Origin of the sequence: Paenibacillus sp. FSL P4-0127, assembly GCF_038007325.1 — a bacterium.
In the GTDB taxonomy this organism is placed as follows: domain Bacteria; phylum Bacillota; class Bacilli; order Paenibacillales; family Paenibacillaceae; genus Fontibacillus; species Fontibacillus macerans.
The window spans coordinates 806,793-922,135 of record NZ_JBBOWY010000001.1; the positions used below are offsets into that span (position 1 = coordinate 806,793).

Here is a 115,343-nt window from a genome sequence, read left to right on the forward strand (position 1 = left end):
CGTCGTCGAGGACATGCGCGATACGGTCGAGACGCGCCGTAAGACGGACGAGGAGATTCGCGCGGAGATCGAGGGATTAGACGCGATGATTAACGGTAAGTAACCGGGAGAGTCCGAAACGCTTGCGCCTGTGGTTGCGTGTAACCATGCGGATTACAGGCGTATTTGTTTCGGATTTATTCGGACTAGGCGCGGATTTCCTGCTGCGGGCTCCTGGCGCGTGCCCGCTCGCAAAATCGGGGGTCAGGCGGTGAATTTGCGCCAGCCTTGCGTGTATATTTATGCATAAGCGGTATATGAACGGCACGCAAGCGTACCAATACGCAGTGTATAAATTTCCAACTAATATGCCGAAAAACCGCGCCGTTATGCGGTTTCTACTGGAAATGTATATACAATGCATAAAGCGTATTTATACACGAATCCACAAACGCAGTAGTGGCGCGGGTTGGAGGCGTAGTATATTTGTCCAAAATCCGTGTTTTGTGCAAATGTATGTGTATAAAAATGCATAACGTAAAAATTACGATTATTTAACGATTTATTGCGTTAAAGCGACGACCCCCAAGGCACCCTCCGCTGGGCCGCCCGACAGGCCCCTGCACAATACGCGTAGCAAAATAAACCCGTATGGCAAAAATTGTAAGTACGAACTTGACTCCTATCGCGCTTCTATTATAATAGTAGATAATCGAAACAACGTAGAAGTATCGGAGTCAGTCCGGCATGTGTCCGCAAACTGAACGTTGATATTACGGGACATTTCCGAAATCAATGCGCAGATATGCGACTCGAAATCAACTAGGCGTCGCAAGGCGTGCGTGGGTTCGAATCCCACCCTCTCCGCCATTATACACAAACCGCACCATTATGATTTGTACATACCTGAATGATTCCAAGCCTTCTACGTTATAATTGCGTAGAAGGCTTTTATTATGGATAAATGAAATGGAGAGAAAACGTTAACTTAGATGTACTGCAAGAAGCTAAATCAGAATTATCTAGGCTCAACCCAATAATAAGCGCTTGACAGTCAAGCCGGTAACCGATCGTGGCAAGAAATATCGGAAGGGCGTTGAAAGCTTGAGAATTGGGAAGGCCGGTGGGTTGGTCGGCTGATCAACATCCACTGCCCGGACGCTTTGCATGATTATCCCGTTTGATCCGGAAGCAGAGAGGATGGTAAATTCAGGAGAAGAAAATAGGTTTGGGAGAAGCAGACATGCTCGAGATCGTTAGACAGGTTTGTGAGAAGGAGGTTTAGGAAGAAGTGAAGCAGACCTGACGAGAGGAGCGGGGCAAGACACCAGGAAAAATGAAAGGACCGTGATTAGCCCCCACCCTCTACCCCCTGAACTAAAGGGATAATCGTGCAAAGCAGCATACAGGATACCAAGACACGAACACTATAGACAGCCACCTCAGAGCCAAAGTCATAATTTTATTTTGTCAAGCACTGATCTCGGTTTTGAGCCAGTATCTAAGTTACTTCAAGGAATTTAGCAAAAATTTACCACACTATGTAGTTCGCCAGCACCCACGGAGCCTTTGCCGCAATCCTTCCGATAACACTCACTGTGCCCGAAATGCCTAAAATTTACCGTAAATTCCACGGAAAACGCACTATAAAAAGCCGCGAACTCAACAGTCGACGGCCGGTATGTACATTTTGCATATTAATAGGTTTGTTTTTTACTGACAAGTGAAAAAGGCCTACTCCTTTTCTAATACGATCAGTTCTGATATGTCGTCGACTTCGAGCGCGTCAGCGATCTTCGCTAAGTGCTCCTTATTGATTACTGTTCGCGAATCTCTGACTATTTCACTTATCGTGCTTGGACGGAGCTCCGCTTTTTCCGCAAGTTGTAATTGTGTCATTCCTCTCCGCTTGAGAATTTCTCCGACCCTTGAAACAACTGTTCGAGCCATAAAATCGCCTCCATAACGTTATTTTAAAATATCGAAATAGGTATTGACAATGCCGGGATAACGATATATTGTTATATATATGAATAACAAAATAACGTTATTACATTATAGGGGATTTTGCTATGAGCTCTATTATCTTTGTACTAGTTGGGCCTATGAGGTTCCGCGTCGGTAAAGTTATTAACAGGCGGCTATACGTCCGTACGCGGGGCGGTAACTGGATTGATTTACGGTTATTATTTCAAATTTAAGGAGGGCGTAACTATGCAAAAAATTAAAATTGACGAGTGTGACGCTTTTTTTGATAAGGGATGATCTGGTGGTATTGAGTGATCTTGAGGCCGAGTGTGCGGTTATTTCGCGGTTGTCGGAGATTGGCCGGGCCTGGAAGGCTGTGCATGGAAAACCCCATTAGCTTAAAAGGCGCTACATAAAATCCACACCACTGACAACGAGCTAGACATATTGATCATCGCGGCACTGGAGGAATGATTCGAGTGAACCTCGTAAAAATAACGGAGATTTGCGAAGACCCCGACGGTCTAGTCGAACCGAGCGTGCTTGTCCACGACGGGATTAGATTAAACGGGAATGTCGCGGTCTATGCGGATCAATCCGGGGCAGGTACATACCTCGTCGTTGAGAGAGTCAAAGAGGTAGACGGAGGGCTACAAACGGTCGGCGAATCCCGCAGCGTATTGTTTGACGCTAATCTGCCGCAAAAACTAAAGATCCAGGAAATCGCCGCTATGACCGCACTCGAATTATTGGAGGTGCTTGCACATGCGCAAAACGGTTGTTGATCAAGCGGCAATTCCTGGCCGAAAGGGGTGCGTTACATATGTCGCTGAACCTTGAACGCGTTTTGGTTGTCGACGGCCATTTCTGCGACGATCCGCTTGACTATGATCTTCACCGGGCGTGGCTAATCCGCGACGACTTGGCGTTATACTTTAGCGGTGACTATCTCGTTTTACGCATGGTCAAGCGTTATACACCCGTGAACCATCCGCGCCTCTACATCTCGCAAGAACTCAAGGATTCCGTCCGTGTTGCGAAGGGGGTCGAGCAGACCGAGGAGATTGTCGCGGAGGTGGCCGCCTGCCTGTTACGGATGTCTGCGCTCGACTTTCTGATTGATTGCGCCATGAATGATCCGAACGTCAGCGAAGAGTTCCGGGTTGTACGTTGATTCTGCGCCCCTGGATGCACCTTTTTAAGGTTAGCCATTGTAATTCTTTTATTGAATTAAGCTGGTAAAAGCTGTATTGTATTATTAATAGTACGAATAAGTAATCCTTCACTGGACATAACTTTTACCAAGATTAAATTCTTGGAGGTACTTGTCATGAGTGATAAAGGAGATGAAAGAGATATGATTAATGTTCAGGATCGTTTAACGGAAGTAAATAAAAAAGTCGATTCGATTATTGATGATATCTGGGTAAAAGCAGAACTTAATTACAAAAAACTTGAGGCCGAAAATAAAAACAAAAATAGAAAGTGTAAAGAAGGGGGAGAACGGGATTAACTCGAATTAATCCGTTCTTAATGAACCATAACCGTGGTGATGTTTATTTAGTGCTATATCCTTTTGAAGATGAGGAAAAGGAAAAGTTAAGACCTGCAATTATCTTTGATACTAGAGAACAGTTTTCTATCGTAATAAAAGTAACTTCTCATGGGGAACGCGGCGAAGGGGATATTCCCATTATTCATTGGGAAGAAGCAGGGCTCGACGAGCCCTCTGTGGCAAGATGTTCTCAGTATATACCGCTGCATCATGAGAAGATTGGAAAATTCTTAGGTGTTCTACATAACGAGGATTTAATTAATGTGCTGGAAAAAGTTTATAATGATATTTCGAAACGGTAATCTAAAGTTATAAAAATAAAGTAAGAAGAGCCTGTTCCTTCCGGGAACAGGCTCTTCTTACTTTAGGATTAATACCTGCCGAGAAGCACCAGATTCGTTTTCAGCGAGTCTGCATGAACCAGCCAGCCGTTGGAATCCAGTAAAAGTCATCAGCAAGGAACTGTGTCATTCCGATATCAAACAGGGTTGGCTTTTTTGTAAAAATAAGGCCCAAATTAAAGAAGGACCCTTGCGGGCCCTTCCTGGTTGACGGCGAACTGATTTTTGGAAATCTTTTCACACAAGCTAGAGAACCATTCGATACTGCCTTAGCATACGCGGATTGGAGAAGAGGGGTCTTACCCAACCCGCGCTCTTACGCTTCTACAAGCAGTGACAAGATACTCCTGATGGTTTGTTTCCTGCGGATTGATCCAACGGAACCACACCTCTCTTGCTCGCCGTCTGAGTATATTATGTGCGGGTGGCCGGTTTTTATACGGAGAAAAAAGTTGGAAATTCGCGATTAATGAACGCGTGCTTTTTCTTCCTTTTTCCACTTCCGGTTTTTGTTCGTGGTTTCCGGGAATTTGTCGCCCTTTTCAAGCGTTATCCGCTTGGGGTTTTCAATTTGCGTATGGAAGCTGCGCGCTTCGCCGACCTCAACGTATACGCCGGGGTTCGGAGCCCGTTGCCCTTCTTCAAATTCGGTTTGTTCACCCATTGCCGCTTGCCGCCTCCTTTAAGTTCCTTTGAGGAATTTTATAAAACGTTCTTAGGTTATGTGGCGGAATTCTAATTTAAACCCAAAGTCTGATTTACAAATTATAGAAAAAGTAGTACTATAAGCAAGGAAACTAGAAAATTAAATTGAGTTTCCGTGTGGGTAGAAATTAGTTGGAGAATGGAGGGAGGCAGGCTGCGGGAACGGATAATCGAAACAGCTTCTCAGCTTATTGGCCGGCATGGTCTGCGGAGGTTTACGCTTGACGATTTGGCCGCACAGCTTGGCATCAGCAAGAAAACCATATACAAGTACTTTTCGGGCAAGGACGATATTATTTCCGTTTTTTTCGATGAGGTGTTGGGGAGCGATCGAACCAGTACGCTTCAGGAAATGGATAAAGCCAAGGAATGGCGGGATCGGTTCCGGGCTGCCGTATTTTCCTACCATAAATATAAGTTGCCTTTGCCCGTTATCGAAGAAGCCCGCCAGGTCTATCCCCGGGAATGGGAAAAGGTCGAGGCCTACCGCCGCTTTAAAGTGCGGCTGCTTACCGATTTATTGAACGGGGCAGTGCGGCAAGGATTGCTGAGACCGACGATTCGTCCGGAAATTCTCATTTTTATGATCGAGAAGACGAGTTCCATCATCTATGAGCACCAGTTTCTCCATGATCATGGTCTGACCTTGAAACAAGCTTGGGAAGAAGTGTATCAGGTTCTGATGAAAGGAATTTGCGAATAAAGGGATGGTACAAAGATGATTACGAAACAGCGCTTGACGGGGCAATTGTATGAAGATTTCAACGCTTTTCGTGAGTCACTTGCCGACATTGAAATAACACAACAAAATTTACTGATGTCCATCATCCGTAAAAATGAATCGACTGAAGTAGGGCGGAGATACGGGTTTGCCCAAATGCGCGAGGCCGATCAGTATCGCCGGGCCGTACCGGTCAGAAGTTATAACGAATACGCCCCCGATTTGGAAGAGGCGCAGCGGAAGCCGGGGGTGTTAACCCGCGATCCAATCTTTTATTGGGCCAAAACCAGCGGTTCGTCCGGCACGGCCAAGCTGATACCGCATACCCGTGAAAGCCTTGATCAGTGGTCTCGCGCCGCCAAGCGGAATTTAATCGGGTATATGGAGTCCGGCGGCGGCTTATTATTGCCGCCCGACGGAAAGGTTTTATCGACGGCGGGGCCGCGGAAGGTCGGGGAAATCAACGGGGTACCGGTCGGCTATATTTCCGGCATCATGAGTTCCTACAACTCAAGGCTGAGGGATATTAATCCGGTCCCCGATTCGGTGATGGAGCTTGAAGATTACGACCGCAGAATGTTTGAAACGGCCAAATACGCGCTAAAGCACAATATTGTCGGCATTGGCGGGATTACCAGCTTCTCGCTGAACTTATTGAATTATATTAAATACCGGAGCGGCAGCTTATTTTCCCGCTTGCCCGAATACCGTGAGACGGTGCGGGCGGCGATGGGAGACGACGGCAGTATCGATTTGCTGAAGCTATGGCCCAACTTCCGGGTGATGTTGTCTACCGGTGTGCTTTACGATACGTTTATTCCGCAAATCCGGCAAGTGCTGGGCGACGGTGTATGGGTCAGCGACTTTTATTCCGGCACCGAAGGGGCGTATGGTTGCGTTTATTCCGAGCAGGACCCGGGGCTTACGCTGAACGCGGATTTGTATTACTTTGAATTTCGCGATCCGGAAAGCGGCAGCGTGTGTCCTTTGGCGGACGTGAGGCAGGATGTACCGTACGAAATGATCATTACGGGCTCTAATGGGCTGTACCGCTATACGACTGGTGATGTGGTAAGATTCGTGTCGGCTGATCCGCCGCAGATCAAAGTTGTCGGACGGACGGTGTCCATGGTCAACTTAACGGGGGAGAAGCTGAACGAAGCGGAGATTGCCCAGGCCGTTAATCAGGCTGCCGCCGGGCTCAAGCTGAAGGCGGGGCCTCATCTGTTTTTCGGCTGGATGGACCGGGATTGTTTTGTCCACCATTGTCTGGGGATTGAAATGAAAGAGGTTCTATCGCCGGAGACCATGAACGAATTCATGGACGCCTTTGCGGCGGCATTGAAAGAGATCCGCATCGCCTACCGCAATTATTCGCGAACGATCATTAAGCCGCCCCATTATGTACAATTCCGGCCGGGGACGTTCGCCGAGTTGGAGCGGCAAAGAAGCGAACAAACGGGAATCACGGGCCATATTAAAGTAAAAGCGGTAGTTACGCCGCAATTTTTCCGCGAGCATATCGATAAATCCTGGATCATCCATCAAAATATGCCGCAAGATTGGGAGCAGACGATGCAATGAACGGCACCGGCAAATACAAGACAGAAGGTTTCACAAGAGCAGGGCTTGGCTTTTTGCTAATCCTTAGTACCGCGGTCAGCATCCGGCAGGTTGCGATGACGATGGTGATGCCGTTTATATCGGTGTATTCCAAATCGCTGAGCGGATATACGCCGACGCTCGCCGGGGTGGCGCTGGGCGTGTTTGGTCTGGCGCAGGCCGTGTTTCAGATTCCGTTCGGATTATGGAGCGATAAAATCGGAAATAAAAAAGTCATATTGATCGGATTTGCCCAGGTCATCGTCGGGCTTGTCCTCGCTTATTACGCCACCAGCATCTACTGGCTGATTGCAGCCCGCGCCCTTCAGGGGAGCGGCGCGGTCATAGCCGTGGTATTTTCCTGGATATCCGCAGGATTGGACGAATGGCTGCGTCTGAGAGCGATGAGCATCGCGAGCGCCAGCATCGGCTTTGCCGCTGCGGCTTCGTTTGCCTTCGGGCCGATGGTGCACCGGATATTGACCGTCAACGAAATGTTTCTGGCGTGCGCCTTCATTATTACTGTAAGCTGGCTGCTCATTTTGTTCTTTTTAAAGGAGCCTGAGAGGGAGCCAGGGGGGGCGGCGGCAGGCCGGCCCGCGGGGGAAGACGTTCCGTCCGGTTTAAAACCGCTGATGAAGAGTTTGCTGAAAAATAAGGCCTACTTAAAATTAAACGCGGCTGCTTTCATCAACAATTATGTTATGGTGGCCGTGTTTTACATCGTTCCGATGGATCTGCAGACCATCACGGGAACGGACGGAATGTGGAAGGTGTTTATGCCTGCGGTGGCCGTAGCGATTATTGCTTTGAAATTTTCCGGCCGAATCGCGGCCAAAGGGTACCGCTTTATTTTGCTGCAAGCCGCTTTTTTGCTCTGCGCCGTCGGTATCGCCTTGTTCTACAAGCTGAGCTACGGGTTTATTTTGGCGGGCAGCGTATTGTTTATGGTTTGTTACATTTGCGTGTCCACGATCGCCCAAAGCTGCGTCAACGATATGGCCGGCGCCGGCTATCGGGGGACGACCAACGGAATATTCAACAGCATCCAGTATCTGGGGTCATTTATCGGCTCGCTCGTTACGGGGGCCGCTTGGGAAATCGGGTCCCGTCTCGCGCTGGCCATTACGCTGGCGGTCGCCGTCTTGGGGATTGCCGTGATGCAGGGGACTTACGGCACGAAGTCCAGTAAATTCAAAGATTTGACGGCTGCGGGGAAAACGGAAAACCAGGGCGGCCGTTAAACCGCCGCGATCTATATCCCGGGGCCGTTTGGGCTCTCTTTAGGCTTGCACTTGCAGTGGCCCGGGCAATTTGGTATATTAATATGGTGCGAGTTTACGCTCGCTCCTTGCTCCTAAGCGCAGCAATTTAGGGGCCATAGTCCAAGAGGAGGTGAATCAGATGCGCAAATATGAAGTGATGTACATTATTCGTCCTGACGTTGAACAAGAAGCTGTTCAAGCTACAGTCGAAAAATTCCAAGGTATCATCCAAAACGGCGGTGAAATTACCAAACACGACGTGTTGGGCAAACGCCGGCTTGCGTATGAGATTAACAAGGTTCGCGACGGAATTTACGTGCTCGTAAATTTCACGGCTGCCCCTGAAGTGGTTGCCGAGCTTGAGCGGATTTTGAAGATTTCCGACGAGGTTATCCGTTATCTCATCACGAAAGACGTAGCCTAATTGTTCAAGTTTGAGTAAACACTTCCCGAAGGAGGGGATTTGATTGTTGAACCGTGTCATTCTAATCGGACGTCTTACCCGGGATCCCGAGCTTCGCTATACGCCTTCCGGCGTGGCGGTGACTCAGTTTACGATTGCGGTGGACAGACCGTTCACCTCGCAGGGTGGAGAACGGGAAGCGGATTTCATTCCGGTGGTCACCTGGAGGCAGCTCGCTGAGACTTGCGCGAACTATTTGCGGAAAGGACGGCTTACCGCGGTGGAAGGACGTATTCAAGTACGGAATTACGAAAATAACGAAGGCCGGCGTGTGTACGTCACCGAAGTTATTGCCGACAATGTCCGTTTCTTGGAATCGAACCGCGAAGGCGGCTCAGGTGGCGGAGGCGGCATGCGGGAGGAGTCTCCATTCGGAGGCGGTGGCAGCGGCAACGGTGGCAACAACCGTGGCAGCGGCGGATTCTCGCGCAGCAATCAAGATGATCCTTTCTCCGATGACGGGAAACCGATCGACATTTCGGATGACGATTTGCCATTTTAATTACGGAAGGGACTGAAAAGCATGAGCTTCAAACAAAGAGAAGGCGGAGACGACAAGAGACCGGCTCGCCGCGGCGGCCGCAACAAACGTCGTAAAGTGTGCTACTTCACTGTGAATAAAATTACTCACATTGATTATAAAGACACCGAGTTGCTGAAGAAATTCATCAGCGAACGCGGCAAAATTTTGCCTCGTCGTGTAACGGGCACCAGCGCGAAATACCAACGCCTTTTGACGGTTGCCATCAAGCGCTCTCGTCAAATCGCATTGCTTCCTTACACTACGGAGTAATCGGCAAGCTGAAAACGGCAGCCGGAACCTACATGGTTCCGGCTGCTTTTTTTGTGAATATACATTTTCCGGCGGAGTAGAGGGCGATGCGCAGGGACTTTGGCTCATGAAAGAAGGGGAAGAGTTCTCGTAGTAGAACCGAAGAAAGAATAGGTATTTGTACAAAATATGTTACTTATTTACTATTTACATAAATTCCCACCAGAGTTATCCTTTGTACAGTAAATGATTGGCTTTCAGAAAGGAGCAAAATGGTTTCGAACAGTTGAAGGAGGGATGAAAGAACAATAAAGCCTACAAATATATGTTTTCCTTGTCGGTTCAGACTCAGGTGTGAAGATTTAAAATTAGAGGAGGTAAAATTGTGAAAGCAATAAAAAAAATATTTGCTGGATTGATGATGTTTACTCTGATTTTTGGTGTATCTTTTGCTGGATCGGCATTTGCGAGCGGTGATGAGGTCAAGCTTATTGACTCGGATGTCAGCGTTATATATAAACCTGGATATGTCGGATTCAGCGGCAATATTGAAGTGGTTAATCTGGGACCCGTGAAGAATGTGACTGTCCATTACACGACAGATAACACAAATTGGTATGATACGAGTGCGTATTATGTAGGTCCGACAGATGTAAACCATGAGAAATGGCGTTTTAGCATTTCCACAAATGGTTCCACAACAGAACATTCTGAGTTGAAGAATCTGAGATTCATAAAATTCTCAATCAAATACGAAGTGAATAACCAGAGCTATTGGGATAACAACGGGTCAGCGAATTATTACAATGAAGTGAATAGTACAGTTCCACTTAGATCCGTGATTTTGGGATCACCAAATGTGCTTAACGCCAATAGTACTCTGAGCAATGGTGAATTTAGCGGAAATATTTATGTGAAAAACCTGGATCCTACGAAAATCGTGAAGATACGGTACACAACGGATGATTGGGCAACGACTCAAGAGGGCTACGCCACTTATAATGGCTCCTTGAATAATTTCAATAGTGTTGAAAATTGGAACTACAGTTTCAATGTTCCGGGTGCTACCAATGTTAAATATGCGATTTCGTATACAACCGGTGGGCAAACGTATTGGGATAATAACTATGGTCATAATTACGAGGTATTCTAATTCATTCTAATATACAACAAAAGCAGGATCACAGGCGGATTATTGTTCCGCTCCGTGATCCTTTCTTTTCTCTATGCCCCAGAAGGGCGGGGGAAATTGGCCAGGTTTTCTAACATACTAACCCTGAGATTGAACGATATCAATCGATGCGATACGACAAAATGTGATTATTTTATAGACAAGCCTAGTCGTATCTTGTCATATTTATGTAATATGTGTCAAAAACAAGCTATCATTAATGTTAGTTATATGTAATAAAACATAACTTATTAAACGTTGTAAGCGTTTTACACAAACTTTTAATTTATATTTTTTGAAAAATATGATAATTCAGGAACCAACAGTTTGCTAAAAAAGATATTGACGTAAGATATTTTCACATGTATTATGATCAATAATTCAACTGTGATTTTTTCCCATAAGAGGATCGGTTTCAATTACATAATTCAAAAAGGAGGAGTCATTGCATCATGGGCAGAAGGAGCAAAATGTGGTCGGTTTTACTTATTTTATCGCTGGTCGGAATCTTGTTTACGGGCTGCAGCACGGACAACACGGCTTCCAAAACACCTGCGCCAGAAAACAAGACGCCAACCGAAAATTCGTCCGAGCCGGGAACGGATAAGGCGGCCAATGAACCGGTGGACGGCGGAACGCTTACGCTCAGTTCGTTTTCCGATATCGTCAATGTAAATCCGATTTTAATAAATGACACGTCTTCGGGGGATGTGGAGCAGTTTATTTTTGCCAAGTTGTATGATTTGGACCGGGAAGGAAATGTCGCCGCCGAACCGTGGTCATTGGCCGCGGAACTTCCGCAAATTTCCGAGGACAGCAAAACGTACACCGTGAAGCTGAAGGATACGGCGAAGTGGAGCGACGGACAGCCGGTGACCGCAGACGATATCATTTATACGTTCGACACGATTCGCAACCCGGATACCGGGGCTCCCGGAATAGGTTTATATGACAAAATCGACAAAATGAAAAAGGTCGATGACCATACCGTTAATATTACGCTGAAGCAGGTTTATGCTCCGTTCCAGTATTCACTGGTCCAAGAATTGGCTCCGGCCCATATCTTGAAGGACGTTCCGGTGAAGGAACTGCAGAAGAACGCCTTCGGCACCGATCCGGCCAAGACGGTCACGAGCGGACCGTGGAAGTGGACGGCGTGGAAACAGGGCGAAAGCCATACGCTGGATGCGGACCCTAACTATTGGGGGGCGGTGAAACCGCATATCTCCCAAGTCATTTACAAAATTTACGCCGATCAAAACACCGAAGTACAGGCGCTTCTGAAAGGCGATACGGACCATATCAGCGCGATACCTGTGACTCAGGTGGAAGCTGTAAAAGCGAACAAGGATATCGCGATCATCCAAAAGCCGGGGGCTCAGTACGAATACGTCAACTTTAATTTTGACCCGAAAAACTTCAAGGACAATTACGGATTGTTTGCAGGGCAAAAGACGAGACAGGCGATCGCTTATGCCCTTAACCGTCAAGGCATGGTCGACAATGTGCTGAAAGGCGTCGGCGCGCTGATGAATGCGCCGTTCCTGCCGGATACGTGGGCGGACCCGAAAGACGCGGCCGTAAATTATCCCTATGATCCGGAAAAGGCGAAACAGCTGCTGGCCGAAGACGGCTGGGTGGCCGGCAAGGACGGCATTCTCGAGAAGGACGGACACCGCTTCTCCTTTGAACTGCAGTACAACGCCGGAAACAGCCGCCGCGAGCAGATCGCTGCGATCGTTCAGCAAAATCTGAAGGATGTCGGGATCGAGGTGACCCCGAAAGCGATCGATTTCGCGGCATGGATCGACCAGAACGTAACGCCGGGCAAATACCAAGCGATCCTGCTCGGCTGGTCGCTGAATACGCCGGATCCCGATTCGGAAAACGTATTCTCCTCTAAATATTTCCCGCCGGCGGGCCAAAACAGCGGCTGGTACAAAAACGAGAAGCTGGATCAGCTATGGGTGGACGGATACTCGACGGTCGATCAGGCGGAACGGCAGGCGATTTATAAAGAAGTGGCCAAGGAGATCTCCACCGATTTGCCTTACGTGTTCCTGTATCAATACGGGCAGGCGATCGGAACGGGACCTCGGGTGCATTGGGCGGAAGAAGACCGTCCGGAACCGTCGCTTGGATACGGTCAATACTTCCATGTCATCAAATGGTGGGTAACCGACTAGAAAAGGCGTACGGGAAATAGAATCGCCGGAGGGGAAAGGGAGCACTCTCTTTCTCCTTCTCTTTCATGGAAAGGGTCCGGTGGTTCTATCGCCTGCTGCCTCGGGAGGGTAAACAATGACAGAATATCTGATCCGTCGTTTGCTGCAATCGGTGCTGGTCATATTTTTGATTACGGTCGTCACCTTTCTGCTCATCCACGCTGCTCCGGGCGGTCCCACCCAGATGATGCTGGCTCCGGGCTTATCGCCGGAAACGTTCGAACAGCAGAAGCGTAATCTTGGACTCGATCAGCCGATCCCCGTCCAGTACGTCCGCTGGGTGGGGGACCTGCTGCGGGGCGACCTCGGTTATACGTTTAAAAATCATCTTCCGGTGGGGGATCTGCTGTGGCCGCGGATCGCCAACACGCTGATTTTGATGGGGGCGGCCTGGCTGGTGACGCTGGTTATTGCGCTTCCCTGGGGGATTTACAACAGTACGAAGGAGTACGGCTTGTCCGACCAGACCGCGTCTTTTATCTCTTATTTGGGGTTTGCCATGCCGACGTTCTGGTTCGGCATTTTGCTGCAGCAGTGGCTTTCCCTGGGACTCGACTGGTTTCCGCTTTCGGACATGCACAGCCGCGGCAAGGAAGGCAGCATCGCCGATTTGTTTATGCATCTGGTGCTGCCGGTCTCGGTGCTGTCTTTGGGGTTCTTGGCTTCTTATATGAAATACGCGCGCGCGAGCATGCTTGAGGTGCTGGAGCAGGATTACATCCGCACCGCACGGGCCAAAGGCGTCAAGGAACGCAAGGTGGTGTTCCGGCATGCGCTGCGCAACGCGCTCATTCCGATCATCACGATCATCGGCCTTGATTTGCCGCTGCTGGTCGGGGGAGCCGCTTTGACGGAAAACGTGTTTAACTGGCCGGGCATGGGCCGATTATATGTTGAGATGGCCACGGCGCGTGAATATTCCGTACTGATGGCAATTACCATCGTTACCGCTGTCGTGGTAGTTATCGGCAGCCTCCTGGCGGACATTTTGTACGCGATCGTGGATCCGCGGGTCAAATTGGGGCAGAAGGGGGGAACGGCGGCGTGAGCGAGCTGAAAGTTCCGTATCCGTCCGGCCCTTCTCCGGAGCCGCCCGTTCCGAAGCCGGCGGAATCTTCCGTAACCGGCGGCAAAGCCGAGCCGGCGCTTTCGTCCAAAAAGCCGCCCGGCCCATGGAGAATGCTCTGGAGCAAATTTTCGCATAATCCGTACGCCATGACGGGTCTGGGCGTGCTGTTGTTTTTCATTATCGCCGCTGTATTGGCACCGCTGATTTCAAGGCATGATCCGGCGAAAATCGATCTGTTGTACGCCAACCTTCCGGCCGGTTCGCCAGGGCATCTGCTCGGCACCGATGAGCTGGGGCGGGATATTTTTACCCGGCTGCTGTACAGCGCCCGCATTTCCTTGCTGATCGGCTTTTCCGTGGCTTTGGCGTCGGTTGTGATCGGATCGGTCGTCGGGGCGTTGTCCGGGTACTTCGGCGGCTGGGTCGACACGGTATGCATGCGCATCGTTGATGTGATGAATTCGGTGCCCACCTTGTTTCTCAATATCCTTGTGCTTGCCATCTTCGGGTCCGAAATCCGGTACATGATCATGATTTTGGCCTTGACGAGCTGGATGAGCATCGCCCGTCTGGTCCGGGGCAACTTTCTGCAGCTGCGGGAAATGCAGTATGTGGAAGCGGCAAGGGCGATCGGGGTATCGGATATGGGGATCATTTTCCGCCATCTGCTGCGCAATTCCAGCTTTCCGATTATCGTCAATGCGACGTTAATGGTAGGCACGGCCATTTTGAGCGAATCGGCTTTGTCCTACCTGGGGCTCGGCATCCAGGCGCCGGCGACGAGTTGGGGGCTTATGCTCAGCAATGCGCAGGAATTTATGCTGATCGATAAAATGCAAGCCGTTTATCCCGGGCTGTGCATCCTGATCGTTGTGCTGGCGGTGAACTTTATCGGCGACGGCATTCGCGACGCCCTGGATCCCAGACAGAACATCAGCAAATCGCGGAGGAGGCTGACAAAGTGGCGGAAAAATTACTCGAAATCCGCAAATTGACGGCAGGGTTTCTTGCGGAGCAGGGCGTCGTCAAGGCAACCGACCGCATCTCGCTTAGCCTGGACAAAGGGCAAACGCTGTGCCTGGTCGGCGAGTCGGGCAGCGGAAAAAGCGTCACCTCGCTGGCCATTATGCGGCTGCTTGATTATGCCGGGGGGATGATTTTGGAGGGAGATATCAGGTTCCGCGGGCAGAATCTGTCGCAGATGAGCCAGGAGGAAATGCGCCAAATCCGCGGAAATCGGATTGCCATGATATTCCAGGATCCGATGTCGGCGCTAAACCCGGTATTTACGGCCGGGGAGCAAATTGCCGAAAGCTTAAAGCTGCACCAGAACAAAAACGGGGAGGAAGCCTGGAGCATGGCGGTCGATTTGCTGCGTCTGGTCGGGATTCCGGCTCCGGAGATCCGCGCCAAGCAATATCCGCACGAGCTGTCGGGGGGCATGTGCCAGCGCGTCGTGATCGCCATTGCCCTAGCTTGCAATCCGGAGTTGCTGATCGCCGATGAACCGACGACGGCGCTGGACGTGACGGTGCAGGCGCAAATTCTCGATCTGCTGCGGAAGCTGCAGGCCGAGCTGGGGATGTCGATTTTACTGATTACGCACGACATGGGCGTGGCCGCGGAAATGGCCGACCGGGTCGCCGTCATGTACGCTGGAGCGATCGTGGAGGAAGGGCCGGTGGAGGAAATCTTCGCCCATCCGAGCCATCCATATACAGTGGGGCTGCTGCAATCGATTCCGGGCTTTGAAGGGGAGCGCGGAGGCGAGCTGTATACGATCCAGGGAACGATTCCGCCGATCGGACAGCTGCCCTCGGGGTGCCGGTTTCATCCCCGCTGTCCGTATGCTAAGGACATTTGCCGGCAGAAGGAGCCCGGCGAATTTCTGGTTGGGAACGATCATCGCGCGGCGTGCTGGTTGTATGAGGATAAGCCGGTGTTCGCGGCGGGGGAGCCCAGCGGAAGAAGCGGGGTGAAACCGGCATGATCATCAACACGGCGCCTTTGCAGTCAGCACCGAAGGCGGAGAGCCAAGATTCCGGGGAGATTTTGGTGGATATCCGCAACGTAAAGAAATATTTTCCGATTCAAAAAGGATTGTTAAGCCGGGTCGTTGGGCACGTGAAAGCCGTTGACGACGTTTCATTGGCCATTCGCCAAGGAGAGACCTTCGGGCTCGTCGGTGAATCGGGCTGCGGCAAATCGACGTTGGGACGCGTTATATTACGGCTTCAGGGCGCGACGGACGGGGAGGTCGTGTTCCGGGGGCGGGATATTCACAAGTTAAAGGGCCAGGAGCTGCGAAAATTGCGCGAGGAAATGCAGATCATTTTTCAAGATCCGTTTGGCTCGCTGAATCCGCGTTTTCTGGTTAGGGATATCATCGGCGAACCGCTGCGCGTTCACCGCAGCATGTCGGCCAAACAGATCGACGAGCGCGTTGTTGAGCTGATGGAGCTGGTCGGGCTGGATGCCAGCCGGCGCAACCGGTACCCGCACGAATTTTCCGGGGGACAGCGGCAGCGGATCGGTATTGCCCGGGCAATTGCCCTGAACCCGAAATTTATCGTCGCGGATGAGGCTGTTTCGGCGCTGGACGTCTCCGTGCAATCGCAGGTCATCAATTTGCTGATGAAGCTGCAGCGTGAATTGGGGTTGACGTTTTTGTTCATTGCCCACGGTTTGAATGTCGTCCGTCACATATCGGACCGGGTAGGGGTGATGTACCTCGGCAAACTGGTGGAGGTGGGGGAAACCGAAACGTTGTTTGCCGCGCCGCTTCATCCTTATACGGCCGCCTTGCTGTCGGCGATTCCCAAGCCTGCGCCGGGACGCCGCAAGGAGCGCGTCGTGCTGCAGGGGGATGTGCCGTCGCCGGCAAATCCGCCATCGGGCTGCCGGTTCCACACCCGCTGCCCGTTTGCCGGGGACAAATGCGCCAAGGTGGAGCCGAAGCTGACGGAAGCCGGGCCCGGCCGCCAAGTGGCTTGCCACTTTCCGCTCGGCGCGGATAGCGGTTTGGTATAAGGCTGGAAATCGGTAGCAATGGAATAATAGAAAGAACAGGGGGCTGCTCTCATATGAGGAACAGGCCTCTGTTTTTTTGGATTCGGAGCCTCGGTTTCCTGATACTTCAAGGAAAACTACCGCTAAACGCGGTCTGGCTTCTTTATGGAATTTTCGGCAGGGTTAGGGAGGTTGCGCAGCTAGAGAAGGGAGGAGAAGGGGAATCTGGGGCTAAGGGACACCAGAGCCGTTATTTTCGGAAAAACGGACGTATGCAAAATGTACGGACACAGATGACCTTATTTACCTCAAATCGGCTTGGGTGAACGGGTTTAGAGCGAAATAGGGTCATGTGGGCCCGTTAGGGCACTGGCGTTGCATTAACGCTTATACAAAATCTCAGGTACACCTTGCCCGCTATTCCATTTGAGATCACGTCAGAAATCTAACGGTTGTATTATTCGCTATTTTGCATAAAAAGACCCTTTCTAAATTTTAACGGTTGTGAGCGCGGTTATCTGCTCAAATCTGAGCCCAAATCGCCGGGTTTTAGCTAAATAAGCGCTACGGCAACCGTTAGAATATGAAAACGGCGATATTGGAGCAAATAGCGGCTGTGGCAACCGTTAGAATATGGTGACAGAATGTGGTGACGAGAAAATGTATCTTGTCGGATTAATCTCTTGCGCTGGGAGATGTTTTACCAGATACCTAAGCGGCCTGTCCGGCGGGAGGTATGTCGGTTATTGTTGTACCGTAATTCCTCAATGTGTTATAGTACGAAACGATAGAGATATTTTTGTCGGCAAGTTGGGAATGGTATTTTTACTATATAATGGAAATTTAAATCTATGAATTAAAAACGGAGGCATCATATGATAGAAAGGCAGAAACGCAGCTCGAAGCGTAAAAAGAAGAAGCTAGGTAAAAAGTCGTGGATTGCAATCATCGCCATCGTGCTGATCATCGGGGCGGGAGCCTACATGTTCCGCAAGCCGCTGGCCATCATGGCGTTTGACTTGTTCCTCTCCGGACAGGTGGAGAAGCAATTGCAGGAATCCTATGCTCCGCTGGGGGGCGAAACGGAGCCGCAGCAGGTTGCTCAGGAGCAGGGACAGGAGCCGTTCACCATACTGCTGCTTGGTGTCGATCAACGGGATAATGAACCGGCCCGATCCGATACGATGATTTATGCGGTGGTGCGCCCGGAAGAGGAAAAAGTGCTGCTCATTTCCATTCCCCGCGATACGTATACGGAAATTGTGGGTAAAGGCAGTATGGATAAGATTAACCACGCGTATGCTTTTGGCGGCGAGAAAATGGCGAAGGACACCGTGGAGAACTTACTCGGTTATCCGGCCGATTATTATGCGGCGATCAACTTTCATGGGCTGAGGGAAATTGTAGACGCCCTGGGCGGCATTGAGCTGCCGATCACCAAGGATATCGTCAATAAGGAGAAATACCACGAGAAATTTACGATTAAGGCCGGCAAACCGCTGTATAGCGGGGAAGAAGCGCTTAATTACGTCAGATACCGGGAGGACAGCGACTTTGAACGGACGAAACGCCATCAGATCTTTTTGAATGCGATGGTAAACCGGATGCTGAAGCTGGACCAGGTGACGAAAATTCCCGAATTGATGGACATGATGGGGGAAAACTTCAAAACCGATCTTGCGCCAAGCAAAATCATCGACCTGTCGAAGCAGGTGCTGCTCGGGAAGCAGCAGCCACAGATCAGCGGGTTCACCATTATGGGCGAAGGGATGCGCATCAAAGGGATTTATTATGATAAAGCCAACGAAGAGGATGTCGCCTTCGCCAAAGAGATGATCGGGAGCTGGATCGATCCGGAAACGGAGCCGGATAAATTGATTACACCGGAATCGCGCGACGCGGAAAAGGCCGAGACTGAAGCCGGGGCTTCAAACGGAAGCGATTCGGGAACGTCCGCGGCGCAATAGCGGGAGAGCGATAGGAGCATAGCCGTAGAATCCCGTCATATTTTAAAATATAGTGAAAAAATTCGGCAGTCCGGTTTCCGGCTGCCGATTTCTCGCGGGATGGGCGGAACAACTCCCGTTTTGAAACGTAACAAATAGGGGAGCCTGAAGAAAGGTGAGGAGGATTTCGATCCGATGAATATTGCATTTTTTTTATTGCCCAAAAACGATGTCGTCACCGTCACGCTGGATTCCACACTGCGGCAGACGCTGGAGCGGATGGAGTTTCACCGTTATACGGCGGTGCCGATTATCAGCCAGGACGGGGCCTATGTCGGAACGGTGACCGAAGGCGATTTGCTGTGGCATATGAAAAACTCCGGCGGCAAAATAAACTTTGAGACCGCTTCAAAATTTTTGCTGAAGGATGTTCCGCTCAAGATGGATATCAAGCCGGTGCGCATCGATGCGGATATGGAGGATTTGATCAATTTGGCAAAGGTGCAGAACTTCGTGCCGGTAGTGGACGACCGGGGGCGGTTTATCGGTATCGTCCGCCGCAGCCAAATTATCGAATATTGCGAAAAGTTCGTCACCAGAAACGTGCTGGAATCCAATAAATAGAAGGCGTTTGCGTCCCTTGGCGCATTTGCTATATGCTATAATGAAGAATAAGTTTTTTTCGGGGAGGGTGGAAGCTGTCCGCCATGCAAAGGGAAATGGATGTGGCCAAACGCGCCAAGGTGATTGAATGGCTTAAAACCGAAGTTGTCGATCACGTATCCCGTTTGTTTAAGGCACTTTGGGAAGGCAGCACGACACGGGTAACGGACAGTCTTGCCAGTCTGATCGTCAGCAGCTATATTTTGGGGCGCAGACTTGGTGTTTCCTATCGGGATATGGATGACAGTATTCTGGAAAAACTAAGGAAGCATCAGCAGGAGGGTCACCAGTTGGAGGATTGGTATCAGGATATATCTGCACTTGAAGAACATATGCGTAAGAGGTGAACCCATTTGAAGTTGCGCTGGACATCGGTGGCCTGGAGCGCCGTTTATTTGCTGCTTCTGCTGTCACTCGCTACTCCGCTGACCGTTGTTACGATTTTTTTTCTAATGGTACCGGGCGTCTTGCTCTACACGACGTTGTCCACCAGAGCGTTTATCGCGCATACGGCGGCCGTTTGGCTGATTGCGGCGCTTGTTTTCGGGCCGTTCCTATTGCTGGAGGCTGTGTTTTTCATCATCCCCGCGATCGTGATGGGTTATTTATATAAAAAAAGAAGCCCGGCCTTTCGGATCGTGATGTCCGGGACCGGGACGCTCCTGCTGGAATTTATTCTGGTGCTGCTGATCAGCACGGTGTTCTTCAACTTCAATCTGGCCACGGCCATTGAAGATATGATCAATGCGGCGGTTGCGCCTTTGCAGGACGTGGCCGACAGCTCCATGTCGGGCGGGTTGGTCTGGTCGCCAGAGTTGAGCCAGCAGTTTTCCAGCCTGACCGTACGGATGGTGCCGTTCACGATGATCGTCTGCTCGCTGCTGATGGCCGCCGTGGCCCATGCCGTCTCCCGGCCGACGCTGGCCAGTCTGGGGCATGCCGTTCCGAAGCTGGCGCCGATCCGGGACTGGAAGCTTCCGCGCTCGCTAATCTGGTACTATTTGATCGGGCTGCTGATCCAATTGTTTGCCGGCGGAGTCATACAAAATGGGTTCCTCGGCACGATCGTGCTCAATCTGATGCCGCTGCTGCAGTTTTTGTTTATGGTACAAACGGCAAGCTTCTTCTTCTTTGTGGCTTATCATCGCAGGTGGAACCCGGCCATACCGGTGCTGCTCGTGGTGGCGCTCTTGTTCATTCCGCCTTTGCGTATCGTGGGGATTCTGGACATCGCTTTTCCGCTGCGGGATATGATTACTAGACCAAGACGATAGGGTGAGAAGGCATGCCAAATCTTTTGCAAAAACGTTGGTACGGTTATCAAACCGTGTGGATGTTCATGCTTCAGCTGCTGCTCGTCATCTTCGTCTCCTATTACAACTGGATTCTGGGACTCGTCAGCCTTTGCCTGGTCGGGGTGCTGACCTATAACATGCTGCAGGCGGAACGCCGGTTCCGCAAGGAACTGGTCCGTTACGTCACGGATCTGAACTATCGCGTCAAACGGGTGGAAGGCCAAGTGGTCGGCAGTCTTCCGTTTGGGCTAATGCTCTACAGTGAGGACCGGACCGTGGAATGGCACAACCGGTTCGTCGGCGGGATGTACGGCAGGGATTCGGTCGTCGGTCAGCCGCTCGCCGAGCTGCTGCCGCAGCTGCAGCTGCCGCAGCCGGGGGGACGGGACAAGAAGGAAGGACACGGCGGAAAAACGAAAGCGGAAGCGATGGTGGATGATCGTTATTACGAGCTTACCGTTGATCAGGCGGAGCGGCTCATTTACATCCACGATATGACGGAACTGGCCGTGCTGCGCGAGCGCTACGAAGACGAACGCGCCGCGCTGGGCATCGTTCTGCTGGACAATCTCGACGAGGCGACGCAGGGGATGGACGACCAGCAGCGGACGGCGTTGATCGCCCGGGTCGCGACAGCGATCACGGAATGGGCCAAACAGTACCGCGTTTATCTGCGTCGGCTGTCTTCCGAACGGTATCTGATGATCCTGAATCAGAGATCGCTGAACGAACTGGAGCAAAGCCGGTTCGTCATCCTCGACGAGGTCCGCGAGATGACCGCGGACCTGAAGGTGCCGATTACGCTCAGCATCGGCCTCGCTTTCGGCACCGAGCGCTTCAGCGAGCTGGGCGAACTCGCCCAGTCCAGCCTCGATATGGCGCTCGGGCGGGGGGGCGACCAGGCCGCGGTGAAGGCCGGTCAGAGGTTGTCTTTCTATGGCGGCAAATCGGGCGCCATAGAGAAGCGGACGCGCGTTCGCGCCCGCGTCATCGCGCACGCTCTGCGCGACCTGATGCAGGAGAGCGACCGCGTCATCATCATGGGCCATCGCGTCCCGGACTTCGACGTGATCGGCGCCTCCATCGGCGTGCTGAAAGCCGCCGATATGTACAAGGTCGAAGCCCACATCGTCCTGGATGGCCCGAACCCGGGCATCGGCAGCCTGATGGAGCATATCGGCAAGGACGACGCCTTGATGCGGCGGTTCATTACGCCCGAGCAGGCGCTCGGTATGATGACGCAGCATACGCTGCTCGTGCTCGTGGACACGCATAAGGCGTCGATCACGATGGAGCCGCGGCTGGTGGAGGAGGCGAGCCGGGTAGTCGTCGTGGACCACCATCGGCGGGGCGAGGAATTCGTGAGCGACGCGGTGCTCGTCTATCTGGAACCGTACGCCTCCTCCGCCTGCGAGCTCGTAACCGAGCTGTTGCAGTACATTCACGAGAAGGTGGAGATCAGCCCGCTGGAGGCGACGACGCTGCTGGCGGGGATGACGGTCGATACGAAGCATTTTGCGCTGCATACCGGGTCGCGCACGTTCGAGGCGGCGGCGTTCCTGCGGCGGAACGGGGCCGACACGGTGCTGGTGCAGCGGCTGCTGAAGGAAGACCTGAAAGAGTATATCGCCAAGGCCGATATCATCAAGCATGCGCGGATGATTCACGGGCATATTGCCGTAGCCGCGGCGGAGCCGGGCCGCAAAGTCCCGCAGCTGCTGATCGCCCAGGTGGCCGATACGCTGCTGAACATGACGGGCGTGCAGGCTTCGTTTGTGATCTGCGAGCGGCCGGACGGCCTGATCGGCATCAGCGCCCGTTCGCTCGGCAGCATGAACGTGCAGGTTGTAATGGAACGGCTGGGCGGCGGGGGGCATTTGACCAATGCCGCCGTGCAGCTGGAAGGAACCCAGGCGGAAGCGGAGAAGAAGCTGCTCGCCGTGCTGGATGAAATGGAGAAGGAAGAGGGGTTGTTCGAATGAAAGTAATCTTTTTGCAGGATGTCAAAGGTCAAGGCAAAAAAGGGGAAATCAAAAACGTATCGGAAGGCTACGCGCAAAATTTCCTGATCCCGCGCGGATTGGTCCGTCCGGCGACGGAAGGCAACGTGAAAACGCTGGAGCAGCAAACGGCGGCGGAGCTAAAACGAAAGGCACAGGAGAAGGAAGACGCGATCCAGCTGGGCAAGAAGCTCGAAGAGATCACCGTTGAACTGAAAGCGAAAGCCGGTGAAGGCGGACGCCTGTTCGGCGCGATCACCAGCAAGCAGGTGGCGGACGCGCTGGAGAAATCCGGCGTGAAGCTGGATAAACGGAAAATCGAAATGCCCGAACCGATTCGCTCGCTTGGCGTGACCCAGGTTTCGGTGAAGCTGCATCCGGAAGTAAAATCGACGCTGAAGGTTCACGTGGCGGAGGAGTAAATGAGCGGCGATCTGTTTTTCGATCGGATCCCCCCGCAAAATCTGGAAGCGGAGCAGGCGGTGCTTGGGGCGATCCTGCTTCAGTCGGAGGCCCTCATCACCGCGATGGAGCGGGTGCGGACCGAAGATTTCTATGACAAGCCCCATCAGTTGATATTTGAAGCGATGGTTCAGCTTGGCGAGGAGAGCAAGCCGATCGACCTTGTCACGCTGACGGCCAAATTGAAGGACCGCGGCGAATTGGAAGATATCGGCGGGGTCAGCTATTTGGCCAAGCTCGCGCATGCCGTGCCGACGGCCGCGAACGTGGATTATTACGCGCGGATCATCGAGGAAAAGTCGATGCTGCGGCGGTTGATCCGCACGGCGACGCAGATCGTCAGCGACGGTTATGCCGGCGGCGAGGACGTCTCCGGCATGCTCAGCGACGCCGAGCGGAGCATCCTGGAGATTTCCAACCGCAGCTCGGGCAGCGGGTTCGTGGCGATCCGCGACGTGGTGATGGAGGTGTTCGACCGCGTCGAGCAGCTCCATCAGAACCGCGGAACGACGACCGGCATTCCTTCCGGCTTCGTCGATTTGGACCGAATGACGGCGGGGTTCCAGCGCAGCGATTTGATTATCGTGGCGGCCCGGCCGTCGGTAGGCAAAACGGCGTTTGCGCTGAATATCGCCCAGAACGTGGCGGTGCGCGCCAAAGAGACGGTCGCCATCTTCAGTCTGGAAATGTCCGCGGCGCAGCTGGTGCAGCGGATGATCTGCGCCGAGGCCAACCTCGACGCGGGGATCATGCGGACCGGCGATTTCAAAAACGACGACGATTGGGCGAAGCTGACGATGGGCATCGCCGCCTTGTCGGAAGCGGAGATTTACATCGACGATACGCCGGGCGTGACGGTCGCGGATATCCGGGCGAAATGCCGCCGCTTAAAGAAGGAAAAGGGCCTCGGCATGATTCTGATCGATTACCTGCAGCTGATCCACGGCCGGGGCAAACCGGGCGAAAACCGGCAGCAGGAAGTATCCGAGATTTCGCGGACGCTCAAGCAGATTGCGCGGGAGCTGGAAGTGCCGGTCATCGCCTTGTCCCAGCTTAGCCGGGGCGTCGAGCAGCGGCAGGACAAGCGGCCGATGATGTCCGACTTGCGGGAATCCGGTTCGATCGAGCAGGACGCTGACATCGTGGCGTTTCTGTACCGGGACGATTACTATAATCAAGAGACCGAAAAGAAGAACATCATCGAAATCATCATTGCCAAGCAGCGGAACGGGCCGGTCGGGACGGTCGAGCTGGTGTTCCTGAAGAACTTCAACAAATTCGCCAACTACGAACGGGCGCATACCGACGCGTTTGCCGGGTAAAAATTATAAAGACACTGCAAAACACGCAGGAAGGAACTAATTGTCCATATTATTTAGCTGCTGATTGAAGTATATGGTACGAGCAAGATACAAGAGCTGACGTTTATCGTCGGCTCTTTTTTTGTTTAAGTTAAAGCGGGCAACGGGAACGAACGGCCGAAAGTCTAGCGGTTGCAGCAGCGGCTATTTGCCGAAAAAAGACCTTTTTTAAATTCTAACGGTTGCGATCGCCGTTATTTGCCTGAATCCAAGCAAAAATTACCGGTTTTCAACGAAATAAGCACCATGGCAACCGTTACAATTTGAAATCAACGTTATTTGAACAAATAGCGCTTGTGGCAACCGTTAGCATTTAAAATTGGCGTTATTGAAGCAAATAGCGCCTGCGGCAACCGTAAGTTTGGGGTTGGCAGCAAACCGTCGAGCAATTTAGCAGGCATTTAACTTGAAGAAAATCAAAACCTGCCATTTCATAAAACGCTGGTGCATGCGACGGAACGGATGGCCACGGGCGATTTGTCCGAGGAAGTCCGGGTTAGAAACGTGGACGAAGTCGGCCGGCTGGCGGACGCCTTCCGCGCGATGAGTGACAGCATGAAGCGGCTGATCGGCCATATTTCGACCTCATCGAAAGAGGTATCGGGCACTAGTTCCCAACTGATGCACGTAACCAAGGAGTCCAGCGAAAGCGCCCAGCAGGTAGCGGTATCGATGAACAACATGAGCGAGGGGATCAACGAGGTGGTGGAATCGATCGCGCATAGCTCCGCGTCGGTCATGGAAATCGAGCGGCAGCTGTCCGGGGTCGTGGCGGATGTGAACGAGATGCAGTCCATCGCCGGGAAGGTCAGCCAGCAGTCGGCGGAAGGGCGGAACATGGTCGATCATACTTTGAGTCAAATGAATACGATTGAAAAGGTAATGCGCCATTCGGTGACGACGGCCGGGCAATTGGAAGAACGGTCTAAGGAAATCGGCGACGTCATCGGCATGATCACCGATATTGCCCAGCAGACCAACTTGCTGGCGCTGAACGCTTCCATCGAAGCGGCGAGGGTCGGCGAAGCGGGCCGGGGCTTTGCCGTGGTCGCAGGCGAGGTGCGCAAGCTTGCCGAGCAGTCGGCCGCCGCCGCGGCGTCGATTACGGAGCTGGTAGCGGGAACGCAGGAGAACAGCCGCTTGGTGATTGAGAGCATCGGTGAAGGCAACCGGGCGATTGAAGAGGGGCAAAAATGGATGGGGCAGACGTACCAGAACTTTCAGGATATTTTCCAGGGCATCGGCGATTTCTTCGCCCGCACCGATCAGCTGCTGAAATCCTTGGTTCTGGTAGAAAATTCCTATCAGAGCATCTCGGCCTCGGTGCAGCAAATCTCCGGCGTGACGCAGGAGCAGGCGGCTTCTTCCGAAGAAGTGGCGGCGGCGAGCGAGCAGCAAAGCGCGGCGATGGGGGAAATCGCTGCGGCGATCCGCCAGCTGTCGGCGTTGTCTGAAGACCTGCAAAAGGCGGTGGCGATCTTTAAACTGTAAGCAGGGTCAAGGTTCAGGAGGGGGATGTCCGCGTGAGTCTATTATTGACATCGGCGGCGGACATCCCTTTTTTGCCGAAAACTTTCGGTTTCGGAGTGCGGCAATCACATTATTTCCGAACAATCATAAAAAGCAGTATGAAAATCGTTCGTTTTTTAATTTGACTTTGAAAATTGAGACTGTTAAACTGGAATTGCTGCGTTAAAGCGGCAGATGAGCTGCGGTCCCGTAGGCGTGTGAGCGCGTTCAAACGGCGGAAGCGGCAGTCAAGTTGGTCAGGTTGTTACAGTCATCGGCCTACGATTTGGGGAAAGTGAATCGAGGCTGCATTTTGGAGTGCTTAAATACAGGTGCCGGACGCACCGGGCGGGGGAATGTACATGTCAACGGTAGTCGTTGTGGGAACGCAATGGGGAGACGAAGGTAAAGGTAAAATCACGGATTTTCTGGCGGAGAGCGCAGATGTGGTGGCCCGTTATCAAGGCGGCAACAACGCCGGTCACACCATACTTATCGACGGCAAGAAGTACAAACTCACCTTGATTCCGTCAGGCATCTTCAATCAAGATAAATTGTGCGTCATCGGGAACGGCGTGGTCATCAATCCGGCCGCTCTGATCGAAGAAATCCAGTACGTGGAAGAGAACGGATTCAGCGCGAAAAACTTGGTCATCAGCGACCGGGCCCACGTTATTTTGCCTTATCACTTGGTGCTGGACGCTTTGGAGGAAGATCGCAAGGGGGAGAACAAGATCGGAACGACCCGGAAGGGAATCGGACCGGCTTATATGGATAAAGCGGCGCGCAGCGGGATTCGGATTGCCGATCTGCTGGACCCGGAAGAGTTTGAAGCCAAGCTGCGCCATATCATGAAAGAGAAGAACCAGGTGATTCAGAACGTATACGGAGGGCAGCCGCTCGATGTGGAAGAGGTACTGAAGCAGTACCTGGAGTACGCGGAAATCATTCGTCCTTATGTTGCCGATACGTCGGTTATTTTGAATGATGCGATCGATGCGGGCCGGAAGGTGTTGTTTGAAGGCGCCCAGGGGGTTATGCTCGATATCGATCAGGGCACCTATCCGTTCGTAACGTCTTCGAATCCTTCGGCGGGCGGCGTCTGCAACGGCTCCGGCGTAGGACCGACGAAGATTCATCAGGTTATCGGCGTGGCCAAAGCGTATACAACCCGCGTTGGCGACGGCCCGTTTCCGACGGAGCTGAACGATGAAATCGGCGATTTCATCCGCGAAACCGGGCACGAATACGGCACCGTCACCGGCCGTCCGCGCCGCGTCGGCTGGTTCGACAGTGTGGTGGTTCGCCATACGCGCCGCGTGAGCGGACTCACCGGCTTATCGCTCAACTCGCTGGATGTGCTGACCGGTCTGAAAACGGTGAAGATCTGCACCGGCTACAAATACCGCGGCGAAGTGATCACCCACTATCCGGCCAGCCTCAAGATGCTCGCTGAATGCGAGGCGGTATATGAAGAGATGCCGGGCTGGTCGGAGGATATTTCGGGTGCCAAAACGCTGGAGGATTTGCCGGAAGCGACCCGCAATTACGTGCGTCGCGTCTCCGAGCTGACCGGCGTGCCGATCGCGATTTTCTCGGTGGGCCGCAACCGCAGCCAAACGAACCAGGTGCTGCCGATATACGAATAAGCTGCAAATGTTATCAAGGCCCTGGTAATACAGAATACGCTAAGGTTATGAGCGTTTGAAAAAAAGCGCGAGTGCAGGAGTTGTAAAGCCCTGTTGCTTGCGCTTTTTTTGTTTAGCTTACACTTCTAGCAAAGGATAGACGATAGGGGGCGGGGTGTCTCTCCAAACCACTTTGCATGATCATCCCTTTGCTTCAGGAGGCCAATTCACCTGTTCAAACGGGATAATCGTGCAAAGCCTCCAGATATAGCGAGTCTCGCCCCAGGCCCCGATCTGTTGCTGACTTGACTGTCAAGCACTTAGGTTGAACCTTCAATATACCATCTCAATTCTTTTCGAAAGAAAGGAACCCCTTCAGTATTTTCGTAATCATAAACCATTAAATAGAGTTTGCTAACTTGATTTGCTAACTGAAGTACGAGCTGATCATTTTCTATTTCTTCCATTTTTAAACCACTAACATCGAGATATGCAGGATAAACAGCCGTGGACAAAGCTGAACTTTTGATCAAATAAGTAAAAAACTCGTTTTCAATAACCTCTCTGCCATCACCTTCTATTTCAAAACATCCTAACTGGCGATAATCATTCTGAAATTTTCTGCCTAGAATAAAGTGGCCAATTTCATTGTTAACCAGTTTTTCTTTAATCATTCTTTCAAAAACCTTATAAGCTATATCTTTGGCGTTATTAACTTGGAGACCGCATGGTTGCCCGTATCGGGTCTTTGTTACAGTAACGGAATCAAAAATCATGCTAAACATTAAAGCTTCATCATCCACTTTATTAGTGATAAAGAAGGAGCAATCTTCTATATTGGAGCTTCCTAGCTCTCTTTGATAAAAATAATGCCTAGCCAAGATCCCTTGAATGTTGATCATGTTGATCAGGATTTCTTTTATTTGCTCTTCGTCAGTCGTTGAAATAACAGGCAGTTTACGAACAACGAGCTGACTTGGAGAAAAAAAGGAAGTGTGGTTATCCTTCATTTCGTTAAAGCTGATCTTTTTCATACCCTCACCATTTTCTTAAAAAGTGGAAATAGGTGAACTAACTACTTGGTAGTTAATTCACCTAAATCCTCTCTCTTTTACTTGTGCTTCCTTTACATTAACACGTTATAGGGAGCCATTCAAAAAGTGATGGGATTGAAACCGGAATGGGCTACGACTCAGTTAGGCAAATCAACTGCAAAAGTGCATCTGTTTTGGGGCTATCGGCTAAAAAAGAATCTTTTGAGTGAAAATGAACTGCATTTTTGCATTTGGTTGGGATTCGGCATGGCTTCATGTCCATGTACCGGATATTTGCAAGAAACTATTCTAAGCCGATGCAGATTGAATCTTTCTTCTGCTGTCCATACTAGAGCTAGATGAGCTGTAAGGAGCAAGGATAGAAGGAGGAAATCATTCATGAAATGGATCGGCTGGCTGCTGAAATTATGCGCGACGATCGTGGCGGTAAGCCTGATCAGTGTGGTGACAACGGGTTATGTGGTAAATATGTATATCGGATCACTGCTAAGCAGTTTCAATCTTCCTATGGTGGGCCAGGCGCCAAGTGTGGGCAGTATCGTGAAGGGGATGCTAGGTTTGGGCGGAGGCAACAGGGGCAGCGGAGACGGAGAGCAACGTAACAGCGGGACCGGGGCAAACGGGAACGGGAATGCGAGCGGGGAAGGATCTGACGGAGCCGGGAGTGCCGTAGGGGGAGGGCACAGCGGCAGCGGTGGCATTGCGGGCGGCGGAACCGACGGAACCAATGGAAGCGCCGGGCAAGGCGGGAGCGCCTCCACAGGCGGCAACAGCCCCTCGACAGCCGGCACGTCCACAGGCGGCTCTGGTGACGCGGCCACGGGCGCTAACGGCTCCTCCGGCCAGGCCGGCTCCGGTTCCCCAGGCACGGGGCAGGGAACCGGCGACAACGTCCCGGAAGACGCGCTGCCGGTCATGGGCGGGATGTCTTCCAGCCAGGCCGGACAGGGGGCATCGAACCAGGACCAACAGGTCGTGGTGACGCCGGATGATCTGATAGCGAAAAAGGACGAATTGCCGGACAAAGACAAGGAAGAGGTGTTCAAAATCCTCATGTCCAAGCTGCCGCAGGAGGATATGCAGTCGTTGACCGCAGCGCTGGAGGGCGGGTTGACGGAGGAGGAGTTGATCAATATCGAGCAAATTTTATCGAAACATCTGGATAAAACGGAATATGCCAAAGTGATGGAAATCCTCAAAAAATAGAAGTTTAACCTGCGCTGGGCCGGGCACGCCAGTGCTTTCCGCGCACGCGGGTTGTAACCAAACGAAGGGTAAAAACGTTATTGATATATGGGCCAGGCCCGCGCGCTGCGCGGGTTTTTTGCATATTGGCCCAAAGTTGAAATTCTTTGTCGGACTGTGTTAAAGTAATCATTGGCGGTAAAAAGGTTAAAATTTTGAAACCATTTTTGGTCGAAATGAGTCGATGGAAAAAAGGAGATCAGTATGAGAGGTTTCACGGGGAAACTTTGGCAGCTATGGCGCGGGGAGAAGTCCCAGACGCAGGAAAGTGAAGGCCGCCCGGAAAATGATCTGGAGATATCCGAACAGACTGGAGAGACGGAAGCCACCAAGGCCTTATCCAATATGCTTAAATCCCTCAAAACCGCTATAACGGCGGCAGCGGTCGTACTGGTTGCCGGATCGATTTACTTGGCGGTCCAGCAATATGTCAAAGCCAATACGGTGTCCTATTACAGGGTTTATATAGGCGGCAAGGAGATTGGCACCATCGCCAGCCAAGCGGAATATGAATCCGTTATCGAACGCAAAAAACAGGAATATGGACAAAAATATCCCCATGCGGAAATGGCCGTACATACCGAAGGCATTACTTTGAAGCCGGAACAAGCTTATAAAGCGAAGGTGACTTCCGAGGAAACGCTGGACGAGCTGTACAGTATGCTGACCGGATACGCCAAAAGCGTCGAACTGAAAGTGGACGGAAAAGTCATTGCCATCGTGAAGGATGAGGCGGCGGCGCAGGCGGTCCTGGAACGGGTTAAAGAAAAATATGTTCCGCAAACCGACCGGAAAACGCTGGCTTCCAAAGTGAAGTTGACCGGCGGGGCCAAATCCAAAACTTCGCAAGTAAAATCCAAGGGCGCCAGCGTCACGCTGGAGTCGGCCAAAATCACCGAGGAAGTGGCGCAGGGGGCCGTAGAAGCGGACCCGAACAAGGTGCTTACCGTTGACGAGGCGGTGCAAAAAATCGTGCGGGGCAACGAAGAAGCACTTGAGTATGAAGTGCGGGAAGGGGATACGATATCCTCTATCGCCGCCCGGTTTGACGTAAGCCAGGCCGAATTGTTCGCCAATAACCCCGACGTCGAGGAGCGGACGATGCAAATCGGCACGGTGCTGAACGTAAAAGCGCTGCAGCCGGCTCTGACCGTCAGAACGGTGGAGAAGGTGACGGAAGAAATCGTGACCGAACCGCAGTTGATCATCCGTAAAAGCGATAACCTGAAGGCCGGCGAATCCAAGGTCGTCGCGAAAGGGTCGAACGGCCTGAAAACGATGGAATACCGCATCACCAAGGAAAACGGTATGGTCATTGCCGAGCAATGGCTCGGTCAGGAAGTATCGAAAAAGGCGACGCCGCGAATCGTGCTGAAGGGGACGAAGGTGGTTGGCGAAGGAACCGGGCAGTTTGCCTGGCCGGTTTCGGGGGCAAACATTTCAAGCAGTTACGGGTCACGCTGGGGGCGTACGCATAAAGGGGTCGATCTCGTATCCTCGGACCGCGATATTCTTGCGGCGGACGAGGGTGTGGTCTCTTTCACCGGGACGAAAACCGGATACGGCAACGTCATTATTATCGATCATAAAAACGGCTACGAAACGTTATACGGACATCTGAGCAAGATCAGCGTCAAGGAAGGCGAGATCGTCGAGAAAGGTGCGAAGATCGGGGTTATGGGCAGCACGGGCCGTTCCACCGGCACTCATCTGCATTTTGAAATCCATAAAAACGGGGGCGTCCAAAACCCGATGAAATACCTATAACAGAGATCAATAAAAAATCGGTTTAACCGTTCATGCTATCGAACGATGTGCGAACTTACTCTCAAAAGTAACCGGACCGCGTTTAAGCATGTGCTATCTGCACCAACAATTTAGAAAGGCTGCTTTTCCAATTAATTTTCGGAAAGGCAGCCTTTCTCACGTGGCAGGCATTAAAGTTTCCCGGATGGCTGATGCCGCCGAGGATATGGTAAGATAGAGGGAGATGGAAGCCATGACCGAGAGTTTGGGGGTGAACCTGTGTCATGCAAGGCAAAATTTTGGTAGTGGACGATGAGAAACCGATTGCGGATATTTTAAAATTCAATTTAGAAAAAGAGGGCTACGAGGTCATTCTCGCTTTCGACGGCATCGAGGCGGTGGAGCTGGCGTTTTCCGAGCAGCCGGACCTCATTTTGCTCGATTTGATGCTGCCCGGCAAAGACGGCATGGATGTATGCCGCGAGGTGCGGGCGAAGCTGGAAACGCCGATCATCATGCTGACCGCCAAGGACGGGGAGATCGACAAAGTGCTGGGGCTCGAGCTTGGGGCGGACGACTATGTGACCAAGCCGTTCAGCACGCGGGAGCTGCTGGCCCGGGTCAAGGCGCAGATGCGCAGACGGCAGAAGCCGGCGGTGCAGGACGGGGCCGAAGATACGAAGCAGGGCATCAGCCTGTTCGAGCTGTACATCGACACGGACATGTATACGGTGCATAAGAACGGCGAGCCGCTGGATTTGACCCACCGGGAATTCGAACTGGTGCATTACCTGGTCAAAAACGCCGGCAGAGTCATGACCCGCGAGCATTTGCTGCAAGCGGTGTGGGGGTTCGAATATTTCGGCGACGTGCGCACGGTCGACGTGACGATCCGGCGGCTGCGCGAGAAGATCGAGAAAGACCCGAGCAAGCCGGAGTATATTTTAACGCGGCGCGGGCTCGGTTACATGATGCGGAGCTCCAAGGCGGGTGGATTCTAAGCGATGAATCTGCCCTCCTTTTTTCGCACGATCCAGGCCAAGCTCATCATTATTTACGTACTGCTGATCCTGATCGCGATGCAACTGATCGGGGTCTATTTCGTGAGCGCGATGAAAACCTCGCTGACCAGCAATTTCAGCAAAGATCTGAATGAGCGGGCGGAGCTGATCTCCGTGCTGGCGGCGCAAAACCTGGGCGTGTCCGGGGAGTCGGCGGAGGAATCGCTGGAAAATCTCCGCGTGCTCGTCAACAATCTGTTCAGCATTAACGGGGCGGAGATTCAAGTGCTTGACGCCAGCGGCAAGGTGCTCACGACGTCCAAACCATCGCACGCCGATTACGTCGGCACGAAAAACACGCAAACCGTGGTCAGCCGGGCGCTGCAAGGTATCCGGGACAACGAGGAATACATCATCGACGACGACAACGTCCGCAAGAAAGTGGTCGCCAAACCCGTCGTCAGCGGCGGGAAAATCGTCGGCGCGATCTATATCGCGGCTTCCATGACCGAGCTGTACAGCACGATGGAGCGGATTAATAACATCTTTATTTCCGGGATTTTGCTGGCGCTGGGCCTGACGGTGGTACTTTGCGTCATCCTGGCGCATACGATCACGTCGCCGATCAAGGAGCTGACGCGGCGGGCCACGGCGGTGGCGGAAGGGGAGTTCCACCAGAAAATGGCCGTGCTCGGCAACGATGAAATCGGCCAGCTCAGCAAGGCGTTTAACTATATGACGAGCCGGCTGCGCGACGCGCTGGCGCAAAACGAAGAGGAGAAGGAGAAGCTCGCTTCGATTCTGACCAACATGAGCGACGGGGTGATTGCGACCGACGAGACCGGCCGGGTCATTCTGATGAACCGGCGGGCCGGCGAGATGCTACAGGTCGAAGACGGCCTGGCCCTTGGGACGGACATCATGTCGCTGCTCCATTTGCCGCCGGAGGAGCAGGGCGTGCTGGAGCAGGGGGCGATGCATTCGACGATTCTGGAGAACGGCGGACCGGACGGCAACGTGTACCTGATCCGGGTGACGTTTACGCCGATTCACCGGCGGGAGTTCGGGATCATCGGCACGATCGCCGTGCTGCAGGACGTCACGGAGCAGGAGAAGCTGGAGGCTTCCCGGCGGGAATTCGTGGCCAACGTGTCGCACGAGCTGCGCACGCCGCTGACGACGATCAAAAGCTACACGGAGGCCTTGGAGGACGGGGCCCTGCAGGACCCGGAGCTGGGGCCGCGGTTTACCGCCGTCATCCAGAACCAGACGGAGCGGATGATCCGCCTCGTCACCGACCTGCTGCACTTGTCGCGGCTCGATTCCAAGGAAGCGCAGCTGCGCAAGCAGCCGACCAGCGTGATGGAGATGCTGGAGGAGGTGGCCGACCGGTTTTCTTTTCAAATGCAGGAGAAAGAGATCAAGCCGACGCTGTTTATCGCCAGCGATGTGGACACGGCTTGGCTGGACCGGGACCAAATCGACCAGGTGCTGGACAACCTTATTTCGAACGCGATGAAATATACGCCGGAAGGCGGAACGATCGCGCTGGAGGCCCGCAAGAGCGAAGACGGGCAGCTCGCTGTCTCGGTGCAGGATAACGGGATCGGCATCCCGAAAAAGGACCTGGACCGGATTTTCGAGCGGTTTTACCGCGTGGATAAGGCGCGTTCGCGGAATATGGGCGGTACGGGCCTCGGCCTGTCGATTGCCCGGGAAATTGTGAAGGCGCACGGGGGGACGATCTCCCTGCAGTCGGAATTCGGCAAAGGCACGAAAGTGACCTTTACGCTGCCGATGGAACCCCAAGGAGGCGAAGCGAGATGAAAGAGAAGGTCAAATCGCTGACCTTGGCCTTGCTGGTGGCGTGCAGCCTGATCCAAAGCTATTTTCTGATTTACCAGCTGCCGGGGAGCAATCCGGTCGTCAAGTCGGGAAGCGACTATATCCGCACGGAAAACATGGGAACCGCCCTGAAAAGCGAGGATATGCTGTATCCGGCGCAGATTGCGGTGCATTTGGGCAAAGAGCGGCATACCGTTTTTTATCCCGATTCGACGTTTTACAACTTGATTTATTCGCGGCTGAAGGTCCGGCAATTTGACGGTTTTCAGCGCCACGCGGTGCAAAACTTCGATTGGCCGGCGATCCGCGGCGAACATGTCGGCATCGAGCTGGAGTTTGGGGACGGCATCCCGGTCGAACTGCTGCAGAAGGTGATGCAGATCGCTCCCGATCCGCTGTTCGACGCGGAAACGGTCAGCCGGCTGCTCATTTACAACACGGGAACCGAGGACCAGGTGCGGGTGTTTTTCTTCAGCTCGCAGGGGGATGTCGTTTATGAGGCGACCAAAGCCGACCTGACGGTGCAGGACGTGCAGCAGCAGGCCGATTTCGGCAAAAATTGGGTGCCGTACTCGCTGACGGCGGACGGCTACTACCTTCCCGAGGAGCCGGTCGAACTGGTGGAAACGGGCCTGAACATCGGGGTGTATTCGACGGAACAGATGCAGCGCAGCCTCTTTTTCGACCCGAGCATTACCCGGTACATCCGCGAAAAGGACGGTTCTGAAATTTATACGGACAGCAAGCGCAGCCTGCAGGTCAAACAGGACCGGAACTGGATCAACTACACCGATCCGGCGGCCCCTTCGGGAGGCGAAAACAGCCCGAGCAAAAACGTGCTGTCGGCGGTGGACTTCGTCAACCAGCACGGCGGCTGGAACGGCAAATACCGGCTGGAGCAGGCCGACGGGCTGAATGAAGACGAGCCTCGGGTTGTTTTTCAGCAGTATTACGGAATCGGACAGTACGGCGCATTTCCGATCCTCGACCTGCCTTCGTTCCATTATGGAGCGATTTCCCTGGTCATGCGCCAGGGGACGATCACCGCCTACGAACGGTCGCTGATCTACAGCGCGGGCGGCAACTGGGAGAAGAAGGTCGTCGCGCTGCCCGGCGGCAAAACGCTGCGGGAGCAGATCGCCAAGCTGCAGACGGGGGCGGACATCGCCCGCCTGTACCCGGCCTATCTGCCGTCCTTGTCCGAGGACGGGCTGCTGCTTGCGCCGACCTGGGTGGCCGAGCTGAGCAACGGGGCGATCCGGATGCTGAGATAGAGGCGGGGACGCAAATATAGATTTACGACTTTAGCGAAGGGGGGATGAATCATGGATTGGGGCCGGGCGAAAAATGTGCTGATTTACGCGTTTTTGCTGCTGAACCTGGTGCTTGGCTATCAGCTGTGGAACGGTGTGCGGGAGCAAAGGGACTCCAATCTGGATATCACCTCCCTGGATAACAACACGCAAAGGATCATGGATGAGAAGCAGATCCGCGTGCTGGCCAAAATTCCGACGGAGACGCCGGAGCTGGCTAAAATCGCTTACCGCTTCGTGGATGACGAGCAGCAGGGAAAAACCGTGGATTTGCCGGCGCCGGTGGACAGCAAGCTGATTTTTTCGCCGCGCGAGCTGGCCTTGGCGTTAAAGAACACGCTGCCGGATATCGATCAATACCGGTACGACGAGGTGGCGAGCAGCGCGGACGTATTTGTTCTGCATCCGCTCGTCGACGGCAAGTGGCCGCTGTTTAAAATCGAGATGAAGCTGTTGGGCAGCAATCAGAAGATTGTATCGTACCAGCGCCAGGCGATCGAAATCAGCCACCCCGGGGAAGAGAAGCCGCAGCGGGTGCTGTCGGCGTCGAAGGCGCTGGGCAATCTGATCGAGAACTTCCTGCCGGAAGGATCGGTTGTGACGGAAATCGAATTGGGTTACTATGGCGAAGTGTTCGATTCCGACGCGCACCTGCCGGCCGCGCCGGCCTGGCGGTTTATGCTGGAGAGCGGCAAAGAGTACTACGTACAGGGCATCAGCGGGGACGTTATCAGTCCGAACACAGAGAAGACAAAGGAGTAATGGGAGATCATGGGGATACGTTTTTCGGTGCTGTCGAGCGGTTCGACAGGCAATGCAACGCTGGTCGCGAATGGGGAAGTCACGCTGATGATCGACGCGGGCTTCAGCGCGAAGCGGATCGACGAGCTGATGATGGAGCGGGGAGTGACCGGGCAAGAGCTGTCCGGCATTTTGGTTACGCATGAGCATTCCGACCATATCAAAGGCTTGGGCGCGGTAGCCCGGAAGTACAATCTCCCGGTATACGCCAACGAAAAAACGTGGGCCGCCATGGACAAAGCGATCGGGGCGATCCCGGACGAGCAGCGCTGTGTGCTGGGCACGGGGGAAACACGCGACTTCGGCTCGCTGCGGGTGGAGTCGTTTGCGATTTCGCATGACGCCGCCGAACCGGTGGGCTACAACTTTTACGACGGCAAAGAGAAGCTGAGCGTGTGCACCGATCTCGGGTATGCCAGCGACAAGGTGAAGGAAGCGATCTGCGACGCCGACGTGCTGGTGCTCGAAGCGAACCACGATATCGAGATGCTGCGCATGGGACGTTACCCGTGGAACATTAAGCGGCGCATCCTTGGCGATCTGGGGCATTTGTCCAACGAAGCGACCGGCGAGCTGATGAGCGAAATTCTGAACGGCCGTCTGAAGCGGGTGTACTTGGCGCATTTGAGCCGCGAGCACAACATGCTCGACCTGGCCAAAATGTCCGTGCGCAGCGCCATGGAGGACCGTGGCTGCTTCTACAAGGACAGCGAGTTCAAGCTGTGCGACACGTATTACGACCGCCCGACGCCCTGGGATGTGCTGAAGGAGCGGTGATTGTTGGCAGTGAAACCGGGCATGATGGTTATTATCTACATTACCTATACGTCATGGCGATCCATTTAATTTATATTGAGAGGGGATTGTGTCGTGGATAGGATGAATGTATTCAGTTCAGGCAAGGACAAGGCTCGTGAACGGGTATTGTTTAAGTTTCGTTTGTTTTATAACGCAGTTGAAACGCTGGAAGACGCCTGTGCGCAACCTTACAATGTGTATATTCGGGATTCGGTTATAAAAAGGTTCGAATATACATATGAAATGGCAAAGGGGCTTCTTCATTCAATTTTTCAAGAACGATTGGCCAATATTCCGCCTTACCCTAAAGATATTTTTCGTGAAGCTCTGTCTAGAGGCTGGATCGAAGATGCCGTTCTATGGGAAGATATAGTATATGATTGTAATACCACTACGCATCAATATTTTGCAGCAAAAGCCGATTCCGTGTATGAACGCATCACCAAAATATATCTGGAGGAATTTAAAAAATTGCGGCAAGTTCTGAAGGCGTATGTGGAAAATGCCCTTTGATATCCCTGATCGGATTCATCGCAGGTTGTTGGAAGTTTGTAAGTCTAGCGGATTATCGAACGTTTATATATTCGGTTCCAGGGCCAGAGGCAACAGTACAGCAAGTTCGGACATCGATTTGGCGGTAGAACAAGAGCTTCCTCCCCATGTTAAAAGCGCTCTTGATGATGCGGCAGGTTTTCTCAAAATAGATATCGTCGAATTGCCTTTCGTCGACAATGAGTATTTATTGGAGAGTATTAGCAAGGACAAGGTGTTATTTTATCCGGAAAAATAGAAGAACACGCCTCCCGTACGTCATTGTATATGACAGGGGGGCCTTTTTGGCTTCTGCGCTAACGGTTGGTAGTGATAACGCTTATTGAGCCTCTATGACGGTGTTTCTTTTTCTTACCTGTTGAAAAATTCCAAATTTAGTATTGACTTGTCCTGATCGGGGATGGTATTTTTAGGAAAGAAACCGGTTTCCTTGAGTTGTGTAAGCGTTTTATTGTTGCGTCTGCCATTCTGACTCCGGCGGTTGCGCACCCGCCTTAGGCAGGTTCAGGCAGGCTCGACTCCCAAAGATCGGCAGAACATTTGAGAGGAGAGGTAGGACAATGAAATCGCGGTACAAACGTTTGACCTCCCTGGCGCTTTCGCTAAGCATGGCGTTGGGGATTTCGCTGCCCGCATGGGCGTCGCCCGATACGAGCGTGGACAACAAGGTCAATTTCAGTACGGACGTCATTTATCAGATTGTGACCGACCGCTTCGCGGACGGGGACAGGACGAACAATCCGGCGGGGGATGCGTTCAGCGGCGACCGATCCAATTTGAAGCTCTATTTCGGGGGAGACTGGCAGGGGATTATCGACAAGATTAACGACGGTTATTTGACCGGCATGGGCGTCACCGCCCTCTGGATATCCCAGCCTGTGGAAAATATCACCTCCGTCATCAAGTATTCCGGCGTTAACAATACGTCTTATCACGGCTACTGGGCGAGGGATTTTAAGCAAACCAACGATGCTTTCGGGGATTTTGCCGATTTTCAAAATCTGATTGATACAGCTCACGCTCATAACATCAAGGTCGTGATCGACTTCGCCCCCAACCACACGTCTCCGGCCGACAGGGACAACCCCGGCTTCGCCGAGAACGGCGCGCTGTATGATAACGGTTCGCTGCTCGGCACCTACAGCAATGATACGGCCGGCCTTTTCCATCATAACGGGGGCACCGATTTTTCCACGATTGAAGACGGCATTTACAAGAACCTCTACGACCTGGCGGACATCAACCATAACAACGGCAAGATGGACGCTTATTTTAAGAGCGCTATCGACCTTTGGCTCGGCATGGGTGTGGACGGGATTCGTTTTGACGCGGTGAAGCATATGCCCTTCGGCTGGCAAAAAAGCCTCGTTTCCTCGATTTACGGCGGCGATCATCCGGTATTTACGTTCGGGGAATGGTATCTTGGCGTGGATCAAACCGACGGAGACAACATTAAATTCGCCAACGAAAGCGGGATGAACCTGCTGGACTTTGAATACGCCCAGGAAGTGCGGGAAGTGTTCCGGGACAAAACGGAAACGATGAAGGATCTCTATGAGGTGCTGGCCAGCACGGAGTCGCAATACGACTACATCAACAATATGGTGACCTTCATCGACAACCATGATATGGACCGGTTCCAGGTTGCCGGTTCCGGTACGCGGGCGACTGAGCAAGCGCTTACGCTGACGCTGACTTCCCGCGGCGTGCCAGCCATCTACTACGGTACGGAGCAGTACATGACCGGCGATGGCGACCCCAACAACCGGGCGATGATGACCTCGTTTAATACCGGGACGACGGCTTATAAAGTGATCCAGGCATTGGCGCCGCTGCGCAAATCGAATCCGGCCATCGCTTACGGGACGACTACAGAGCGCTGGGTCAACAACGATGTGTTGATTTTTGAACGCAAATTCGGCAGCAGCACCGCTTTGGTTGCGATCAATCGGAGCGCATCCGCCTCTTATCCGATTTCGGGTCTGTTGAGTTCGCTGCCGGCGGGCACTTATTCGGATGAACTGAACGGACTCTTAAACGGCAACTCCATTACCGTAGGCAGCGGCGGCGCCGTCACCAACTTTACGCTGGCGGCCGGCGGCACGGCGGTATGGCAGTACACAGCGCCGGAAACGTCGCCGGCGATCGGCAATGTGGGTCCCACCATGGGCCAGCCGGGGAATATAGTGACGATTGACGGCCGCGGCTTTGGCGGCACGGCGGGCACGGTTTATTTCGGGACGACGGTGGTGACCGGCTCCGGCATCGTAAGCTGGGAGGACACGCAGATTAAGGCGGTCATACCGAAGGCTGCGGCGGGCAAAACGGGCGTATCGGTCAAAACGTCGTCCGGCACCGCCAGCAATACATTCAAAAGCTTCAATGTACTGACGGGGGATCAGGTCACGGTGCGTTTCCTGGTCAATCAAGCCAGTACCAATTACGGAACAAATGTTTATCTTGTCGGCAACGTCGCCGAGCTCGGCTCCTGGGACCCGAACAAAGCGATCGGGCCGATGTACAATCAGGTGATCGCCAAGTACCCGTCCTGGTATTACGATGTCAGCGTGCCGGCGGGGACAAAGCTGGAATTTAAATTTATTAAAAAGGGCGGCGGTACGGTGACTTGGGAAGGCGGGGGCAACCATACGTACACGACGCCGGCCAGCGGTGTAGGGACGGTGACGGTGGACTGGCAAAATTAAGCGGCTAAGCGGCCGGCCCGAACGAGAGGCATCCGGCAAAAAACTGCGGCGGCCGGCAGTTCAAGTTGACGTGCAAACGTCCCGGGGAGGATTGTGAAATACAGGTGCGGGATTTCTGCTGCCGGAGGGCAAGCGGAGATCCCGTGTTTTCTTTGTATGCGCTTAAATTTCCAGCTTTTGTGAAGAACAAAAAAACGATATAATTGTTGATGGGGTTATAAATGATTGTCTACTTTGAAGAGGGTCCATTACGATGAAAGTGACGATTAACGACATTGCCAAGGCTGCGAATGTGGCCAAATCAACGGTGTCGAAAGTGCTGAACGACGCGCCGAGCATTTCGGAAGCGACCAAGGCCAAGGTTAGGGCCGTCATGCGCGAGATGAATTATGAACCAAGCAGCTTGGCCACGCGGTTAGCGAAACAAAAAGGCTATAATGTCGGACTGGTTATCGATCTGTCGCGCAAAAGCGATTTTTTGAACGCTTCCTTCTACGATATTATCGGCGGCGTGGAGAGCGTCATCGGGCCGCTTGACTACGAACTGACGATCGGCAATATCGAACATGTCGGAAGGGAGCGGTTTGTCAGCCGTTTTGTGCTGGGGCGCAAAGTGGACGGGTTGATTATGGATAATTCCATCCTGACTCTGGAACTGGCCCGGGAGCTGAACGAGTTGAACTTTCCTTATATTTCGATCGGCGAAATCCCCGGGGTGGCCCCGCTGTGCTGGGTCGATATCAATAACCGCCGCGGGGCCGCAATGCTGGCCAGCCATTTGTTTGCCCGGGGATACCGCAATCCCGCCTTTATTGGCGGGGAGCGGGGCGATCCGATGTTTGAAGCGAGGGTGGCGGGGTTCCGCGACGCGCTTGCCGCGGCGGAGAGCGCAAGAGACTGGGCGAACGAACCCGGATTCAAGCCGCAAGAACGGGCGGCCGCGGCCGGAGCCCTGCGGGAAGAAGAGATCAAAGCGGCGGCCCGGCAAAAGGAAAAGGCGGCGGAAGCAGGCCCTTTCATGGCGTCCGGCACTGTGCTGCCCGGCTATGCCAACGAAGCCAACGGGCGCAGGCTGGTGCGCGAACTGCTTGCCCTGCCAAGCGTTCCCGACGCGATCATCTGCATGAGCAATTTGGTCGCTTTCGGGGCCTTGGAGGAGCTGCGCGAGCAAGGGGTGTCCATCCCGGACGAGATGGGCGTCGCCACTTTTGACAACAGGCCGCTCGCCCCCTTCACCACTCCGCCGCTTACCTGCCTGGACATGGACACTTTTGCGCTGGGAGCCGCGGCCGGCGAAATGCTGATGGCGCAGATCAACGGGTTGGAGACGGCGCCGTCCGGCAGGCGCCGATGGGTGGAACCCGAGCTTGTAGTGCGGCGCTCCACGGAAAAGAAAGCGACTTGATCTGTACGCAGGTTGACAGCATGTAATTAGGCGGATTATAATTTTTAATTAATCTCAAAACGGACTATTCCGATATACTATTTGAAACCAGTTTGGCAAGAGTGAGGCAGATCGCAGGTAGTGGGGTGGACAAAAGAGTCGCTCTTTGGGCTGGTTCTTTTGTGTTTTAGCGCGGCAATGTGGTAGGTGCAAGGACGTTAGCGTCTCATGATTGAAGGGGTCACGCCCGGCTATACTATTCGGAAGGCGAGCCGCGGCGGCCGGGAGGGACAATCCCGGCCCATTATTCATTTTGGGCGGCTTTTGCTCTTCCGGCCGAAAGCTTCCGGCTGGCCCATTGTTATTAATTGCAAAAGGAGATGTGCATATGACTACGATATCGAACTTCTTCAACGAAGAAGCTGCATCGCTTCAGCCGAAGCTTGTCGAAATGCGTCGGGAGCTGCACCGGCATCCCGAGCTTTCTAATGAAGAATACGAGACGACGAAGCGGATTCGCTCCTGGCTTACGGAACTGGGCATTCATCAGCTCGATTTGAAGTTGCCGACCGGCGTGCTGGCCGAGGTGAAGGGGGCGCATCCGGGACCGACGATTATGCTGCGGGCCGATATCGACGCGCTGCCGGTCAAGGAGGAAACGGGACTGCCGTTCGCTTCGACCGTTACCGGGAAAATGCACGCCTGCGGCCACGATTTTCATACGGCTTCGATGATCGGAGCGGCGGCGCTGCTTAAGGAACGGGCCGGCGAGCTGCATGGCACGGTGCGCATTTTGTTCCAGCCGGCGGAAGAACTGGCGGTCGGCGCCCGCGCGGTAATCGAAGCGGGAGCTTTGGAGGGCGTGACGGCGATTTTCGGCATGCACAACAAGCCTGACCTGCCCGTCGGCACGGTTGGCATTCGGACCGGCCCGTTGATGGCGTCGGTGGATCGCTTCGAAATCGAAGTCAAAGGCAAGGGAGGCCATGCGGGGATGCCGGAAGCGGCGATCGATCCGGTGGTGGTCAGCAGCGCCATTGTGGGCGCGCTTCAAACCTTGGTGAGCCGCAATGCCTCTCCGAAGCATTCCGCCGTGGTCAGCGTATGCAAGCTGCAAGCCGGATCGACCTGGAACGTGATCCCGGACACGGGAGTACTTGAAGGTACGGTGAGAACGTTTGAGCCGGAAGCGCGTATAAGAATTCCCGACCAGATGAAACGGGTTGTCGAAGGCGTGGCCGCCGGATACGGGGCCGAGGCGGTATTGAACTGGATGGGAATGCTGCCTGCGGTAAATAATGAGGCTAACATGGCGGAAATCATGCATGCGGCGGCGGAAGCGCAGGGGCTCCAAGTGGTGGAAGCGGAGCCGACGATGGGCGGCGAGGATTTCGCCCTGTACCAGGAGCATGTGCCGGGTTGTTTTATATGGATGGGGACCGGCGGGACGGAACAATGGCACCATCCGAAGTTTACTTTGAAGGAAGAAGCGCTGGGGATTAGCGCGGCCTTGTTCGCGGAAACGGCCGTACAGGCGCTGAAGGCGCTTGGATGAGTACGGGGAGGACGCTTACCCGGCAGCTAGCGGAGCGGATCGCCGGCTCCGAACCGCTGAAGGATACGCGGGCCGTGGAGGCAGCCCGCGCCGGAGTGCTGGACTGGCTGGCGTCGACGCTGGCCGCTAGGGACGATGCGGGAGCGGCTGGCATCATCGCGGCGCTTGGGATTGGTGCGGGCGGGACAGGCAACGGCCGCTCGTCCGTGCCGGGAAGGCCGGAACGGCTTGCGGCGCTTGATGCCGCGCTGGTTAATGGCTATTTAAGCCATGCGCTCGATTACGACGATGTCCACGAAAGCGTCCGGGGCCACCCGAGCGCCGTGATTTTGTCCGCGCTGCTGGCGGAAGCGGAAGAGCGGGACGCGGCCGGCTCCGAATTCCTGGCGGCCTATATCGTTGGCGTTGAGGCGATGTGCAGGCTCGGGCTGGCGCTTGGTCCCAAGCCCTACGAGGCCGGCTGGCACAGCACCGCCATTCTCGGCGCGCTGGGGGCCGCCGCTGCGTGCGCCCGGCTTATAGGGCTTGACGCCGCCACGACGGCCCAAGCGCTTGGACTTGCGGCCACGCAAGCCGGCGGGCTAAGAGTGCATTTCGGCACGCAGGTTAAGCCGCTGCACGCGGGTCTGGCCGCCCGCTCGGGCTTGCTGGCGGCGCGGCTTGCGGAGGCGGGAATCGCCGGGGCGGAGGAGCCGCTGGAGGGGCCGCTCGGCTTCTTTGCGGCCCTCGGCGGGGGCGCGGCGAAGCCGGAGAAGATGACGGAAGGCTGGGGCGAGCCGTGGCAAATCGCCGAACCCGGTCTATGGTTCAAACGGTATCCGTGCTGCTCGGCGTCTCATCATGCCGCGGATGCCGCGCTGGCGATCCGTGCCGCCCGCAGGGCGGCGGACATCACGGCCATCGACCGGGTGACCGTCACTTTTCCGCCCGGGGGAGATGCGGCCCTCATCGTCCGCGAACCGAAAACGGGCGTGGAGGGGCGCTTCAGCGTCGAATACGTGATTGCGGCGGCGCTGGCGGACGGGGAGCTTGGCATCGGCACGTTTGCCGACGAGCCGATCCGCCCCGATTTGCTGGCGCTGGCCGCCAAGGTAGAGCGGCGTTACGACGCCGCTGTTGTTCCTGCGCCAAACGCGATGCCCAAGGGGCGGTTTACGATCGTCAGCGTCGCGTACGCCGATGGATCGACGCATACGGAGCGGGTGGATTGCCCGCGTGGTGCGCCCGGGCGGCCGCTGACTGCGGAGGAGCGAATGGACAAGTATGCGGACGCCGCGCGCGGCCTTTCCGCCGCTTGGCAGGAGCTGCCCGGCAAGGTCGGGCGGCTGGAGCAGCTAACCGATATGCACGTATTGATTCCCAATACCTAGTAGACGATTCTGGAAATAACGTTAGCATAATGGTAAATGAAGACTTGAGAAAACGGCAAAATGAGTCTATTGAAGATCTCGGGTGACAACATAAAGGAAAAAAAGGGCGCTATTTCAGCGCTATCCCCCATGTTGAGTGAAATAGAAGAATTTTATGGCGCTATTTTCACGATTTAGTGGCGAAAGGCCGCCTTTCGACCTGTTCATCGAAAAATAAGACCCTAAAGTTCCCCTATGGTGATGAATAGGCTCAAATTCGAAAAATAATACCCTAAAGTTCCTCTATTTTTATGGGGGACGATACTGAGCGATGGCGTAAAATAAGTTGTGTAAGGACGGGTTAGTCTATCAAACGACAAAAAAGTAGGGTATGCTTGGGATTGTCGAAGTCACCAAGGAGGAACCCTACTCAATGACAACTATACAACAAAACTCGTTCGCAGAACAACTCGAAAATACAATGCAAAGTTTTCTAAAAGAAAAAATTGAAACTCTTTTAAAGGAGGAAATTAAAAATTACTTACAAGTAGAGCACCCGGAAGTGGCAAACAGCCGCAACGGATATTACAGCAGGAGCTGGGAAACCCGGCACGGAGTGATTCCGGATCTGCAAGTGCCGCGGGATCGCCAAGGCGACTTTCAGACGGAATTGTTCGCGCCTTACCAGCGGCGGGAAGCTTGGCTAGAGGACACGGTCATTCACATGTACAAGGGTGGGATGAGCACAAGAGACATCGCCACCTTCATCGAAAAAATGTTTGGCGCCCAGTACTCGCCAACGACCGTGAGCAACATCACGAGCACGGTGCTGGAAGACGTTGCGGCCTGGCAGGCTCGACCGCTGGCCAAGCGTTATGCGGTCATCTATCTGGACGGGATGTACGTGAAGCTCAAGCGTCAGTCCGTCGCCAGCGAAGTCATCTATATTGCCATGGGTGTCGATGAGGCCGGACACCGTGAGATCCTTAGCTTCAGCATTGGCGGCAAAGAAAGCGCCAACGGGTGGCGGGATGTCCTGCGAGACCTCTACAAACGTGGCGCGCACGAGGTGCTGCTGGGCGTATTCGATGGCTTAGCGGGACTGGAGGAGGCCTTCCGGGAAACGTATCCGCAGGCCGGCGTCCAGCGTTGCATCACTCATAAAATGCGCAACACGCTACCGAAAATCCGCGATAAGGACAAAGCGGATTTCGTGACGGACATGAAGACGATTTACAACGCCATGGATCGCGATGTCGCCATGGCCAACTTCGACCTCGTGCAAGCCAAGTGGGGCAAGATCTATCCGAAGGAGCTCGCGTCGTGGGAGAACGAGTTACCGGTCCTCCTTCGCTTTTACGATTTCCCAACGATGATCCACTATGCCATTTACACCTCGAACCCCATCGAGCGAACAAACAAGGAAATCCGCAAGCGGCTGCGGCCCATGAACAGTTTGACGAACATGGATGCAGCGGAGAAAATTATTTATCTGGAGGCTCTCTCCTATAACGAACGCTGGAGCAGCCGGGTGTTGCGTGGATTCGCGGATGCAAAAACCCAGCAAGCGCTCAAAAAAATGTTTGACGAAAAATATCCCCAGGCCTGAACCGATGCAGTCGCGTTAGCCAGGCGTGGCACACGAAGCACAGATAACAAGGACACTTTGACAACTGGAAATGAAAGGGAAATTTTTCAGGGGGGATCCCCCCTGAAGCTTGAAAACCAATGATATCCATTGTCCCAATGGATACCCTACTTCAAACCCTAAAAGATATTTACACAAAACTCTTGACGCTACCTACTGAGCATAAGACTAATATAGAACAAAGTGGTTCATGGTCCCTGTCCGCAGATAAACCATATTATTTCCGGATCATTCTACTAGATGTAGTTCAAAAAGCCATTGAAAAAACGCACTTCGAAAGCATACGCTTCGGTGCTGAAAAGCCGACTTTTTGAATTCGCATTTTGAGCACACACTTTTGAACTCGCTTTTTGAACTTGCACACATAGGAGGTACACATCATGCCGTCACATGTTATCGATATGATTATGCTGCAAAACAATTTTGGAACCGCGGAAATGCGCCAGGTCTGGTCGGACGAGAACCGGCTGCAGAAGCACCTGGACGTGGAAGCGGCTCTGGCGCTTGCGGAAGCGGAACTTGCGCTCATCCCGGCCGAATCGGCGGCCGTCATTGCCGACAAGGCGAAGGTAGAGCTTATGAATATAGAGGAAATCGCGCAGGAAGTGCTGAAGGTTAAGCATTCTCTGATGCCGACGCTGAAGGCGCTGCAAAACCTGTGCGGCCCGGAGCACGGGGAATGGATTCACTATGGCGCGACCACGCAGGACATTGTCGACACCGGGATGATGCTGCAGCTTAAGGAAGCTCACCGGATTATCGTTCGCGATCTGCGCGCGGTCGCCCGCGAGCTGGCGCGGCTGGCGCGCAAGCATCGGGAAACTCCGATGGCAGGGCGTTCCCACGGCATGCAGGGCCTGCCGACCACGTTCGGCTTTAAAATCGCCGTGCTGCTGGACGAGACGGTCCGCCATCTGGACCGGCTTCGCGAAGCGGAAGCCCGGGTATTCACCGGCGTGATGGGCGGCGGTGTTGGCACTTACGCCTCCTTCGGTCCGCACGGGCCGGAGGTGGAGCGGCTGACAATGGAGCGGCTTGGCCTGCAAGCGCCGAATATTAGCTGGCACTCGTCCCGGGACCGTTCGGCGGAATACGCCGGCCTGCTCGGCATGATCAGCGGAACGCTCGGCAAAATGGGCAACGAATTTTACAATTTGATGCGCACCGAGATAGACGAGGTGGAAGAACCGTTTACATCCGGCAAAATCGGCTCCTCGACGATGCCGCATAAACGGAACCCGGCGGCGCTGGAAGGGATCGCCAGCCTCACCAAGCCGATCCGTTACAATGCCGCGCTCGTGCAGGAGTCGATGATCGTCGAGCACGAGCGGGACGCAATGTCCTGGCGCGGGGAATGGATCGCGCTGCCGGAAAGCTGCATTTATTTAGCGGCCCAGCTGGCGTCCACGAAAGCGGTTCTGGCCGGACTGGTCGTCAAGCCCGACCATATGCTGCGCAATTTGAACAAACTCGGTGGACTGTTGCTTTCCGAGCGCGTTATGTTTGCGCTGGCGAAGCCGATGGGCAAGCAGACCGCGCATGAGGTCGTTTATGAGCTGTGTATGAAGAGCGTCGAGGAGGAGATTCCTTTCCGCGATATTTTGATGGCTGACACTCGCATCCGGCAAGCGGTCGCCGTGGAAGAGCTGGAGCGGTTGATGGACCCATCGACGTATTTGGGTTCGGCTCCGCAAACGGTAGACCGGGTGCTGGCCGCCGCCGAGGCGAGCGGGTGGCTGCGGGAAGAACAAGCGTAAATACGGGGACAGCGGCACAGAACATCTACATTAACGTTCCCCGATAGAACCCGTTAGCCTGGCACCTGTGGCCGGGCGGCGTTCATCGGCATTGAACGGCAGGAGGACGGAAAACGACATGACTAATTTTCGTATGGCAACCTTGAACGACGCGCCTGATTTGCTCGATTTATCACTGCGCGCTTATGAACCGATCCGCCAGCTCGGCATTAACTTTGCCGCCGCCACGGCCGACCTCGCCCTGGTGGAAAAAAATATCCGGGAAAACCTCTGTTTCGTGATGGAGGAGGACGGAAAAATCGTGTCCACGATTTCGGCCAGAATGCCGTGGGGACCGTCGCCGGGACCGTTCGGGGTGCCGCACCTGTGGTGGTTTGCCAGCGAACCGGATGCAGGACGGAAAGGGATTGGCCGGGAAATGATCTCCTGGTGCGAGGAAACGATCGTTCGCGATACCTTGAAATCTCCGGCCGTTTCGCTGGGAACAGCAGACAAGCATCCTTGGCTTATCGACATGTACAAGCGGCGCGGGTACGAAATTGAAGGCTCCGCGGATCTGGGAAAAGGCCATATTACGATTTACATGAAAAAAATCCTCATTTCGGGTATGCTAAAGCAAGACGGCGAAAAACGACATTAAGTTGACTAGTCTGATAGGAATATATATAATGAAACTCATTAAATTGTCGAATTTGTCGATATAAGTGAATAACATCATGAATGAGGGGGAAAACACAAAAATGAAGAAAAGATATCTATTTACCTTAATCTCTATACTTTTAATCGGCTTGCTCGCTACCGCTTGCTCCGGTTCAAATTCCGGGGCGACAGACGGGAAGAAAGTGCTTCGCGTCGGGGCGACAGGACAATCTTTTCCCAACAGCTATAAAGAAGGGGACAAGCTAGTCGGTTTCGACGTGGAAGTCATTGAGAAAGCAGCCGCCGACCTCGGTTACACCGTCGAGTGGACCAATTCGGATTTCAGCGGTTTGTTAGGACAATTGGAGACCGGCAAAATCGATACGATCGCTAATGCGGTTGCGGTGACGGACGAGCGGAAGGCCAAATACGATTTCACGGCTCCGTATTCCTACGCCGGGGTGACGATTGTTACGCATAAAGACAACACGAATATCAACACGTTGGACGACCTGAAAGGCAAAACCGTAGCCGGCGTATTCGGTTCGCAAAACGTGAAAAACCTGGAGAAATTCGATACGAAAGGCGAGATCAAAGTCCGGACGTACGAAACTCGCGACGGCGCGCAAAACGATGTGCTGAACAAGCGTGTGGACGGCTATGTGAATTCTAAGTCGTCCCTGCTGGCCGAAATCAAAAAGCAGGACTTGCCGTTGAAGTTTGTCGGTGAACCGTTCCATTACGAGGATGTTGCGTTCCCGTTTGTCAAGAATGAAAAAAATGCCGCTTTGATCGAGCAAATCAACACCGAGATTCAAAAATTGAGAGACGACGGTACGCTAAAACAGATTTCTGATAAATACTTCGGAGAAGATATTACGGTAAAACCGGAGTAATGGCTCTGGTGACTGGAGAGCAGGCGATTCGATATGAATTTTGATCCTTCTTATATTCTAGTGGCGATGGCGGGTGCGATGAAGTACATCCCGATTGCCTTGCTTATGGCCGTTGTAGCGATGGTTATCGCCGTGGTGGTCGGGCTAGTGCTGGCTTTCCTGCGGAACAGCTCCAACCGGGGGCTAAGGGGGCTGGCCAGCGTATATATTTCGTTTTTTCGCTCCATCCCGATGCTGGTACAGTTGTTCCTGATCTACTACGGATTGCCGCAGTTGTTTCCCTTTTTTACGAAAATGGATGCGGTCACCGCAGCGATTATCGGGCTCGGGATCAAGCAGGCCGCTTTCCTTGCGGAAATCTTTCGCGCCGCGCTTCTGTCGGTGGACAAAGGGCAGATGGAGGCTTGTTTAACCGGAGGAATGACGAAGGCGCAGGCGTACTGGCGCATCATCTTGCCCCAGGCGGCGCGCAATGCCCTTCCGGGTACAGGCAACGTTTTTATCTCGCTGCTCAAAGAAACCTCGCTTGCCTTCACTTTGGGGGTTGTGGAAATCTTTGCGGAAGCGAAAATGCAAGCGGCGGAATCGTTCCGGTTCTTTGAGGCTTACTTGGCCGTGGCCTTGATTTACTGGGCGATGATTATCGTGTACACTTATTTGCAGCAGCTGCTGGAAAAATACTTGGAGCGTCCATACCGGACGTAAAGGTTGAATGGGATATGATTAGAGTCACGAATTTAACCAAAAGCTTTAAAGGCCTGGAGGTCCTTAAAGGCATCGATCTTGAACTCAAAGACGGGGAAGTACTCTCGATTATCGGCCCTTCCGGGTCGGGGAAATCGACGCTGATCCGCTGTTTGAACTTTCTGGAGAAGCCGGACACCGGGATCATTGAAATCGGAAACGCCAAGCTGGACGCGGAAAACTGCACGCGTAAGGAAATTCAGCAGTTGCGTTCGCAAACCGCCATGGTCTTCCAAAACTATAATTTGTACAAAAATAAAACGGCATTGCAAAATGTGACGGAATCTTTGATCGTTGTGAAAAAAATGCCGAAAAAGGATGCGGACGAGCTTGGCATGCAGCTGCTGAAGCAAGTCGGGCTGGACCACAAGAAGGACAACTATCCCGCGACGCTGTCGGGCGGCCAGCAGCAGCGCGTCAGCATCGCTCGTGCGCTGGCCATGCGCCCGCACGCCATTTTGTTCGACGAACCGACCTCATCGCTCGATCCGGAGCTGGTAGCCGAAGTGCTGCAGGTTATCAAATCGATCGCGGAGTTGGATACGACCATGATCATCGTGACGCACGAAATGGCATTTGCCCGCGAGGTATCGGACCAAGTCGTGTTTGTTGCTGACGGCAACATCGTTGAACAGGGCCCGCCCGATCAATTTTTCAACCATCCGCAGAAAGATCGGACGAAGCAGTTTCTTAAAAACTTTTCAAATGGATAGAACAGGTTGATTTAACTGGAGACCGGATCCCGGAGGGGGGGCGGTTTCTTTTTTTGACAGAAATCCTTTTCCGTTAGAGGTCGTGCTTCTTTCAACATCTGGCTCGATGTCATATAGGGGGAAATCTCTAAAAAATCCGTCAGACGAGTTTGGGTTGCGTTAAACGGTGATTTTCTTTTATTGAAAAATATGAGTAAAGTCTTGCTGGTGAGTTTTTTCTGTTGTGAAGCCCACTAACCTATATGGTCAGTGGGCTTAATTGTAAGAAAAAGGAGAGGTATTTTATTAGGGATGTATATTATCTACCAAAGGTAATATTGTAGCCAGCACTAGTAATAGCATATCTATTAATACTGTCGCTACCAAGGGTAAATCCAAAAAACTTAAGATTTACATTAAAGGCCTCTTTGGATGTCGTCTTAAATACTACAGTTCCAGTAGTTGTCATCTTGTTAGTCGGGAATTTATTAGTTGATCCCGTAGGAACAGTAGTGGCGTGTGGAGATTCTAACTCGAAATTCCCGGTTCCTGGAACAGGAGACCAGTAAGTATCCTCTACAGAATTAATTTGTCCAAAAGATCCGTCCTGCCAGCATGTATAAACTGTGTAAAGATTCGCGCCTGCAAAATGTAGCCCATTATAACCTTGATCATAATATGTTCTGTATGTAGTTCTTGTAGTGTATGTGCCGGTTCCAAGGGGAGTTACTTCACCATGTAATTTATTTGGGGCCTCTTTGTATTCAACAATTTCCCCGTAAGCCGAAACAGTTTTTCCCGACGACTTTTCTACAACTGTCACTTTAACACTATTTTCACTTTCTTCCCTCAGAAAATTGTATAAGTCTGGACTGTAGGGAGTTTCAACTGTAAGGCCATCTAATTTTAATTTGTAAACAGATTTTTCTGTCCTTTCAACATCAGTAGCTGAATTGTTAACACTTTGTGCCGATACTCCTGTTAGAGAACTCATAAGAAGAATAACAGCAAAGCTTAGTGAAAAAAATAACTTATGATTCCACATAAAAACATTCCTTCTATATTTTAGTGTAATTACTATTATAATATAACATATAATCCTTATTATTGTAAATGAGAAACTTTTATGCTATTCTTGTAAACATACAATAAAGAAGAAAAGAGTTGATAAATTGGATAATTCTGAAGGGGATTATAAGCAACAATTAATCAATGTAGCCAATCAAGTAAGTAGTGTCGGTTCATCGGTTAGTAGTGGGTCCTATCAAATATCAAATAGTATTAAAGAATTAGAGTCTAGTCTTGGGGTTACCAACCTTCTATTGTTTATTTTAATAATATCTATTGGGTTGAATACTTTTATGAAATGGAAGAGCACTAAAAAGAATTGAAAATTTGAAATCAGGCTAGCAACGTTAGGCTTAGTTTGTCAAATCCCTCGTAGGTAATGGTATCGGTTGATACGTAAGCGGATAGTAAGCGATTAAACAACTGGTCTTCAAAATATCGGCGATGGATACGAAAGAACAACGCTCGATGTCTTTGACATTCGGGTTACAACGGTTAGCTTGTGGGTAATTGCCGTAGCAGCAGTAAGGCTATACATAACAGGTAACGTTGTTCCGTTTTTTTCTGAATTTCCTTGGATTTTACCTCACGTTAAGAGTACATCTAAGTCGAGGGGAAGAATTCGTCCTTCAAATCGTTTGGTTAAATCCTGATCGACCCAGGCTTGAAGCCGCTCGCTCCAAGCTTTATCGCTTAATTCATTGATTCCTTTTTGTAATTCTCCAAATGCTACTACACTCAAAAATAAACTTTCCTTGTTATGCTCACGAATCAAATGCATTACGTCTATGCTCATGAGTAAATTTAATGAAATTTCATTGAAAGAACACATTGTATGATCTTTCAGGCAAGCCCATATGAGGAAAAATGTACAAGCTGGATAGGCGGAAGAGCGCCCTTATTCTTTGATAATAAGATTGATTATGGAAAAACAACATTTATCCGAATTGTTCAATACAAGTATTGATCATCCCATGACCTCAGAAAGCACTAGAGATATCTTCACTCACTCTGAGCTCATAAAACATTCAATTAGTGGAGGGGAGATAATTGCTGATAAGAAATCAATGGAACAATCCTTTTTGATTAAAATCGGAGGGACTTCGAAGCTAATTCAAGATGAGGACTATTATTTTACTAAGTTAACAGAAGATTCATTTGAATTTATGCTCCAAGTAGATGAAGATGGTTACACAATGGACTTAGTTGAGGGAAATTTGCCTTTTAATTTTGGAGCAATATATGTATTCGCTAACATATTAAACAAGGAGATACGAAATCCCGTTGCGGAATTTTGGCAGTTCTCATAAGGGGGGAGCTGATTTAAAATCAAGCTTTAGAAATAGGTACTCCCCCCCTCATCACAAAAGAGGTCTCGAAGTTTCCATGTAAGATTGTGGGAGTATTATCTTTTATTTAGTTCGTCTTATATAGCTTGCTTGTTTTCTTCAGTTTCGCCACCTGCTCTGCGGACAGCCCCGTAACTTTGGCCACCAGCGATGCCTCTATTCCCTCACGAAGCATATTGAGCGCTGTCTTCTCGATGCCTTGCTCAATCCCTTTTTCCAAGCCTTTCTCCAAACCTTTCTCGTACCCCAAACGACTCCATGCGGGCATCAGTTCCATAAGGGACTCACCTTCCTCCGGGTATTGTTCTTTCAACTCTTCGAGCAACCGCTTGTCCTCTTCGGGATCGGCATTGAAATACTGATCGGCCACCGACATGATCAGGGCCATTCGCGCATCATCCAACTTTCCTTGCAGCCTTAAAATCATCCGTAAATACGCCAGGCGTATTTCTCGCTTTTCTCCCTTAGTATAGCCCATTTTCGCCAGCAGCGCAGCAGCCACCGGATTACCGGAATCGATAAATTGCCGCCAGGGTTGCTTTCGCATCTCCACCTTCATAAATTCAAAGCGCAAAATCGGCTGCTGAGGAGTGCTCATCTCCAGCGTATTTTTCTCTTCCCTGACCTCGTCCGCCGTAAAGACGGCAATGGGAATAATGAGTTTATACTCCTTCCGATGCCGCTCAAACAAACGGCTGAAGTAGATGAACATCCGCTCATGAAAGTCGTTTTCCCGGTAGGATTGCGGTTCGATGTGAATCAGTATGTACGCATCCAACTCCAAATATCTCGTCTCCAGCAGCAGATCCAGCGTCCGCTTCTCCTCGCCAACGATATCCACAAGTAGTTCCTGCATCAAAAAGCGAGTATGCCGATGATCGAGCAGCTTGTCCAGCTCAGGAAAGAACAATTCAATGAACTCCGCAAAAAAGGTCTGCAGCAGTTTCTTGAACGCTTCGTCATGCGGAGTGAATGGCCTGCCTTCCGGCCATTTCGCTTTCTCTTCTTTTACCGCCAGTTCATAAGCACTCATAAATAATCCCTTCCTCTCCCATAATGCGGCAATTTTCAACAAAAAAAGCACACCCGCTACAACGCCCCTTGGGCGCTGGCAAGTGTGCTTCACTTTTCGTTCGTTTTTTATATGTAAACTATATCATCGATCAGCATGGAGAAGCAATGTTATGTTTACTGAAACAATTCCGCGTTTAAAGACGACTGCTCAATGATTCCTAAGATTTTTCGTCTTTGATTGGCTCTAATGCTTTTGAGATTTTTTTTTGTTAGGCTTCTCAGTTAGCCAGGGATTAATAGCAACCCAATCATGCACATTTCTTCCTTATTGCTCCATAATGCAGCTAACCGTATTATAAAATTAGTATATCGATTGTCTCGGTTTATTGAGGAAGGAGGGGCTCGCTTGAAATCTGTGGCTGCGATTCGCACGCAATTGGAGGAATATTTGAAAAGCAACCGGATGACGCTGAATCAGTTTTCCGGAAAAACGCAGATTAACTCCGGAACGTTAAGCGGGATTATCAACGGCCATCGGCCCATTGCCATGCAGCAGTTGGACCGGATCACGGCGGGGATGGGATTGCCCGAAGGTTTTTTCTATGAGGCGTATATTGAGGAATGCTTTTTTCATGCTGCGCCGGATTGGCGCAGGCTGGGCCCCTTTTTAAAGCGGTGCGCCGAGCTGAACAAGCTGGAATGTATTGAGCGAATGGTTCGGTTATTGATGGACAACCTCTCCTATATACCATTGCTTTTTGACTTGGCCGAACAGTTTTTTCATGAAGGCAAGCGGGAGGCGGCCGTACTATTATACGAAGCGGTCGCGGAGGGTGAACGGATGCAGCACTCCGAGCGGCTGGCGCTCTGCCGGTATCGTTTATTTACACTGGGTTTGTCCAAGGACCAAAACAAGAACTTATTGCTGGCCGCCCAATTTGAACCTTATGTGGATCGGCTGGATGAACCTTATCAGTTGGATGGGTTAAATGATTTACTCAATGTGTTTCTTTCATTGCGCAGATGGAATAAGGTCAAAGAACTGGCGGAAAAATTAAAAGTAAGGGCAACTATTTATTATGAGATGAATGGTGGTAAAAAGCCGACGGAAACCAAAAAACAGATTATTTTTTATGTTTTATATGCCTATTTAGAATTAGGTGACGCACTTTTCAATTTAGAAGACTATGAAAATGCGCTGCAATATGTTCCCCTGTATATGGACTGCGATTGGGTAAAAAATCCTAGCGAAGAAGAAATGGTCGTGATTCGTCAGTTTCAGGAATGGGCCGAGGGTAACCGTTACTTGTATCAATTAATGTCGGGGAAAGTTGAGGTTCTGCCGGATTACGAGAAGTATATATCTACCCGGGAAAACGAAGTTTTTACCGCTCTATGCGAAATTGTTATTGCGGCTAACCGGTATGGTTTTAATATCGATTTTATACTTGAGAAGTACAAGTCTTATTTAACTTACCAGGAACAGCGCTACCGCCTCGGGAAGATTTGTGAGCAAAATACTAATGATAAGTACTTGAATTTATTAATTGGTTTGGGAGAGTATTATTTAAGGAAAAGTGACTTAGGGCGGGGATTTAGGTTTGTTTTAGATAGTTTGGCGTACGCTGTTGATACCCGTAGTGGACACGGAATGCTAAAAAGTGTGGAATTGTTTGGACAATATCGAAGTTATGCCTCTGACGAAGTGAACCGGGAGTACAAACGGTTATATGAGAAAATGAATTTTACGGAAATCAGCGTATAAAAGTTAGATTACCTTGATCGGTTCCGCACCGTCGAGGTTTTCTTTTTTTAGAAAAAGTTAATTTTGTAACATTTTTTTCCTTTTCCTTATTGACCGATGTTATATTAGTCTATACTATTAGTCATATATGGTTGTTTATTCCATTATTGTGTAAAAGGAGGTGTTCGCTTGAAAGCGGCAACGACGATTCGCTCCCAGTTGGAGGCTTATTTAAAAAACAAGAGTATCACGCTCAATCAATTCTCCGAACTTACGCAGATCAATTCCGGAACGTTAAGCGGCATTATCAATGGGCATCGGCCCATTGCCATGCAGCAGCTTGACCGGATTACGGCAGGGATGGGACTGCCCGAAGGACATTTTTATGAGTTGTATATTGATGAATGCTTTTTTCAGGCCGCGCCGGACTGGCGCAGGTTGGGACCATTTCTGCAGCGGTGCGCCGAGCTGAATAAGCTCGACTGTATTGAGCAATCGGTTCGGTTAATGATGGATAACCTTGCTTACATACCGTTGTTGTTTAACTTGGCCGAGCAGTTTTTTCACGAGAACAAATGGAAAGCGGCTGCCATACTTTATGAATCAATCGCGGAAAGTGAGCAGAAGCAGCATTCCGAGCGGCTGGCGCTTTGCCAATACCGGTTGTTTACGTTGGGGTTGTCCAAGGATCAGAATCGAAATTTGTTGCTGGCTTTGCAATTTGAACATTTTGTGGATCGGCTCGACGAACCTTATCAACTGGATGCAATTAAAGATTTGATCAATGTGTTTGCCACGGTCAATCGGCGGGATAAGGTTAAAGAATTGGCCGAAAAACTAAAGGTAATGGCAACTATTCACTATGAGTTAAACGGCAACAAAAAGCCGAAGGAAACGAAAAAACCGATTATTTTTTATATCATGTACTCTTATTTGGAATTAGGAGATACATATTTTCATTTAAAAGAATATGAGAATGCCTTATATTATGTCTCCTTGTATACGGATTGTAGTTGGGTGAAGGAACCAAATGAAGACGAACTGGTCGTGATTCACCAGTTTCAGGAATGTGCTGAGGGGAATCGTTACCTGTATCAATTAATGTCCGGCAAAGTAGAAATTCTTCCTGAATATTTAGAGTATATTTCCACAAGAGAAAACGAAGTATTCGTTGCCTTAAGTGAGATCGTAACTGCGGCAAACAAGTTCGACATGAATATTGATTTCGTGCTTGAACAATATGGGTCTCATTTAAAGTATAGCGAACAACATAATCGTCTTGGAAAGATCATGGAGCAAGTTACAGACGATTGCTATCTAAATCTATTAGCAGGTTTAGGCGAGTACTATTTAAAGAAAGGCGATTTTCAACAAGGGTTGGCGTATGTTCTCGATTGTTTTGCATTCGCTATTGAAATTCGCAGCGGTTACGGTATTCTTAAATGTATCGGCTTCTTTGAACAACACCGGAATTTTGCAAATGAAGCAGCGAACCAAAGGTATAAAAATTTAATCGGCGAGGTGCAAAAACTTAATGAGAAGAAAATTGGCTTTATGGGTAGCTTTATGTAGCTTGGTGGCGGTTACAATTCTTCCAGGTTCAAATCTAATTTCTATTGAAAAACAGCCAACTCCTGTATTGACTATAAATGGTCACGGGCACGGAATGTAATTACATAACCTAAAAAGCGTTCCTGGATTATTGATCCAGGGGACGCTTTTTTTAATCCTATGGAAGCTGAACCAATTGTAATCGCAAAAAGAACTCCAACTTGGCTTATTCAACTGCAAAAGTGCATTCCACCTTCTTTAAAAATCGGCTTTTGCATTTCGTGGATTGCTAAAAAATTCCGGATCGATGCTCTCTCACTCCCTCCTCCCTCTGTAAGAAAGTTCCACTGCTGACAAAATAGCCACACCCTGGGTTTAACATCATACATTAGAATGATGGCGGTAGGAGGAAAATCGTTGATGGAAAGCCCCGAAAAATTAAAAATAAGGATTGAATTAGCCCGAAAGAGGCTTGTCCAATTAGAGATGATCTACGGGCTTGGTCACGCTCTGGTCCTGAAACAATCCGTGCGGTTGGACGAGCTCATTAATCAGTACTACAGGTTCAGCATTATGGTTTCCACAAAGAAAAGAGCCGATGTATAAACCAATGGGCTCAGGACGCAGAAAGCAGTAACTTAGGAACGGAATTCAAGCTTTGATGCAAGGTTATCCGTTATGACATGGCCACAGGATGCAGGCTGACCGCATTCCGGCCGTTTCGTTTAGATTCGTAAAGGGCGGTGTCGGCATCCCGGAGCAGCGACTCGAGCGTATCGTGAGCCCCTGCATATTGGGCGGCGCCGAAGCTTGCGGTTATCGGGACTAGCTCGCCTGCAGTATCGAACGGTTTTTCCTCCAAAGCAGTTCGGAGCTGTTCCGCGACTTCCCCGGCTTCCCGGATGGAAGCTGCTGGCAGGCCGATTACAAATTCCTCACCGCCATACCTGGCAAACAAGGCCCCCGACCGAAAAATAGTCCTGTACACTGCGGTGATATACCTTAGGGCTTTGTCCCCGGCTTCATGGCGACAAAGCCTAATATATACGTTGATTGGGGCACCCATTGGTTATTGTTCTCCATAACTCGGGAGCCACGGGCACCCCTATTTTACGATTTATGAGCGATCATCAAGCCTTCATGTACGTTTCCAACAGCCAATCCGGCAAATAAGCCTTGGTGTTGTTCAGCATGGTCACGAAAAGCTCCTCCGCTTGCGCCGGCGTCAGGGCGGAGAGCAGGGGATCGTTCATAAACGCCCGCAGCGCCAGCTCACGGTCTTGGTTCAGCGAGGCTTTGACCAGCGCTTCCTGGTTGTAAACGTGGCGGATGACCAGGTTGTTGATATCGTCCGGCAGGCTGCCGGCCAATACCGGCTGCACGCTGTCCGCGCTGAACACGGCGTTAGTCTCGACGACGGCGCCGATCGGCAGCGAGGCCACCTGGCCGCGATTGGGCAGATTGACGTTGGTGACCATCGGGCCGCCGGCCCCGGTCAAACTGCGCAGCATGGCGATGCCCTCTTCGCCGCTGTTTTTCAGCGTAAACGTTTCTTCGCCGGAGACGAGGCGACGGCTGCGGTCCATCAGCTTTTTCTGGTTGTCGATCCGCCAGGAGACGGGGGTTAGCCCGAACTTCCAGCTTTTGACGTGTTCGGGATCGCGCAAGTACCAGGTGTTTGGCAGGAATTCGGCGAGATGGCGGTCCCCGGCGGCGGCGATCAGGCCAAACCGCAGGAACAGATCGAAATGGATCCGGTTGGCGGAGGCGAAGCTGTTGTTGATCCAGTGGTCTTTATCGGCGTGGCCGCTGAACCCTTCCTCGGCGTATTTTACAGCAAATTCACGATAAAGCGGGAACAGGTCGGCGCCCCGGTAAAAAGCGCGGTCGAGCCAGGTGAAGTGGTTGATGCCGAGCACGTTCACCTGAATGTCCTGGCGCCGGACATCGGTGATCCCTTGCATATCCTTGAGCATTTCGGCGAGCAGCGACTGCGTGCCGAACACCTCATGACAGCAGCCGAACGCTTTGATGCCCGGGAACACTTCGTACAGCGTACGGGTCAGCACGCTCATCGGGTTGGTGTAGTTGATGACCCAGGCGCGCGGCGCGTGGTCGCGGATGGCGGCGGCGATCTCGGCGTACATCGGGACGCTGCGCAGCGCGCGGATGGCGCCGCCCGGACCGACGGTGTCGCCGACGGACTGATACACGCCATATGCTTCAGGCGCATGAACGTCCGATTGCATCTCGGCGAACGTGCCGGGCAAAATCGAGATGATGACGAAATCGGCTCCTTTCAGCGCCTCCGGCAGCGTCTTCACCGCTTGGTAACGCCAGCGGCCGACGGCCTCGGGATGCTCCTGCAGCCGGTTGCCGATTTGCTCGTTGGCTTTGGCGGCAGCCAAGTTGATATCGTACAAAGCGACGGCCCCCGAAAGCGCCGGCTCTAAAGCCAGGTCGCTCATCAACCCCCAAGCCCAGCCGCGCGAGCCGCCCCCGATATAAGCGATTTTCAAATCCATCGATTTATTCACTCCTTCGTGTCGTGTTACAATTACGATAGAGCAAAATGAGAGCGATTACAGCACGATTATTGCTGAATTGATCGGCGGATTCTACATTTTTTGCTGAAATGGACCAGGGAAGTAAATCCATCTGCGGCAGGGGGGAACCGGGATGAATATGGAAGGGCAGCTCGCGCCCATCGCGCGGCATTTCACGATCGAGGCGGCCAAGCAGCCGGGCCGGTTTACCATGGATGGGGAGCATTTTCACGATGCCTGGGAAATCTACTATTTGGTGTCCGGGGAGCGCTGCTATTTTATCAAAAATCAAACATATCATATCCGCGGCGGCGACGTGGTGCTGATCCCGCTGGATGTGCTGCACAAAACATCGCCTTCCGGCAAGCTGTCGCAGCCCCATGAGCGGATTCTGATCAATTTTCGCACGGAGGCGTTCGCCGGTCATCTGCCGGGCAGGAAAGAGGACTTTGAGCGTTTGTTCAATGACTTTCCGGTGATGCGGTTAAGCGCGGATGAGCAAAACTTTGTGCAGCCTCTGCTCGCCCGGATGCTTGCCGAGCAGAGCGGGAGGGGGACCGGGTACGAGGATTATTGCCGGCTTCTTTTGTCACAACTGCTGCTAACCCTGGTACGCTTGGCGGAGAACCGCCCAGTTGATCATGGGGAAGCGGAGGCGGGGAAGCGGCCTTACCGGGAAGTCACCGAGGTGGCCAAGTACATCACCGCCCATTACGAAGAAAACCTCAGCCTAAGCGGGCTTGCCGGCCGATTCCACCTCAGCGCGTATTACCTCAGCCACATTTTTCCCCGGGTGACAGGAATGACGCTGGTCGCTTACATCAACCGCGTCCGAATCGAGCAGGCCTGCCGGCTGCTGCGGGAGACGGAGCTGCCGGTGACGGAAATCGCCTACCGCATCGGCTACCAAAGCGGAACGCATTTCGGCCGCGTGTTCAAAAAGGCGAAAGGCGTCTCGCCGCAGGGGTATCGAAGGGAGCAGGGGATGTTGGGGGGATAGGGCGGGGGATCACGTGGGAAGGAGCTCCCTTATTTAACTGAGCCATGCAAAAAGCACCCCGAAGCAGGATCCCAACCTAGAAGGCAGCGCTTGATAGTTAAGCCGGTAACCGATCGTGGCAAGAAATACCGGCAGGTCAATATCCACTGTCCGGACGCTTTGCATGATTATCCCGTTTGATCCGGAAGCAGAGAAAAAGATAAATTCAGGAGAAGAAAATAGGTTTGGGAGCAGCAGACATGCTCGAGATCGTTAGACAAGTTTGTGAGAAGGAGGTCTAGGAGAAGTGAAGCAGACCTGACGGGAGGAACGGGGCAAGACACCGGGAAAAACGAAAGTACCGTGATCAACCCCCACCCTCAACCCCCGGAACAAAAGGGATAATCGTGCAAAGCAGTATGCAGGGATACCAAGACACGAACACTATAGACAGCCACCCCAGAGCCAAAGTCATAATTTATTTTGTCAAGCACACTGATCTCGGTGTTGAGCCATTAATTTCCTCTATTTTTCTCAAATGGACGGATATCGTCGGAATAACGCCATTTATTGTCCTTATGTTTTTCGCAGGAGTGGGGCTGATAAGATTAATTGTATTTTTTGCTTGAGTTAAATATTAATACGAGTATCAAGGAATAAAGAAAAGCAATGATTGGCGAAATGGTTACAGCCTGTAAGTAAGTTAAAACATGGAATAATGGGGCTAAAAAGATAACTATAAAGATAACTATAAAGATGATGGTCATTGTTACTCTTATAAACAAATACTTCTTTACGTTATAGACAAAAAAGAACTGAAAAGAAATCACGAAATAGAATAGAGAGATTAAAAAGTAGTTCGTTATTTCGAGCGGACTCATACCGGAAATCATAAAAATAATTAAAAAGGGGATTAAGTAAAAGCAAAAATGGGATATTGAAAATAAAAAGTTATGCATTCCATTTTTACTTTTACTGTAGATGTAATGTAAGGAGAGCCCAGTGATAAGTCCAGGTGTGAGAAATATATAAGATAAATCCGATCTGGTTATAGCGCCAAATTGATGATAATCATATAGGACAGAGAGACCTATTATTAGAGAAGCAATAAAATAGATAATTATTAATTTTAATTGAAGCCGATACATTGGAAGCACTCCCAATAAACATAGTTTTGAGTCTGACTCCCCAAAAACAGGGAAGCCAGACTCATCTTCATGTTATTATTCACTCACCTTGCGGTACTACAGTGATAATTGGCAAATCAGGGTTTTGCCAGTTTTTATTCTGCATTATTATTATTCCATTTCCATTCTTAGCGGCAAGATTAATAACTCGTTCATAGGTAGCAAGACAAATTCTTGTTAGTAGTATATTTGCCTTCTAATACATCTTTATTGATGTCTTTTAAATAGCGGATTAGTTTAGTTAACGTCTTTCGCTGCGGCCGCTTCCTTCGGGAAAAAGCTCGGCAGGAACTCCTTGTTCGCCTCCAGCATTTCATCCAGCATGCGGATGGCCGCCTCGACGGACGGCACCAGCGGGTGATGGGCCAACGCCTGGAGGGCTAGGCTGCGGTCGCCGGTGACGGCGGCGTCGATGGCCAGCTGCTCGTAGGTTTTGACCGCGTGGATCAGCCCTTTGGCCATCGGCGGGATTTTGGTCAGCGGGAGCGGGAGCGGGCCGTTTCGGGTCACGACGCAGTTGACCTCGATGCAGGCGTCGTCCGGCAGAAAGTCCAGGATGCCGCGATTGGCCACGTTGAGCGTTTGGATATCGTTTGTGCCATTGTAGAGCGAGCGCATCAGATTGACCGCCGCCTCCGAGTAGAACGCGCCGCCCCGCTGCTCAAGCTGCTTCGGCTTCTCCTTCAGATCGGGATCGTTGTAGAGCTCGAACAGCTCTTCTTCAACGCGCTTCACAACCTCGGCGCGGTTTTGCCCTTGTTTCAGGGATTCCAGCTGCTCCTCCAGCATCGCGTCGGTCATGTAAAAATATTTCAAATAATAAGAGGGCAGGGCGCGCAGGGATTGCAGAAATTCCGGATTCCATTCCCGGGGCGGCACGTTTTGCGCGCTGTAGCCGGCCGTGTCGGCCAGCATGTCATCCAGCTTGTCTTCGCCGTTCACATCGATCCGCGACACCCAATGCAGGTGGTTCAAGCCGACGAATTCGGCATACACCCGGTCCGCAGCTACGCCGTATTTGGCCGATACCTGCTTGATCAGGCCGATCGGGGCATTGCAGAGACCGATACTCTTCACCTTGGAATACTTGTGAATCGCTTGGGTCACCATGCCTGCCGGGTTGGTGAAGTTGAGCAGCCACGCGTCCGGCGCCAGCTCCTCGATATCCCGGCACACGTCCAGCAGCACCGGAATCGTGCGCAGCGCCTTCATCATGCCGCCGGGACCGGTCGTCTCCTGGCCGATCACGCCGTATTTCGGCGGAATCGATTCATCGCGCGCCCGGGCGTCCAGCATGCCGACGCGCATCTGCGTGCTGACGAAATCGGCGCCTTCGATCGCCGCCCGGCGGTCGGTCGTCAGGTGTACTTCGATCGGCAGTCCCGACTTCTCGACCATTCGTTGGGCCAGATTGCCGACAATGTTCAGCTTGCGCAGGCCGGGCTCGATGTCGACGAGCCACAGCTCGCGTACCGGCAGCCCCCCGTAATGCAGGATGAAGCCTTCGACGAGCTCCGGCGTATACGAAGAGCCGCCGCCGATGACGGCGATTTTCAAGCCTTGCTCCGTTGCCAAGATCCATCACTCCTGTCGATATTATAAGTTCAATTTAATAAAAAGCAGACCCTATCGACCTTATTTGGCCTTTACAGGGATATTAGGGAATATTTAGGCACATTCGGGCATGATTTGGTCGTTATCGGGCAAATAAACACTAGCGTTGCATTAATTCTGACAAGATACACAAGTTACACAAGGCACACCTCTAACCCCAACTATTCTAACGGTTGCCATAACCGCTATGCGGTCAAAAAACGTTGATTTCAAATTGTAACGGTTGCCATAGCGCTTATTTCACTGAACCCCGGCTATTTTTGTCTAGATTAAGGTAATTAACGGCGTTCACAACCGTTAGAAGCTTGAAAGGGGTTTTTTTCGGAAAATAGCCACTGCTACAATCGTTAGATCTACTGCAAGCTCAATTTTAATTTGAACACCTAAGCCTTTGTGCGGGAAAACTGAAATGTATCAAGGCAACAAGTTGTCTTGTGCATGAGCTTGAGTTTATGCAACGCCAGTGGCAAATAAGGCGCTTCCGGTCCGTTAAGGGCGCTCCTGTCCCCTCAGCCAGCATAATCAGCCAGCACAAGATGAAGTCCCTGTCTCCATGGCCAGCCGACCGTAAAGCACTGTTATTTAAGTTGAGCCATAATAATAGCGGCACTTTAGGCCCTTATTTTCCAAACTTGAGCAGTTGGGCGGTCATTAGCGGATTTTTTTGTGCCTATTTTCCAACCAACGGTGTGAAAAGCAGCCATTTCCCTGCGACTCGAGAAAATAGAGGCATAAAATGTTGCTATTCCACTCCAAAGGGGGCTTGCCGCCGAAATAGGGGCATTTTTTGCCGTTATGCCAAACCAAGCCGAGCCAAGTCGGGCCAAACCAAGTCGAGCTAAGTCGCGCCAAACCAAGTCGAGCTAAGTCGCGCCAAACCAAGTCGAGCTAAGTCGCGCCAAACCAAGTAGAGCCAAACCAAGTCCAAACCAAGCAAGCCAAACCTGCGTAATTTCCAGGGGCTGGAGCCGTCCGCTAATGATTGTTGGAATAAAGTTTGATTTCATCAAATTCGCCGTACCGCGACATTTGGGCGTACACGTCGCCGGCGACGGCGAGGCCGTCGGCCTCCATCGCGAGCCATACCGCCCCGACGACGGGCTCCGTGGCGAGCGTCACAACCGCGGCGTGCGGCGCTGCCGCCCGCACGGCCCGCTCGATCGGACCGCGGATCCAGCCGCGGTCCCCGCGCGTGAGCAGGCTGCCGGCCAGCACGACGTCGAAGACGTCGCGCTCCAACCCCAGCCTGCGGATTACCGCCGCCGCCGACTTGCCCAGCTCGTCGCCCTGGCGGCGCAAAATCTCCAGCGCCACCGCATCGTCCTCCGCGGCGGCGGGAAACAGCAGCCGGGCCGCGTCGACCGGCACGGCTTTGCCGTGATCGAGGAAGTCGTGGAACATGTCTTCCACGTTCGCGTACCCGAGCATCCCCAGCAGCAGCCCGGTCAGCCGCGTCGGCTGCTCCCGGCCGTCCCAGGCGCGGATGACGGAGCGGAACACCTCGATGTTCAGCGCGCCGCCGCCGCCGAAATCGCCGTACATATAATCGAAGCCGCCGCATTGGTAAAACGCGCCTTGCGGATTGCGGCCAGCCGCGTTGGTGCCGGTGCCGCAGATCAAGGCGACGCCGTAAGGGCGATTCGTTCCCGCCCGCAGCCCGATCATCGTGTCGCAGTCGATCGTGTATTTCGTGAACCCCATCCCGCGCACAAGCGGGTGGAGGACACGGTAATCGGCTTCGCGGTCAGCCCCGGCCAGGCCCAGATAGGCGTGACGCAGCTCCTCGATGCGCAGCCCGGCTTCGTCCAAGGCCATCCGCGCTGCTTCCCGGATGCTGCGCTCCGCCCGCTCGGCGCCAAGCTGGTGATTGCCGTTTCCGCTCCGGCCTTTGCCAAGCACATTCCCGTGCTCATCGGTCAACAGAGCGTAGGTTTTGGTGCCTCCCCCGTCGATCCCCAAATAATATCCCAATCGTAAGTCACTCCTTGTTCGCGGTCGTCTCCCGGACGATCAGCTCCGGATCGATCCGCAGGCTGGCGCCGCGCTTCATTTTGCCGTCGATGCGCTTCAGCAGCATGTCCGCGGCGGCCAGCGCGATTTTGTCGGCGGGCTGGCGGACGGTGGTCATGTGAGGCCGGAGCCGGGAAGCGATGAAGTGATCGTCGTAACCGACGACCGCTACCCTCCCGGGCACCTCCACGCCGGCTTCCATCAGGGCGTTCACGACGCCGAGGGCGATGTTGTCGTCGCCGGCAAACACGGCGCCGGGCAGCTTGCCTTCGCGCAGCCAGCGCTTGCATGTCTCGTAGCCGAAGGCGATATCGAAATCGCCGTACACGATCTCAAACGGCTTAAGCCCTTGCTCCTCCAGCGCCTGCATAAAACCGCCGCGCCGCTCCCGCGTGCTGCGGAACACCTCCTGGCCGCACAGATGGGCGATGGAGGTATGTCCCAGCTCCAGCAGATGCCGGGCCGCCGCATACCCGCCTTTCCAATTGTCGACCGTCACGGAGAAGGCGTCGTTCTCCGGCTTCTGGTGATCGATCAGCACATACGGAATGCCGCGCCGCTTGAGCTCCAGAATATAATTGTCTTCATCCATCGGCGAGAGGAGGAGCAGGCCGTCGACCCGGTCCTCCTGAATCAGGTAATGATCGCCGCCTTCGCTGATCCCGGCCGAAACCGAAACGGCCAAATAGTAGCCGTGCAGCGCCAGCACCTCATTAAGCTCTTTGACCACCGCATCGAAAAAAGAGTCGTGCAGCGTTGTAAGGATTACGCCGATGATGCCGGTTTTGCCGCTGGCGAGGCTGCGGGCGGCCGCATTGGGGCGGTAATCCAGCTCCTTCATGGCTTCGAGCACCTTTTGCCGGTTTTTCTCCCGTACGGTTTCCGCCCCGTTCAGCACACGGGATACGGTAACGACCGAAAGCCCCGATTTTTTGGCAACGTCAAAAATACTAACCTTCATTTCGATTTCTCCTTGCGGCAGATTTTCCGTTCCTTGAAACCTTTTTGTTAGCTTTAGTATAACAGGCCCGGCGTATCGTCCGCTAAAACATCAGACTATCGCTTAAGAATTTCGGTGATTTTTTTCTGAATCGCGGGCATCACTTCCTCTACCGTTTTATGGCCGGTTTCGATCGGCTGCATCTCATTGATGAACATGTCGTTGATTTGCGAGTAATGGGTGACCAGGTGATTGTAGGATTCGAACCCGTATTTCGTGGCGCCTTCGTAAACTTTCTTCACATCTTCCGGATTGACGCCTTCAAAAAACTTGTAGTACGTTTCGGCCGCTTTCGCATTGACCGGCGGGTTGCCGCCGCTCAGTTCGATCGACCGTTCCTGCACTTCGTCCGTCAGCAGGTATTTGATCCACTCGAACGCTTCCTTCGGGTGCTTGGAGTCTTTCAGAATCAGCAGCGGATCGACAAACAGCGTGCTGCGCACCTTCTCGTTGCCGCCCCAAGGCACTGCGGCTACGCCCGTCTTGAACGGAAAATCGTTGGCCCCGGCCAGGTTCCAGGAGCCGCCGACGGACATCCCGATCTTCCCGGCGACGAACGGATCGCCGTTTTGGCCGGCCACGCTTTTGCTCCATTCGGACGTGGGGGACACTTTGTCCTTGAAAATCAGCCCAAACAGTTTATTGTAGGCCGCGATCACCTCCGGCGAATCGAAATACGTTTCCGACGGGACGCCGCCGTTGGTCCAGGTGTCCGCGGAGTAAGGCTCCGTGCCGAAGTAAAGCGGGCGCATGTCGCGTTCGGCCCAGGTGAAATCGACGCCGTACTGCGTTTTGGCGATGTCGTCGGAGATGACCGTCAGCTTCTTGGCGTCCTCGACCATTTTGTCGAACGTCCAGCTCTTGTCCTCGAAATCGCTGGGCGGATAAGGGATGCCCGCGGCGTCGAACATATCCTTGTTGTAGAGCATCAGCGTAACGTAGATGTTTACCGGAATGCCGTAGGTGCGGCCCTCGACCTTGTAAATCTCCATCAAATGCTCGGGAATGCTGTAGTCGGCGGCGTTAAAGCCGTCTTCCTGCATCAGATCGGTCAGGTCGAGCAGCATGTTTTTGTTGTAGTATTCGGCGAAACCGCCGTAGCCGTAATGGCTCGTGACATCGGGCGAGTTGCCGCCGGCGATCAGCGTCTGCAGCTTGCTGTCGAACTGCTCGTAGGGCGCTTTTTCCACTTTGACTTTAATATTCGGGTGGGTTTTCTCGAATTCCGGGATCAGCTGCTCGATAAACGTCCGGTCGGGCGAATCGATCGTGTAGTGCGTGATGGTCACCTGCCCGGTGCCGCCGGAGTTGCCGGGGCCGCTCCCAGCGTCCCCGCCGGAACCGCCCGGCCCCGGGCCTGCGCCGAGGTCGCCCGCCGATTTGCCCCCGCTGCAGGCCGACAGGATGGCCGCCAGAAGCAGGATCGCTCCCAATAAGGCGATAAAGCTTGGTTTGGTTGCTGCGCGCTTCTTTTTCATAAAACTCAATTCCTCCTTGGTTTCAGGTAATTCGCTGCCGCACGCTCCCGCGGCCGTTACGACTTGATGCCGGTGAGTACGATGCCTTCGACGAATTGCTTCTGGGCGACGGCGAACAGCGTGACGATCGGAACCATCGCAAGCACGGACGCCACCATCAGCAGATGCCACGGCGGGATGCGGAACCGCGACGAGGTGAGGGAGGCCATCCCGACCGGAAGCGTAAACAGATCGGACGAGCTTAAGTAGAGCACAGGGGTCAGCAGGTCGTTCCAACTGTAAATGAAAGCAAAGATCGCCACGGTCGCCAGGGCTGGCCCGGACAGCGGGAGGGCGATTTTGTACCACATGGCGAGCTCGCTGCAGCCGTCCATGCGTCCGGCGTCGAACAGCTCTTCGGGCAGGGTGGCGAAAAACTGCCGCAGCAAAAAGATGTTGTACGCCGACCCGAAAAACGCCGGAACGATCAGCGGCAGGAACGTATCGATCCATTGCAGCTTGGAAAACAGCACGAACTGCGGAACCATGATCGCCGGATAGGGCAGCATCATCGTGCTGAGCAGCAGCATGAACCAAAACCCGTTGCCGCGGCCCCGGTATCTGGCGAACCCGTAGGCGACGAGCGCCGAGGACAGCAGCGTGCCGAAGACGGTGAGGATGCCGATGGTCAGGCTGTTTTTGTACAAGGTGGCGAACTGCAGGGTGTCGAAGATTTCGGCGTAATTGCCAAAGCTCCAGCTTTCCGGCAGAAAAGTCGGCGGAAATTTCAACATCTCGCGCTGCGATTTCAGCGAGGTCGAAACCATAAAGAACAAGGGCAGCAGCATCAGGAACGTCGCCGCGAGCAAAAGAATAAGACTGGCGATTTTCACCGCGTCCGGTTTTTGGCGGGGTCTGACCGTGGAAGTTGCGGAGCGGGGGGGAGCCGGAAAAGAGCTCATCTATCGTCTCCCTCCTTCGTAATGAACGTAACGGTTGGAAAGCTTCATGATGAGGGCGGTGCAGGCCATGACGGCGATCAGCAGCACCCAGGCGAGCGCCGACGAATATCCGGCCCGGTATTCCTTGAAGGCGCTGGTGTACAGGTTGTAGACGTAAAACCAGGTGGAATAATTGGGGCCGCCCTGCGTCATCACGAACGCCTGCGTGAACACCTGGAACGAATCGATGATCCCCATGATGAGCTGGAACAGCAGCACGGGGGAGATCATCGGCAGCGTAACGTTCGCGAAGATGCGCAAACGTCCCGCTCCGTCGAGCTTGGCGGCTTCGACCAGGCTGGACGGCACGCCCTGCAGGCCCGCCAGGAACAGAATCATTCCCGAGCCGGACGTCCACAGCGTCATGATGATGAGCGCGTACAGCGCGGTGCCCGGGTCCATCAGCCAGGCCGGGCCGGGAATGCCGAACCAGGACAGCATGTAATTGAACAGGCCGATCTGCGGATTGAAAATCCAGTACCAAAGCAGCGACATCGCCACCCCGGAGACCATGCTCGGAAAATACATCGCCGTCCGGAAGAACCCCCGCAGCGGCAGCTTCTGATGCAGCAGCAGCGCAAATCCGAGCGCCAGCAGCAGTTGGACCGGCACGCTGATGAAGGTGTAGCGGAGCGTGACCGCCACGGACTGCCAGAACAGATCGTTGTGGAACATCTCGATGTAGTTGGCGAGACCGACGAATTCGGGCGGGTGGATAATGTCGTAGTCGGTGAAGCTGTAGTACAGCGATGCCAGGATAGGATACAGGGCAAAAACCACGAAGCCGACAAGCCAGGGAGAGATGAACAAATACATGTAGAACGTTTGCCTCCGGCTTTCACGATGAATCACGGAACCACCAGCCTTTCTCGAATAAAGTTAAAGCGCTTTAACTTTTGTTAAAAAATAAATTATAAAAAGAGAAATAACCGAGGATTGTTTGCTAATAAAATTAAAGGGCTTTAATTTTTCTTCGATGATTATCCATATCATAGGCGATCGGCGGAAAATAATCAACCCTAAATTTTATTTTGGAATCGCTTTCTGTAAGGATAGCTGACGGGAGTCTTGCGCTTTTGAGGGGAATCCGGCCTGCACCGGTTGAAAATATGAAAAATCCACGCTGGAGATATTGTTTGTGTCAGGTTATATTACACGTTAGTTATAGGCAGGCATTGGCAGAGTTGCGGCGGACAGTCCAAACAGACCGTCTGCATTGCAGAGGCCTGTTTCTAAAGCGCAGAAGCCGCTTCTAAAGTGCAGAAGCCGCTTCTAAAGCGCAAAGGCCAGCTTCCAAAGCATCCGCCGAAAGCGGAAGAACAGGGGCCGAGCCGGGGAGCCGGCTAAACGGAAGGATAGGGCGGCGGAGTCATAAAGCCGTCGATTTCCAGCGCCTTTTTCTCGATTTCTTCGCGCGTTACGATCCCCTTCTCCATCAACAGCTCGATCATCGCGCTGAGGGTCAACAGCTGATGGTAATGCTCCTCCTTCATATCGGCCAGCTTGGCCAGAACGTTCACTTCGTTCATGGGCGAAGAATGATAGGATTTCATAGGTACCTCCTTAAAGTTATAAATTAAGGCGAAAATCCGAAAATTACCTGATAGAAAAAGGCTTCAGTACCATCAAAATATGGTAAAATAAATCTATCAATCTATCGCTTTACTATAGTGTAGTCCGAAACGCAGTCAAACATTCCTATTTTTAAGAAAAAAACGCAAAACCCCCATGGTGGCGGCAACCTGTAAGCGCAGCGCGGCGTCAGGAGAATTGATGAGCGCCTGACATATGGCTTTGCCTTATAGGCATAAAGTTGAAGGGGACCTTTGTTTTGCGTGAAGCGTTCTAAAGAAAATGGCGGCCGAGATCAGGGACAGAGTATGGAGGGGGAGAAGACGATGGGATTGTTTGACGATGATTTTTATTCGACGAAAGTGCCGGGGCGGCGACGCTTGCGTATGCCCGAGGACGGCAAACGTCGTTGGCTGGAGGTGCGGCGCGGGCAAGGGCTGTCCACGCTGCAAATCTCATTGATCTCTTCCGTGTTAAGCGCGGTTGTCGCCGTTTTGTTATTCAGTTTTATTGTGGGGCTTCCTTCTACTACCTCCAGGGAAACCGCTTCGGCGGGGGCGGCCCCGAATTCCGCGAATCCGTTCGACCGGATCAGCTGGGCTGCGGCCAAGGCGGCTCCGGCGGTAGTCAGCATCCTGAATCACAGCGAGCTGTCGCACGGGGATCCCGAGCGGGCGGCGCTCGGTTCGGGCGTGATTTTCAAGAAAGCGAAAGGCAAGGCCTACATTATCACCAATACGCATGTCATTAGCGGTTCCGAGGACCTGGAAGTGGTGACGAGCGACGGCGTTTCGCATAAGGCCAAAGTGACCGGCCAGGACTCGATTAACGATATCGCGGTGCTGGAAATCGGCGATAGAGGAATCCATTCGGTGATCGACGTCGGCGATTCCAACAAGCTTCGCGCCGGGGAGACGGTCATCGCGGTCGGCAATCCGCTCGGGCTGAGGGGAACGCTGACGTCCGGCATCGTAAGCAATACGAGCCGGATGATACCGGTCTCGCTGAACCAGGACGGGGTTTACGATTGGGAGCAGGAAGTGATTCAGACCGACGCGGCGATCAATGAGGGCAACAGCGGCGGAGCGCTGGTGGACCTGGACGGGCGGCTGATCGGGATCAATACGATGAAGATCGCCGACACCGGCGTGGAAGGGCTGGGCTTTGCCATTCCGGTGAACGATGTGATGAAGACGGTTGACGATCTGCTGCTGCACGGCAAAGTCGTTCGCCCCTATATAGGCGTGTATACGCTCGATCTGGATAATCCGTATTCGCCGATCACCGACGAACAGCGCCAAGATTTGAAGCTGCCGAGCCACGTTACGGAGGGCGTCATTGTGCTGGAGGCCCACGGTCCGGCGCTGGCGGCGGGGCTGAAACTGAACGACGTGATCATTCAGCTCGACAAGCAGCCGATCAATTCGACGATGGAGCTGCGCCGTTATCTCTATGAAAACAAGAAAATCGGCGAGGATTTGCAGGTTAGCTATTACCGGGACGGTAAGCTGCAGAGCGTCATGATGAAGCTGACCGACAAGCCGTCGGACGAAGAGATCGACGCGGGGCTTGAAGATAAATAATTGACTTGTCCAAGGCTTATGGCCGCAGGAACGATAGAGATTCCGTTACATCAGGAAAGCCGTAGAGCAAGGCGACGAGGGGTGTAGCCGGAATCTTCTTTATTTAGGTGACCGTTCCTTTTAGGAAAAGAACAGAGGGGAGATGCAGGCTTGAAAAAAATATTTTATTTGTGGCTAGTTGCTGTTTTCCTGTTGATTAACGGATGCATGATGGGAAAACAAACTGATGCCCCGCCTGTTCCAGGGGATGTGAATATCGATCAAAAACCGAAAAATTATGCAGGATTAACAATAGCAAAAGATGGTGTACAGTGGGATCCGGGCTCAGAAAATTCCAAATCTTTTGAAGAAATCCTGCTTGAAGTACCTTTTAAGGTTCAACTTCCCTCGCCACCTTTTGGGGTTACCCATCGAGCGGCTGAGATTGTTCCTGCGCCTTTTGATATCATTCGATTAACTTTTGCAAATGTTGATATTGGAGAGCAGCTAATATTATCCATTTCCAATTCAAAGGACAACTCAAAGCCCGAAGGAGAAAAAGGTCCCAAATTAAGCAACGGGAGTCAAACCTGGATTCAAAGTAATCGGGATTTTAGCGGGCTATATTGGCGATATGAAGGTTTAACCTACGCCTTAGCGTCAACCAAGGTGGAGCAGGGGGCCTTTGTTCCTTTGTATGATATTTCTGATTTAGTTGAAATTGCAAATACGATAAAAAATAGTTCACAGTAAAACGGATATGCTATATTGATCCCATACTCGAGGTACGGGTGAGAAAAATAAGTTAACAGGAACAAGGAATTGCCCTTTGCATGCGGCTTGAGCGGTTCCTTTTTTTCGCGGAGTATGGTAGAAAGGATAAAGGACAACCTGTAATTACGTGAAGATCCGCCGGGCAGGCGGTTGGAAGAGAAAGGATGCCTGGAATTTATGTATGTCGTTTGCAAGGATCATGTGGAACTGGCGATTGATATGTTCGTGGACGAATTCGAGGAGGCGCCCGACGTGGTTGATTTGGAGCACACGAAGTTCATCGACTGGGAGCCGCCGGTGAAGTGCCAGGAATGTGAGCAAGAGGCGCGGTTTTTGGTGGTATGAGGAAACGGGGGCGGTTTTCTCCATGGGGGAAAGCGGCCTTTTTCTTTTGGGCAGGTTTGCCGCCTAAATAGGCAGACTCCGGAGCAATCTAACGAGTAAGTAAAAAGATTCCCGGAGGAGTGAGGTCAATGAACCCGAAAAACACGCTGCAAAGGTTGGCGGGGGTGAGTATCCTTTTCGGCGGGCTGCTTATGCTTGCGGCTACGCTGATGCACCCGCCCGCGACGAATCCATGGGCCGGTAACGAGGCGCTGGCCATGGTCGATAAGATGAGGACGTACTGGCAGTGGGATCATGCGCTGATGCTGACGGCAGTGCTGCTGTGGCTGGGCGGATGGTCGGCCGCCGCGGGGATGTATCAGGAGAAGGCAGCCGCGGGGCTTGCTTCCGGTTTGTTTGTATCGGGTTTGACGATCTGGATGCTCATCTTGGCTATGGAAATGACCGTGACACCGGTCTTGTCCGGGCAATGGGCCCGTGTTGCCGGTTCCGGCGCGGATGCGATCGGTGTAGGGTTGTTTGCTTTCGGCATTATGGCGGGGGATTTGGCCATGCTGCTGGCCTGGCTGGGCATTTGCCTGCTCGGCGGGGTTTGGCTAGGGTTGAAGGATCGTGCGCCTATGGGCCAGTTGATGTCTTGGATCGGCATCGCCGCGGGCATTTGGGGGGCGATTGGCATCCCGGCCGCGCTGCTGCTCCCGGATTGGAGTCTGGTTCTTCTTCCGCTGACCGCCGGTCCGGTGTTCGTCTGGACGCTGGTTGCGGGATGGATGATGGCGAGAAAAAATAGAAGCGGGCGCTTCGAACATAAGCGGGAACTCTGATCGGCAGAGGGAAAAATGGCGGCGGATCAGCGCGGTTAGTCGGGCAGGCTGCCTACAGAATTTGCTCTCGGATTGGGCGGCTTTGATCCGCTGATACACTTGTGAAGCTAAGGGGATTGAACATGTACATACAAATCATTGCCGTCGGCAAATTGAAGGAAAAGTATTTGGTGCAGGGGATCGCTGAGTATGCGAAGCGTCTTACGCCCTATGTGAAGTTTCAAATCGTCGAGGTTGCCGACGAGAAAGCGCCGGAGACGATGAGCGAGGCGGAGGTGCTTCAGGTGAAGGAGCGCGAGGGGGAACGGATCCTCGCGCAGATCAAGAGCGACGCGCATGTCATCGCGCTCGCCATCGGCGGCCAGCTCTGGAGTTCGGAGGAACTGGCCGCCGAACTCGACCGGCTCGGCACGTACGGGACGAGCCATGTCGCGTTTGTGATCGGCGGCAGCCACGGGCTCGCCGATAGCGTGCTCAGCCGCGCGCAGCAGCGGCTGTCGTTCGGGCGCATGACGCTGCCCCACCAGCTCATGCGCCTCGTCCTCACCGAGCAGATTTACCGCGCGGTGAAAATTAATCGGGGGGAACCGTATCATCGCTAATGGTAAAATGTTAAGGGAGTTCATCACCTCCCCGAGCCCGGTTTTGTGAAAATTTGCAAGGGTTACACCATCCAGCAAGCGAGGGTCAAAATCAGCGATAAAATCATAGTCGCTATAGACCCTCTTTAACAACTCATAAGTATCGGATTGCAGTGCTTCAATCGTGAAGTCAAAGAGCAAGTTTATTTTTGTTACTCGTCGCCCAATCATTCTTGGCGAATCTTTTGTGATTTGGATATCCTTGATGATCAGCGAAAGAAGGGATTTTTGTTCATTGGGATCGACGCTCATTAGTACGTTATAGAAGTCTGAAAGCAATTTCTTCAGTGAATTGAAGTCCACTGGCTCAGATTCCCGATTGTCCAATTGGAAAAGCAACTCTTCACGTTGTTGCTGGAGAGTTTTTAACTCGTCTTGAAGTGCGATCAGATTCGGCTTAAACATGTCCAATAACTCGGTATCCACTATGATTTTTTCTTTGAGGTTATTGAGTTTTTTTAGTGTCTTGTCAAATTTGCTTTCGATACGCTTCTTTTCTTCGAGAAGCGGTTTCTCTGCATTCATTCTGTCCGTATTAATCTTCTGCACCAGTTTTTTTAGAAGGAGATCGTTTGTTACGATGCGGGAGAGCTCATCGAAAACTTGTTTTTCCGCCACATCGGCACGAATCCCATGAGCACTGCAAACCGTTTTACCTTTATTATGGTATTGACCGCAGTTGTAGTATCGGTAAATTCGTCCGGATGAGCCTGGAGAACGCCCTGCAACCATCCCGTGTCCGCATTCTGGGCATCGTAGCAATCCTGCAAGAATAAATGGAGTATGAGAACGAACTGGCTTATATGAACGTTTTTTCATGATTCGCTGAACATTTTCCCATTGTTCGATAGAGATAATTGGATCGTGGTTGCCGTCGGAAAGGATGTAGTCGGTATTCTTGCCGCTACGCCGCTTTTCAGCCCAGTTTTCTAATTGATTAAAACGAATTTTCCCAATATAGATCGGGTTATTTAAGATGTTTTTAACCGAAAGAGTACTGAATGGATTGCCCTTTTTCGTTCTATATCCCATCTCATTTAATCTGCGTGTGATGGCTTTTAAACCCATATCTTGTTCGGCAAAATTGAAGATGGTACGTACAATATGAGCTTCATCCTCATTGATTATCAATTCCTTGTTAACAGCGTCGTACCCTAAGACAATGCCACCGTTGTACTTGCCTTGCTTGGCCCTCTCAGTCATACCCATTTTGACACGAGTAATAATGGTATTGCGTTCGAGCTCATTGATAGAACTCATGATCTGAAACATCGCAATGCCTACCGGGTTTGAGAGGTCAACATTCTCAGTAATGCTAAGTAACTGAATGTTGTTCTTTTGAAATATTTCAATAATCTCAAGGGAGTCCTTTGTTCTTCTTGAAAGACGGTCAGTTCTGTATATAAGGACTGATTGAAATTGCCGTTGTTTTACCTCCTTTAGTAATCGCCTCATTTGCGGACGGCCTTCAATGGTTTTTCCGCTAAATCCCTCGTCTATGTACCTTTCCACAATGTCTAAATTATTCTGCAATGCATAACGCTCCAACTCAGATAGTTGGGCTTGGATGCTGAACCCTTCGGTTGCTTGTTCCTCTGTACTTACACGAACATAAATAGCGGCTGTTTTCTTATTCATCAATTCCTCACCTCGTTGCTGTACTTTTCTAGTATTTTAGAAATTTGTTCTAACATGTCCTCGGTCTGGTCGTTGCCTAATTTTAATAACGTGACCGTTATCATGTGTAGAATGTCAGAGATGCATGAGAATATCTGATGGTTATATTGCAGTGAAGATAGCTCGGTCAGCAATTTTATACGATCAGTGAGTTCATGTTGGTCTGCAATATTATGGAGTCGATTAAGGGTACTCATTGCAAAATCGTGAATCATAGTATCTTCACGATTCAGCGGTTGTAGAGGCAGACTAGTCTCCAACCATTTGTCGTAAGGCATTTTGACGTTGTACTTATGACAAGTCGAGATCAGGTCAAAAAGTGATTGGCGAAATTGGGCTTGGTATGTCAATAAAACAATTTGCTCCATCTCGATTCCAAGTACATTCGCCAACTTTTCTGCATTTTCAAAGGACGGTGCGTATTTACCGGTTTCTACATCCCGGATGTAGGTATGAGATACACCGGTCTTTTCCGAAAGCTCCCGATAACTCAGTTCCATTTTGACTCGCTTCGATTTTATTAAATCTGCAATATTCATTGTTTTCACCTCAAACTTAGTATAATCGTAAAATAAAAACTTTACAACAAGAAATCATTATGCTAAAAATATAAATCAAGAACTGTAAATAAAATACTTTACAATAAAAAGAGGTGATGTCGGGTGTCAAGAAAGCCATATGATTTCATTGACACAAAAAATGCATTTGCTCCTGAAGATAGTCAAGATTTAGTTGAGTTTCTTCAAGAGCGGCGGCGTGTAGAGCAACTTTTTCTGTCCAAGCTTGCTCTGATCATTGATTATTATTTGCACAAAAATCGTGATCCACCAGCCGGGACAGATGGTTGTACTCAATAATTTTGAAATTGAATACAGAAAATGCTGTTCCCACTAAGTAGGTCATAAACCGTTCGGGACTACGGACTGAAGGAGGACGAAACCTTGGTAGATACAACGAAATTCGACATTGCGGTTAAACTTACAGAAGCACAAATTGAGCAAATTTCTTGGAGCGAAGTTAAGAAAACCATGAAAAAAGGGCTCGTCACATGCGAGTTGTTTGACCAGTACGATGACACCCAACCACGCCTTATTTACAAATACAAGGAAGATGACCCGAAAAGGGCGTGGTTGAAACTCGAATTATCGGTGCCGCGATTTCTGTACGGAAGCAACGTCTACGAGTTGAAGCAAGTTGAAGTTGAGCCCCTGTTTAGGAAGCTCCGCCGATTTGTCGCAAGTATGTTGCAGATTCCCCTTTCGCAAGTGCCTCATTACAGCGAATGGGAAGTCGAAAAACTGCATGTTTGCAAAAACTTCAATGTCGGCCCGCTGATACAGGATTACCTCAGCCTGCTGTCTGGCATACAAAAGCCCGGCGGGTACAAGACTGTCCCATTCAGGGCCGCCGACAGCAACAAACTGGAATCCGTCGCCTATCAACGTAAATCAAAAAAGAACCGGAGCATCCATAAGTTTTACGATAAGCGGGCAGAAGTGGATCAGATGTCAACTCACCCGAATAAAGCACAACATCTGCGAGATGCTCAAGGCTTGCTACGGTACGAGATTGAACTTACCTACAATGAAATGAGGAAATTCAGCCCCTCAAGGCGGGCAATTGAGTTGCTGACCCCTCAGATTGCCGTTAAGGTACTTCAAGACGGTCTGAGTTCTCTGGGGCTAACGAAACCAATTAAGCATTCTTCAATAAGGGGCATGCTCGACGCCATAAACAGGACAAGCCTCAACGTCAGGACGAAAAACATGCTGATTGCATTTCTCTCCGAATTGCATCTTTATGGCAAGGGCTATTGCAAGAATAAATACCCGAGGACAACCTACTACGACAACTACAACAAGCTAAAGGAAGTCCTCGGGATGGATGAGATTCTTTTCTCCGAAGTTGACCTGCCACCACTCAAAGTCCATAAAGATTCGTTTAAGAACAAAAAAAGTCGCTCCATCAGCAGGCGAGCTGAGGAAACGACCATCCAATAAATTGACTAATGAAATTATAACATACTTCATTCCAATTCAGATACAGCGGAGGTAAAAATACATGATTCAATACATTGAATTTCGCATGTTTGTAGATCTGGATGAAGAGCAAGCAATGCATCTGCAAAAGCGTAAGTCCAACCTTGATATTTCTGTCGAGTTGCCAAGAGTCCGCAACGCACCTCTGCAAGTTGTAAATGTGCGGGTCGATGTTCCTTCTCTGCTTGCGGCTGGGGAGTACGAAGAAAATCTATCGATTGGAAATGTGAGCTCTTTTATCACTAAAATTCAACAATACATCTGCAATTGGTACTATATCAGGCCAGAGCAAGTGCTTCACATTAATCAACTCCCTTATTGCATTGTTGACAAGCTCACTATTGGGCAAAATGTCTTTCTCGGAAATCGGATTTTCTATTACGAAGATATTCCGAAAACAGAATTCATTCGATACCAATCAGATAGTAGATGGGTATACCATTTAGGCCCCAAAGCCGATTTTCTGACAGCATTCCACGGACAAGGTAAAAAGCTTTTTCAGTTGACCGATTCCTTCGCCAAAAGTGATTACACCAGGAACATTCGCATTTCTGAGGGCATATTCAGTTATCGATTTGATCTTACCCGGGAGCAGATGACAAAGATCAGCCAAAAGCGACTATTACATGAGCTTATCGACGATGTCAAGCTTTACGGCTTGCTTAAGGAATGGGCCAACAAATTGCCCAAAATGCCGATGTTTTATTCGATGGAGGAAATCAAGCTGTACATCAGGAGTACTCAGACCTCAATACGAAATAAAGAACGCCTGCTGAGATTCCTTCACCTTTTTTTGACTTGTGGCTATGAAGGATGCAAGCAGTATTATTCACCCGCATCGTTCTCGCGGAATTACTCGGATTTGAAAAAGTTACTTGCAGTTCCGGCTATTCTGCTGGCAGAGCATAACGATCATGTATTGTTTCTCCAACCGTACCGCGAATGGCTGGCAGAAAGCCGTCAAGGCCGAGGCGAAGCCGAGCTTGTACCAGCCTTGACGAGCGGATTCTAACGCCAACACTAATGTCTTGTCCTTAGCGTTTAGCTAAGGTACGCCACACGGCGAGTGACGGGATTGCAAAGGGTGGTAATCCTTTGCGTTTCCCCGGACGGGGACGGAAGGGGCGATCTTTTGTTTTGAGTATCGCCACTCTATCCCGACACATCGCTGTGAAGTAATGGGTGGCGGGCGGCGAGTGCAAACGAGCCGCCCAACTTCCCATTACTGGCATGTCGATTGGTTTTCTTGTAGAATCAATCGGCGTATTCATCAAATTGAAGCTCAAAGCCCGGCCCTAATGCTTGTAAAACATCTTGAGGTAAAGCGACCATATATGCGTCATCCTCAACAGATACAGCTACTTTGTACGCATAGAAGGGCAATATAACCGCAGGCCGATGAATCCATCGGCGTCGGCCAGCAAAGATGCAAAGCTCGGTGTCAATTGATGTAACTCGCATCATCCACTCTTCGGCACTCAGTACAAAGCCGGATGGAAACTGCAAGCCTTTCTCGCTTGCTACGAGGCTAATACGGGCGTTCTTACTAGCCGATAGACCCTTTATGCCTCTCGGCACTCTAAGTTCATCTACAGCGGATTTTACGCTCCTTAACGCCATTTCGATCATTCGCGGTAATCCGCCAATCAACTTCAGCAGAGTACGGTATGGCATCCGCAAAACATCCGCGTTGATTAGTAGTATCCTTCCGGCCCGGTCGATCATCATTTTGTAATGGTCAGCGGCAGAGTCACATGCATTGAAGAATTGAACTCGCCAACCGCCGCACAGCTTTTCTAAAGTCCGCCAGAAGAAGCCTGCTTTACTTCGTCCGCTAACTGCATTATTGTCTTCTAATGCTATAATCTCGAAGCGTTCATTTGTCAATTCGAAGATGCATTCAATCTTCCTCATACCTCCTGTGGATTCATCGTGAAGTGAGGCTTCAATAGTACCAACGACGACGATAATTTGCGGATGAAGCCCGACAACGCTATCCGTATCTGCTTGTTGCACCGCCACCGGTAAAAACTGCTGTTCGTCATTTTTGTTCATGTAGATCGTCCTCCAATGTGTGATTTGATGATGCTTAATGAAATGGATGAAGCCCATCGATAAACCGGGCGAGAATCGCTTTCTGAAGGCGTATATGATAATACCTCTGCATCACGTCGGCCTGAATCTCCGCCAACACTTGAATCAAAATGCGGGCCTCATGGTCATCATGCTCGCCGCGATATACATGAACCAGCAGTTTATCAATCAGCCGTCCGCACGAATCAATGCGATGATGCAGATCATCGGCGGCGACCACCAAACGCTCGTACTCTTCCAACCATTGTTTACGCATATCTGTTGCCTCACTTTCATTGTGAAATGAAAACAGCGGCCCGCCGATAAGAGCGAACCGCTGTTGATAATGCGGATGATGAAAAATGACGATGAATTGTTTCGTTACAGAAGGCCGCGTTCCTTAAGACTTGTATAATCTGAACCGCTGACAATGACGTGATCCAGAAGTTCGATACCGATGATTTCACCAGCTTCAGCAAGTCGTTTGGTTAGCTGAATATCTTCTGGGCTAGGAAGCGTACATATTTGAGAAGGGTGATTATGCGAAACGATGATGGAACATGCAGAACGGCGAATGGCCGCTTTATAGACCTCTCTAGGATGGACAATTGCACTATTCAAGCTTCCAATGCTGATCGTCTCTTTTCCAATGATGTGATTCTTAGTCGAAAGAAAGATCACGATGAAGTGTTCTTTCTGCTCATAACCGATTTCCCAACGGAGGTACTCGAAAACATCCCGAGGACTGCGAATGATTGTCGGCTCTGTTTTCGGTACATTCATCATCTTAGCAAGTTGGATGGCGGCAACGATCTGCTTCGCTTTCACTTTACCGATACCACGAATGCTCAACAATTCTTGCTCGGTTACGTCCAGTAGTTGTTGCGGAGAATTAAAATGAGAAACGATTTTTTCTACCAGATAGCTGTTGGCGGATTCACGAAGCGTCTCAGCAAGAAGAGATTTGAATGTATGGTTAATGTTCATGTGTTTAACCTCCATAAAATGCAAAAGGAGAAGCCGCGGCGGCCTCTCCCATTGCGTGATGTGATAAAACCGAGTATTCTTTAAGTAAGCTTATTTTCTTTAGTCGCTCCGTTTACCGGGCGGCTTTTTCTTTTTCAATTTGTTCGATCTCCAGTTCAATAAGCACCAGTTTCGTCAGCACGCGGGCGTATTGAAATCCTTCTTCGGAATGCATTGGAGCATCTTTGTCCAGCATACGTTTCACCGACAGCCAGAATTGCTTCTGCTTCCGAAGCGTTTGCAGACGATTCATGCGAATCACCTCCTTCCCAAGTAATAAAAAATCCGTCCATCGTTGCCCATCAAAGCAACATTAGACGGATACTTCGTGCTTCACGCGGTACGTGATCAAGACTTCAACTTGCCCGTTCTTCAGGGCAACTACAGCGTATTTGTCACTGTCGATCTGCACGCTGTACACGAATCCTTTCTGTTCACAAAAGCCAAGGTATTCCTTCTGGCTGTTGCGTTTGAACGCTTGATAATTCATCTTCGTTTCACCTCCTTGCCTTAGTCTGGAACCTACGATCACTTTGCACCTGCATGTTTCCGGTGAGACTGGAGTTGACGGCTGAAATACTTTTCAAAGTATCGCCGCATGTAATAGGCCGCTGTCTCATCGTCCAACTCCCAACAGCGTCTGAACCATGCGTACAGCAAAGTGCCCGCGATTCGCACACTGCCGTTGGCGACCAGCCGCTTTAATAACGTCTGCAATTCATCCGGCAAACCCCTGCGTACAACCATTTGCGTTCACCTCCCTTCCATGTTCCGGCACTCTCACAACCGGTGATTTTCACTGTCAAATGCCCACGACAAATAACCCGCTTTGATTCAAGCAGGCAAATCAACGATATTGAGTTAAATGTCAGGCTGTTAGGACTGCAACCGCACGGCAATCCGCAACTGACGGCTCAAATACCATCCGTCATGCTGTAAATCCCGGGCGATCTTGCCGTAGTCCAGATATGGGATCACCGACGGCGGCACATGGCCGAACAGTCCTTCCTCCACCATCTGCTCCGCAACATCGGCCAAATCATCTATGTCGTAGTACACTATGAATTCCCCGGTCTGCAATGCCTGAATCACCTCGTCACGATTGCCTAGAAATTCACACAGTGCCACGACCAGCCTGTCGTCGTAACGGTTCAATATCTCCATGTCATCATTTATGGCAAACACATCCTCGTATTCGCCAATGGCAAAGGGAGATTCATAATCATGAATCGCGTATTCTTCGTCTTTGCCAAGCACATCCCGGATGCATTGCTTCAGTTCATGCCGTTCCATTGGCAACGTGACCCAACGGCCAACCAGTTTCCCTTCGTTGTATTTCGCCAGATTGGCGATATACACGTTGATCAACATTCTGCATCTTCCTTTCTTATTGTTTTTTCAACATAAAGCCATCAATTTCAGTTAGTGTTCAGCGGCGGGGCAAAAGCTTGTCGTACTTCACATAGCACTCACTGCATACCACTCTGGATTCGGGCACGGAATAAACAAATGCATCAACAAAGATGTCCTCTCCCTCCTGCACATCCAAAACCTTTCCGCAGTCATCACAATTCACTTTGCCGCTGTCGAATGATTGGGTATTGACTGAACTTCGCTGATTACCGTCATGAAGGTTTTTTCCCAAAACGGCAATTCTGATCAACGATAATCGCTTCCGAAGCATGGTACCACCTCGCATGGTACCACCTCCTTTCTTTGTGATTTGGCAAGCCTCTCACCTTGCCGCTGTGTCCTCGCTGTCAAAACGGTTTTTATCGCCTGAAAAACAAAAAAAGGACTGCTATCTGCCAAATGAGCAGACAACAGTCCTATGCAACCGGGTAGGGCATGAAACGGCAGGCCCCCCGCCTTCAATTATGCATGGGGGTGCCGCCGGAAAATGCATATCATTTTTCCTCTATATAGGGCCGATTAATGCTGTGCATACGATATTTTCAACGGTTCTTCCGATCAATGGTGTTTAGAAATTCACGGGCCAACGTCAGAACAAAGTCCACTTCTTCAATTTGACGCTCACTCAGTAAAGTGATCAAGTCTTCGATCTTGTTGCGAATTTCGTCATTGCCGGAGTTCTCCGTTATTTCATCTATATCCTCAAACAGTTGAGCGGGCCTTACACCCAAAGCATTGATAATCTTGCCCAACGATTCCAGCGATATATTGCGGGTTCCACGTTCAACATCACTTATATAGCTGAAGCTAAGGCCGGATTGTTCCGCCAGACGTTCCTGCGTCATGCCTCTTAACTTTCGAATCTTGCGGATTTGTTCACCTACCATTTGCTTGAAATCCATTATGTATCACCTCTACTTCAGCTTAGTAGAGTGTGATTGTGACTTTTATCCTAACATAGTGTTGGTAATACTACACTTAAAAGTGAAGTTTGTAGTATAATTGCCTTGGATACATCTGCCAAGATTCTACAATTTCTATCAAGGGGGGACATTTATCAGCAACCGAAATGAGAGATGAATGTGAACCATATTCAAAGGGACAAGGAGAAAAGATGGCCATGATGCCCATCCTACGCTACTATCCTATCCTATCCTTCAGTCCATTGATAATGTAGCTCTGTTTTTTCAGTAGATTCATAGCTTACGGAGGAATGAAAATGGTACATAAGAAAATCGCATCTGCACTAATAGCAATCCTCATGATATTCACCCTGACCGGAACGATGTTTGCGGCTCCTGTTGAATACGGCGAAGAGCTTCAGAACATGCCGCAGAATACGCCGACAGTATCGTTTACCGATTTGCCGAACACCCATTGGGCGTATAAATATATCGCAGAAATGGTGAACAAGAAAGTGCTTGAAGGTTATCCGGATCATAAGTTTCGTCCGGATAACACAATATCCCGTGCTGAATTTGCAACCATCATCGTCAAAGCGGCTGGCCTGCAAGCGAAAAAAGTCAACTATTCGTCGTTCAGCGACGTAAAGGTAACGGACTGGTATTCGCCTTGGATTGAGACCGCCAAAGACTACCTTACCGGTTACAGGGCGGCAAACGGTGAGTACATTTACAATCCGACAGCACCGGCGTTGAGGGAAGATATTACCGTCGCCATCGTCAAACTGAAGGGGTACGATGTTGCACGTCTGGCCAATCGCTCCATCATCGAAGCAATGTTCAAGGATTACGAGGGCATTTCGGAAAGTGCGAAGGACTACGTTGCCATCGCTGTTGAGAACGGTCTTGTTTCTGGGTATCCCGATGAAACGTTCCGTCCGCAAAACAGCATCACCCGGGCCGAAGCCGCCGCGTTGCTGTGGCGGGCATTCATGTATGGCAACGACAACAAAGGCGTAGGAGGGGGCGACCAATCGACGATAACCCCAACAATACCTACACCGCCCGTAACTCAACCGGGACAAACAGCACCAAGCCAGCCGCAACAACCGTCGCAGGCGGCGAAATTCAGCGTGGATACACTTGTTGGCGGGATGGGGGCCGGTATTGTAGATGGGCCGGTCAGACAGGCAAAAATATCGTCAGTGAAGAGCATGACTCTTGATGGAGACGGAAACATTTTCTTTCTTGACAGTGCAGACAATAAAAATAAAGTCCGCAAATTTAATAAATCAAATGGTACAGTCGAAACCATCACAATAGACCGCTCATTCGACTGGGATTATAGAAAAGACGGTAAAGCAGTCCACTACGACTACACGAAATTAATCCCGAAAAAATTGGTTTACAATCAAGCAAGCAATAAAGTCTATTTATTAGGGATGAACGATGCCAGTGAACTAATATACGAAATCTACCCAACAGTACAAATGGCAGTATATAATCTGAATTCATATCGCTCGATATACAAATCCTATAACTTTTTTCAATTCTTAAATGACAAAACACTTGTATATGCAGAGACGGAAAGTGATCGTGGTGAATCTTTTGTTTATCAAGGGGAGACAGGTTCGGAAGTTACTCGGATTGCCGCGAGCAACGATCATACTGGAGTGAAGTTTTGGACTAATTTCTATGCGTCTTATTGGGATGAAGATAATAAATATGGCAAAGGTGACGCGGTTCTAACAGATTCAGACTTTTATGTTTTTGACACTGGCAATAAGACTCTCAGTAAGATTCATCTATTCCCTCGAAAAGTAGAGTCAGTCATCAAATTTGACAATATGAGCTTTGATAGTCTTACAGCTTATGAAGGGAAGTTTTATTTATCCAGCGGTACGACAATTTATGAGTTAACCACAGATGGTAAACTGAACATCTTCATCAACGGCAATGCCCTGACCTACAACGACGGCAATCCGATCAAAAAAATCAGTCAATTGAGTTTTGACAGCAACGGTAACGTCATTATTTATGATGACGACAATAAAGCGATTCGTCGCATCAATTTGTAGTTTTCTAATCAATCTGTGGGAGCCGCTGTGCTCCCTCTATTTACATTAAGACTTCACTCCAAACATACGAAAGAAGGTACATTCAATGGCAACCTTGGCATTGCTGTTAAAAATCATCGGTGCTGTTTCGGAAGTTTCCGGCATTGTACATATCATTGCTTCGATTAGAAAGAAGAAGAGAACACAAATCGGAATCGGATTCATCATTTTGGTTGTTGGCGTAATTTTGCTTGTGATTGCGACTAACATCGAAGACAAGATGAGAGCCGGATACTACTAAGCATTGAAAGGAAGGTAACCAGTGAGGCTGTTTATAAAGATCATGTTGTCCTTGCTAGCTTGTTGTATTGCCGTCGTAATGATCATCAAGCTCATACCGAAGGAACGGTTATTGTTATCCGCAGTAAACGAACGAGACATGAACATGGTGGACTGGATGTTGAAACTCGGGGCCGATCCGAATGCACATACCGATTCTGCGTACACACCATTGAATCTTGCTGTCAGAAACGGCGACATAAACATGATAAGAAAACTTCTGGCCCATGGTGCCAGTCCGAATGAGCAAGCGAACTACGGAAGCGGGGAGAAGATACTCGTTGGCAATCTATCTATCGCCATAAATTACGTTGATGATCCGGTACCGGTCATTCAATTATTGATTGAAGCGGGCATAAATGTTGCCGATGATCCATATGCACTGAAAGATGCAATCGAGAGGGGACAAATAAAAGCAGTGGAGTTATTGATTCGGCACGGGGCCGATATCAACGGCGGTCTTCAGTTCGCGATCATGTATGACAAACTCGACATTGTCAGATTGATGCTGGAGAGCGGTGCAGACCCAAACCAAGGAGTTATGCTGGCCAAAATGACGTATAACCAAGAGGCATTGCTCATGCTTGAAGAAGCCGGAGCAACCGTAACCTCTCCGCCGCGGGAACAAACACATCCAGAGGACTATACAACCGTTAACGGTGCCAAGATTCGGCTTCATTAACGAGAAAAGTTACCTCGAAGATTACGGCAAAGGAGTTAGACATGAACTGCACAAATTGCGGACATACACTACAGGACAATCAAAATTTTTGCGGGCAATGCGGGCAACGAATAGATGCCGGTAATAGTACCAGTTATCATCGACCGCAGAACATCACTGAGACCCAAACGAGTGGTGTTTCCGAAGAAGAGATTTCTTGGTTCATTGGCAAAAACGCCGATGTATACTTACAGAAATGGAGACGCAATAGCCGTTGGAACTGGCCTGCCTTTCTGTTTGATGCTTACTGGCTGATGTACCGAAAGATGTACCTTTACTGTGTCTTCTATCTCATCATTTGGTTTGTTTGGAGCAACGTGATTGTTGCCTCGGTGTTCAGTGAATGGAACCCGATCGAGAGCCCCGGCCTTCTCCCATTGGTGCTGGTTATCTGTTGCATCCCTAAACCGGTGCTGGGCATTTTTGCAAACAAGTTGTATCTGCATCAAGCAAAAAGGAAAATAACCGCCATTGTCCAAGACCAGAATAAGCGTGAGTCACGGGAAGCAGAGATCACAGCGTCAGGCGGAACGAATTTGGTATTGCCTATTGCTGTATTAACGATACCTTATTTACTGGCATTGCTTGCAGGTCTGTTTTTCTTTTTCAAATACTATCTGACGTTTAATGACGCTCTTGGGAAGGCAACGGTAACGACCAAGACGGCGGTGACAAATGAAAGCCAAGCACCAGCGGCTCAGACAACCGCTCCTGCAAAGTGGGAGAGTACGGACAGGATTAATATTCTGTTATTGGGCGGCGATTCCCGGAAGAAAGACGAGATTCATTCTGCGGACAGCTTGATGATTGTTTCTATCGACCCTGCAACGAAAAAAATGAAATTGCTCTCCATTCTCCGTGATACATATGTAAATATTCCGGGTTATGGTGAGGATCGTATCAGCAGGGCAATTACAATGGGTGGTTCCAGTTTGGCAATGAAATCAGCAGAAGAATTGACGGGTATTCCAATCCAATATTATTTGTACATGGATATGCAGAGCTTTATCAGATTGATTGACTCAATTGGCGGCATTGACCTAGAAGTAGAGAAAAATATGAACTATGTCGATTCCAATGAAGACTCAATGTACGAAATCCATTTGAAAAAGGGCTATCAGCACTTGGACGGAATACAGGCATTACAGTACGTTCGATTCCGGCACGATGCAATGAGCGATTTCGCCCGTACGGAACGGCAACGAAAGTTTCTGAAAGCTGTCGTCATAGAGTTGCTTACTAGAACGAAAGTTACGGAGCTTCCAAAACTAATACTTTTTTTCGAGCCGTATATCGAAACGAACCTCAATGTCGATGATATGATAAAGCTGGGCAAGCTGGGCTTTGAGATCGACAGGGAAAGCATTGACAGCATTCAATTGCCGCCGATGGAACTCATACAAGAAAAATCAGTGAACGGAAATGCCGTACTTTACGTTGAACCTGAGCAGTTAAAGTCATACGTAAAAGGCGTTCTGAACGATGGTTCCCGTACTCAAAGCAACTGAAGCAATGCGAATAACTGTCGGTATTAGTCTCTACTAGACAACAGAATCGATATCGCGGCGGGGGATTGCGAACCTCACTTTTTTTCACAAATAGCGATGGCCGAAAGGCAGGATTTGGGGGGATAAATTTCTCGAATTGAGCTTACTATCAATTCTGAGATATAACTTAGTGGGCCGATTCAAAACGAATTCGGCTTTTTATTTGCATTGGTACGTTACAATTTATCAATATTGACGATATATAGAATATTGATCAGCCGACAGTAACCCTTCATCGGATGATTTTGTGGACTTTTGGCTTGTTTCATTGGGATTCTTGCCTGGGTAAGGCGGTGCTGAGGCCGAAACATCCATTTTTTCAAGTTCAACACCCAATTCACGTTACAAAAGTCATCATCGAACAATATATTTCCTCAAATAGGAAATCAGAACTACTTCAAACAAGGAATTTCAGCGGGGGATGTCGAATAGGAAAAGTTGCGTGGTTTCGGGCGGAACAAGAGGTGAACTATGGAAATCATCAATAATATCGACAATCTTCTCGGCGAAAATTTGAAACTTGAAGTTCGCAAAGGCAGCAAAGTATCGATTGCTGCATCATGCTTCTCCATTTATGCCTATGAAGCCTTAATGAAAGAACTGAATCAGGTGGAAGAAGTCCGGTTCATCTTCACCTCTCCCACCTTTATTGCGGATAGCATAAAAAAGGAGAAGCGGGAATTTTATATCCCGAAACGGAACCGGGAAAAAAGCTTGTACGGCACCGAATTTGAAATCCGGCTCAAAAACGAATTGACACTCAAAGCGATTGCAAAAGAGTGCAGTGACTGGATTCGTAAAAAAGTCACGTTCAAATCGAACCGTACTTCAGGTTCAATGCAAGGCATGCTGAATGTGCAGACTGCAAACGAGCCGATCACCTATATGCCGATCGATGGCTTTACGACCGTTGATCTTGGTTATGAAAAGGGCAATGCTCTCTCCAAGATGGTGAACAAGTTCACGGAAGCTCCGTTTACCAAAATGTATTTCGATCTGTTCGATCAGGTATGGAATGACAAAAGCAAGCTTGAAGATGTCACGAACCAAGTTGTGGAGCATATTTCATCGGTGTATAAAGAGAACTCTCCGGAGTTCATTTACTATGTCATTTTGTACAATATTTTCAACGAGTTCCTATCGGACATCACAGAAGACATATTGCCCAACGAAGCAACTGGATTCAAAGAGACGGAAATCTGGAAACGTCTCTATCACTTCCAGAAAGATGCGGTTCTTGGTGCGATTAATAAACTGGAAAAATACAATGGATGCATCCTGGCAGACAGCGTCGGTCTGGGAAAAACATTCACGGCTCTTGGCATCATTAAATACTATGAACTTCGCAACAAGTCCGTATTGTTGCTATGTCCCAAGAAACTCGGCGACAACTGGCTTACCTATAAACAGAATGTAACCAACAATATTTTGTATGCTGACCGATTCCGCTATGATGTACTCTACCATACGGACATATCGCGGGAAAGAGGCAAATCAAACAATATCCCGCTTGACCGGTTGAATTGGGGCAATTACGATCTGCTCGTCATTGATGAGTCGCATAATTTCCGTAACAACGAAGCCAAGAAAGATAAAGAGACGCGGTATCAGAAGCTGATGCGGAAAGTGTTGAAAAGCGGCGTGAAAACGAAAGTGCTCATGCTCTCCGCTACTCCGGTGAACAACAAGTTCATGGATCTTCGCAACCAGCTTGCCTTGGCTTATGAAGGAAATCCAGAGGAAATCAACAGCAAGTTGGGCACGGAGCGGGGGATTAACGACATCTTCAAACGAGCCCAGTCCGCGTTTAACCAATGGTCTAAGATGGATGTTGCTGAACGTACAACGGAGACGCTTCTTGGTATGCTCGACTTCGACTTTTTTGAGCTGCTGGACAGCTTGACGATCGCTCGGTCACGCAAGCATATCCAGAAGTATTACAAAGCGGAGGAGATCGGCGAGTTCCCAAGGCGGCTGCCGCCTCTCTCGAAGTTTTGCGATTTGACCGACAGAGCGGATGTTATCGGGTATAATGAAATCTTTATAGAATTGTCCAGAATCAATCTCGGCATCTATGCACCATTCAAATATATTCAACCGAGCCGACTGCGTTTCTATGAAGAGTTGTATGACACCAGCGTAAGGGGCGGGAGCGGGAACTTCAGGCAGATGGATCGCGAAGGCAGCTTGCAGCTCTTGATGCGGATCAACCTGCTGAAACGCCTGGAAAGTTCGGTGGAATCTTTCCGATTGACCCTTTCCAAGATTGTCTCCAAAATTGATCAGACGCTTCAGCAAATCGAAGCCTTCGAGGGAAGCGGGAAATCCGACGCTGTAGGTTATACCGATATTGAGGATGCCAATCTGGACGATGACGATTGGCTGGACGATGATTTCAGCATCGGGGATACGATCAAGATCAATTTGTCCGATATGGATGTTCTTCGCTGGAAAGAAGATTTGATGAACGACCACAACATTCTTTCCGCCTTGCTGACCGAAATGCAGAAAGTAACGCCTGAACACGATGCGAAGCTAAACACATTAAAGCAGGTTATTGATCACAAAATCAATCATCCGATCAATCCCGGCAACCGCAAAGTCATCATTTTCAGTGCGTTCACGGATACCGCGGCGTACTTGTACACGCATTTGTCGGAGTATATGAAGGCCAAGTACAATATCGATACGGCCAAAATCGTCGGCAGCGACGAGAACAAAAACACCGCCGGTTTGCGGAACGATATAAGCACATTGTTGACCTGCTTCTCGCCGCGATCCAAGGAGAAGAAACTCACCATGCCGGATGTAAAAGGCGAGATTGACCTGCTGATCGCTTCCGACTGTATTTCCGAGGGGCAAAACTTGCAAGATTGCGACTATCTCATCAACTATGACATTCATTGGAATCCAGTGCGGATTATTCAACGATTTGGTCGTATAGATCGGATTGGGTCGCAGAACAAGGAGATTCAATTGGTGAACTTCTGGCCCAACATGACGCTGGATGAATACATTCAGTTGAAAGAGCGGGTTGAGAATCGCATGGTCATCATGGATATGACGGCGACTGGCGATGATAACGTCCTGTTCAATCAATCCAGCGATCTGGAATATCGGAAGCAGCAGCTTCATCGTTTGCAGAAGGAAGTCGTCGATCTGGATGACATGAACACGGGCGTCTCCATCACCGATTTGGGCCTGAACGATTTTCGCATGGACTTGGTGAACTATGTCAAGGAGAACGGAGAACTTGATACCGTTCCGAGCGGACTGCATGCGGTTGTGGCTGCTGACGAAGAGAAGGGAGCAAAGCCCGGCGTCATCTTTGTTCTTCGCAACGTCAATGAGGAACTGAATCCCGACAAGCAGAACCGGCTACATCCCTTCTATCTCGTCTACATGAGCGAAGATGGTGAAGTCGTCACCAATCATATGGATGTCAAAAAGACACTTGATATCCTGCGAGCTCTATGCAGAGGGCAATCCGAACCGATGATGGATGCTTGCCGCAGCTTCAATCAAGCGACGAAAGACGGCAAAAAGATGGACACGTATTCCATGCTATTGGAAGAAACCATCCGCTCGATTGTACAGGTGAAAGAAGAAAACGATCTGGACAGCTTGTTTAGTTCGGGAGGTACGACAGCATTGATCGACTCGATTAAAGGGCTTGAGGACTTTGAACTCCTCACCTTTGTCGTCATCAGGCAGGTGCATGCATGATGTTTCAATTGCCTTCAAGCACGCTTGTAAACCGTAAAATTCCGAAGAACAAATTTTATGAGAAGTTGCAAGCCAATTATCACCTCAAAGAACTGTTTACCGAACAAGTCGAATCGATCATCTGGAAGCACAAGCTATCCAAGGATACGATTCGTCTTGAACCGAAAGAGGATATTGAAGAAATTCAGATATTTGAAGTTCAATTGAAGGAGCAATCTTACTCCCTTGAATTGCTGCGGAGCATGGATAAGGCGATTCCCTATCCAATCTTGCATGTACTGATGTATGAGGGACAGGCCAAGCTCGCCATGGCGTATAAAGAGCGAAATCAATCCGACGAAAATCGGTCTGTCATTCGTTCCTACCATGAGACGGACTGGCAGCCGGTGGAGAGTATCGAGCTGAACATCCTACAAGGACTCGATCTAAAAGCTGTTTACGAGAACATCATCCGTCAACTGCTTCCAATAAAGGCGAAGCCGGAAATCGAGCTTACAGCCGTTTTGGAGCGGCAAGCCCAAATTGACAAGCTGACGCAAGAATGTGAGCGGCTAGAGTCCAAGATACGGGCCGAAAAACAATTCAACAAGAAAGTTGAATTGAACATGGAACTGCAACGAAAGAGAAAAGAATTGAATCAACTACTTGATTAAGTAATCGGAGGCGTGTCATGAATAAACTAACGATGAAATCGGTGGATTTGACCCAAGCCAATATCGATAAGATTGCTGAGTTGTTCCCAAACGTCATTACTGAAGCAAGAGACGAACATGGCAAAGTGATTCGAGCCGTTGATTTTGATTTGTTGAAGCAGGAACTTTCCGATGTTCTGGTTGAAGGCGAAAAAGAACGGTATCAGCTTACTTGGCCCGGTAAGAAACAAGCAATCCTGAATGCGAATACGCCGACTGATAAGACGTTGCGTCCGGTCAAGGAAGATAGCGTGGATTGGGACAATACGCAAAACTTGTATATTGAAGGGGATAACCTTGAAGTGTTGAAACTTCTTCAGGAGTCCTACTTGAATAAAATTAAGTGCATCTATATTGATCCACCGTATAATACAGGCAACGATTTTATTTATAGAGATGATTTTCGAGAATCGATTGAGAAGTACCTTGAGGAATCAGGTCAACTTGATGAGTATGGAAATCGATTAGTTTCCAATCAAACTTCAAATGGTCGTTTTCATAGTGATTGGTTGACTATGATGTATTCAAGATTGCACATTTCTAGAAGCTTGCTAAAAGATGATGGGGTTATATTCATTAGTATAGATGATAATGAGCTACATAATTTGAGAAAAATATGTGACGAGGTATTTGGAAAATATTCATTTATTGGATGTTTTGTTTGGAAAAGACGAACTTCTTCAGCTTTAGCTGCAAATCTTGTTTCTACTGATCATGAGTATGTACTAGCATACGGTAAAAACCCTGGGGTAACATTTAAAGGCAAAGCTAAAACATATTCATCATATAAAAATCCTGATAATGACCCGAGAGGGCCTTGGATGCTTGATAATCTGACAGTGGGAATGACAAAAGATCAAAGACCGAACCAATTCTATGATTTAGTAGATCCTAAAACAGGAAGGGTTTTCAAAGCAAACCCTAATAGAGTTTGGGCCTATATTCCTGAATCAATGCAAAAAATGATAGAAGAAAATAGAATTTATTTTCCCGACGATGAAAGTAAGCGTCCTATGTTAAAAAGATTTATGAATGAATTGAAAAAAGATGTTGATCCAATTTCCACATTACTTACGGATGTTGGAATGAATTCAGAAGGCACAAAAGTAATAAAAGAGCATTTTGATATACCTATATTTAATTATGCTAAACCAACCTCGCTCTTGAAACAACTCTTTGAGCAAGTGACGGACACGTCGGATATAATACTTGACTTTTTTTCTGGTTCTGCCACTACTGCTGAAGCTGTTTTGAAACTGAACTCAAGTGATAATGCTACTCGTAAGTTTATTATGGTTCAAGTACCTGAAGCAATTGATGAGACAGCTGAAGCTCAAAATCTTGGATTAAAAAACATCTGCGAAATCGGCAAAGAACGCATCCGCCGTGCCGCGAAGAAGATCAAAGAAGAAACGGGAGCCGACATTGATTACGGCTTCCGGGTGTTCCGCGTGGATTCTTCGAATATGAAGGATGTTTTCTATACACCGGACAAGCTGAAACAGGGCGATATGTTCGATCTCGCCTCAAATATCAAAGAAGATCGGAGCGGGGAAGATTTGCTCATCCAGGTCATGCTGGAACTCGGCCTTGAGCTTTCGTTGCCAATGGAAACGAAGCAGCTTGAAGGGAAGACCGTCCACTATGTCGCCGGAAACTCTTTAATTGCATGTTTTGATGATAACGTGCCGGAATCCGTTATGAAACAAATTGCAGCAGAACATCCGCTTCGGGTTGTATTCCGCGACAGTTCCTTTGAAGATGATTCTGCTCGCATCAATGTAGAAGAATTGTTCAAGATGCTCTCTCCGAGCACAGAAATTCAAGTGCTTTAAGGTGGTGAGCTCAAATTGAAGATCAAATTCAAACATCAGCAGTTTCAGTTGGACGCCGTAAAAAGTATCGTGGATTGCTTTGAGGGGCAGCCTAATGAGTTGTCCCGATTTACCCTTGACCGCGGCAGAAGACAAAAGCCGGAACAAATGGTCATGGATGATCTTGCGAATACCGAACAAGCGAACATCGGATTCAAGAACAACGCCATTCAATTGATTGATCAGGAAATCTTGAAAAACATCCAAACGGTGCAACGGAAGAACGGTCTGAAAATATCCGAGAAGCTTGAAGGCAAATATAATCTGACGATCGAAATGGAAACCGGGACAGGCAAAACCTACACTTACATCCGTACCATGTTTGAACTGTATCAAAAGTACGGATGGAGCAAGTTTATTGTCGTTGTTCCTTCTATCGCCATTCGTGAAGGTGTGCTCAAGACGTTCCAGATCACGGAAGATCACTTTATGTCCGAATACGGCACGAAGGCACGATACTTTGTGTACAACTCGAAGCAATTGCATCATATCGAGAAATTTGCCAGCGACGCCGGGATCAATGTCATGATCATCAACTCGCAGGCCTTTAATGCGAGAGGAAAAGATGCAAGGCGAATCTACATGGAACTGGATGACTTCAACAGTCGCAGACCGATTGACGTTCTGGCGAGCACGAATCCGATCCTGATCATTGACGAACCGCAATCCGTTGAAGGCAAGCAGACGAAAGAATCCCTGAAGGCTTTCCATCCGTTGTTCACCTTGCGTTATTCGGCGACGCATCGTGAAGATTACAACAAAGTGTACCGGCTCGACGCTCTGGATGCATACAACAAAAAGCTGGTGAAAAAAATCAGCGTGAAGGGGATTTCGGCCAAAGGAACAAGTGGCACGAACAGCTATCTGTATCTGGAAGGCATCGATGTGAGCACGAAGCAGGCTCCGGTGGCCCGGCTGGAATTCGAAGTGAAGACAAAAACGGGTCTTGCCAGGAAGACGCATAAAATCAGACAAAATGATGATATATACCAATTATCCGGTGAGCTTGAGCAGTACAAGGGATATAAAGTGTCCGAAATTAATGGACAAAATAACAGCATTAGCTTTATAAACGGCGTAACTTTATACGCTGGTGACGTACAGGGGGATGTAGGAGAACTGCATTTCCGCCGTATTCAGATTCGGGAAACGATCAAGTCCCATTTTGAAAAAGAACGTGCGTTGTTTCATCAAGGGATTAAAGTGCTTTCGCTCTTTTTCATCGACGAAGTAGCGAAGTATCGGCAGTATGACAAAGATGGTTCGGAGCTTAATGGTGTTTATGCGGAGATGTTTGAGGAAGAATACACGGCCTTGCTCAATGAGCAATTGTCGCTGTTTGCCGATGATCCATACATTCAGTATTTGAATCGGATACAGGTGAAAGAAACGCATAAGGGTTATTTCTCGATCGATAAGAAAAGTAACCGTTATGTCGATCCGAAGGTATCGGCAAGAGAGACGGACTCCGATGATGCGGACGCTTATGACCTTATAATGCGGGATAAAGAGCGATTGCTTAGCTTCTCGGAACCCACTCGGTTTATCTTCTCTCACTCTGCACTTAAGGAAGGTTGGGATAATCCGAATGTGTTCCAAATTTGCACCCTGAAACACAGTGACTCCACCATAAAGAAACGTCAGGAAGTTGGGCGTGGACTGCGGCTTTGTGTCAATCAGAACGGGGAACGTATGGATTCAAGCGTACCGGGTATCGACGTTCATGAGATTAATGTGCTGACCGTCATCGCCAGTGAATCATACGAGCAATTTGCGAAACAGCTTCAAAATGAAATCGCCGAAACGCTGTCCGATCGCCCACGCAAAGCAGATCGCGACTTCTTCTTGGATAAAGTGTTGAAGAATGCACGCGGCGAGCAATTGAAATTAGAAGATGCCTTGGCAAGCAAGTTACTGTACACGTTCATTAAAAATGATTATGTGGATGATCAGTACAATTTGACGGATGTTTATTTTAACGCTGTAGAAAACCAGAGTCTCAAACTTCCTGAGGAATTGACGGACTTTCTGGAACCGTTGGTCGAATTGGTTAAGTCGATTTATGTAGAGGGTAAATCGAATTTGGCTGATAATGAACGGAATCGCAATATTGCTTCGGTTACGGTCAACAACAATTTTTATAAAAAGGAATTCCAAGAGCTCTGGAACCAAATTAATCGGAAATCTGTGTATACTGTCAAATTCGACTCCGAGGAACTTGTTAAGAAATGTGTATGGGCTTTGGACAGTCATTTACAAGTGCCTGCGATCCGATATGCGATCAGGCATGGCGAAATGAATCGAATTGAGTCCCAGCAACAGCTAAAGTCGGGGGAAGCCTTTCAGACGCGAGAAACCAAAACAGAGCTTGTGGAAGTGAAACCGGAATTTCGGGTGAAATATGATCTGGTCGGAAAGCTGATGGACGAAACGCGGCTGACGAGAAAAACGATCGTGGCCATTTTAACGGGAATCAAAGAAGCCACATTCCTGCAATTCCGCAAAAACCCGGAGGAATTCATGCTTCGTGCCGCCAAGCTGATCAACGAGCAGAAAGCGACGACGATTATTGAATCCATCACTTATGATGTTCTCAATGATAAATTCGAAGCGGACGTATTTACGAAAAACACATTATCCGGGAAACTAGGAGAAAATGCGATTCCGGTTGAGAAGCACGTTTACGACTATGTCGTGACGGATTCCAAAATCGAGCGTGCATTTGCTAAAGAGCTTGATGTCAGCAACGAAGTTCGAGTGTATGCCAAGCTGCCGCGGGGATTTTTTATCCCGACACCGATGGGCAATTACAACCCGGACTGGGCGATTGTTTTCAAAGAAAGGGATGTAAAACACATTTACTTCATTGCTGAAACGAAAGGCTCCATGGAATCTATGGAACTACGTGAAGTGGAGAAAGCGAAGATTGAATGTGCTCGTAAACACTTCGCCAAGTTGAACTCCGACCGGTTGAAGTACGATGTTGTCAACACTTATGAGAAGTTGTTTGAGATCGTCAAGGGGTAAAAAGAAGTTGCTTCCATGCGTTATCAATGACAGTCAATGCTAGGCTTTACTTGGAATGGCGGGCAATGATGGGCTTAGTTAGTCAAGCGAAGTTGCATTGATACGCCGCTGTTCGCAAGAAATCATGTCTGCAGAGGCTCCGTGTAAAGCCTAGCATCTTTATGATTTCTGCTGAAGAGCCAAGAAAATGAACAAAGTTTGTGTATATTAACAGGTAATACCAATCAATAATGAATGTAACTGGGTATAAGGAGGTGAGCAGAATGGCTAGAGGAGACCTTATTAAAAAACTGTTATTGTCGTACCAACGTGGCGAAGATAAAAAGTTTAGGGAAATCGCGATGGACATTATTAGGGAAGAACGAAAGAAGAATCATCACGCATTGGCTGATCAGCTACAAAAAATTATTGATTCTCAATCATTCTCACCTGATAAATTCAGTCGGTTATCTCATATGGTCACAGTACCTAAGGACGAAAATGAGGTTCCTTTAATTGAAATAAGAAAATCGAAGAAGTATTTATCCGATGTAATTTTATCGGAAGAAAACAAAAATGCAATTGATGAAATAATTCAGGAATTTTGGCGATCGGAGCTATTAAAGTCATATAACCTAAGGCCAAAGTCAAAGATACTTTTTTGCGGGCCTCCAGGTTGCGGGAAAAGTTTATGTGCTGAGGCTATTGCTGGTGAACTAGGCTTGCCGATTATATATAACCGATTTGATTCGATAATATCCTCATATTTGGGGGACACTTCAAGCAATATTCGGAAGGTATTTGACTTCGGATCAAAGGAAACATGGGTTATGCTCTTTGATGAATTTGATGCAATCGGCAAGAGTAGAAATGACCCAAATGAACACGGGGAACTAAAGCGTGTTGTAAATAGTTTTTTACAAATCATGGACAGCTTTGAGGGACAGAGCTTAATAATTGCTTGTACGAACCATGAAAGCCTTTTGGATAAGGCTATATGGCGAAGGTTTGACGAAGTTATCTATTTTGACAAGCCAACGCACGAAGAAATCGTTTTGCTGGTAAAGAAGAAAACCACCAGTTACCCAAAGAAAGAGTTGGACTTTAATAAAGTAGCTGAAAATATGATTGGGCTTAGTCATGCTGAAATTGAGCGTATTTGTCATGAAAGTATTAAGTTCTGCTTGCTTAATGATATAGCCGCACTCACTAATGACATAATGCAATTACAGACAATTAAAGAACGTAATCGTCAAAAAATATACGAGGGAGGTAATTAAGGTTGGATAACTTGCCATTGATAAGAGTTGAGCTTGAGCTTGACCGCAGAAAAAGACCCGGATTTGGTCAGGCTCCACAAAGAGAATATAAACGTCATGGCGAAGACATCCAAGAGAATATTGACCTGTTGATGAGAAGTTATCATCGTCCGAAGGCAAAAGGGATAAAACCAGAGTTAATTTTGAAAGTAAGTTATGAAAATAAAATTCCTGCCGAAGAACTTAAAAGGTGCGGTTTTGAAGTGATTGGTGAAGATCCTAATAACGCACTAATTCTCTTCTCGTCAGATGAGGAACTATCTGAATTTAGAAGTCGATTAAAACAATATCAGGCTGGACCACAGAATAAATCTGAAAATCCAAGCTATAATGGGATTTTTGCAAATATTAATTCTGTCTCAGCGTTAACTCCAGCTGATAGAGTGGGGCCAAAACTAAGAGCGATCAAAATAGAGGTTGAAACTAAATACTGGGTTGATATTGAATTGTGGCATTTAGGGGCAGCCTCAGTTTGCAGGGATAAAATTAAAGAAATACGAGGTTATATAACTGAGAATCAAGGGCGGGTAACAGATGACTACCTAGGAAGTTCTATATGCGTTCTACGAGCTAATGTCACAGGGAAACTCTTGAATGATCTTCTAGAGCTTGAAATTGTGCGTATGATAGATTTGCCTCCACAGCCCACCTTCATTCCGAGAGAATATAACAGTGTCTCGATAGAGTCATTACCTGAAATCCAACAACCGTCTCCTGGCAGTCCGTCTATTTGCATTATAGATAGTGGGATTATGCAAGGCCACCCCTTATTAGGGCCGGCAATAGGGGATTCTGCGTGTTTTCCTGATGAACTTGGTGAGACAAGTGATGTGGAAGGGCATGGAACGAAAGTAGCCGGGTTAGCTTTATATGGCGATATACTAACGTTGATAAGATCAGGTGCGTTCAAACCAGAATACAGAATTTTTAGTGCAAGAGTTACAAACTCAAATAATAGATTCGATGATGAAAAGCTAATAACAACACAAATGAGAGACGCAATACGGTACTTCTATGATGAATACGGATGTAAAATTTACAATATCTCTTTAGGAGATGAAGAGAACGTTTATGTTGATGGAAAACAGACTTTATGGGCTTCTGTTTTGGATGAACTTATCAGAGAGCTCGATATAGTTGTAGTTGTTTCAGCCGGGAATCATTTTTATTATCCTGATGATCCAGAGAGCATCTTGTCTGAATATCCGGGTTTTTTATTCAACCAGAAGTCCAAAATTATTGATCCAGCAAGTGCAGCCTTGGCACTAACAGTTGGTTCTTATTGTGCTAACTTCGTAGCTCCTGCAATAAGTGGAATGACAATAGAACGCGGGGTTAATCTAAGAGTTATTGGGAAGGAAAATCATCCGTCTCCATTCACTAGAACTGGACCTGGTGTTGGAGGAGCTATTAAACCAGAGCTTTGTGAGTATGGGGGAAACCTGTTATATGATGGATTAACAAAGCGTATAAGAGATGATCGTTCTTTATCTGTTGTAAGTACGTCGAAAAACATACCCGATGAACTATTCACTACAGATGTTGGAACAAGTTTTGCAGCTCCTCAGGTTTCGCATAAGGCTGCACAACTATACAAGATTTTCCCAAACGCTTCATCAAATCTTATAAGAGCATTACTTGTCCATTCTGCTCAATTACCTAATAATATTGAAATGACAAGCGATGAAATATTTCGGTCATTCGGTTATGGAATCTCAGATGTCCAAAGAGTTGCGACTTCAAGCAATAACCGAGTAACTTTATTTGCTGAAAGTTCTTTAGAATTTGATAAATTTCACATATATGAAATTCCTATACCGGAGGATTTTAACTCTGTAAATGGCGATAGGCACATCACTATAACCTTAGCATTTGATCCACCAGTACGACATACTAGATTAGATTATTTGGGTGTAACAATGTCATATAGACTTATCCGCGGAAGAGAATTAAGAGATGTCATTGAATTCTTTAGGGCAAGAAAAAAGGAGGAAGGATCGCCAGGGAAACTCGGTAGCCATGAATGCAAAATGTATCCAACACCCTCGTTAAGGGATAATGGAACTGTGCAAAAAGCTGTATTTACTGCGAAGCAGAAATTGAATTACGGTTCAACATATTACCTAGTTGTAAGATGTGAGAGCATTTGGGCCACAGAGGAATTAGGACCACAAAAATATGCCATAGTAGCAACATTAGAGCATACGAATGAGGAAGTCGATTTGTACACTGAGATTTCAAACAGGGTGCAAGAGACGATTCGCGAGCAGGTGCGTGTCAAGAAGGTTCGTGTTAGGGTGTAATACTATTAAAAGTGAGGGAGAGGCTACTGTGGCCCCTCCTTCGTTTATATTCATTTTACCATATCAATAGATACGGTGAACCGTATCATAAATAGGGCGAAAAGCGTTATTCTCAGGGGGGGGAAATCAGACATTTCACAAATGATATAGAGCTACCCCCTACACTGCTATTCTGGACAAGAGTTCTTTTACTCTATCCCTTTCATATACCCCTGAATTTTCGAGGAGAACGAAAAGAGCAGAATACTGAGGAGGATTGCCGCTCCTCCAATGACTCCAAAGTATACCATCTCGTTGGCAGGCGAATAAAATCTAACAATCTGCGCATTAATCGCTTGGGCAGCCGCATTGGATAAGAACCATAAGCTCATGGTCTGGGCCGAGAAGGCCGAGGGCGCTAATTTTGTTGTTGCCGATAGTCCTACAGGAGACAGGCATAATTCCCCCAGCACAACGATGAAATAGCTGAGAACGAGCCATAAAGGATTAACCAAGGAATGCTCCCCGCCAAAGTAAGTCGGCAAGAGGATCACAAGAAAGGATAATCCGGCAAACAATGAGCCTAAGGCGAATTTCTTCGGTATCGTGGGCTGCCGTTTTCCAAGCTTTATCCATAACCAGGCAAACAGGGGAGCTAAAGCAATAATAAATAAAGGATTTAAAGACTGAAACCAGGCTGGCGATATATGAAGTCCGGCAAAATCCAATTGCGTACGTTTATCTGCATAATTGGCCAGGATGGTTGATCCTTGTTCTTGAATAGCCCAGAACATAATCGCTGCAATAAACATCGGAATATAAGCAACGAGTCTTGAGCGTTCAACGCTTGTCGTTCGCGGACTACGGAACATGACGATAAAATATAGGGTTGGAATCAAAATCCCCAGAATACCTACGATCGCGATAAAGGATTTAAACGTTAACAAACCTAACGAAATCGTAATAGCGACGATACCAGCGAGAAGCACCGCGCCGAGACCGACTATAGGGAACACTTTTTTCCGTTCCGCCTGTGTTAACGGGCTTGCCACTAAAGTGCCTGCAAGGCCGAGGTTTTTCTTCTTGGTAAAGATAAAGATGATTAATCCCAGAAACATACCGACGGCTGCAATGCTAAAGCCCAGGTGGAAGTTGTAATTCATGCCGACGGTTCCTACAATAAGCGGAGCAATGAATCCCCCCAGGTTGATGCCCATATAGAATATACTGAATCCTGCATCTCGGCGTTGGTCACTTTCGCTGTAAATTTCCCCCACAACACTGGATACATTAGGCTTCAGCAAGCCTGTACCCAGCACGATCAGAACCATGGAAACAAAAAATAATGAAATACTTCCCGGGATGGCCAAGGCGATATGCCCCAGCATGATTAATATGCCGCCATAGAATACAGCTTTTGACGCACCGAATATTCGATCAGCTAACCAGCCGCCAATAATCCCAGACATATAGACAAGTGAACCATAGATAGACATAATGGCAAGAGCTGTACTCTCATCCATGCCGAGTCCGCCTTGACTCAGTTCATAATACATGTAATAAACAAGGATAGCTTTCATCCCATAGTAGGAAAAGCGCTCCCAAAACTCTGTAAAGAACAGAGTAAATAACCCTTTGGGATGTCCAAAAAATCCCCGTTGCGGAACACTCTCAACAATTCTTTGTTTGTTTAAATCAGCCATGCTGATACTTCCTCCCTTGGTGTAATAGAAATTTTTTCAAAAACATCACCTCTTAGTAATAATACCGCATTATCCCTTAATTCCCTCCTATTGTCATAAGATGGGGATTTCATTGCGCTTGAAAGGACCGAGCTGGCAGTTAATTTTTGTTGGCTGACATCCCTGGAGCGATATTCGAAATTGCCTTACCGGTTTGGCTCATGGTGAAGGGATTTATCTGCATACGCAAGCTTCCGCAAAATAAGGTGGTTCTGATATTTATCTGGCTAAGAGGGCCATTAGGCTTTTATCTTTTACTTGTATGTCAAAGTTAAGTGTACAACTATTTCTTTGGGTATTCAGTGATGTATACTGCCCCCGACAAAATGGTAAATTCGCGGGATTCCGGTAGTATGTTTTCTGAGCACACCAAGGCTCTAACGGTTGCCATGGAGCTTATTTCGCTGAAAACCGGTAATTTTTGCTTGGATTCAGACAAATAACGGCAATCCTCTTTTTGTTATGCTCCATTCCTTGATTTGAAAGCTTCATAAAAATGACTCTCCTTTTCGAGTTACACATTTTATTATTTGTAACTTGCTAGTGAGCTAAGCATAGGATGTTGAGTTACAAAACCCAATAGTTGTAACCGACCTCGCCAATCTGTATAATAAGACCATGAAAACTTTAAGCAGAGAACTCATTTTGGAAACCGCACATCGAATGGTCGTCGAACACGGGATGGTGAAAGTTAATCTGTCCAAAGTCGGCTCTGAGCTGGGGACAACTCACGCGGCGATCTACAAGTATTTTTCGGGCAAAGAAGAGTTGTGGACCGAGCTTGCGTTGTCGTGGCTGGACCATGAACTGGCGGGGATTTTTCCATTTGACACGGACAAGTACTCGTCTACGAAGGACATCGTGCACGACTGGTTATGGATATTAAGTCGATCGAAATATGAAGCTTATTTGCGTGAGCCGGAAATGTTTAAGCTGTATACGGCCTATATCGATAGGAATCCGGCGGCACTCGCTCGGCACATCGGCGATTTGGCAGGCAGCTTGAAGGCAGCGAGCGGCATTGAGGACATAAAGCGTCTGCATGCCATTTTGCTGGCTTTTTCTTATTTTTCCGCGCCGGCTTATGCAGACAATTGGCTGCGGATTGATTTCAAAGCAGAGTTCGAAGCGGTTTGGAAGCTGATCGAAGCGGGGATTGTGGGGTAGCTCCGTTAAGCTGAACGCTACCATAAGCAGTGAATTTACTCTAACGTAAGGATGATCTGCCTATGAAAATTTTATTAGTCGAAGATGATAAGACGATCGCGTCGGGACTGGAATATTCGCTGCAGCAAGATGGTTATCGGGCCGTTCTCTGCCATGATGCCGCTTCGGCCAAAAAGGTGCTCGCCGAAGACATCGATCAGTTCGCTTTATGCTTGTTCGATTTACAGCTTCCGGACGGAAACGGCTATGAATTGTGCAAGATGGTGAAGGAGCGGCGAGACATTCCGGTCATCTTTTTAACGGTGATCGACGATGAGGTCAATGTCGTGATGGGACTCGACATGGGAGCCGATGATTACATTACCAAACCTTTTCGGGTTCGCGAGCTTCTCTCCCGGATCAAGTCCGTCTTGCGGAGATACCAGAAGCCGTCCCACGCCGGATCGATCATCGACATCGGCCATGTTCGAATCAATACGCTGGAAGGCAAAGTGCATAAAAACGGCGCCGAAATTCCGCTAACCGCCTTGGAATATCGCTTATTGCTGATCTTCGCCAACCACGTTGGACAGGTTCTCACAAGGAGTCAGCTCCTAGAGCAAATCTGGGACGTGGCCGGCGAATTCGTGAACGACAATACGTTAACGGTGTATATCAAAAGGCTGAGGGAAAAGCTGGAGGATGATCCAGGGCATCCGGCTTTAATCAAAACGGTACGCGGTTTAGGCTATAAGGTCGGTGATTAGATGCTGCGCAATCGGGAAATTCAAATGCTATTGCTCGTCATGAGCTCGATCGGCATAACGGCGACCGTGGTTGCTGCTTTCTTTTCATCCGTGGCGGCGATATTTGTTTTCATTGTATCCCTGCTGCTTATTGGCACGAGTTTGTTGTTCACGAGCTGGAGATACCGGGAGTTGGCGAAGCTTTCCGTCTATTTGCGGGAAATAAGCAACGGCAATGATTCCCTTGACGTTCGCGATAACCAAGAAGGCGAGCTAAGTATTTTAAAGAATGATATTTACAAAGTAACGCTCATGCTATCGGAGCACCGGTCGCTATTGCAGCGGGACAAAATTCAATTGACGGATGCCATCTCCGATATTTCACATCAGCTCAAAACGCCGCTCACCTCCATGACGGTGATGGCTGATTTGTTAAGCGCCCCTAACCTGCCTCCGGCCAAAAGAGCGGAGTTCACCCATCATATTCGCGTCCAGCTTGAACGCATCGATTGGCTTGTTTCTTCCTTGCTTAAGCTATCGAAAATTGACGCGAAGACCATCCCATTCAAAAAAGATCGAATACTCATGAAAAACCTGATCCAAAAGGCATTAGAGCCGGTTATGATTCCGATGGATATTAAGGGGCAGACGGTTTCCATCGCGGGCGATGACAATGTCACTTTTGTCGGCGATTTCAATTGGACGGCCGAAGCGGTCATCAATATTTTGAAAAACGGCGTGGAGCATACGCCTGAAGGCGGAGCGATCGCCATCGCATTTTCCGAAAACGCGCTCTTTACGGAACTCGTCATTGCTGACAACGGAAAAGGCATTCCCAAAGAAGATTTGCCTTATATTTTCAAACGTTTTTACAAAGGAAAGAACGCTAGCGAAGGAAGCATCGGCGTAGGGCTTGCGATGGCTCACAGCATCATTGCCAGCCAGAACGGCGTGATCGATGTGACGAGCGACAGCGAGAGGGGTACGCAGTTTCGGATTAAATTTTATAAGCATGTGATTTAACGGCACTCCGTAAGTGACTGAATTGTCACCTCCATCGTCACGGGAAAGTCATTTTAGACAGTTAAAATGATATTCATCAGATGAACGATGGAGGTAAGACCATGCATTTGAAGCAACAGCGTAAGATTATTCTGGCAATCACTATATTCTATACCCTTTTGATTCTTTATTTTTTGTTTTTCGCCTTCGGTAGAGCAGGTAAGACAGATCAAACCACTGAGTACACCTTTATTTTTTTACCGGACACTTTTTTTAGGCTGCCAGGTCTATCCGATCTTCTGCATCCTGCGCTGATGGATTTTGTGGATTTCGGGAACATCGCCGCCTTCATCCCTTTTGGCATATTGATTCCGTTGTTATATCGGACCAACTTTGTCCGCTTCATGACTTTGTTCATCCTGTCCATTCTCGTGGTGGAGACGATTCAGGCGCTAACGTTCCTCGGCAGCTTTGATATTAACGACGTCATACAGAACTCTTCGGGTGCAGCCGTCGGATTCGGGGCATACAAACTTGGCTTTCGTACAAAAAACAACTGGAGAAATATTGCCGCTACGGGTATTTCCAGTGTTGTCTTGATGCTCGGAGTGTGGGGGGGCTTCGGGATGCTTGAGCAAGTGTTTACCAAAGAAATGGGCCCCTTTATGGCAATAAACGAATTGAAGGATAGTGCCGGGAACACATTAACGGGAACCCAACCGTCCAGTCTTAAGATTGGCGGTCAGGACGTGGAACCCCAATATAATGTATACAGCTTCGCAGGTAAAAAGAAGGAAACGTACACGTATACGTTAGGTCATAAGGAGGAGTTGTATCTTTTCTTTAATTATGGAATTCCCGATCACAAAGATTTCCAGGGCAGCATCAAGCTTACCGTTGATGGACATGAGTTCCTCTCCGTATCCGCAAAAGATCAACGTCATGAGCCGGAAATGAACAAAATTTTCCTCCCCCAGGCAAATGAGCTTACTGTAACCATTGAGGGGAATGAAACTCTATGGGATTTTGGATTTAGAGAGATGGTATATATCTGGAATGAGCATCAAGGGGAGCCCATGCTTCCGAAGTGAGTTTTGTACGAAGTCGATTCAAGAAGCAACGCTCACAAAACTTTTAGGAGGTATGGCCATGGAAATTTTAAAAATTGAGCATCTGTCTAAAGTATACGGCACAGGCGAATCGGCGGTGAGGGCGCTTGACGATGTTTCCTTTTCGGTCGAAAAAGGCGAATTTGTCGCGATTATCGGCCCGTCCGGATCGGGGAAATCGACGCTCCTTCATATGCTGGGCGGGGTGGATCGGCCGACTGGCGGGAAAGTTTATGTTCAGGATACGGACATGTATGCCTTGAACGAAACGCAGCTGGCCATCTTCAGGCGCAGGCAAATTGGCCTGATCTACCAGTTTTTCAACCTGATACCCGTCCTGACGGTGGAAGAGAATATTACGCTGCCGCTCTTGCTGGATCAACAAAAAGTAGATCAAAAGCAATTAGCTGGCCTTGTGAATACGTTGAATTTGCAGCATCGATTAAACCACCTGCCGAATCAGCTATCCGGCGGACAACAGCAGCGGGTCTCGATCGGCCGAGCGCTCATCGGCAATCCTGCGATCATGCTGGCCGACGAACCGACCGGAAATCTGGACAGCAAGAATAGCAGCGAGATCATCGACTTATTAAAAATGCTGAATAAGACCTATCATCAGACGCTGATCGTGATCACGCACGACGAACGGATCGCCTTGCAAGCCGACAGGATCATTTCGATTGAAGACGGGAGGATCGCCAAAGACGAGGTGATCAGGCGATGAATATTGTCAATACGTTAACCATCCGGCATCTGAAGCAGAACAAGAGACGAACGCTTGTAACCATCGTCGGCGTCATCATTTCGGTTGCCATGGTGACCGCTGTCGCTACGCTTGTTTGCTCATTTTCGGATTTAATGATTAGGCAGACCATTGCCGATACAGGGGAGTGGCATGTCCAATATCAAGATGTAACCAAAGAACAGCTGGCGGCGATACAGGGCGATGACAGAGCCAAAACCGTGGCGATCTCAAGAGACCTTGGCTATGCCCCATTAGAAGGAGGACAAAATCCCAATAAGCCGTATTTGTTCATCAAGGAATATGATGCGCAAGGGTTCGCACAATTCCAGGTTGAACTAAGCAAGGGGCGTCTTCCCCGTACGGACAAGGAAGTTGTGATCTCCGAGCCCGTTGCCACGAACGCCAAAGTGAAGTACGAAATCGGCGATCGTTTAACCCTTCGCGTCGGCGAACGATTCGAACAAGGGGGCGATCATCCCCTGGATCAGACCGAATCGCTGCGCAGGGAAGACGGCACATTGACCGAAACGTTGCAGCATATCAAGAAAAGGAATTATACGGTGGTAGGATTCATCAAGCGTCCCGCATGGGAAACGGCGTGGGCCCCGGGTTATACGATCATTAGCTATGTCGATGATCATATGATCGGGGTAAACGATCAAGTCGATGCGTCGGTGGTCTTGCAGCGCGTTAATCCGTCCTTGTTCGCTCATGCGGAGGATTTGGCTAAGCAAAACCAAATTGAAACCGTCCAATATAATAACGATTTGCTTCATTATTACGGCTTGTCCAAAAGCAAAGCCTCGTACAGCATGATGTTCTCCTTATCGGCGATCCTTATGGCGGTGATTATGATCGGCTCGGTTTCGCTCATCTATAACGCTTTTGCGATCTCCGTCTCGGAACGTTCGCGCCATTTAGGGATGCTCGCGAGCGTGGGCGCTACGAAAAGGCAGAAGCGAAATTCAGTGCTTTTTGAAGGTGCCGTCATTGGCTTGATCAGCATTCCCATTGGCATCCTATGCGGTCTTGCGGGGATCGGGATCACCTTTTGGTTCATGAACGCGATGATTGAAGAGGCATTAGGGACCAGTGAAAAGCTGAGGCTCATCGTCACGCCGTTATCGCTCTTGATGGCTTGTCTTGTTTCGATGCTGACGATTTTCGTTTCGGCGTATCTCCCGGCGCTGAAAGCATCCAAGGTTTCTGCTATGGACGCGATTCGCCAAGCTGCCGACATAAAGCTTACAGCCAAAGCTGTGAAAACGTCGAAGTACATCCGCAAGCTCCTCGGGATTGAAGCGGAAATCGGGCTGAAAAACCTAAAAAGGAACAAACGGAGATACCATGCTATTCTTTTTTCGCTTGTCATCAGCATCGTTTTGTTTTTGACGGTATCGTTTTTTACGGCCGGCATGACACAATCCCTGGAACTGTCGCGGGAAGGCGTCAATTACGATATTGAAGTATCGTACAGCGATGGAAAAAGAATAGATGACCGGTTGCTGCGATCGATTGTATCCCTGGATGGCGTCACGAAATACAACGTGATTCACGAGTTGTATGGGAACGCTTGGGTCGATGCGGCGATCATCGCCGACGAATTGCAAGAGCGTATTAAGAAGGATAAGAGTCTGCTGCAAGACGGGAAATACCCCTACGATATTAAGATTCTTGCCTTAAACGATTCGAGTCTGCAAGCCTATGCCAAAGCGGTTGGCGCAGACTACGAGCAGCTTACGGATCCGGATCATCCCGCCGCGATCGTGATGGATACGATTCATTACAAAGATATGGGCACGGGGAAATATGTGCAGACGAAGGCCGTGTATACGAAGGCCGGTCAAAGTATCGAGCTAACGAACTTTTATAAAGAGAATGGGGAAGAAACGAAGGCAAACAAAGTGATTGTTGCCGCATTGACGGATCAAGCCCCGATGGGAATGAACCCGATAGGCGTAGGCGGGTTAAATATGATCGTGTCGGAACGCGTCCTGAATCGGCTGACAGGCGACGAGGACCAAGCTAACACTTCGACGTACCTCCATTTGCAAAGCACGGAACCGATGAGAACGCAGCAGGAAATTGAAGAGATGGAGGAGACCAATCTGAATGTCTACAATGTGTATCAATCCAGAAAAAGCGAAGAACGGCAGATTCTCTTGATGTCCGTCTTTTCTTACGGTTTTATCGTATTAATCTCTGCGATTTCCATTGCGAACATTTTTAATACGATCTCGACGGGGTGGTCGCTTCGCAAACGAGAATTTGCGATGCTGAAATCCGTAGGCATGACGCCAAAAGGCTTTGCGAAAATGCTGAACTATGAAAGTATTTTTTACGGGGTCAAGTCGCTATTGTTCGGGCTTCCCGTTAGTTTCGCCGCGATGTATCTGATCTATAGAGCATTTGCGAACAAATTCAGCTACGGGTTCACCCTCCCTTGGATGAGCATTCTGTCTGTCATTGTCGCCGTATTTGTCATTGCCGGTTCTGCGATTGTTTATTCCGGCGCGAAAGTAAGAAAGGAAAATATTATTGACGCATTAAAGCAAGAGAATACATGACTGGAAAAGCAAAATACGCTACTTCTAATCTTTCTAGAATTAGCGTATTTTCCCTTAGTTCTGCTGCTCATTCAACGAAAACGAGGGAAAAGTTCTTTTGCCGTACCAGACATAAGCTTGGTTTTCTCGCCTTCATCAAATCCCAAATAGCTGCTCAACTGTTCAATACTTTCCGTAACTCCGTTTTCGAAACGCAAAGGATAATCCGTTCCGAACAGGATATGCGATGCCCCCACCAATTCTTTCAATGTCGTAAATACACTAGGCGAGGTTGAGAGCGCCACATCATAGTACAAGCTTTTTAAAGATGATAGTACTTCTTCGCTGGAGAGACTGCTTGCTTTGTTTTCCTGTGCAACAGTGCTCAAACGGTACGCGATATAGGGAATGGTTCCTCCCGCATGAGAAACGATCCATTTGATATTGGGATACTTGAGAACTTTTCCTCTGTAAATTAGATCCATCATGGAGCGTGTTGTATCAAAAGGAAATTCGTAGATAGACATATCTTTTACAAACAGAGACTCATTCGCTCCCGCAGGTTTTGTGGGATGAAGGAGTACAACGGCCGACCGTCTGTTTAATTCCGCGAGAATCTCGTCCATGCGGTCATCACCAATGTAAATTCCTTTGGTATTGCTGGGAAGACAGAATCCGTCAACCTTCAGTGTTTCGTACGCGTAGTCGATTTCTTTTAACGCTTCATCGACAAATTCAGTAGGCAGACATGCCAGCATTCCATACTTTGTTGAATTATATGCAGCACACTGAGCCAGCAAGTTATTTATCTGCCGGGTAACCTCAGGGCTTGCGGATACAGGCAGGGAAAGTAAAGCTCCGGTTAACCCCATCCGTATCATGGCCTCTTCATCAATTTCCATACTCCATGGAGGCAGCAAAGCGGCATTGGGATTGTTTTTTCCTATGACATGGTGGTGAATGTCAATAAATGTATGGTTCATGGCTTTTGCTCCTTCTCATTCATTCGCGGCCAGACGGGTGCCCTGACGCCAGATGGCTTCAATGGATAATGTGTCAGAGATATTCGACGTTGGATCTCCTTTTACCAACAACAGGTCGGCACGAGCCCCGTTTACGATGCGGCCGCGATCATAAATCCCAAAGCGGCGTGCGGGAACAGAGGTGGCTGCTCTCAATGCCTCAATCGGTGTCAATCCGGCTTTGACCAGCAGTTGCAGTTCATGGTGCAAACTAGCTCCATGAACCATCCCGCCAACCGTCGGCTGCGAGGGATCGCTGCCAGCCAAAATATCGACCCCAGCATCGTGGAGAGCCTTCACGGTCTCCAAAAGATATTCCGTCTTACCCTCTGGATAAGTGGCGATGTGCTTATAAAGTGCATTATGCCACTTTTCGCTTAATTTAGAGCGTACACGTTCGTCCGTGGCAAACTCAGGGGCATCGCTATCGCCTATCGTGGAAGCGCCGGCAACAATCGTGGGGCATACGAACACACCTGAATTTACAATCGTATCAATGATTTCTTGGGTATGCGGCTGGTCTATGAAGATGTGCATCAACCCGTCAATTCCTCCGCTGATTGCACGTTCAGTGGCTTTTATCGTCATAGTGTGGGCTACAGCCATTTTGCCAAAACGGTGTGCTTCCGAACAAGCAGCTGCAATGACTTCATCCGTGACGTCGGGGGTACCAGGTTTACCGAACACCGTACCTTCTTCGATCATAATTTTTATATAGTCTGCTCCTTGCGTTACGCGTTCCGCCACAAGTCTAGTTGCCTCTTCAGGCGTTGAGGCGTATTTGTTTAAAGCCGTCCCCACAGACGCGGCCTTAGCTTTCATCTGGGCAGCAACTTCAGGAGGCAAAAGTTCAAGCGGGTGACCGTCCGGCGCTGTAATTGCAAGGAAGGATTTTAGACAATCCGTCAAATCTCTTCGCTCGTTTATCTCTTTCTTCTGCTCTTCAGAAAAATATCCCTGCATCTGGTACGTGGTGGTAACACCGAAGGTCAAGGAGAGCTTCAAAGATTCCATACTGGGATGGGAGTGAGCGTCGATTAGCCCCGGCAACAACGTACAGCCTTTCGCGTCAATAACTTCAGATCCGTCGGGAACCGGACCTCCAACATTGATAATTTTCTCTCCTTGGATTGTAACGGACTGCTTGTCGAGGACATTCTCGCCGTCAAAAATTCGCGCGTTGGTAATGCAAGTGACTTTTTCCTTGTTCATTGGCTAACAGCTCCTTTTAGAATAATCGAATCAAACAAGAAGGTACCTTAGTATTTGATTTTAAAAAAAGGTACCTTCATAAATGGATAATAAAGGTACCTTCTCAATATGTCAATAGCATTTTTTATTTGTCGTTTGAAATATCGGGTTTGTTATCCTTATTGGGGATACCACTATCGTCTCTGCTTACTGCCGCGAAGATCTCTTGACCCGAGATCGGAATCGTCATCTCCAAATTCCTTCTCCAGTTCTTCGATAATACGGGTGAAATAACCACTTAGCGCAGCCTGTTCCGTTTCATTCAAACATCCGAAAATGATTTCACTATCCGACTGCTCTTCATTTTGCTTGGCGGCAATTCTGCCAGCTTCCGTCAGTCGTATCTCCATAACCCTACGATCTGCTTTGGAAGGTGTACGGGTGATATATCCACTTCGTTCAAGCTTGGCGAGTAATTCACCAAGTGACTGAGAACGAATATCCAGAATAGCTGAGAGCTCTTTCTGGGTCATTTCCGGTTTCAACTTTAATAGGGCCAGAACTCGCCCCTGGCCCTGATGGGGATTAGCCATGGGGCCCATTTCTTTAAGCTTTTGTAACTGGTGCCTACGTTCCAACCATACAAGACGAACATATTGCTCATACAAATCCGGTTTGTTATCGCTCATGTTTTCCCCTCTGCTAGAAATGAAAAAGGTCCCAAAATCCTTTTTTAGCTGAAGTCTACCACATCTATTCATAAAATCAAGTCGGTTACGTAGAGTTTAGTTGCGCTAGCGGTAAAGAACCGTCTAGCAGTTCATACTACCGGCCGCTCTGATATCTATGACAAAAAAGTATCCCAACATTATGTATATGCGTTTAACGGTGGAAGAGCTGATCACTTTTCTAATCAAAGTAACGGAGCGGAATGAGCGTGCCGCTTTGTTAATGGATTATTTTGCTTTACAAGAAGAACGAAAGGTAAAAATCAAGGATCTAAGCCCCTCAAAAAGGATGTATGTGACCTTGCTGCGTGCCTTTTTTGCGTATCAGTCTACCTTAGTATTGGAGGAACCCTATTTTTACTTGGAAGAAGAAGATCGTCGTCATTTTAAACGGATTTTGGATGACCTTTCGAAAGAGAAGCAGCTTCTAATTTTAACTTCGAATTTAGAGGATGCCATGATTTCCTGTGATGCCATTTATCGATTGAACGAATCCGGATTTCATCCACTGGATATTCGGGACTCGGAAGAGGATAAGCAGGAAGTACCGGAACAAGATCGGGCCAATATCACCTTGCAGAAGATTTATACGAAAAGAAATGACAAAGTGATTTTATTTGATCCGCCTGAAGTCGATTACATAGAAAGTTTGGATGGTTCGATCCTAGTTCATGTGGGTGGAGAACATTATGTCTGTGCTTTGACGCTAACCCAGCTCGAGCAGAGATTGTTGAATTTCGGATTTTTTAGGTGTCATCGATCCTACATCGTTAACTTGCAAAAAGTAAGAGAGATTATTACATGGACGAAAAATAGCTGCAGCTTGCGATTAAATACGGGTAAAGATGCCGTGGTTCCGTTATCTCGTTCAAAATTGCATGAATTAAAAGCACTTCTTAACATTTAAAATGTTTGCGAAGTAAACATTTCGTAAGCGTATGCCATTTCCGGGGCAATATCGAATCCATCAAGCGTTCCAGGGTACCATTCAGGCGACATTA

General features: G+C 49.8%; 105 protein-coding genes and 1 pseudogene (2 of these 106 cut by a window edge). 76 read left to right on the plus strand and 30 right to left on the minus strand.

Annotated features, from left to right (window positions below):
- On the plus strand, positions 1 to 103 hold the final stretch of the coding sequence (locus NYE74_RS03505) for a phBC6A51 family helix-turn-helix protein (protein WP_316560420.1). The gene continues 353 nt to the left of window position 1, outside the view; the window shows 103 of its 456 coding nt (coding positions 354-456); its start codon lies beyond the left edge, outside the window; its stop codon occupies positions 101 to 103.
- 1,610 nt (positions 104 to 1,713) lie between these two features.
- Here NYE74_RS03505 and NYE74_RS03510 read toward each other — a convergent pair.
- Positions 1,714 to 1,929, minus strand: a complete 216-nt coding sequence (locus NYE74_RS03510; protein ID WP_316560419.1) for a helix-turn-helix domain-containing protein — start codon at positions 1,927 to 1,929, stop codon at positions 1,714 to 1,716.
- Positions 1,930 to 2,426: 497 nt separating this feature from the next.
- Between NYE74_RS03510 and NYE74_RS03515 the strand changes: the two genes are divergently transcribed.
- The 4 genes from NYE74_RS03515 (at position 2,427) to NYE74_RS03530 (ending at position 3,804) form a co-directional block, all read left to right on the plus strand.
- The gene (locus tag NYE74_RS03515) at positions 2,427 to 2,732 is read left to right on the plus strand and encodes a hypothetical protein (protein WP_316560418.1); all 306 of its coding nucleotides are present in this window, start codon (positions 2,427 to 2,429) and stop codon (positions 2,730 to 2,732) included.
- Positions 2,733 to 2,770: 38 nt separating this feature from the next.
- Positions 2,771 to 3,121: a hypothetical protein gene (locus tag NYE74_RS03520; RefSeq protein ID WP_316560417.1), complete on the plus strand. Its 351-nt coding sequence runs from the start codon at positions 2,771 to 2,773 to the stop codon at positions 3,119 to 3,121.
- Positions 3,122 to 3,277: 156 nt separating this feature from the next.
- Positions 3,278 to 3,460, plus strand: coding sequence for a hypothetical protein (locus NYE74_RS03525; protein WP_316560416.1), 183 nt, complete (start codon positions 3,278 to 3,280; stop codon positions 3,458 to 3,460).
- Between the two features lie 20 nt (positions 3,461 to 3,480).
- Positions 3,481 to 3,804 carry a type II toxin-antitoxin system PemK/MazF family toxin gene (locus NYE74_RS03530; RefSeq protein ID WP_316560415.1) on the plus strand — a complete coding sequence of 108 codons (324 nt, stop codon included), beginning with the start codon at positions 3,481 to 3,483 and terminating at the stop codon, positions 3,802 to 3,804.
- 505 nt (positions 3,805 to 4,309) lie between these two features.
- Here the strand turns inward: NYE74_RS03530 and NYE74_RS03535 are convergent.
- The gene (locus NYE74_RS03535; RefSeq protein ID WP_036618241.1) at positions 4,310 to 4,507 is read right to left on the minus strand and encodes a YjzC family protein; all 198 of its coding nucleotides are present in this window, start codon (positions 4,505 to 4,507) and stop codon (positions 4,310 to 4,312) included.
- Between the two features lie 180 nt (positions 4,508 to 4,687).
- Between NYE74_RS03535 and NYE74_RS03540 the strand changes: the two genes are divergently transcribed.
- From NYE74_RS03540 to NYE74_RS03640, 21 genes are all read left to right on the plus strand, one after another.
- Complete coding sequence (locus tag NYE74_RS03540; RefSeq protein WP_036618243.1) at positions 4,688 to 5,251, plus strand: TetR/AcrR family transcriptional regulator; 564 nt, start codon at positions 4,688 to 4,690, stop codon at positions 5,249 to 5,251.
- Positions 5,252 to 5,266: 15 nt separating this feature from the next.
- Positions 5,267 to 6,853, plus strand: coding sequence for a GH3 family domain-containing protein (locus NYE74_RS03545; protein WP_036618245.1), 1,587 nt, complete (start codon positions 5,267 to 5,269; stop codon positions 6,851 to 6,853).
- A complete protein-coding gene (locus tag NYE74_RS03550) occupies positions 6,850 to 8,115 on the plus strand; it encodes an MFS transporter (protein WP_213511054.1) in 1,266 nt (421 codons plus the stop codon). Before NYE74_RS03545 ends, NYE74_RS03550 begins: the two co-directional genes overlap by 4 nt.
- Positions 8,116 to 8,275: 160 nt before the next feature.
- Positions 8,276 to 8,560, plus strand: coding sequence for a 30S ribosomal protein S6 (gene rpsF, locus NYE74_RS03555; RefSeq protein WP_036618247.1), 285 nt, complete (start codon positions 8,276 to 8,278; stop codon positions 8,558 to 8,560).
- Between the two features lie 43 nt (positions 8,561 to 8,603).
- A complete protein-coding gene (ssb, locus tag NYE74_RS03560; protein ID WP_036618248.1) occupies positions 8,604 to 9,101 on the plus strand; it encodes a single-stranded DNA-binding protein in 498 nt (165 codons plus the stop codon).
- A gap of 21 nt (positions 9,102 to 9,122) precedes the next feature.
- On the plus strand, positions 9,123 to 9,392 hold the full coding sequence (gene rpsR, locus NYE74_RS03565; RefSeq protein ID WP_082207605.1) for a 30S ribosomal protein S18: 270 nt from the start codon (positions 9,123 to 9,125) through the stop codon (positions 9,390 to 9,392).
- Between the two features lie 364 nt (positions 9,393 to 9,756).
- A complete protein-coding gene (locus tag NYE74_RS03570) occupies positions 9,757 to 10,524 on the plus strand; it encodes a carbohydrate-binding protein (RefSeq protein ID WP_051985149.1) in 768 nt (255 codons plus the stop codon).
- Between the two features lie 470 nt (positions 10,525 to 10,994).
- Positions 10,995 to 12,728, plus strand: a complete 1,734-nt coding sequence (locus tag NYE74_RS03575) for a peptide-binding protein (protein ID WP_213511052.1) — start codon at positions 10,995 to 10,997, stop codon at positions 12,726 to 12,728.
- Positions 12,729 to 12,843: 115 nt separating this feature from the next.
- Positions 12,844 to 13,815 (plus strand): ABC transporter permease, encoded by a 972-nt coding sequence (locus NYE74_RS03580; protein WP_036618254.1) that lies wholly within the window; start codon positions 12,844 to 12,846, stop codon positions 13,813 to 13,815.
- Positions 13,816 to 13,820: 5 nt separating this feature from the next.
- Positions 13,821 to 14,831, plus strand: a complete 1,011-nt coding sequence (locus NYE74_RS03585; protein ID WP_230876947.1) for an ABC transporter permease — start codon at positions 13,821 to 13,823, stop codon at positions 14,829 to 14,831.
- The gene (locus NYE74_RS03590) at positions 14,798 to 15,826 is read left to right on the plus strand and encodes an ABC transporter ATP-binding protein (RefSeq protein WP_036618258.1); all 1,029 of its coding nucleotides are present in this window, start codon (positions 14,798 to 14,800) and stop codon (positions 15,824 to 15,826) included. The genes NYE74_RS03585 and NYE74_RS03590 overlap by 34 nt, the downstream gene beginning before the upstream one ends.
- Entirely contained in the window at positions 15,823 to 16,866 is a 1,044-nt protein-coding gene (locus NYE74_RS03595; protein ID WP_051985150.1) for an ABC transporter ATP-binding protein, read from the plus strand. The genes NYE74_RS03590 and NYE74_RS03595 overlap by 4 nt, the downstream gene beginning before the upstream one ends.
- An 854-nt stretch (positions 16,867 to 17,720) precedes the next feature.
- Positions 17,721 to 18,812: an LCP family protein gene (locus NYE74_RS03600; RefSeq protein ID WP_036618261.1), complete on the plus strand. Its 1,092-nt coding sequence runs from the start codon at positions 17,721 to 17,723 to the stop codon at positions 18,810 to 18,812.
- A gap of 174 nt (positions 18,813 to 18,986) precedes the next feature.
- Positions 18,987 to 19,415, plus strand: coding sequence for a CBS domain-containing protein (locus tag NYE74_RS03605; RefSeq protein ID WP_036618263.1), 429 nt, complete (start codon positions 18,987 to 18,989; stop codon positions 19,413 to 19,415).
- An 83-nt stretch (positions 19,416 to 19,498) separates the two neighbouring features.
- The gene (locus NYE74_RS03610; RefSeq protein ID WP_036618264.1) at positions 19,499 to 19,801 is read left to right on the plus strand and encodes a MazG-like family protein; all 303 of its coding nucleotides are present in this window, start codon (positions 19,499 to 19,501) and stop codon (positions 19,799 to 19,801) included.
- 6 nt (positions 19,802 to 19,807) lie between these two features.
- The gene (locus NYE74_RS03615; protein WP_036618266.1) at positions 19,808 to 20,728 is read left to right on the plus strand and encodes a DUF2232 domain-containing protein; all 921 of its coding nucleotides are present in this window, start codon (positions 19,808 to 19,810) and stop codon (positions 20,726 to 20,728) included.
- A gap of 11 nt (positions 20,729 to 20,739) precedes the next feature.
- Entirely contained in the window at positions 20,740 to 22,731 is a 1,992-nt protein-coding gene (locus NYE74_RS03620) for a DHH family phosphoesterase (protein WP_036618268.1), read from the plus strand.
- Positions 22,728 to 23,171, plus strand: a complete 444-nt coding sequence (gene rplI, locus NYE74_RS03625; RefSeq protein WP_036618270.1) for a 50S ribosomal protein L9 — start codon at positions 22,728 to 22,730, stop codon at positions 23,169 to 23,171. Before NYE74_RS03620 ends, rplI begins: the two co-directional genes overlap by 4 nt.
- Positions 23,172 to 24,533 (plus strand): replicative DNA helicase, encoded by a 1,362-nt coding sequence (gene dnaB / locus NYE74_RS03630; RefSeq protein WP_036618272.1) that lies wholly within the window; start codon positions 23,172 to 23,174, stop codon positions 24,531 to 24,533.
- Positions 24,534 to 25,016: 483 nt separating this feature from the next.
- Positions 25,017 to 26,063, plus strand: a complete 1,047-nt coding sequence (locus tag NYE74_RS03635) for a methyl-accepting chemotaxis protein (RefSeq protein ID WP_316560414.1) — start codon at positions 25,017 to 25,019, stop codon at positions 26,061 to 26,063.
- A 380-nt stretch (positions 26,064 to 26,443) separates the two neighbouring features.
- Positions 26,444 to 27,730, plus strand: coding sequence for an adenylosuccinate synthase (locus NYE74_RS03640; protein WP_124332246.1), 1,287 nt, complete (start codon positions 26,444 to 26,446; stop codon positions 27,728 to 27,730).
- 299 nt (positions 27,731 to 28,029) lie between these two features.
- Here NYE74_RS03640 and NYE74_RS03645 read toward each other — a convergent pair whose 3' ends face one another.
- Positions 28,030 to 28,743, minus strand: coding sequence for a hypothetical protein (locus NYE74_RS03645; protein ID WP_036618276.1), 714 nt, complete (start codon positions 28,741 to 28,743; stop codon positions 28,030 to 28,032).
- Between the two features lie 399 nt (positions 28,744 to 29,142).
- Between NYE74_RS03645 and NYE74_RS03650 the strand changes: the two genes are divergently transcribed.
- The 19 genes from NYE74_RS03650 (at position 29,143) to NYE74_RS03740 (ending at position 51,455) form a co-directional block, all read left to right on the plus strand.
- The gene (locus tag NYE74_RS03650) at positions 29,143 to 29,970 is read left to right on the plus strand and encodes a hypothetical protein (protein WP_340923655.1); all 828 of its coding nucleotides are present in this window, start codon (positions 29,143 to 29,145) and stop codon (positions 29,968 to 29,970) included.
- Positions 29,971 to 30,213: 243 nt separating this feature from the next.
- Positions 30,214 to 31,776, plus strand: a complete 1,563-nt coding sequence (locus NYE74_RS03655) for a M23 family metallopeptidase (protein ID WP_341004585.1) — start codon at positions 30,214 to 30,216, stop codon at positions 31,774 to 31,776.
- A gap of 263 nt (positions 31,777 to 32,039) precedes the next feature.
- The gene (gene yycF, locus NYE74_RS03660; RefSeq protein WP_328273492.1) at positions 32,040 to 32,756 is read left to right on the plus strand and encodes a response regulator YycF; all 717 of its coding nucleotides are present in this window, start codon (positions 32,040 to 32,042) and stop codon (positions 32,754 to 32,756) included.
- Between the two features lie 78 nt (positions 32,757 to 32,834).
- Positions 32,835 to 34,583, plus strand: coding sequence for a cell wall metabolism sensor histidine kinase WalK (walK, locus tag NYE74_RS03665; RefSeq protein ID WP_445323416.1), 1,749 nt, complete (start codon positions 32,835 to 32,837; stop codon positions 34,581 to 34,583).
- On the plus strand, positions 34,580 to 35,875 hold the full coding sequence (locus tag NYE74_RS03670; RefSeq protein WP_328273490.1) for a YycH family regulatory protein: 1,296 nt from the start codon (positions 34,580 to 34,582) through the stop codon (positions 35,873 to 35,875). The genes walK and NYE74_RS03670 overlap by 4 nt, the downstream gene beginning before the upstream one ends.
- A 51-nt stretch (positions 35,876 to 35,926) precedes the next feature.
- A complete protein-coding gene (gene yycI, locus NYE74_RS03675) occupies positions 35,927 to 36,676 on the plus strand; it encodes a two-component system regulatory protein YycI (protein ID WP_328273489.1) in 750 nt (249 codons plus the stop codon).
- 9 nt (positions 36,677 to 36,685) lie between these two features.
- Entirely contained in the window at positions 36,686 to 37,492 is an 807-nt protein-coding gene (locus tag NYE74_RS03680) for an MBL fold metallo-hydrolase (RefSeq protein WP_328273488.1), read from the plus strand.
- Positions 37,493 to 37,594: 102 nt separating this feature from the next.
- Positions 37,595 to 38,026, plus strand: a complete 432-nt coding sequence (locus NYE74_RS03685) for an HI0074 family nucleotidyltransferase substrate-binding subunit (RefSeq protein WP_328273494.1) — start codon at positions 37,595 to 37,597, stop codon at positions 38,024 to 38,026.
- Entirely contained in the window at positions 38,016 to 38,303 is a 288-nt protein-coding gene (locus NYE74_RS03690) for a nucleotidyltransferase family protein (RefSeq protein WP_328273487.1), read from the plus strand. Before NYE74_RS03685 ends, NYE74_RS03690 begins: the two co-directional genes overlap by 11 nt.
- A 322-nt stretch (positions 38,304 to 38,625) precedes the next feature.
- Positions 38,626 to 40,770 carry an alpha-amylase family glycosyl hydrolase gene (locus tag NYE74_RS03695; protein WP_341004586.1) on the plus strand — a complete coding sequence of 715 codons (2,145 nt, stop codon included), beginning with the start codon at positions 38,626 to 38,628 and terminating at the stop codon, positions 40,768 to 40,770.
- A gap of 253 nt (positions 40,771 to 41,023) precedes the next feature.
- The gene (locus NYE74_RS03700; RefSeq protein WP_341004587.1) at positions 41,024 to 42,175 is read left to right on the plus strand and encodes a LacI family DNA-binding transcriptional regulator; all 1,152 of its coding nucleotides are present in this window, start codon (positions 41,024 to 41,026) and stop codon (positions 42,173 to 42,175) included.
- 367 nt (positions 42,176 to 42,542) lie between these two features.
- Positions 42,543 to 43,709: an amidohydrolase gene (locus tag NYE74_RS03705; protein ID WP_036618295.1), complete on the plus strand. Its 1,167-nt coding sequence runs from the start codon at positions 42,543 to 42,545 to the stop codon at positions 43,707 to 43,709.
- A complete protein-coding gene (locus tag NYE74_RS03710; RefSeq protein WP_316560413.1) occupies positions 43,706 to 45,079 on the plus strand; it encodes an MmgE/PrpD family protein in 1,374 nt (457 codons plus the stop codon). The genes NYE74_RS03705 and NYE74_RS03710 overlap by 4 nt, the downstream gene beginning before the upstream one ends.
- Before the next feature lie 412 nt (positions 45,080 to 45,491).
- Positions 45,492 to 46,667: an IS256 family transposase gene (locus tag NYE74_RS03715; RefSeq protein ID WP_316561863.1), complete on the plus strand. Its 1,176-nt coding sequence runs from the start codon at positions 45,492 to 45,494 to the stop codon at positions 46,665 to 46,667.
- Positions 46,668 to 47,086: 419 nt separating this feature from the next.
- Entirely contained in the window at positions 47,087 to 48,463 is a 1,377-nt protein-coding gene (gene purB, locus NYE74_RS03720) for an adenylosuccinate lyase (RefSeq protein ID WP_036618299.1), read from the plus strand.
- A gap of 118 nt (positions 48,464 to 48,581) precedes the next feature.
- Positions 48,582 to 49,103 (plus strand): GNAT family N-acetyltransferase, encoded by a 522-nt coding sequence (locus NYE74_RS03725; protein ID WP_036618300.1) that lies wholly within the window; start codon positions 48,582 to 48,584, stop codon positions 49,101 to 49,103.
- Positions 49,104 to 49,203: 100 nt separating this feature from the next.
- A complete protein-coding gene (locus NYE74_RS03730; RefSeq protein WP_036618301.1) occupies positions 49,204 to 49,998 on the plus strand; it encodes an amino acid ABC transporter substrate-binding protein in 795 nt (264 codons plus the stop codon).
- Positions 49,999 to 50,031: 33 nt separating this feature from the next.
- On the plus strand, positions 50,032 to 50,703 hold the full coding sequence (locus NYE74_RS03735; protein WP_036618302.1) for an amino acid ABC transporter permease: 672 nt from the start codon (positions 50,032 to 50,034) through the stop codon (positions 50,701 to 50,703).
- A 14-nt stretch (positions 50,704 to 50,717) separates the two neighbouring features.
- Positions 50,718 to 51,455, plus strand: a complete 738-nt coding sequence (locus NYE74_RS03740; protein ID WP_036618303.1) for an amino acid ABC transporter ATP-binding protein — start codon at positions 50,718 to 50,720, stop codon at positions 51,453 to 51,455.
- A 298-nt stretch (positions 51,456 to 51,753) separates the two neighbouring features.
- Here the strand turns inward: NYE74_RS03740 and NYE74_RS03745 are convergent, their stop codons facing one another.
- A complete protein-coding gene (locus tag NYE74_RS03745) occupies positions 51,754 to 52,479 on the minus strand; it encodes a hypothetical protein (RefSeq protein ID WP_124332253.1) in 726 nt (241 codons plus the stop codon).
- A 609-nt stretch (positions 52,480 to 53,088) separates the two neighbouring features.
- Entirely contained in the window at positions 53,089 to 53,283 is a 195-nt protein-coding gene (locus NYE74_RS03750; RefSeq protein WP_124332254.1) for a hypothetical protein, read from the minus strand.
- 142 nt (positions 53,284 to 53,425) lie between these two features.
- On the opposite strand from NYE74_RS03750, the gene NYE74_RS03755 reads away from it, so the two are divergent.
- Positions 53,426 to 53,812: a hypothetical protein gene (locus NYE74_RS03755; protein WP_227872791.1), complete on the plus strand. Its 387-nt coding sequence runs from the start codon at positions 53,426 to 53,428 to the stop codon at positions 53,810 to 53,812.
- A 106-nt stretch (positions 53,813 to 53,918) separates the two neighbouring features.
- Here the strand turns inward: NYE74_RS03755 and NYE74_RS03760 are convergent, their stop codons facing one another.
- Positions 53,919 to 54,884, minus strand: coding sequence for an Rpn family recombination-promoting nuclease/putative transposase (locus NYE74_RS03760; RefSeq protein WP_051985155.1), 966 nt, complete (start codon positions 54,882 to 54,884; stop codon positions 53,919 to 53,921).
- A gap of 396 nt (positions 54,885 to 55,280) precedes the next feature.
- Here NYE74_RS03760 and NYE74_RS03765 point away from each other — a divergent pair, with 396 nt between their 5' ends.
- The 3 genes from NYE74_RS03765 (at position 55,281) to NYE74_RS03775 (ending at position 58,766) form a co-directional block, all read left to right on the plus strand.
- Positions 55,281 to 56,630 carry a helix-turn-helix domain-containing protein gene (locus NYE74_RS03765; RefSeq protein ID WP_306308141.1) on the plus strand — a complete coding sequence of 450 codons (1,350 nt, stop codon included), beginning with the start codon at positions 55,281 to 55,283 and terminating at the stop codon, positions 56,628 to 56,630.
- Positions 56,631 to 56,798: 168 nt separating this feature from the next.
- Complete coding sequence (locus NYE74_RS03770; RefSeq protein WP_036618309.1) at positions 56,799 to 58,181, plus strand: helix-turn-helix domain-containing protein; 1,383 nt, start codon at positions 56,799 to 56,801, stop codon at positions 58,179 to 58,181.
- A 465-nt stretch (positions 58,182 to 58,646) separates the two neighbouring features.
- Positions 58,647 to 58,766, plus strand: coding sequence for an aspartyl-phosphate phosphatase Spo0E family protein (locus NYE74_RS03775; protein ID WP_230876949.1), 120 nt, complete (start codon positions 58,647 to 58,649; stop codon positions 58,764 to 58,766).
- A 70-nt stretch (positions 58,767 to 58,836) separates the two neighbouring features.
- On the opposite strand, the gene NYE74_RS03780 is transcribed toward NYE74_RS03775, so the two are convergent.
- Complete coding sequence (locus NYE74_RS03780; protein ID WP_124332255.1) at positions 58,837 to 59,226, minus strand: GGDEF domain-containing protein; 390 nt, start codon at positions 59,224 to 59,226, stop codon at positions 58,837 to 58,839.
- Positions 59,227 to 59,290: 64 nt separating this feature from the next.
- Positions 59,291 to 60,685, minus strand: a complete 1,395-nt coding sequence (locus tag NYE74_RS03785) for a family 4 glycosyl hydrolase (RefSeq protein ID WP_124332256.1) — start codon at positions 60,683 to 60,685, stop codon at positions 59,291 to 59,293.
- Positions 60,686 to 60,839: 154 nt separating this feature from the next.
- On the opposite strand from NYE74_RS03785, the gene NYE74_RS03790 reads away from it, so the two are divergent.
- Positions 60,840 to 61,706 carry an AraC family transcriptional regulator gene (locus NYE74_RS03790; protein WP_036618316.1) on the plus strand — a complete coding sequence of 289 codons (867 nt, stop codon included), beginning with the start codon at positions 60,840 to 60,842 and terminating at the stop codon, positions 61,704 to 61,706.
- 1,403 nt (positions 61,707 to 63,109) lie between these two features.
- On the opposite strand, the gene NYE74_RS03795 is transcribed toward NYE74_RS03790, so the two are convergent.
- From NYE74_RS03795 to NYE74_RS03825, 7 genes are all read right to left on the minus strand, one after another.
- On the minus strand, positions 63,110 to 64,447 hold the full coding sequence (locus NYE74_RS03795; RefSeq protein WP_124332257.1) for a 6-phospho-beta-glucosidase: 1,338 nt from the start codon (positions 64,445 to 64,447) through the stop codon (positions 63,110 to 63,112).
- A 1,014-nt stretch (positions 64,448 to 65,461) separates the two neighbouring features.
- Complete coding sequence (locus tag NYE74_RS03800; RefSeq protein WP_036618321.1) at positions 65,462 to 66,457, minus strand: N-acetylglucosamine kinase; 996 nt, start codon at positions 66,455 to 66,457, stop codon at positions 65,462 to 65,464.
- A 7-nt stretch (positions 66,458 to 66,464) separates the two neighbouring features.
- A complete protein-coding gene (locus tag NYE74_RS03805; protein WP_036618323.1) occupies positions 66,465 to 67,457 on the minus strand; it encodes a LacI family DNA-binding transcriptional regulator in 993 nt (330 codons plus the stop codon).
- A gap of 95 nt (positions 67,458 to 67,552) precedes the next feature.
- Positions 67,553 to 68,974, minus strand: coding sequence for an ABC transporter substrate-binding protein (locus tag NYE74_RS03810; protein WP_051985156.1), 1,422 nt, complete (start codon positions 68,972 to 68,974; stop codon positions 67,553 to 67,555).
- 56 nt (positions 68,975 to 69,030) lie between these two features.
- A complete protein-coding gene (locus NYE74_RS03815; protein ID WP_341004588.1) occupies positions 69,031 to 69,915 on the minus strand; it encodes a carbohydrate ABC transporter permease in 885 nt (294 codons plus the stop codon).
- Positions 69,916 to 70,770, minus strand: a complete 855-nt coding sequence (locus NYE74_RS03820) for a carbohydrate ABC transporter permease (RefSeq protein ID WP_051985157.1) — start codon at positions 70,768 to 70,770, stop codon at positions 69,916 to 69,918. It abuts the gene before it with no gap.
- A 527-nt stretch (positions 70,771 to 71,297) separates the two neighbouring features.
- Positions 71,298 to 71,507, minus strand: a complete 210-nt coding sequence (locus NYE74_RS03825; protein ID WP_036618328.1) for a hypothetical protein — start codon at positions 71,505 to 71,507, stop codon at positions 71,298 to 71,300.
- A gap of 345 nt (positions 71,508 to 71,852) precedes the next feature.
- Between NYE74_RS03825 and NYE74_RS03830 the strand changes: the two genes are divergently transcribed.
- From NYE74_RS03830 to rlmH, 5 genes are all read left to right on the plus strand, one after another.
- Entirely contained in the window at positions 71,853 to 73,109 is a 1,257-nt protein-coding gene (locus NYE74_RS03830; RefSeq protein ID WP_036618330.1) for a S1C family serine protease, read from the plus strand.
- A gap of 150 nt (positions 73,110 to 73,259) precedes the next feature.
- Entirely contained in the window at positions 73,260 to 73,841 is a 582-nt protein-coding gene (locus NYE74_RS03835; RefSeq protein ID WP_036618331.1) for a hypothetical protein, read from the plus strand.
- 198 nt (positions 73,842 to 74,039) lie between these two features.
- A complete protein-coding gene (locus NYE74_RS03840) occupies positions 74,040 to 74,207 on the plus strand; it encodes a CxxH/CxxC protein (RefSeq protein WP_063836288.1) in 168 nt (55 codons plus the stop codon).
- A 128-nt stretch (positions 74,208 to 74,335) separates the two neighbouring features.
- Positions 74,336 to 75,031 (plus strand): hypothetical protein, encoded by a 696-nt coding sequence (locus NYE74_RS03845; protein ID WP_036618332.1) that lies wholly within the window; start codon positions 74,336 to 74,338, stop codon positions 75,029 to 75,031.
- Positions 75,032 to 75,153: 122 nt separating this feature from the next.
- Positions 75,154 to 75,633 (plus strand): 23S rRNA (pseudouridine(1915)-N(3))-methyltransferase RlmH, encoded by a 480-nt coding sequence (gene rlmH / locus NYE74_RS03850; protein ID WP_227872814.1) that lies wholly within the window; start codon positions 75,154 to 75,156, stop codon positions 75,631 to 75,633.
- A 639-nt stretch (positions 75,634 to 76,272) separates the two neighbouring features.
- Here rlmH and NYE74_RS03855 read toward each other — a convergent pair.
- Positions 76,273 to 77,310, minus strand: a pseudogene (locus tag NYE74_RS03855) (recombinase family protein); the annotation flags it as partial.
- Positions 77,310 to 77,888: a helix-turn-helix domain-containing protein gene (locus NYE74_RS03860; RefSeq protein WP_124332261.1), complete on the minus strand. Its 579-nt coding sequence runs from the start codon at positions 77,886 to 77,888 to the stop codon at positions 77,310 to 77,312. The gene NYE74_RS03860 and the pseudogene NYE74_RS03855, both read right to left, overlap by 1 nt.
- Before the next feature lie 123 nt (positions 77,889 to 78,011).
- Here NYE74_RS03860 and NYE74_RS03865 point away from each other — a divergent pair, with 123 nt between their 5' ends.
- From NYE74_RS03865 to NYE74_RS03875, 3 genes are all read left to right on the plus strand, one after another.
- Entirely contained in the window at positions 78,012 to 78,206 is a 195-nt protein-coding gene (locus NYE74_RS03865) for a hypothetical protein (RefSeq protein ID WP_124332262.1), read from the plus strand.
- 84 nt (positions 78,207 to 78,290) lie between these two features.
- Positions 78,291 to 79,349 carry a hypothetical protein gene (locus tag NYE74_RS03870; protein WP_316560575.1) on the plus strand — a complete coding sequence of 353 codons (1,059 nt, stop codon included), beginning with the start codon at positions 78,291 to 78,293 and terminating at the stop codon, positions 79,347 to 79,349.
- Positions 79,350 to 79,410: 61 nt separating this feature from the next.
- A complete protein-coding gene (locus tag NYE74_RS03875; RefSeq protein WP_124332265.1) occupies positions 79,411 to 80,400 on the plus strand; it encodes a hypothetical protein in 990 nt (329 codons plus the stop codon).
- A 242-nt stretch (positions 80,401 to 80,642) separates the two neighbouring features.
- Here NYE74_RS03875 and NYE74_RS03880 read toward each other — a convergent pair whose 3' ends face one another.
- The 9 genes from NYE74_RS03880 to NYE74_RS03920 form a co-directional block, all read right to left on the minus strand.
- A complete protein-coding gene (locus NYE74_RS03880) occupies positions 80,643 to 81,443 on the minus strand; it encodes a hypothetical protein (RefSeq protein WP_124332266.1) in 801 nt (266 codons plus the stop codon).
- Between the two features lie 34 nt (positions 81,444 to 81,477).
- Positions 81,478 to 81,738 (minus strand): hypothetical protein, encoded by a 261-nt coding sequence (locus tag NYE74_RS03885; protein ID WP_124332267.1) that lies wholly within the window; start codon positions 81,736 to 81,738, stop codon positions 81,478 to 81,480.
- Between the two features lie 104 nt (positions 81,739 to 81,842).
- A complete protein-coding gene (gene radC / locus NYE74_RS03890; protein ID WP_124332268.1) occupies positions 81,843 to 82,448 on the minus strand; it encodes a RadC family protein in 606 nt (201 codons plus the stop codon).
- 112 nt (positions 82,449 to 82,560) lie between these two features.
- Complete coding sequence (locus tag NYE74_RS03895; protein ID WP_124332269.1) at positions 82,561 to 82,740, minus strand: hypothetical protein; 180 nt, start codon at positions 82,738 to 82,740, stop codon at positions 82,561 to 82,563.
- Between the two features lie 60 nt (positions 82,741 to 82,800).
- Positions 82,801 to 82,977, minus strand: coding sequence for a hypothetical protein (locus NYE74_RS03900; protein ID WP_170179998.1), 177 nt, complete (start codon positions 82,975 to 82,977; stop codon positions 82,801 to 82,803).
- Positions 82,978 to 83,015: 38 nt separating this feature from the next.
- The gene (locus NYE74_RS03905; RefSeq protein WP_124332270.1) at positions 83,016 to 83,234 is read right to left on the minus strand and encodes a hypothetical protein; all 219 of its coding nucleotides are present in this window, start codon (positions 83,232 to 83,234) and stop codon (positions 83,016 to 83,018) included.
- A 129-nt stretch (positions 83,235 to 83,363) separates the two neighbouring features.
- On the minus strand, positions 83,364 to 83,858 hold the full coding sequence (locus tag NYE74_RS03910) for an antirestriction protein ArdA (RefSeq protein ID WP_124332271.1): 495 nt from the start codon (positions 83,856 to 83,858) through the stop codon (positions 83,364 to 83,366).
- A gap of 58 nt (positions 83,859 to 83,916) precedes the next feature.
- Complete coding sequence (locus NYE74_RS03915) at positions 83,917 to 84,186, minus strand: hypothetical protein (protein ID WP_124332272.1); 270 nt, start codon at positions 84,184 to 84,186, stop codon at positions 83,917 to 83,919.
- A 256-nt stretch (positions 84,187 to 84,442) separates the two neighbouring features.
- Positions 84,443 to 84,802 carry a helix-turn-helix domain-containing protein gene (locus NYE74_RS03920; protein WP_227872792.1) on the minus strand — a complete coding sequence of 120 codons (360 nt, stop codon included), beginning with the start codon at positions 84,800 to 84,802 and terminating at the stop codon, positions 84,443 to 84,445.
- Positions 84,803 to 85,119: 317 nt separating this feature from the next.
- Here NYE74_RS03920 and NYE74_RS03925 point away from each other — a divergent pair, with 317 nt between their 5' ends.
- The 10 genes from NYE74_RS03925 (at position 85,120) to NYE74_RS03970 (ending at position 102,386) form a co-directional block, all read left to right on the plus strand.
- Positions 85,120 to 86,880: an S-layer homology domain-containing protein gene (locus NYE74_RS03925; protein ID WP_316560576.1), complete on the plus strand. Its 1,761-nt coding sequence runs from the start codon at positions 85,120 to 85,122 to the stop codon at positions 86,878 to 86,880.
- An 85-nt stretch (positions 86,881 to 86,965) separates the two neighbouring features.
- Positions 86,966 to 87,160: a hypothetical protein gene (locus tag NYE74_RS03930; RefSeq protein ID WP_041049469.1), complete on the plus strand. Its 195-nt coding sequence runs from the start codon at positions 86,966 to 86,968 to the stop codon at positions 87,158 to 87,160.
- A 21-nt stretch (positions 87,161 to 87,181) separates the two neighbouring features.
- A complete protein-coding gene (locus NYE74_RS03935; protein WP_270618942.1) occupies positions 87,182 to 87,880 on the plus strand; it encodes an ankyrin repeat domain-containing protein in 699 nt (232 codons plus the stop codon).
- Between the two features lie 41 nt (positions 87,881 to 87,921).
- Positions 87,922 to 89,427: an LCP family glycopolymer transferase gene (locus tag NYE74_RS03940; protein WP_316560577.1), complete on the plus strand. Its 1,506-nt coding sequence runs from the start codon at positions 87,922 to 87,924 to the stop codon at positions 89,425 to 89,427.
- A gap of 510 nt (positions 89,428 to 89,937) precedes the next feature.
- Entirely contained in the window at positions 89,938 to 93,192 is a 3,255-nt protein-coding gene (locus tag NYE74_RS03945; protein WP_316560578.1) for a helicase-related protein, read from the plus strand.
- Positions 93,189 to 93,845: a DUF4391 domain-containing protein gene (locus NYE74_RS03950; protein WP_316560579.1), complete on the plus strand. Its 657-nt coding sequence runs from the start codon at positions 93,189 to 93,191 to the stop codon at positions 93,843 to 93,845. The genes NYE74_RS03945 and NYE74_RS03950 overlap by 4 nt, the downstream gene beginning before the upstream one ends.
- Before the next feature lie 17 nt (positions 93,846 to 93,862).
- Entirely contained in the window at positions 93,863 to 95,719 is a 1,857-nt protein-coding gene (locus NYE74_RS03955) for a site-specific DNA-methyltransferase (RefSeq protein ID WP_124332278.1), read from the plus strand.
- Positions 95,720 to 95,734: 15 nt separating this feature from the next.
- Complete coding sequence (locus NYE74_RS03960; protein WP_124332279.1) at positions 95,735 to 98,785, plus strand: type III restriction-modification system endonuclease; 3,051 nt, start codon at positions 95,735 to 95,737, stop codon at positions 98,783 to 98,785.
- A gap of 263 nt (positions 98,786 to 99,048) precedes the next feature.
- On the plus strand, positions 99,049 to 100,044 hold the full coding sequence (locus tag NYE74_RS03965) for an AAA family ATPase (RefSeq protein ID WP_124332280.1): 996 nt from the start codon (positions 99,049 to 99,051) through the stop codon (positions 100,042 to 100,044).
- A 2-nt stretch (positions 100,045 to 100,046) separates the two neighbouring features.
- Positions 100,047 to 102,386 carry a S8 family peptidase gene (locus tag NYE74_RS03970; protein ID WP_124332281.1) on the plus strand — a complete coding sequence of 780 codons (2,340 nt, stop codon included), beginning with the start codon at positions 100,047 to 100,049 and terminating at the stop codon, positions 102,384 to 102,386.
- 188 nt (positions 102,387 to 102,574) lie between these two features.
- Here NYE74_RS03970 and NYE74_RS03975 read toward each other — a convergent pair whose 3' ends face one another.
- Positions 102,575 to 104,068 carry a peptide MFS transporter gene (locus NYE74_RS03975; RefSeq protein WP_316560580.1) on the minus strand — a complete coding sequence of 498 codons (1,494 nt, stop codon included), beginning with the start codon at positions 104,066 to 104,068 and terminating at the stop codon, positions 102,575 to 102,577.
- A gap of 684 nt (positions 104,069 to 104,752) precedes the next feature.
- On the opposite strand from NYE74_RS03975, the gene NYE74_RS03980 reads away from it, so the two are divergent.
- The 6 genes from NYE74_RS03980 (at position 104,753) to NYE74_RS04005 (ending at position 111,422) form a co-directional block, all read left to right on the plus strand.
- Positions 104,753 to 105,274, plus strand: coding sequence for a TetR/AcrR family transcriptional regulator (locus NYE74_RS03980; RefSeq protein ID WP_082207608.1), 522 nt, complete (start codon positions 104,753 to 104,755; stop codon positions 105,272 to 105,274).
- Between the two features lie 62 nt (positions 105,275 to 105,336).
- A complete protein-coding gene (locus NYE74_RS03985) occupies positions 105,337 to 106,020 on the plus strand; it encodes a response regulator transcription factor (protein ID WP_036618375.1) in 684 nt (227 codons plus the stop codon).
- Entirely contained in the window at positions 106,021 to 107,022 is a 1,002-nt protein-coding gene (locus NYE74_RS03990; protein ID WP_316560581.1) for a sensor histidine kinase, read from the plus strand. It abuts the gene before it with no gap.
- Positions 107,023 to 107,123: 101 nt separating this feature from the next.
- A complete protein-coding gene (locus tag NYE74_RS03995; protein ID WP_316560582.1) occupies positions 107,124 to 108,092 on the plus strand; it encodes a VanZ family protein in 969 nt (322 codons plus the stop codon).
- 58 nt (positions 108,093 to 108,150) lie between these two features.
- Complete coding sequence (locus NYE74_RS04000) at positions 108,151 to 108,834, plus strand: ABC transporter ATP-binding protein (RefSeq protein ID WP_036618380.1); 684 nt, start codon at positions 108,151 to 108,153, stop codon at positions 108,832 to 108,834.
- A complete protein-coding gene (locus NYE74_RS04005) occupies positions 108,831 to 111,422 on the plus strand; it encodes an ABC transporter permease (protein ID WP_124332284.1) in 2,592 nt (863 codons plus the stop codon). The genes NYE74_RS04000 and NYE74_RS04005 overlap by 4 nt, the downstream gene beginning before the upstream one ends.
- Before the next feature lie 71 nt (positions 111,423 to 111,493).
- Here the strand turns inward: NYE74_RS04005 and NYE74_RS04010 are convergent, their stop codons facing one another.
- The 3 genes from NYE74_RS04010 to NYE74_RS04020 form a co-directional block, all read right to left on the minus strand.
- Positions 111,494 to 112,384 carry an amidohydrolase family protein gene (locus NYE74_RS04010; protein WP_036618384.1) on the minus strand — a complete coding sequence of 297 codons (891 nt, stop codon included), beginning with the start codon at positions 112,382 to 112,384 and terminating at the stop codon, positions 111,494 to 111,496.
- A gap of 15 nt (positions 112,385 to 112,399) precedes the next feature.
- Positions 112,400 to 113,635: an amidohydrolase family protein gene (locus NYE74_RS04015; RefSeq protein WP_036618386.1), complete on the minus strand. Its 1,236-nt coding sequence runs from the start codon at positions 113,633 to 113,635 to the stop codon at positions 112,400 to 112,402.
- Positions 113,636 to 113,808: 173 nt separating this feature from the next.
- The gene (locus NYE74_RS04020; RefSeq protein WP_051985162.1) at positions 113,809 to 114,303 is read right to left on the minus strand and encodes a MarR family winged helix-turn-helix transcriptional regulator; all 495 of its coding nucleotides are present in this window, start codon (positions 114,301 to 114,303) and stop codon (positions 113,809 to 113,811) included.
- Between the two features lie 199 nt (positions 114,304 to 114,502).
- On the opposite strand from NYE74_RS04020, the gene NYE74_RS04025 reads away from it, so the two are divergent.
- The gene (locus NYE74_RS04025) at positions 114,503 to 115,249 is read left to right on the plus strand and encodes a LytTR family transcriptional regulator DNA-binding domain-containing protein (RefSeq protein ID WP_227872794.1); all 747 of its coding nucleotides are present in this window, start codon (positions 114,503 to 114,505) and stop codon (positions 115,247 to 115,249) included.
- Positions 115,250 to 115,280: 31 nt separating this feature from the next.
- Positions 115,281 to 115,343, plus strand: partial view of an ABC transporter ATP-binding protein gene (locus NYE74_RS04030; protein ID WP_082207610.1) — the start only. 711 nt of this gene lie beyond the right edge of the window; only the first 63 of its 774 coding nucleotides appear in the window; its start codon is at positions 115,281 to 115,283; the stop codon falls past the right edge of the window.

Coding starts and splice junctions, on each gene's coding strand:
- radC (WP_124332268.1), bottom strand. CDS start 82,448: ATGAACATTAACCATACATTCAAATCTCTTCTTGCTGAGACGCTTCGT.
- NYE74_RS03745 (WP_124332253.1), bottom strand. CDS start 52,479: ATGTGGAATCATAAGTTATTTTTTTCACTAAGCTTTGCTGTTATTCTT.
- NYE74_RS03705 (WP_036618295.1), top strand. CDS start 42,543: ATGACTACGATATCGAACTTCTTCAACGAAGAAGCTGCATCGCTTCAG.
- NYE74_RS03690 (WP_328273487.1), top strand. CDS start 38,016: ATGCCCTTTGATATCCCTGATCGGATTCATCGCAGGTTGTTGGAAGTT.
- rpsF (WP_036618247.1), top strand. CDS start 8,276: ATGCGCAAATATGAAGTGATGTACATTATTCGTCCTGACGTTGAACAA.
- NYE74_RS03915 (WP_124332272.1), bottom strand. CDS start 84,186: ATGCGAGGTGGTACCATGCTTCGGAAGCGATTATCGTTGATCAGAATT.
- NYE74_RS03820 (WP_051985157.1), bottom strand. CDS start 70,770: ATGTATTTGTTCATCTCTCCCTGGCTTGTCGGCTTCGTGGTTTTTGCC.
- NYE74_RS03575 (WP_213511052.1), top strand. CDS start 10,995: ATGGGCAGAAGGAGCAAAATGTGGTCGGTTTTACTTATTTTATCGCTG.
- NYE74_RS03700 (WP_341004587.1), top strand. CDS start 41,024: ATGAAAGTGACGATTAACGACATTGCCAAGGCTGCGAATGTGGCCAAA.
- NYE74_RS03740 (WP_036618303.1), top strand. CDS start 50,718: ATGATTAGAGTCACGAATTTAACCAAAAGCTTTAAAGGCCTGGAGGTC.
- NYE74_RS03965 (WP_124332280.1), top strand. CDS start 99,049: ATGGCTAGAGGAGACCTTATTAAAAAACTGTTATTGTCGTACCAACGT.
- NYE74_RS03825 (WP_036618328.1), bottom strand. CDS start 71,507: ATGAAATCCTATCATTCTTCGCCCATGAACGAAGTGAACGTTCTGGCC.
- NYE74_RS03950 (WP_316560579.1), top strand. CDS start 93,189: ATGATGTTTCAATTGCCTTCAAGCACGCTTGTAAACCGTAAAATTCCG.
- NYE74_RS03930 (WP_041049469.1), top strand. CDS start 86,966: ATGGCAACCTTGGCATTGCTGTTAAAAATCATCGGTGCTGTTTCGGAA.
- NYE74_RS03790 (WP_036618316.1), top strand. CDS start 60,840: ATGAATATGGAAGGGCAGCTCGCGCCCATCGCGCGGCATTTCACGATC.
- NYE74_RS03710 (WP_316560413.1), top strand. CDS start 43,706: ATGAGTACGGGGAGGACGCTTACCCGGCAGCTAGCGGAGCGGATCGCC.
- purB (WP_036618299.1), top strand. CDS start 47,087: ATGCCGTCACATGTTATCGATATGATTATGCTGCAAAACAATTTTGGA.
- NYE74_RS03775 (WP_230876949.1), top strand. CDS start 58,647: ATGATCTACGGGCTTGGTCACGCTCTGGTCCTGAAACAATCCGTGCGG.
- NYE74_RS03845 (WP_036618332.1), top strand. CDS start 74,336: ATGAACCCGAAAAACACGCTGCAAAGGTTGGCGGGGGTGAGTATCCTT.
- NYE74_RS03900 (WP_170179998.1), bottom strand. CDS start 82,977: ATGAATTATCAAGCGTTCAAACGCAACAGCCAGAAGGAATACCTTGGC.
- NYE74_RS03830 (WP_036618330.1), top strand. CDS start 71,853: ATGGGATTGTTTGACGATGATTTTTATTCGACGAAAGTGCCGGGGCGG.
- NYE74_RS04015 (WP_036618386.1), bottom strand. CDS start 113,635: ATGAACAAGGAAAAAGTCACTTGCATTACCAACGCGCGAATTTTTGAC.
- NYE74_RS03750 (WP_124332254.1), bottom strand. CDS start 53,283: ATGCATTTGATTCGTGAGCATAACAAGGAAAGTTTATTTTTGAGTGTA.
- NYE74_RS03680 (WP_328273488.1), top strand. CDS start 36,686: ATGGGGATACGTTTTTCGGTGCTGTCGAGCGGTTCGACAGGCAATGCA.
- NYE74_RS03725 (WP_036618300.1), top strand. CDS start 48,582: ATGACTAATTTTCGTATGGCAACCTTGAACGACGCGCCTGATTTGCTC.
- rpsR (WP_082207605.1), top strand. CDS start 9,123: ATGAGCTTCAAACAAAGAGAAGGCGGAGACGACAAGAGACCGGCTCGC.
- NYE74_RS04020 (WP_051985162.1), bottom strand. CDS start 114,303: ATGAGCGATAACAAACCGGATTTGTATGAGCAATATGTTCGTCTTGTA.
- NYE74_RS03885 (WP_124332267.1), bottom strand. CDS start 81,738: ATGCGTAAACAATGGTTGGAAGAGTACGAGCGTTTGGTGGTCGCCGCC.
- NYE74_RS03510 (WP_316560419.1), bottom strand. CDS start 1,929: ATGGCTCGAACAGTTGTTTCAAGGGTCGGAGAAATTCTCAAGCGGAGA.
- NYE74_RS03645 (WP_036618276.1), bottom strand. CDS start 28,743: ATGAAAAAGATCAGCTTTAACGAAATGAAGGATAACCACACTTCCTTT.
- NYE74_RS03695 (WP_341004586.1), top strand. CDS start 38,626: ATGAAATCGCGGTACAAACGTTTGACCTCCCTGGCGCTTTCGCTAAGC.
- NYE74_RS03955 (WP_124332278.1), top strand. CDS start 93,863: ATGAATAAACTAACGATGAAATCGGTGGATTTGACCCAAGCCAATATC.
- NYE74_RS03985 (WP_036618375.1), top strand. CDS start 105,337: ATGAAAATTTTATTAGTCGAAGATGATAAGACGATCGCGTCGGGACTG.
- NYE74_RS03815 (WP_341004588.1), bottom strand. CDS start 69,915: ATGAGCTCTTTTCCGGCTCCCCCCCGCTCCGCAACTTCCACGGTCAGA.
- NYE74_RS03610 (WP_036618264.1), top strand. CDS start 19,499: ATGCAAAGGGAAATGGATGTGGCCAAACGCGCCAAGGTGATTGAATGG.
- NYE74_RS03990 (WP_316560581.1), top strand. CDS start 106,021: ATGCTGCGCAATCGGGAAATTCAAATGCTATTGCTCGTCATGAGCTCG.
- dnaB (WP_036618272.1), top strand. CDS start 23,172: ATGAGCGGCGATCTGTTTTTCGATCGGATCCCCCCGCAAAATCTGGAA.
- NYE74_RS03730 (WP_036618301.1), top strand. CDS start 49,204: ATGAAGAAAAGATATCTATTTACCTTAATCTCTATACTTTTAATCGGC.
- yycI (WP_328273489.1), top strand. CDS start 35,927: ATGGATTGGGGCCGGGCGAAAAATGTGCTGATTTACGCGTTTTTGCTG.
- NYE74_RS03785 (WP_124332256.1), bottom strand. CDS start 60,685: ATGGATTTGAAAATCGCTTATATCGGGGGCGGCTCGCGCGGCTGGGCT.
- NYE74_RS03530 (WP_316560415.1), top strand. CDS start 3,481: ATGAACCATAACCGTGGTGATGTTTATTTAGTGCTATATCCTTTTGAA.
- NYE74_RS04010 (WP_036618384.1), bottom strand. CDS start 112,384: ATGAACCATACATTTATTGACATTCACCACCATGTCATAGGAAAAAAC.
- NYE74_RS03735 (WP_036618302.1), top strand. CDS start 50,032: ATGAATTTTGATCCTTCTTATATTCTAGTGGCGATGGCGGGTGCGATG.
- NYE74_RS03880 (WP_124332266.1), bottom strand. CDS start 81,443: ATGAACAAAAATGACGAACAGCAGTTTTTACCGGTGGCGGTGCAACAA.
- NYE74_RS03995 (WP_316560582.1), top strand. CDS start 107,124: ATGCATTTGAAGCAACAGCGTAAGATTATTCTGGCAATCACTATATTC.
- NYE74_RS03925 (WP_316560576.1), top strand. CDS start 85,120: ATGGTACATAAGAAAATCGCATCTGCACTAATAGCAATCCTCATGATA.
- NYE74_RS03805 (WP_036618323.1), bottom strand. CDS start 67,457: ATGAAGGTTAGTATTTTTGACGTTGCCAAAAAATCGGGGCTTTCGGTC.
- NYE74_RS03640 (WP_124332246.1), top strand. CDS start 26,444: ATGTCAACGGTAGTCGTTGTGGGAACGCAATGGGGAGACGAAGGTAAA.
- NYE74_RS03760 (WP_051985155.1), bottom strand. CDS start 54,884: ATGAGTGCTTATGAACTGGCGGTAAAAGAAGAGAAAGCGAAATGGCCG.
- NYE74_RS03875 (WP_124332265.1), top strand. CDS start 79,411: ATGATTCAATACATTGAATTTCGCATGTTTGTAGATCTGGATGAAGAG.
- NYE74_RS04000 (WP_036618380.1), top strand. CDS start 108,151: ATGGAAATTTTAAAAATTGAGCATCTGTCTAAAGTATACGGCACAGGC.
- NYE74_RS03605 (WP_036618263.1), top strand. CDS start 18,987: ATGAATATTGCATTTTTTTTATTGCCCAAAAACGATGTCGTCACCGTC.
- NYE74_RS03540 (WP_036618243.1), top strand. CDS start 4,688: ATGGAGGGAGGCAGGCTGCGGGAACGGATAATCGAAACAGCTTCTCAG.
- NYE74_RS03895 (WP_124332269.1), bottom strand. CDS start 82,740: ATGAATCGTCTGCAAACGCTTCGGAAGCAGAAGCAATTCTGGCTGTCG.
- NYE74_RS03650 (WP_340923655.1), top strand. CDS start 29,143: ATGAAATGGATCGGCTGGCTGCTGAAATTATGCGCGACGATCGTGGCG.
- NYE74_RS03600 (WP_036618261.1), top strand. CDS start 17,721: ATGATAGAAAGGCAGAAACGCAGCTCGAAGCGTAAAAAGAAGAAGCTA.
- NYE74_RS03840 (WP_063836288.1), top strand. CDS start 74,040: ATGTATGTCGTTTGCAAGGATCATGTGGAACTGGCGATTGATATGTTC.
- NYE74_RS03620 (WP_036618268.1), top strand. CDS start 20,740: ATGCCAAATCTTTTGCAAAAACGTTGGTACGGTTATCAAACCGTGTGG.
- NYE74_RS03685 (WP_328273494.1), top strand. CDS start 37,595: ATGAATGTATTCAGTTCAGGCAAGGACAAGGCTCGTGAACGGGTATTG.
- NYE74_RS03975 (WP_316560580.1), bottom strand. CDS start 104,068: ATGGCTGATTTAAACAAACAAAGAATTGTTGAGAGTGTTCCGCAACGG.
- NYE74_RS03520 (WP_316560417.1), top strand. CDS start 2,771: ATGTCGCTGAACCTTGAACGCGTTTTGGTTGTCGACGGCCATTTCTGC.
- NYE74_RS03525 (WP_316560416.1), top strand. CDS start 3,278: ATGAGTGATAAAGGAGATGAAAGAGATATGATTAATGTTCAGGATCGT.
- NYE74_RS03920 (WP_227872792.1), bottom strand. CDS start 84,802: ATGGATTTCAAGCAAATGGTAGGTGAACAAATCCGCAAGATTCGAAAG.
- NYE74_RS03755 (WP_227872791.1), top strand. CDS start 53,426: ATGGAAAAACAACATTTATCCGAATTGTTCAATACAAGTATTGATCAT.
- rlmH (WP_227872814.1), top strand. CDS start 75,154: ATGTACATACAAATCATTGCCGTCGGCAAATTGAAGGAAAAGTATTTG.
- NYE74_RS03670 (WP_328273490.1), top strand. CDS start 34,580: ATGAAAGAGAAGGTCAAATCGCTGACCTTGGCCTTGCTGGTGGCGTGC.
- NYE74_RS03780 (WP_124332255.1), bottom strand. CDS start 59,226: ATGGGTGCCCCAATCAACGTATATATTAGGCTTTGTCGCCATGAAGCC.
- NYE74_RS03535 (WP_036618241.1), bottom strand. CDS start 4,507: ATGGGTGAACAAACCGAATTTGAAGAAGGGCAACGGGCTCCGAACCCC.
- NYE74_RS03545 (WP_036618245.1), top strand. CDS start 5,267: ATGATTACGAAACAGCGCTTGACGGGGCAATTGTATGAAGATTTCAAC.
- NYE74_RS04005 (WP_124332284.1), top strand. CDS start 108,831: ATGAATATTGTCAATACGTTAACCATCCGGCATCTGAAGCAGAACAAG.
- NYE74_RS03655 (WP_341004585.1), top strand. CDS start 30,214: ATGAGAGGTTTCACGGGGAAACTTTGGCAGCTATGGCGCGGGGAGAAG.
- NYE74_RS03595 (WP_051985150.1), top strand. CDS start 15,823: ATGATCATCAACACGGCGCCTTTGCAGTCAGCACCGAAGGCGGAGAGC.
- NYE74_RS03940 (WP_316560577.1), top strand. CDS start 87,922: ATGAACTGCACAAATTGCGGACATACACTACAGGACAATCAAAATTTT.
- yycF (WP_328273492.1), top strand. CDS start 32,040: ATGCAAGGCAAAATTTTGGTAGTGGACGATGAGAAACCGATTGCGGAT.
- NYE74_RS03580 (WP_036618254.1), top strand. CDS start 12,844: ATGACAGAATATCTGATCCGTCGTTTGCTGCAATCGGTGCTGGTCATA.
- NYE74_RS03905 (WP_124332270.1), bottom strand. CDS start 83,234: ATGGTTGTACGCAGGGGTTTGCCGGATGAATTGCAGACGTTATTAAAG.
- NYE74_RS03945 (WP_316560578.1), top strand. CDS start 89,938: ATGGAAATCATCAATAATATCGACAATCTTCTCGGCGAAAATTTGAAA.
- walK (WP_445323416.1), top strand. CDS start 32,835: ATGCAACTGATCGGGGTCTATTTCGTGAGCGCGATGAAAACCTCGCTG.
- NYE74_RS03550 (WP_213511054.1), top strand. CDS start 6,850: ATGAACGGCACCGGCAAATACAAGACAGAAGGTTTCACAAGAGCAGGG.
- NYE74_RS03715 (WP_316561863.1), top strand. CDS start 45,492: ATGACAACTATACAACAAAACTCGTTCGCAGAACAACTCGAAAATACA.
- NYE74_RS03860 (WP_124332261.1), bottom strand. CDS start 77,888: ATGAATATTGCAGATTTAATAAAATCGAAGCGAGTCAAAATGGAACTG.
- rplI (WP_036618270.1), top strand. CDS start 22,728: ATGAAAGTAATCTTTTTGCAGGATGTCAAAGGTCAAGGCAAAAAAGGG.
- NYE74_RS03810 (WP_051985156.1), bottom strand. CDS start 68,974: ATGAAAAAGAAGCGCGCAGCAACCAAACCAAGCTTTATCGCCTTATTG.
- NYE74_RS03910 (WP_124332271.1), bottom strand. CDS start 83,858: ATGTTGATCAACGTGTATATCGCCAATCTGGCGAAATACAACGAAGGG.